Raw genomic sequence first — 112,014 nt, 5'->3', positions numbered from 1 at the left:
TGGGCGCGCAACTGGAACGGGGGGCGCCCGCATGAAGGCCACGATCGCCGTCGACGGTCCCGCCGCCGCGGGCAAGGGCACGCTGTCCAAGGCGCTGGCGCGCTATTTCGGCTTCGCGCATCTCGACACGGGGCTGCTCTACCGCGCCGTCGGTGCCGGGGTCCTCGCCGGCGGGGAGGCGCTCGACATCGCGCGCACCCTGGCGCCCGAGGCGTTGGAGAATCCCGACCTGCGCACCCAAGCCGTGGCGGAAGCCGCAAGCCAGGCCGCGGTCGATCCGGCCGTGCGCGAGGCGCTCGTGGCCTTCCAGCGCGGCTTTGCCCGGCGCGAGGGCGGGGCGGTGCTCGACGGGCGCGACATCGGGACGGTGATCTGCCCCGACGCCGAGGTGAAGCTCTTCGTGACCGCCAGCGCCGAGACGCGGGCCGAGCGGCGCTACCTCGAACTGGTCGCCGCAGGCCAGGCCGCCGACCGCGCCGCGATCCTCGACGAGGTGCGCGCCCGTGACGAACGCGATGCCTCCCGCGCGACGGCGCCGCTCAGGGCGGCCTCCGACGCGGTGACCATCGACACCTCCGACCTGACGGCGGAAGAGGCGCAGGCCCAGGCCATCGCCATCGTCACCCGCGCGCTGGCCTGACCCTTCACATCGCCGCACAGCACCCTGTGCACCTGCGCCGCTTTCGGCGACGCCCGCGGTGTCTATCTGGGACGCATCGCCGCGCCCTGTGGGCCGGCCTCTACGTTCAAGGATACCCCCATGCTGACCGACCTGCTCAACTGGCGTTACGCCACCAAGAAGATGGACGCCACGAAATCCGTGCCCGAGGACAAGGTCCAGCGGATCCTCGACGCGATCCACCTCGCGCCGACCTCCAGCGGTCTGCAGCCGTTCGAGGTGCTGGTCATCACCAACCCCGAGACGCGCGCCAAGCTGGCCGAGGCCGCTTTCGACCAGCAGCAACTGGTGGACGGCAGTCATCTTCTGGTCTTCGCCGCCTGGGATACTTACACCGACGACCGCATCGACCTCGTGCGAGACGAGACCGGGCAGGCGCGCGGCGGCGTCACCGACCAGCTGCGCGACTACTACCACAAGCTCAAGGGCATGTACGTGGGCCGCGAGGACGACGTGAACTTCCAGCACGCCGCCCGGCAGGTCTACATCGCGCTTGGCGTGGCGTTGGTCGCCGCGGCCGAGGAACAGGTCGACAGCACCCCGATGGAAGGTTTCGACCCCGACACCGTGGACGAGATCCTGGGCCTGCGCGACCGCGGTCTGCGCTCGGTCTGCCTGCTGCCCCTGGGGTACCGGGCCGCCGAAGGCGACTGGCTCAAGGATCAGGCCAAGGTGCGCCGCGACCGCGAACGCCTCTTCTCGCGCGTCGACTGATCCACTGGCGCGCCGCGCGGAACCCTGCCGCGCGACCGCCCTCGGGTCCGTCGGGGCTTGCGGCACGGCCGTCCGCAGGCTATGGAAACCGCGCTGAAGCATCGAGACAGGTGCGCGCGTGAGACTCGAGCAGGGTCGGTTTGGTGCCGACCCTGTTATTTCATGTTCGCCTCGGGAGTTTGGCCAAACCGCAATCCAAAGACCGGCGGAGACAACCGTTCGGCCCGCATAAAACGTCAGATTAGGAAAACAGCGCCACATGGCAAGCAACACAAGCATGGAAGAATTCGAAGCCCTGTTGAACGAGAGCTTCGAGATCGACACCCCCTCCGAGGGGTCGGTCGTCAAGGGCAAGGTCATCGCGATCGAGGCGGGCCAGGCCATCATCGACGTAGGCTACAAGATGGAAGGCCGCGTCGACGTCAAGGAATTTGCCGAGCCCGGCGAAGAGCCGACCCTCGCCGTGGGCGACGAGGTCGAAGTCTTCCTGCGCCAGGTCGAGAACGCCCGTGGCGAAGCCGTCATCAGCCGTGAAATGGCGCGCCGCGAGGAAGCCTGGGACCGCCTGGAAAAAGCCTACGCCGACGAAGAGCGTGTCGACGGTGCGATCTTCGGCCGCGTGAAGGGCGGCTTCACCGTGGATCTGGGCGGCGCCGTGGCGTTCCTGCCCGGCTCCCAGGTCGACGTGCGCCCCGTGCGCGACGCGGGCCCGCTGATGGGTCTCAAGCAGCCGTTCCAGATCCTCAAGATGGACCGCCGCCGGGGCAACATCGTCGTTTCCCGCCGTGCCATCCTCGAAGAATCCCGTGCCGAGCAGCGCGCCGAAGTCATCGGCAACCTGCACGAAGGCCAGGAAGTCGACGGCGTGGTCAAGAACATCACCGAATACGGGGCCTTCGTGGACCTCGGCGGTGTCGACGGCCTGCTGCACGTGACCGACATGGCGTGGCGCCGTGTGAACCACCCCTCCGAGATCCTCTCCATCGGCGAGACGATCAAGGTGCAGGTCATCAAGATCAACAAGGAAACCCACCGCATCAGCCTGGGCATGAAGCAGCTCCAGGACGATCCCTGGGATGCCGTCGAAGCCAAGTACACGCTCGATTCCGTGCACTCCGGCCGCGTGACCAACATCACCGACTACGGCGCCTTCGTGGAGCTGGAGCCGGGCGTCGAAGGTCTGGTCCACGTGTCCGAGATGTCCTGGACCAAGAAGAACGTGCACCCCGGCAAGATCGTCTCGACCTCCCAGGAAGTCGAAGTGATGGTGCTGGAAATCGACAGCGCCAAGCGCCGCGTGTCCCTGGGCCTCAAGCAGACCCAGCGCAACCCGTGGGAAGTCTTTGCCGAAACCCACCCCGAGGGGACCGAGGTCGAAGGCGAGGTCAAGAACATCACCGAGTTCGGTCTGTTCGTGGGCCTGCCCGGCGACATCGACGGCATGGTGCACCTCTCCGACCTGACCTGGGAAGGCCGTGGCGAGGACGTCATCGGCGATTTCCGCAAGGGCGACGTGGTCAAGGCCAAGGTCTCCGAGGTCGACGTCGAGAAGGAGCGCATCTCGCTCTCGATCAAGGCGATGGACGGCGATCCCTTCGCGGAAGCCATCGGCGGCGTGAAGCGCGGCTCGATCATCACCGTCGAGGTCACCAAGATCGAGGACGGCGGCATCGAGGTGGACTACGAGGGCATGAAATCCTTCATCCGTCGCTCCGACCTGTCCCGCGACCGTTCCGAGCAGCGCCCCGAGCGTTTCGGCGTGGGCGACAAGGTCGACGTGCGTGTGACCAACGTCGACTCCAAGACCCGCAAGCTGGGCCTGTCGATCAAGGCACGCGAGATCGCCGAAGAGAAAGAGGCCGTCGAACAGTTCGGCTCCTCCGATTCGGGTGCCTCGCTGGGCGACATCCTTGGCGCGGCTCTCAAGGGCGGCGACGAGTAAACGCCACCTTTGGCCGACCCGTGAACGAGGCCCCGCCGGAGAGATCCGGCGGGGCTTTCGCGTGCCCCGGGCGCTATCGTCTGGATTGTGTCGATTTCGCCGTATTTGCCACGAAGTTGTCCGAATTCGACTGATCTGATAGGCGGGATTTTTCGCACTATGCGCGAATATGGACGCTCCGCGGTTGTGAACGCTTTCGTGAACGGGCTAATCTGCGGGTGTTCGACCGCGCACCATAAGATTCACTGGAGCAGCACCTCGGAGGGTTGAGATGATTCGTTCGGAACTTGTGCAGAAGATCGCGGACGAGAATCCCCACCTCTACCAGCGTGACGTCGAGAAGATCGTCTCGACCATCTTCGACCAGATCACCGAGGCGCTCGTGCGCGGCGACCGTGTCGAGTTGCGCGGCTTCGGTGCCTTTTCGGTCAAGAAGCGCGACGGTCGCATCGGACGGAACCCCCGCACCGGCGAAGCGGTTGAAGTCGAAGAGAAACACGTGCCATTCTTCAAGACGGGCAAGCTGTTGCGCGACCGGCTGAACGGGGGCTGATCCCCGCTTCGGCGTCTGAATAGGGGATCGACCATGCATACTTTGAAATACGTCTTCTGGGCGATCGTGGCCTTCGTGCTGATCCTCGTGGGCCTGGCCAATCGCGACGCCACCACCTTGCAGGCGATGCCCGATCCTTTCGCCAACCTGCTCGGCATCTCCCCCAACGTGACGCTGCCGCTCTTCGTGGTGCTCTTCGTCTTCCTGGGCATCGGCCTGCTGATCGGACTGGTCTGGGAATGGCTCCGCGAATACCCCGAGCGGGTCGAGTCGCGCCGCCGCGAGAAGGAGCTGGAGCGGCTGCGTGACGAGCTTGCTCGGCTGCGCGCCACCTCCGGCGACCAGAAGACCGGCGACGACGTGATCGCGCTGCTCGACCAGCCACGCCGGGTCGGCTGAGGTGACCCGCATCAAGATCTGCGGACTGCGGTCCGCCCGGGACGTGGCCGCCGCGGTGGCCAGCGGCGCCGACGACATCGGGCTGGTCTTCTTCCCCAAGTCCCCGCGCCACCTGACCCTGGACGAGGCCGCCGAACTGGCGCTCGCCGTGCCGCTTGGGGTGCGCAAGGTCGGCCTCGTGGTCGACATGGAGGACGAGGCGCTCGACGAGCTCATCGCCCGGGTGCCCCTCGACATGCTGCAACTCCACGGCAAGGAAACGCCCGAGCGTGTGGCCGAAATTCGCGAGCGCACGGGCGTCGCGGTGATGAAGGCCATCGGCGTCTCCACGGCAGAGGACCTCGACGGGATCGACGCCTACGAGGCGGTCTGCGAACAGATCCTGATCGACGCCAAGGCGCCCAAGGGATCGGATCTGCCGGGCGGCAACGGCGAGACCTTCGACTGGACGATCCTGGAAGGTCGCGCCTTCAGCGTGCCATGGATGCTGGCTGGCGGCCTGCGCCCGTCTAACGTGGCCGATGCGATCGCCATCACCGGCGCGCCCATGGTCGATGTCTCCTCGGGCGTCGAGCGGCGGCCCGGCGACAAGGATCCCGACGCCATCGCGGATTTCTGTCAAGCGGTACGCGGCGCCTGATCTTGCCGCGCGGCCCGCGCCGCGTTACTGCTGATCCGTCACGAACGGGGGGTGCGCCATGCCGGACGATCTTTTCAACAGCTTCATGAACGGCCCCGATGAGAATGGCCGCTTCGGCGATTTCGGCGGGCGGTTCGTCTCGGAAACGCTGATGCCGCTGATCCTCGACCTCGAGGCGCAGTACGAGCATGCCAAGACCGACGACAGCTTCTGGGCCGAGATGCACGATCTGTGGACCCATTACGTCGGTCGGCCCAGCCCGCTTTACTTTGCCGAACGGCTTACCGACCATCTGGGCGGGGCCAAGATCTACCTCAAGCGCGACGAGCTCAATCACACCGGCGCGCACAAGATCAACAACGTGCTGGGCCAGATCATCCTGGCCCGCCGCATGGGCAAGACCCGCATCATCGCCGAAACCGGCGCGGGCCAGCACGGCGTGGCCACCGCTACCGTCTGTGCGAAGTTCGGCCTGAAGTGCGTCGTCTACATGGGCGCCCACGACGTCGAGCGTCAGGCGCCCAACGTCTTCCGCATGCGCCTTCTGGGGGCGGATGTCGTTCCCGTCACCTCCGGCCGGGGCACGCTGAAGGACGCGATGAACGACGCGCTGCGCGACTGGGTGACCAACGTGCGCGACACCTTCTACTGCATCGGCACCGTGGCAGGCCCGCATCCCTATCCGGCCATGGTCCGCGATTTCCAGGCCATCATCGGCAAGGAGACGCGCGAACAGATGCAGGCCGCAGAGGGGCGTCTGCCCGACACGCTGATCGCCGCGATCGGCGGCGGGTCCAACGCCATGGGGCTCTTCTACCCGTTCCTCGACGACAAGGAAGTCAACATCATCGGGGTGGAGGCCGGCGGCAAGGGCGTGTCGGAGAAGATGGAGCACTGCGCCTCGCTCACCGGCGGGCGTCCGGGCGTGCTGCATGGCAACCGGACCTACCTGCTGCAGGACGACGACGGGCAGATCCTGGAAGGTTTTTCGATCTCCGCCGGGCTCGACTACCCCGGCATCGGACCGGAGCACGCCTGGCTGCACGAGATCGGCCGCGCGCAATACGTGGCGATCACCGACGCCGAGGCGCTGGAGGCATTCCAGCTGTGCTGCGCCAAGGAAGGGATCATTCCCGCGCTGGAGCCGTCCCACGCGCTGGCCCACGTCATGAAGATCGCGCCGAAACTGCCCAAGGATCACCTGCTGGTGATGAACATGTGCGGACGCGGCGACAAGGACATCTTCACCGTGGCCCAGCACCTGGGCTTCGACATCGAGGCGGGCAAGTAAGCCCTCTGCCTCATCCCTCCGGGGGTGGTGGGGTGCGCCGCAGGTCCAGCACGTCGAAGACCGATTCCAGCGCGGGGTCCGGCATCAGGATGCGCGCGCGGTCCGGTCCGGTCTGCTCCACCACGCCGACCACGGGCCAGAGCGTGCCGTCGGTCTCGAACTCCATCGGCAGGTCGTCGTAGGCCACGGGCGCGCGATCGTCGACGTAGCCCGTTCCGAGCAGGACCATCCCCTCGGGCCGCAGGGTGATCCGGCCCGTCATGCGTTGCGACCCGGTCGTCTTTTCCAGCACGAAGCCATCCTCGTCGGCGGTGATCCGGCAGTCGAAGGGCGCATAGACCACCAGGGGGGAAATGCCGCCGAGGTTCAGCATCCGGCAAGACCAGTCGCCCGCCAGCGTGGTCTCGATCGGGGCCACGGGTGTGCCCGCCATGACCTCCTGCAGGTGATCGACGTCACCGCGAGAGCCGCCGGCCAGCGCCTGCAGGAACCCCGCGCCGGCGCTCGACGACAGCACCTGCAACCGCTCCGCATCCTCGGGCCGGATCAGCGTCTGCGCCTGCGCCGCTCCGGCCAGCAGGACCAGCGCCGCCGCGAAGGCCCGCCTCATTCCAGCGTTCCGTACTGGCGCAAGACCTCGACCGGCACGATGTCCGTGGCGCGCACGTGGGTGGCTTCCAGATCGACTTGCGGCGCACATCCTTCGTCGTGCGCCTGCAGGAACCGGCTGGCGCACAGGCACCACCGGTCCCCGGGCTTGAGACCGTCGAACCCGTACTCGGGGCGCGGCGTGGACAGATCGTTACCCACGTATTTCGAGAAGGCCAGGAACTCTGCCGTCAGTACCGCGCAGACGGTATGGCTGCCGCTGTCCTCGGCACAGGTGTCGCAGGCGCCGTTGCGAAAGAAGCCGGTCAGGGGCGCGGTGGAGCAGGGCTTCAGCGGCCCGCCCATGACGTTGAACGATGGGTCTTTTTCCATACCCTTCAGTTAGGGCGCGGGGCAGGCGCCGTCCAGTTTATCCATCGGCCGTGGAAATCGGCCCGCCCCAGCGCAATCGTCAGATCCCCGGGCCAGAGCCGCAGCGTCAGGGCGGCCCCGGGGCCGGTGTCGTCGGCTTCCATCCCGAACCAAGCCAGCGGCGCGTCCTTCGTCGCCGATGCCCCTGCGGCCTCGATCAGCGCGCGGCCCCGGTCCTGCAGGGGGCGCGGGAAGTACTGCCAGGCCACCGTGTGATAGATCAGGTGCATCTGCCCGGGCACATGGTCCAGCCGCGGGGCCAGCCAGTCGATGGCATCCGCCCGGTCTGGGGCCTGTCCCGCCACCGCGATGGCCGCGCGCGTGTTGGCCAGCCGCTCCGGCTGGTCCGGCCAGAGGTAGGCCTGCAGACGCAGCGCGTCGCCCGCGTCGTTGGGATCGAGCGGGCGCAGGTCGACGCCCCGCCTCGCGGCCACGATGGGCTGTGCCTCGGGCGGCAAGGCGCCCTCCCAGTCCGGGGTGAGCGTCAGGGCGGGCTCATCCGGCCCGCGCGCCCCACCCGGCAGCGCCAGCGCGTAGCGATCCCACATCAGGTTCAGCCCACCGCTGGCCCCCAGTTCCGAGGTCCGCAAGGGCAGGGGGGACCACGCCGCCAGCCAATGCGCCGCGGCGATGATCGCGGCGGAGCGCCGGACCTCGTTCGTCTGCGGCGGGCTGTCGAGGAAGGCGCAGATCCAGTCTTCCCGCGCCACGAGACGGTCGCAGACCGCCTCCCAAAGAAGCTTTTCCGCGCAGTCCCGCGGCGGATAGACCGCGCCCAGCACGCGATCCCCCTCCAGCCGCAGCGCATGCAAGGCACCCGCCAAGCGCAGCGGTACCGAATCGACCTGGGAGGAGATATCCCCCGGCCAGCCGAACACCCGGTCGCGCACCGCGCCCGCGGGCCAGTCGCGCGTGGCGAAGAGCGTGCAGAGCCGCGCCATGAAGGGCGATCCCAGGTCCGCGCAGGACCTCGCCTGGTCGGCGAAGGCCGCGCGCACCTTGTCGGGCGTCACTTGAAGCGGTCCATCAGCTTCTGCATGGGCGAGCGCGCGTCCTCCGGCTCGGGCGCGGGGGCCGCCGGTTTCGGCTTCGGCGCCGTGGTCGAGGACCGCGCCGGGGCCACCCGTTGCGCCACAGCGTTGAGGAACCGGTCGCCGTGGCCCGCCACCAGCTCCGCGATCCCGTCGGAAACCCCGCGCAGCACGTCGTCCAGCCAGTCCTGGTCGGCCTTGGCGAAGTCGTGCAGCACGTAACCCGCGACCCGGTCCTTGTGGCCGGGGTGGCCGATGCCCAGCCGCACCCGGTCGTAGTCCGCGCCGATATGCGCGTGGATCGACCGCAAGCCGTTGTGGCCCGCGTGCCCGCCGCCGGTCTTCAGCCGCACCTTGCCGGGGGCGAGGTCCAGCTCGTCGTGGAAGACCACCACCTCCGCGGGATCGAGCTTGTGGAAATCCACCGCGGCGCGCACCGCGCGGCCCGATTCGTTCATGAAGGTGCCGGGCTTGAGCAGGACCACCTTGTCGGGACCCAGCCGCCCCTCTGCGATCTCTCCCTGGAACTTCGCGCGCCACGGCCCGAAGCCGTGGTCGCCTGCGATCCGGTCGAGCGCCATGAACCCGATGTTGTGTCGATGGCCCGCGTATTGCGCGCCGGGATTGCCGAGGCCGGTGATCAGTTTCATGGACCCACGTTACCCGCAGCCCGCGCGATCGGAAAGGGCACCCGATGCAAAACGGGGCCCCGAAGGGCCCCGCTGCGTGTCGTCTTGGGATCGATCACTCGTCGGCTTCTTCGCCGTCGGGCGGGCCCATCTCGGTGGTCGGGACCTCGTCGGCGTCGACCTCGGCGCCCTCGTCCTCGTCGTCCGCCGTCAGTGCGCGCGGCGCCATGACGTTGGCGATGACGAAGTCACGGTCGTTGATGACCGGGGTGGCGCCCTCGGGCAGGGTGATGTCCGAGATGTGGATCGTGTCGCCGATCTCGGTGGCGGAGAGATCCACGGTCAGGTGGTCGGGAATGTCGCCCGCCAGCACGTCCATCTCGACCTCGTTGCGCACGACCGTCAGCGCACCGCCGGCACGCAGGCCGGGGCATTCCTCTTCACCGACGAACTCGACGGGGATGAAGATGTTGACGCGGGACGTCCGCTTGAGGCGCATCAGGTCGATATGCGTCGGCAGGTCCTTGACCACGTCGCGCTGGATGCCGCGGCAGATGACGCGCACATCGTCGTGGCCGTCGAGCTTGAGGTTGAACAGCGTCGACATGAAGCGGCCCTTGCGCAGGCGCGTCAGCAGCTTGTTGAAGTCGAGGTTGATCGCAACCGGGTCGGCGCCGCCGCCGTAGACGATTCCGGGAACTTTTCCGTCGCGTCGTGCCTGGCGGGCGGCCCCCTTGCCTGTCCCCGCGCGAGCCTCGGCAATCAGATCAGGGATCTTGTCAGCCATGTGGTCTCTCCAAATGAATAAGGGCGGCCGTCCTCCAAGGGTGCACGACCGCGGGTGAGCCGCCCCTATAGGGCGGATCGCGGGGCTTGGAAAGCGGGAAACGGGTTTGGGGGTTTCCCTCGCCCCGGGCCGAGGGCGCGGGGGTGAGTATGGGAGCCTCCGGCGGGAGTTTATCTTGCCAGATGAAGGGGGGCGGCGCGTCAGGGATCGGGGCGCAGCCAGAGGATCTGGTAGGGGGGCAGCACGATCTGCCCGTCGTGCAGCGCAAGCGGCCTGCCGCTGAGCAGGTCGATCATCGCACCCCCGTCGAGGCCAGCCGCCCGCGGGCCGAGCCATTGATCGTGCGCGGTGAAGTTCGCAAGACAGGTGATCTCGCAAGGCTCGCCCAGACGGCGGTAGACGAAGAGGCCGCCGTGCCCGGTCTCCAGCACCCGCGTCGGCACGTCGCCCGCGAACTGCGGCGTGGCCTTGCGCAGGCGGATGATCCGGTCGAGGTCGGCGCGGATGCGCGCGGGCGGGCCATCCGCCGTCGCGCGGTCCCAGTCCATCGCGGGCCGCTGCATCCAGCGCCCGTCGTCGACGTGCTCGGCCACGTTCGCGTAGCCGTAATCGTTCAGCATCCCGATCTCGTCGCCCATGTAGATCAGCGGGATCCCCCCGAAGGAGGCGATCAGCGCATGGCCCAGGCGGATGCGCGCGATGGCGGCCTCGACCTCGTCGGGGGTCAGCGCCGCCTCCAGCCCCGCGAGGCTGGCGAAGGTGCCGTTGGTGCGCCGGTCGCCGGTCTCCTCGTTGACCTGGAAATCGGCGCCCCGCGCGAAGCTGCCGGGGAAGCTGCCGTTGTAGAAGTCCGACAGGTAGTCGCGGTGCGGTGCGGCATCCACGCCCGGGACATGGGCCGTGTCCTCCGGGGTGATCGCCCAGCCGATGTCGTCGTGACAGCGGATGTAGGGGGCGAAGGCGGCGCGGCGGAAACTCTCGGGGAAATGGGTCTTCAGCACGTGGGTCATCAGCCGCGTGTCCTCGCTGGCGAGGCTGGACCAGAACTGCACCATCAGGTTGTTGTGGTAGGCCAGCTGGCTGACCCGCCCTTCGTGACGCCCGGTCCCGAGGTAGGGGACGAGGTCCTGCGGCCCCACGATCGCCTCGGCCTTGTGGATCACGGCGGGGGCGGCGACGCGGGTGGCCTGGGTGATCGCCTGCAGGATGTCGTGGACCTGCGGAAGGTTCTGGCAGGTGGTGCCCATCTGCTTGCCCATGAAGGCCACGGCGTCCAGCCGGAACCCTTCCACCCCCTTGTTCGCCAGGAACAGGATCGTGTCGAGCACGGCGAGGAAGACTTCCGGGTTTTCCCAGTTCAGGTCCCATTGATATTCGTTGAAGGTGGTCCAGACCCATTTGCCCAGGTCGTCGTAGTAGGTGAAGCTGCCCGGCGCCTGGTCGGGAAAGATCTCGACCAAGGTTTCCTCGAACTGCCGGGGCAGGGTGTCGTCGTCGAACATCCGGTAGAAGGCCTGGTAGAACGGATCGCCGGCCCGCGCCTTTCGCGCCCATTCATGTTCCTTGGCGGTGTGGTTCAGCACCATGTCGATCACCGGGCTGATCCCCGCGGCGCGCAGGGCGCCCGTGGCGCGCTCGAAGTCCGCCATGTCGCCCAGCCTTGGGTCGATCTCGCGGTAGTCCATCACCGCGTAGCCGCCGTCCGACGGGCCCGGGCGCGGCTTGAGGCAGGGCATCATGTGGGCATAGGTGATCCCCAGATCACTGAGGTAGGGGATACGGTCCGGCAGCCGCTTCAGATCACCCGCGAAGCGGTCGATGTAGAAGACGTAGGCCACCATGTCCTCCGACAGGAACCAGTCGGGGTCGACGTCGCGGGCCAGATCGAGCCTCGCCAGATCCGCGGGCCGGTCGCGCCAGTGCCGCGCCAGCAGGTCGCACAGGCGCGCCATGAGGTCCTCCGCCTGCGGGTAGAGGCGCCCCAGGGGCCCCACGAGGTCGCGGCGGCCCCGGTTCCAGCGCAGGTCGAAGAGATCGTCGTCGGAGAGGGTGGCGGGCATGGGGCTTCGCTTTCTGGCGGATGCTGCGGGTGGAGAATGCGGGCGCCTCCGGCGGGAGTATGTCGCAAAAAGCGAGGTGAGGCGTTACACCCAGTCCCCTTCGAAGTCCTTCGGGATCAGCAGGATATCGCGGTCGACGTCCTCGATGTCGCGCTTGCCGCAAAGCGCCATGGTCAGGTCCAGTTCGCGTTCGATGATCTGGAGCGCTCGGGTCACGCCCTCCTGGCCCATGGCGCCCAGCCCGTGGATATAGGCCCGGCCCAGCATGACGCCGCGCGCGCCCATGGCACGGGCCTTCAGTACGTCCTGGCCGGAGCGGATGCCGCCGTCCATCCAGACCTCCACCCGGTCGCCGACGGCGCGCAGCACCGAGGGCAGCATCCGGATCGACGACAGCGCCCCGTCAAGCTGCCGCCCACCGTGGTTGGAGACCACGATCGCGTCGCAGCCAAGGTCGGCGGCGCGCACCGCGTCCTCGGGGTCGAGGATGCCCTTGATGATCAGCTTGCCCTTCCACTTGTCCTTGAGCCGCGCGATCGTGTCCCAGTCGAGCTTGGGGTCGAACTGCTCGGCCGTCCAGGACGACAGGGACGAGATATCGCCCACCGACTTCGCGTGGCCCACGATATTGCCGAAACTGCGGCGCCGGGTCTGCAGCATCTCGAACCCCCAGCGCCATTTCGTGGCGAGGTCGAGCATCGTGGACGGCGTCAGCTTCGGCGGGGCCGAAAGCCCGTTCTTGAGGTCCTTGTGCCGCTGTCCCAGCAGTTGCAGATCGACCGTCAGCACCAGCGCCGAGACGCCCGCGTTCTTGGCCCGCGCGATGATGTCGTCGACGAACTCCTCGTCGCGCATCACGTAAAGCTGGAACCAGAACGGCGCATCCGTGGCGCGTGCCACGTCCTCGATCGAGCAGATCGACATGGTGGAAAGCGTGTAGGGCACGCCGTAGGCCTGTGCCGCGCGGGCGGCCTTGATCTCTCCATCCGCGGATTGCATGCCGGTCAGCCCCACCGGCGCCAGTGCGACCGGCATCGTTACGGGCTGCCCCGCCATGGTGGTCGAGATCCGCCGGTCCGACATGTCCACCGCGATCCGCTGGCGCAGGCGCAAAAGGTCGAAGTCGGAGGTGTTCTCGCGGAAGGTCTGTTCGGACCAGCTGCCGCTTTCGCAATAGTCGTAGAACATGCGCGGCACCCGCCGTTTGTGCAGCGCCTTGAGGTCGTCGATGGTGGTGATGACGGGCATTCAGATCTCCAGCCAGAGCGTGACGGGACCGTCGTTGGTCAGGCTTACCGCCATGTCCGCGCCGAAGCGACCGGTCTGCGTGGTGATGCCCAGGGCCTGGACTTCCGCGATGAAGGCCTCGTAGGCGGCGCGCCCGTCCTCGGGGGCGGCGGCGGCGGAAAAGCCCGGACGGTTGCCGCGGCTGGTGTCGCCCGCAAGCGTGAACTGGCTCACGATCAGGGCCGATCCGCCGGTGTCCAGGATCGACCGGTTCATCTTGCCGTCGTCGTCCTTGAAGACACGCAGCTTGGCGATCTTGGCGGCCATCTTCGCGGGGGCGTCGTCGCCGTCGCCCTGCATGGCGCAGATCAGGATCACCAGGCCCGGGCCGATCTGGCCCACCGCCTCTCCCTCGATCGAGACATTGGCGGTCGAGACCCGCTGTATCAGTGCACGCATCCTAAAGCTCCCGGTTCCAGGGTGGGTTGGCGCCCGCGCGGCTGACGGTGACCGCCGCGGCCCGGGTGCCCAGATCGGCCGCCGCGCGCAGGGCGGCGTCGTCGGCGCGCCCGATGCCCGCCTTCGACAAGAGCCCCGCCCGGTCGAGACCGGCGAGAAAGCCCGCGTTGAACGTATCGCCCGCGCCGACGGTGTCGACGACGGTGACGGGCTGCGCTGCCACGTCGAAACGGCCCCCTTCGGTGCAGACCGTGACGCCCTTTGCCCCGCGGGTCATCAGCACGACGCGCGTGCCGCCCTCCAGCAAGGCCGCGGGGTCGGTGTCGCCGGTCAGCCAGTCCAGATCCTCGTCCGAAATCTTCACCACGTCCGCGCAGGCCAGCATCGCATCGAGCCGCGCGCGGTAGGCGGCCTCGTCCTTGATGAAACCGGGGCGGATGTTGGGGTCGATCATCACCAGCCGGTCGCGCGCCGCGCGTTCCGCCAGCGCGCGGTAAGCGTCGCCGCAGGGCTCCACCACGAGGGAGATCCCGCCGAAGAACAACGCATCCGCGGTCACCTGCGGCAGGTCGGCCTCGGTCAGCATCCGGCCTGCGGTGTTCTCGTCGTAGAAGGCGTAGCGGGCCTGGCCGCCCGTCAGTTGCACGAAAGCCAGCGTCGTGGGCCGGTCGCTGACGTGACAGGGCGCAGCATCGACCTGCGAGGCCGCGAGCTCCGCCGTGAGCTGCTGGCCGAAGAGATCGGTCGAGAGACCCGAGAAGAACTGCACCCGCGCCCCCAGCCGTCCCAGCGCGATCGCCGTGTTGAAGACAGCCCCGCCCGCGTGAGGGGCGAAGGCAGCCTCGCCCGCCCGCGTCTCGCGCGGCAACATGTCGATCAGGGCTTCACCGCAACACAGGATCATGCGTCTTCCTCACTGGTTCATGGCGTAGAGGTAACCGACGCCGAGCGCCACAACCAGCCCAAGCAGCACCGCGAAGGCGATCTTCCAGGCCGAGTAGGGCCGCTCGCCCTGCACCCGCCCGGTCTGGCCGTTGACCGCGAAACGGAAACTCTTGCCGTTGTACTTGTAGGCCGCAAGCCAGACCGGCAGCAGGATGTGCTTGAAGGTGACGGCGGAATAGGCGGTCTCCACCCGGTCGATGCGCTGGGTGTCGCCGCCGATGTCGAACTTCACCGCCGTGACGATCATCGCCTCCATCCGCCGCTCCGCCGCGACACGCGCCTCGCCCAGGTCGATCTGGTAGCCCTCCGCCCGGAAGCCCGCCAGGTAATCCGGGCGGTAGGGCTCCAGCGCCGACAGGTCCCACGGCTCCAGCCCGTCCGAGAAGTCGCGCGGCAGAGAGGTCGAGCCCAGCGCAAGCACGTCGTCGAACCAGCGCTTCACGCGCCCCTGAGCCGGGGTCCAGCGGATGCGGCGTTCGCGCACCCGGCGCGGGCCGTCCTTTCCCTGCACGGTGCGGGTGACGTAGTAGTAGTCGCCGCGCTGGCCCGCGTAGCGGCTCGTGGTATTGGCGTCGAAGGTCCAGTAGGGAACGTAGATCCCGTCCATCCGCCGCCCGCGCCGGGCGTATTGCTTCAACCCGTTGGGTGCGAACCACAGGCTGCCCAGCCAGTCGGTCATCGCCACCCGCGCCCCGTCCTCCGACACGGAGAAGGGCAGCACCCCCTTGGGCTTGATATGCCGGTGCGTGCCGGTGTCGGTGACCACCGGGGTCGCGCAAAAGGGGCATTCGGCGGCGTGGGTGTCCGGCCCCAGTTCGACCTGCGCGCCGCAACTGGGGCAGCGGGTGACGCGGGTCTCCTCGATCTCCTCCTGCGGCAGGCGCGCGCGGATCGCCTGCTCGAAGTCCAGCTCCTCGATCACCGCGAAGGGATTGACGGGGGTGACCCGATCCTCCCGGTGGCCGCAATGGTGGCAGACCAGATCGCCGCTGCCGGGGTCGAACCGCATGTCCGACCCGCAGTTGGGGCAGGGGAAGCGATGCTCTGAAAACGGCGGGGCGGCGGCGGCGGTGGGCATGAAGGCTCCGGTCGGTTGGCGTGGCCGCACCATGCCACGATCCGCGCCGAGGGCCAGCCCCTAGAGGAACCGGTGCCAGCGTTTCGGCGTCATGATCCTGAGCGCGTTGTCGCGCAGGCGCAGGTGCCGCCAGACGTGAAACAGCGCGTGCGCCCCCGCGATCACGCCGAGCGCATAGTATTCGATCACGTGCAATCTGCCCACGATCTCGTTCGCGCGCGCAAGGTCGAGCGGCGGCGCGATCGGCAGGAATCCCCCCGCCTTCAGCAGCCGGTCGGATGTCAGGCCCAACAGGAACCCGCTTAGCGCGACAAGGAAAAGCCCCCAGATCAGAACCTTGTGCACCAACTGATGAAAGCGGCGTGCCAGGGGCGGCAGCTTCGGCCCCGGTCGCCCCGCAAGGCCGCGGCGCATGTAATCGGCATACCAGAACAGCACGAGGCTCACGAAGACCAGTGCCAGCATCGAATGCGCCCGGAAGGCCGCCGGTCCGAAGGGCAGCACCCGAGCGGGCGTCATCACCAGGAACCAGATGAACATCGGAATCATCGCGGCATGCAGCGTCTTCAGCCAGACCCGCCGCGCGGGCAACCGGTCATGAAGGCGCGCGCGCCAGCCACGCGAAGGATCGGGGGCGGTGGTCATGTCTCCAGCCACGCGATCCCCCGCGATCCGGTTTCAGCCCATCGGCGGCGGCGGGGGCGGCGAGACGGTGAAGAGTTGCGCCAGCTCCGTCTCCTCGGCGCGCATCCAGCCGTCCTGGCCTTGCGTCCAGACCAGGCTGTCGCGGTCAAGCCCCCCTTCGGTCACCATCCGCCCCAGCCGCGCCTTGCTGTAGGGTCCAGAGGTCTGGCCGTCCCTGGCGATATGCCAGACGTGCTCCACCGGGGGCGGCGGCGGAGGAGGAGGAGCGGCCGCCGCGGGGGCCGCCGTCGGTCGCGGCCCCCAGGGGCCCGACTGCATGGTCATGTTGCCCATCTGCATGCCAAGGCCCGCCCCCATGCCCATGCCCATCGCCTGTCCCGCGGCGGATCCGGGCTGGGCCATCGATTCGGCGGCCTTCCATTTCAGGTGTTCGTCCAGATCGCCCGCGATGCCCCGGCTGGTGCGCGCGTCCAGCGCCTTCTCGACCGCCGCGGGCAGGCTGATGTTCTCGATGTAGAGCTCTGGGATGCTCAACCCGTATTGCGCCACGGCCCCCTCGATCGCGTTGGCGACCAGCGCGCCCAGGTCCTTGGTGTTCGCCGCCATGTCGAGCGCCGGAATGCCAGAGGCCGCCAGCGCGCGGCTGACCTCCTGGACGATGATGTTGCGGATCTGGAAGGTCACCTCGTCGGAGGTGAAATCCCCGTCCGTCCCCACGATCTCGCGCAGGAAGAGCGCGGGGTCCGACACTTTGATCGTGTAGGTCCCGAAGGCGCGCAGCCGGATCGGCCCGAACTCGGGGTCGCGCAGCATGATCGGGTTCTTGGTGCCCCACTTGAGGTCGGTGAACCGCCGGGTCGCGACGAAATAGACCTCCGACTTGAAGGGCGAGCGAAAGCCGTGGTCCCAATGCTGCAGCGTGGTCATGATCGGCATGTTGTTGGTCTCGAGCATGTAGAGACCGGGCGTGAACACATCCGCCAGCTGCCCTTCGTGCACGAAGACCGCGGCCTGCCCCTCGCGGACCGTCAGCTTGGCGCCGTACTTGATCTCGTGGCCGTGACGCTCGAAGCGCCAGACCATCGTGTCGCGGCTGTCGTCGGTCCAGTGCAGCACGTCGATGAACTGGCCGGAGAGGAAATCGAAGATGGACATGGGATCGGACCTCGGGTTTCGCGCGCCGGGCCACGGCACGCCTGGATCGGGTTCGGGGCACGGGGCAGGCCCCTGGCGCTGGACCTGTCCGCCCCCGTCGCGGACCGATCCAACCCGATCCGCGCGCCAAGGTCCAGATGCCGCGTACCCGCCCGCGCCGACCGGCGCAGGGCCGCGCGGTCAGGCGACCCGCTCGGCCGCCTCCAACCGCCAGGCGGGCAGGCGGATCACGGCGGTGGTGCTGCCGGGGGCGGCCTGCACCTCGAACTCGCCGCCGTGCAACTCGACCAGCTTGCGCGTCAGCGGCAGACCCAGGCCCAGCCCGCCCCGCGTGTCACGATTTTCCAAGGCGCCGCCCAGCACGAAGGGCTCGTAAAGGCGCGTCAGCTCGATGTTCTCGTCGAGACTGCCGTCGTCCGTCACCGTGATCTCGAGGTTGCCTTGCGCGTCCAGTGCCGCGTCGATGACGATCTCGTCGCCGCCGTGGTTGATCGCGTTCAGCGCCAGCGCATTCAGCGCCGTGCGAAGCTGGTCGGGATCCGCGAGGATCTCGATCGGCGCCGCGCCGGGGTTCACGCTGGGCGATTTCAGCGTTCCGTCGGCCCCGGGCAGGGACAGGTCCGCGACATCGTCCAGAATCTCCTGCAGCGCGCAGGATCGCTCGTTCAGGCGCAACTCTCCGGTGGCGGCATCGCTGTAGTCGATGATGCTTTCCAGCAAGCCGCGCAGGTGGCGCGCCGACTTCAGCGCTGAATTGACCATCCGCGACCCGGAATCGTTGTCGTTGCTGACGCCGAGCAGGCCCAGGCTGCCCAGCAGAACGGTCATCGGGGTGCGCAACTCGTGACCGACCAGCGTGATGAAGGACGCCTTCGCCTCGCGATCGACGCACGGCACGGTCGCCTCGGGCGGCGTCGCCTCGAGTGCGGCCACCACCGCCTGGCCAAGGTCGGCCAGGATCGCCATCTCGGTCTCGCCCGGCGGGGCGTCGTGCGGTGCCAGATCGAGCGCACACAGGCTGCCGAACCGCTGTCCCGACGACAGGATCAACGGCACCCCGGCATAGAAGCGCACCTGCGGGCCGCCCTCGACGACCATCGGGTGGGTCTTGAAGCGCGGATCGGCGGACAGGTCCGTCACCACGAGGGGTTCCGCCGACATGATCGTATGGGCGCAGAAGCTGTTCTCGCGCGGCATCCGCCCCAGCTCGATCCCGACCACGGACTTGTACCACTGGCTGTCGTCTTCGAGGACGCTGACATGGGCGACGGGGCACCCCAGCAGCTTGCGCGCCGCCTCGCAGATGGCATCGAAGACGGCGTTGTTGGACTGGGTCAGGCCCGGCACCGAAAAGACGGAACGCAGGCGGGCCTCTTCGTTGAAGGGGACGGGGAAGGATCTCACGGACAACACTCTACACAATTGAACTTGCGCCAGGATATCCCGCTACGATCCTATTGGAGCGTGGCGAAAGGACGCAAGTTTGAGGGCGTTCCCTTGATCAATTGTGGCGGGACGTCAACTCGCGCCGCCGCCCATCAGCTCCGCCGCGATCTGCCGCGCGATGGGGCGCGCCTCCGCCGGACTCATGCCGGTGGTGAAGCGCGGATCGTAGAGCATCTTCAGAAGCATCTCGTCGTGGGTCGTGAGCAGTCCGAACTCCTCGTCGTCGTTGAAGATCGAGGGCCGCGCCTGCGGGCTGTCGTTGGCCAACCCCAGGCCCTGCGCCAGTTCCTCGTGCACGCAGGAGGTGCGCAACAGATCCGGATGCTCGGCGCGGATCACCGCCACGGCCTTGGCGTAGCTGCTCGACCCGTTCTCGGAGAAGGCGATCACGATGCACAACTGCTCGCGCGGCAGGTTCTGGATCGCGCGCAGGCTGCCCGGGCCGATCCCCGGCACGATCTGCCGCAGCCGGTCGCCGTAATCGGCCCGGTCGTCCTCGGACAGGAACAGCACGTGGAAATTCGGATCCTCGTCGGTCACGCGGATCGGATGCCCCGTCGCCCGCGCCAGTCGTCCCGCGTAGGAGGCGACCCCCGTCCGGTCCCGCGCGGCCTGGCCCGCCGGCACCGAGGGGCCGAATTCCACGCTCATCCGGATGGGCTGGTCCCAGCGTCGCAGCCGCGAGGGCGTGGCCTGCGCGCGCAGCCCGTCGCCGTCCGCGACATATTCGTCGTAGAGCGCCACCTGGATGAAGTTCGACGCCAGCATTGTGTCGGTATAGGGCGTATCCGGACCGCCCCCGTCGCCGCGCAACAGGCCCTGCGCCAGCAGATCGTTCTGCAACCGCGTGTAATAGGTCCTCAGCTGCGCGCTTTTCGCGCTCGGGGTGGGGGCCGCGGCGGGCGCGGGACGGGCCGCGGGCTGCGGCACCGCCCGCTCCACCGGGCGCGTGACCTCGGCAGGCGCGCTGTCGGGTGCGCGTTGCGTGCAGGCGCCCAGCGCCAGCAGTCCGACCAGAAGCGCCGTCGCGCGGATCATTCTCGTTACCTTCCCGCGGATCCCGCGACCGTGTCGCCCAGGCCCGTGGCCTTCGACCGCGCGACCGACAGCGTCGACTTCAGCTCGTTCTCCATGTTCTGCAGTTCCTTCTCCGCCTCCGCACGGCGGGCCTTGCCGTCATCGGCGATGGCCAGGCTTTCCTCGATGGTGGCGATCAGGTCGGCGTTGGCCGCCTTCACCGCCTCGATGTCGAAGACGCCGCGCTCCATCTCGGTGCGGATCTCGGCGTTCGCCGTGCGCAGGTTCTTGGCATTGGCGGTCAGCAGCTCGTTGGTCAGGTCGTTGGCCTCGCGCACGGCCGTCGCGGCCTCCGACGAGCGTTGGATCGTCACCGCCTGCGCCAGCTGCGTTTCCCACAAGGGCACGGTGTTCACGAGGGTCGAGTTGATCTTCGTGACCAGGCTCTTGTCGTTTTCCTGCACCAGCCGGATCGAGGGCAGGGACTGCATCGTCACCTGCCGCGTCAGCTTCAGATCATGCACCCGGCGTTCCAGGTCGTCCCGCGCGGCGCGCAGATCGCGCAACTCCTGCGCGGCCATCACGCCGTCCTGGTCGGGCGCGCCTTTCACGAGCGCCTCCTTGGCGGGGATCTCCTCGCCATCGATCCGCGCCAGCCGCGCCTCACCGGCGGCGATGTAGAGCCCCAGCTCGTCGTAGAAGGCGAGCGTCTTCTCGTAAAGCTGGTCGAGCTGCTCGATATCCTTCAGGAGCACCGTCTCGTGGCGCAGCAGATCGTCGGTCACCCGGTCGATCTGGCCCTGCACCTCCTCGAAGCGGGCGACGAACTTGGTCATCGGCGTGGCCCGGCCCAGCAGTTTCTCCCACCAGGACCGCTTGCGGCCCACGTCCAGCTCGCTGACCGAGAAACCGCGGATCGTGCTGACGATCTCGCGCAGCGAATCCCCCGCGGGGCCCACGTCCTTGTTGCGCACGCCCGTCAGCATCGACTGGCTGATCGCCTGCAACTCCGACTGCGCCGCCGACCCGAAGGACACGATGGAGCCGGTGTCGCCCAGGTCGATCTCCGCCATGCGGCTCTCGATCTCGCGCGACGTGGCCTCGTCGGCGCGCTCCAGCGTGACGACCTCCTGCGCGGGCTGGGCCAGCACGGCGGCTGCGATCTGTTCCACCTGCGCGGCCTGTGCGCTGGCCTCCTTGCGGATCGTGTCGGACATCGGTTGCTCCTATCTGTCGCGCGCCAATCGGTCGCGCAGCACTTTCATCTCTATATCCATCGCATTGCGGTCGTCGGCCAACAATTTCTGGGTCCGGTCCGCGAAATTCCGCTCCAGATCGTCGAGCAGTTCGACGTAGTCCGCCCGCGCTTCCGGCGCCGCGCGCCGCTCGGCGAGGTCGGCGTACTTGGCTGTCGCGTCCCGTGCGCCCATCAGGTAGACGCCCAGGAACTTGCGCGCGCCGGTCAGGTCGCGGGGGTCCTCCTGCACGGTGCGGATCATGCCGCGGGCCGTTGACTGGAACGCCGCCACCCGCGCGGTCAGGGCGCGGTCACGCAGCCGCCCGATCTCGGCGGCCATGTCCTCGAGGTAGGCCTCCGCATCGTCGACCACGCGCGCGACCCGGTCCTGCTGGAAACTGTCGACCCCCTCGATCCGCTTGTCGCGCAAGGGATCGATCCCGAAGGCCGCGATGTGCAGCCCCGCCGCCGCCACGCCGTAAAGGCCGGCCCCCAGCAGGCCCGCCACACCGGTGCTGGCGGCCAGCGCCGTGCCCAGCCCCGCGAGGGCCGCGGCCAGGATCTTGCGGGGCAGGGCCGGGCGACGCGCCACCTTGCGCGCGGCATAGGCGGCCTCCGCCCGCAGCCCGTCGCGCAGAAGCCAGGTGCCCAGCGTCCAGGTCGCGGCCCCCAGCAGCCCCGCCACCAGCACCACCGGCCCGCCGCCGAGCGAGGATAGCGCCAGAAGCACGGGGGGCACGAACATCAGGTTCGCCCGCGCGCCCACGGGATGCACCGCGGGCCCGATCCCGGCAGAGGCCACGGCCCCCGGACTGTGCGTTCCGCCGTACCTGCGGGCCATCAGGCCGCCCCCAGCCAGCCGGTCGCAAGCCCGGTCATCAACACGAAAAGCAGCACGAAGGCGATCAGGCGGAACGGTCGGGGCATGGAAGTCTCCGTCGAGGGCACGTTCGGTGCCGCGGCGCGCAGCGCGGCCATGACGCTGGCGAAGGCCAGCGCCACCCCGGCGATCAGGAAGAGGAACAGGACAAGGCGCAGCATGGCAGGGGTCCGGGTTGCGGGTTCACGCTCAACCTAAGGCGATCCCCCCCGCATTTCGAGGGGCCGCCCCGATTTACCGCCGGCGTTGCGGCTTGGGGGCGGGGCCCGCACCGGGCTTGCGCGGGCGGTTGACCGGGCGGCGCGCACGGGGGGCTTCCTCCTCCGCCGGCAGGCCAAGCTGGTCGCGCAGCACCTTGCGCTTGACTTCCTCCACGGCACCCTGGGCGAGGTTGCCCAGCTGGAACGGCCCGTAGCTCACCCGGATCAGCCGGTTCACCTGGGCGCCCACCGCCTCCATCGCGCGACGGATCTCGCGGTTCTTGCCTTCGCGGATGCTGATCGTAAGCCAGGCGTTGGCGCCTTGCTGCCGGTCGAAGGTCACCGTCATCGGCTGGTAGGTCACCCCCTCGACGGTGATCCCCGCGCGCAGCTCGTCGAGCTTCGCCTCGCTCACCGATCCCTTGATGCGCACGCGGTAGCGCCTCAGCCACCCGGTGGAGGGCAGTTCCAGCTTGCGCTTCACCCCGCCGTCGTTGGTCAGCAGTAAAAGCCCTTCGGAATTGATGTCGAGCCGCCCCACGCTCATCACCCGCGGCAGATCCCCGGGCAGGGCGTCGAAGACCGTGTCGCGGCCCTGGTCGTCGGCGGCGGAGGTCACGAGACCCGCGGGCTTGTGGTAGAGCCACAGCCGCGGCGGATCGGGCGGGCCGATGGGCTTGCCGTCCACCACGATGCGGTCGGTCTCCGCGACGTTGAGCGCGGGCGAGGTGATCGTCCTGCCGTTCACGCTCACGCGTCCGGCCTCGATCATCCGCTCCGCCTCGCGGCGGGAGGCCACGCCGGAACGCGACAGCACCTTGGCGATCCGGTCGCCTTTTGGGGTATCTTGGGTCATGTCCTGCCGATAGCCGCTTTCGCCGGGGCTTGCCAGCGCCGCGCGCTACGGCGATGACGGCTCATGCGCTTCAAGAGCCACATGGACCAGGCCCTGGACGAGGCCCGCGCCGCCGCCGCCCGCGGCGAGGTGCCCGTGGGCGCGGTGCTGATCGCCCCCGACGGCACCGCGTTTCGCGCGGGCAACCGCACGCGCGAGCTCAACGACCCCACCGCCCATGCCGAGATCCTGGCGATCCGCGCCGCCTGCGCGGCCCTGGGGCAGGAGCGTCTGACCGGCAGCGCGCTCTACGTCACGCTGGAGCCTTGCCCGATGTGCGCCGCCGCGATCTCGGTCGCCCGCGTGGCGCGGCTCTACTACGGTGCCGCCGATCCCAAGTCGGGCGGCGTGGCCCATGGCGCGCGGGTCTTCGACCACCCCCAATGCCACCACAGGCCGGAGGTCTACGACGGTCTTGCCGCCACCGAGGCCGAAGCCCTCCTCAGGCAGTTCTTCCTCGACAAGCGCGTCTAACCCACCGAAAAATATACGCTTTATAAACACCGCCGCACGCCGGTCGAACCATCTGACCCGGCAGGAAAATCCCCCCGCTTGCCAATTGGCAATCGCTCGGACCGGCGCGCGCGGCCCTCATCTCTGTTCCGAAAATATCCCGAAGAGCACGAGAGGCAGCGCCTCTCGTTCGCCGCGCATGCGGCGATCCCCCCTTGGATTTCCTACAGCGTCACCGCCTCCATCACCTGCGGCGTCACCACGTCGACCCCGGGCAATGCGGCGCGCATCTCGCCCGCGTCCTGCTCCAGCGCGTCGAAGGTGGCGTAGTGGCAGGGGATGACGGTCTCGAAGTCGAAGTACCGTTTCGCGGCGTAGGAGGCGCGGGCCATGTCCATGGTGAAATGCCCGCCCGCGCACAGGATGCCGATCTGGGGTTTGTGCAGGTCGCCCATCCACTCCATGTCGGCCATGATGTCGGTGTCGCCGCTGAAGTAGATCGTGCGGCCTTCGCCATGAATCATGAACCCGCTTTCGGTCCCGGCGTAGCGCGCCCCGTCCTCGGTCTTGTAGGAGGACGAATGCACGGCGTTCACCATGGTCGCCTTCACGCCGTTCAGATCCACCGTTCCGCCCTTGTTGAAGCCCACCGTCTCGACGCCCTCGGCCTCCAGCAGGTTGGCCAGTTCCATCACGGTGTAGATCGTGGCCCCGGTATCGCGTGCCACCGCCTGCACGTCGGCGGCGTGGTCGAAGTGGCCGTGGCTCAGCAGGATATGGGTGACGCCGTCCAGCACCTCGTCGCGCCGATCGTCCGGGAAGGTGGGATTGTCGGCAAGCCAGGGGTCGATCAGCAGCACCGCCTCCCCGATTTCGAGGCGGAACGAGGAATGGCCGAGCCAGATGATCTTCATGGGAAAACTCCTGTGATGCGTTGCCGCACAAACCGCCGGGGGCGCGCCCCGGTTCCCCGCGCTTGCAGCGCCCCGGGAGGCCGGGTAAACGCGGAACCGACGCCCGAGAGTGGCCCAAGACGAGGGAACCCCCATGTCCATCGACACCGAAACCGCCCGCCGCGTGGCCAAGCTTGCCCGCATCCGCGTCGAGGACGACGCGCTGCCCGGCCTGGCGCAGGAATTCAACGCGATCCTGGGCTTCATCGAGCAGCTCTCCGAGGTCGACGTCGACGGCATCGAGCCGATGACCTCCGTCACCCCGCAACGGCTCTTCCGGCGCGACGACCTCGTCACCGACGGGGACCAGCAGGACAAGGTGCTGGAGAATGCGCCCGACGCGCGCGAAGGCTTCTTTGCCGTCCCGAAGGTGGTGGAATGATCATGTCGGACCTGACCAAGCTTACCATCGCCGCCGCCCGTGACGCCCTGCGCCGCGGCGATGTCACCAGCGCAGAGCTGACGCAGTCTTGCCTTGCGGCCATCGACGGCGCCGATGCGCTGAACGCTTTCGTGCACAAGACGCCGGAGGTCGCGACGGCCCAGGCGGCTTCCGCCGACGACCGGATCAAGTCGGGCGAGGCCCCCGACCTGTGCGGCATCCCGCTGGGGATCAAGGATCTCTTCTGCACCAAGGGCGTGCCCTCCCAGGCGGCCAGCCGCATCCTCGACGGGTTCAAGCCGGAATACGAATCGACCGTCACCACCCAGCTCTTCGAGCAGGGCGCCGTGATGCTGGGCAAGCTGAACATGGACGAATTCGCCATGGGCTCCAGCAACGAAACCTCCGTCTACGGCGACGCCGTGAACCCCTGGCGCGACGGGCAGACGCAACTGACGCCGGGCGGCTCCTCGGGCGGCTCCGCGTCCGCCGTGGCAGCCGACCTGTGCCTCGGGGCCACGGGCACCGACACCGGCGGCTCGATCCGCCAGCCCGCCGCCTTCACCGGCATCACGGGCATCAAGCCGACCTACGGGCGCGTCAGCCGCTGGGGCATCGTGGCCTTCGCCTCCTCGCTCGACCAGGCGGGTCCCATGACCAAGGACGTCCGCGACAGCGCGATCCTGCTGCGCGCCATGGCGGGCTTCGACCCAAAGGACAGCACCTCCGCCGACATCCCGGTGCCTGATTTCGAGGCGGCCCTCACCGGCGACATCAAGGGCAAGGTTATCGGTATCCCGAAGGAATACCGCATGGACGGTATGCCTGCCGAGATTGAAAAACTGTGGTCCGACGGCACCGCGATGCTGCGCGACGCGGGCGCCGAGATCCGCGACATCTCCCTGCCGCATACCAAGTACGCGCTGCCCGCCTACTACGTGATTGCCCCCGCCGAGGCCTCGTCGAACCTCGCGCGCTACGACGGCGTCCGCTTCGGCCACCGCGCCAAGCTGGAACAGGGCGACGGCATCACCGAGATGTATGAGAAGACCCGCGCCGAAGGTTTCGGCGACGAGGTCAAGCGCCGCGTCATGGTCGGCACCTACGTGCTCTCGGCGGGCTTCTACGACGCCTATTACAACCGCGCCCGCCGCGTCCGCGCGCTCATCAAGCGCGACTTCGACCAGGTCTTCGCGGAGGGGGTCGACGCGATCCTGACACCCGCCACCCCCTCCTCGGCCTTTGGGCTGGGCACCATGGCAGAGGCCGACCCGATCAGCATGTACCTCAACGATGTTTTCACGGTGACGGTGAACCTCGCCGGGCTGCCGGGGATCTCGGTGCCCGCGGGGCTCGACGCCAAGGGTCTGCCGCTGGGCCTGCAGCTCATCGGTCGCCCGTGGGAGGAGGCCGATCTGCTGAATGTCGCCTACAGCCTCGAACGCGCCGCCGGTTTCGTCGCCAAGCCCGATCGCTGGTGGTAAGCACACGTTTCATGGAGGACCGCCCCGTGCTGACCCGATCCCTTGCCTGTCTCGCCGTCCTGGCCGCCGCCGCCTGCACCCCGCAGGTGCCCGACAGCGGCGCAACCTTACGCGAACAGCCCGCCCAGACGGGCCAGTTCGACATGGGCGCGCCCGCGCCGGTGCAACCCTTCGGCGGACCTTCCGCCGTCAGCAGTTCCGAGCTTGCGAGCGCCGGAATCGGGATGGGCCAGATCGGCACCGGCGCGCCGGTCCCCCCGGTCGCGACCGCGGCACCCGCGCCGGCGCCCACCGCCGCCAACCCGCTTGGCATCTCGGACGAGAACGACTTCAACGCCGTCTCGGCCCGCGAATCCATCGAATCGGATGCGCAACGCCGCAACCAACTGGCCGCCCAACGCCAGGAAGTCGCCCCCACCGCGATTCCCCAGCGTCCCGCCGACACCGGCCCCAATATCGTGCAATACGCGCTCACCGCGCCGAACCAGAAAGGGCAGGAGTGGTATTCCCGCTCGATCTTCGCGAGCGAGGCGCGGTTCCAGCGCAACTGCGCGCGATACGCCTCGCCCGACGCGGCGCAGCGCGACTTCCTCGCCAACGGCGGGCCGGACCGGAACTACGCGGGGCTCGACCCCGACGGGGACGGCTTCGCCTGCGGCTGGGATCCCGCGCCCTTCCGCCTCGCCGCCGGGGGCTGAGCGATCCGGTCGCCCAACAACGGCCCCCGCAGGGGCGGCGTGCGGCCTGACCTGATCGTCCTGCACTACACCGCCATGCGCGACTGTGACGCCGCCGCCCGGGTGCTCTGCGATCCAGCGCGCGAGGTGTCTGCCCATTACCTCGTGCGCGAGGATGGTGAGGCGATCGCGCTGGTCGATGAGGATCGGCGCGCCTGGCATGCCGGGGCAGGGCGCTGGGGGGGCGTCACGGACATCAACAGCCACTCCATCGGGATCGAGATCGCCAACCCCGGCGATTGCCCCTATCCCATGGCCCAGATGGACGCCACCTGCGCGCTGGTGGCGGACATCATGGGCCGCTGGGGCATTCCGCCCACGCGCGTCATCGGCCATTCCGACTGCGCGCCGGGTCGCAAGATCGACCCCGGCCCGCGCTTCGACTGGCGGCGGCTCGCACGCGAGGGGCTCTCGGTCTGGCCCGCGCCCGCCGCCCCCGGCGATCTGCAGACGGACCTGCGCGCCTTCGGCTACACGGCGGAGGTGGACGACGCCACGCGCCTTGCCGCCTTCCGCCTGCGCTTCCGCCCCCGCGTCGAAGGCCCCGCGGATGACGCCGACGCCGCCCTCGCCGCGGACCTCGCCGCGCGCTTTGCCGTTGACCGGGACGCGCCCGCGGGCTAGCCCGGCGCCGACACGGACGGCTGGATGATCGCGCCCTTCTTCGGAAGGTCGAGGAAAGTCCGGACTCCATCACAGGCACGGTGCCGGGTAACGCCCGGCGGGGGCAACCCCAGGGACAGCGCCACAGAGAACAGACCGCCGGGCAGCGCTCGGCAAGGGTGAAACGGTGGGGTAAGAGCCCACCGCGCGAGCGGTAACGCAAGCGGCACGGCAAGCCCCACCGGGAGCAATGCCAAATAGGGGCCCTGCGCCGGAGCGATCCGGCAGGGATGCCTTGACCCCAGGGGCCCGGGTTGGCAGCCAGAGGGTCGTCGGCAACGGCGGCTTGAGACGAATGATCATCCATCCGCGCATGTCGCGGGGGACAGAATCCGGCTTACAGGCCGTCCGTGTCATCGACGGGCCTTTTGCGGTTGACTTGACCCCGCGCCCGGGTAGAAGGCGAACTTCAAAGAGATACGGCGCGCGGCCCCTGTCCGCCGCAACCAGGAGAGAGACCATGGCGAAGCCAACCACGATCAAGATCCGCCTGAACTCGACCGCGGGCACCGGGCATTTCTACGTCACCAAGAAGAACGCCCGTACCATGACCGAAAAGATGGTCATCAAGAAATACGACCCCGTTGCGCGCAAGCACGTCGATTACAAGGAAGGCAAGATCAAGTAAGATCCTGCCCCGTCGGTCGATCCGATCCGAAGGCCCCGCATGACGCGGGGCCTTTCGCGTTTCCGCCCCTTGGATCTCCACCCGCCGCCCGCCGTCCCGCGCGGCGGCTGCCTCAACGGCCGATCCCGCCTCTCCTCAGGACGCGGTCGGGGCCCGCCGAAAAACCTGGCCCCCCTTCTCTGTTCCGGAAATATCCCCGCCGGAAGCATTGGCCCGCAGGGCCAACCCCCCGGCGTTCCATCTGCGCCTACCGCTTTCTTCCCAGGCGCGTGTTGTCCCTCTCTGTTCTGAAAATATCCCCGCCGGAGGCATCGGCCCGCAGGGCCGACCGTTTCCCGTGCCCTGCCAAGAAAAAGGCCGGCCCCGAGGGACCGGCCTTTGCCGTCATCCTGCCTGGGCGGCTTACTCGCGGTTGCCGAAGAGCTGCAGCAGGAACATGAACATGTTGATGAAGTCGAGGTAGAGGTTCAGCGCCCCCATGATCGCCGACTTCGCCAGCCATTCGCTGTCGCCGTGCTGGGCGTGGGCGATGTAGTCCGTCTTGATCTTCTGGGTGTCGTAGGCGGTCAGACCTGCGAAGATCAGCACGCCCAGGACCGAGATCGCCAGTTGCACGGTGCCGGAGCCCAGGAAGATGTTGACGATGCTCGCCACGATCAGGCCGACGACGCCCATGATCAGGAAGCTGCCCCAGCCCGAGATGTCCTTTTTCGTGGTATAGCCCCAGAGCGACAGGCTCGCGAAGGCGATCGCGGTGATGAAGAACACCTGGATGATCGACACGCCGGTGTAGACCGCGAAGATCCAGCTCAGCGACAGGCCCATCAGGGCGGCGAAGGCGTAGAAGAACGTCTGCGCGCCGGCGGCCGACAGCTTGTTGATCATCGCGCCGAAGGCGAAGACCATCGCAAGCGGGGCGAACATGATCACCCACTTCAGAGGGCTGGTCCACAGCGTGGCGCCGAACTCCGTCAGGTAGGTGTTCTGACCGATCTGGTACTGCGTCGGCGCATCCGACAGCGCAAGGCCAGAGATCGCCCATGCGGCTGCCGCGGTGATCAACATGCCCACGGACATTATGCCGTAGACCTTGTTCATGTGGGCGCGCAGGCCCTCGTCGATCATCGCCGTACGGCTCGTACCCGCGCGGGGGATCGTTTGGTATTGTGCCATCAAGACCTCCAGTAATGGATATGCATGGCGGATGATCCGCCTCCGCATCCAATATCGGGATCCGGCCCCCGCAATTCAAGTGGCAATGGGGTCTCAGCGGTCACGACGCCAATGCGCCGGGGCGGACCAGGCGGAGCGGTGTGCTTGCGCGTCCAGATCGGCCCGGGTCAGGCCGATATCCCGCAAGGTCTCGTCGCTCAGACGCGAGATGTCGCGGCGTTCGCGCCAGTTCGCATCCGCGGCAAGCAGTCGCGCCAGAAGCGACGGGCGGCGACGGATTCGGTGGGCGCGGTGAAGGGCGAGGATGGACATGGCATTCTCCTTTGCAATGGGTGGGGGTCGTTCGATCCCGTTGCTTGATATCTGGCGCAGCTTGGCGCATACCTCAAACGAATGATTTTGACGTGACACATCACGGGTGCTGATATGATCCGGAACCTCGATCTCACCGCCTTGCGGTCCTTCGTCACGGTCGCCGAGGCCGGCGGCGTGACCCGGGCGGCGGGGCTTTTGAACCTGACGCAATCGGCGGTCTCGATGCAGCTCAAGCGGCTGGAAGAGCAGTTGGGCCTGTCGCTGATGGACCGCAGCGGGCGCACCATCGGGCTCACCTCGGCGGGGGAGCAGCTTCTGGGCTATGGGCACAAGGTGCTGGGGCTCAACGACGAGATCTTCAGCCGGCTGACCGCGCAGGAATATTCCGGCACCCTGCGGCTGGGGCTGCCCTACGACATCGTCTATCCCTTCATGCCGCAGGTGCTGAAGGCGTTTTCCGCCGCGTTTCCGCGGATGCGGCTGCAGATGATCTCGGAGCCCACGGTGCGCCTGAAAGAGGCCTTCGCGCGCGGCGAGTGCGACCTGATCCTCACCACCGAAAGCGCCCCCGACGCGGGCGGCGAGGCGCTGGTGACGCTGCCGCTCGTCTGGGTCGGGGCCGTCGGTGGCACCGCCTGGCGGCAGCGGCCCCTGCCTTGGGCCTATTGCAAGAACTGCATCTTCCGCAGCGCCACGATCCGCGCGCTCGAGGAGGCCGGGATCCCCTGGGAGATGGCGGTGGATTCCGAGATGGACAGCACCGTGAACGCCGCCACCAGCGGCGATCTGGGCGTGCAGGCCATGTTGCGCACGGCGATCCCGCCACAGTGTGAGCAGATCGACCACGGCGGCGTGTTGCCGGACCTGCCGGACGTGAAGATCGTGCTTTACGCGCAAGGCGGGGATCGCTCCGACGCGATCGCGCGCCTGACCGAGATGCTGCGCGTGAGCTACGGCAAGCGCGAACCCGCTATGGCGTGATCACGACCTTGCCGGTCGCGCGCCGTTCGGCCAGCAGCGCCAGGCCTTCGTCCGCGCGGACCAAGGGCAGGGTGTGGCTGACGTGCGGCGAAAGACGGCCCTGCGCGTACCAGTCCATGAGCTCGGCCAGGCTGTCGGTCAGCACCTCGGGCGCGAACTTGAGGTAGCCCCCCCAGTAGAAGCCCAGCACGTCGATGTTCTTGACCAGCAGGACGTTGGCGGGCGGTTTCGGCACCGTCCCGCTGGCGAAGCCGATCACGACGATCCGCGCTTCGCGGTTGCAGGCCGACAGGGCCGCCGTGAAGGCATCGCCGCCGACCGGATCGTAGACCACGTCGACGCCGCCCAGCGCCTTCAGCCGCGCCTTCAGATCGCCCTCGGCACTGTCGATCAGGTCGTGCGCGCCGGCGGCCCGGGCGACCTCCAGCTTCTCGGCACCGCGGGCCACGGCGATCACGCGGGCGCCCAGGGCGGCGCCGATCTCTACCGCCGTGAGGCCCACGCCGCCGGAGGCGCCGAGCACCAGCAAGGTCTCGCCCGGCTGCAGGCGCGCGCGGCGGGTCAGCGCCAGGTGAGAGGTGCCGTAGGCCACCTGGAACCCCGCCGCCACGGTATCGGGCATCTCCTTCGGGACGGGGCGGCAGAGGGCCGCGGGAAAGACGCCCACCTGTGCCAGCCCCCCCTGTCCGCCGAAGACCGCCACCCGCGCACCGACGGGCGGGCTTTCGACGCCACAGCCCAGGGCCGTGACGGTGCCGCAAACCTCCATCCCGAGGGTGAAGGGCGGCGCGGGCGTGTCCTGGTAGGTGCCCTTGGCCATCAGCATGTCGGCAAAATTCAGCCCGCAGGCGTGGATCCGCAGGGCGACTTCGCCCGGTCCGGGGGTGGGGGCTTCGATGTCCTCAAGCGCGGGGGGGCTGTCGAAGGTCTCTAGTCGGAAGGCTTTCACGGGTGCGTCCTCGGGGATATATCGGTTCGACCGGGCGCGGGACCGGTCATGCCAAACGTATCTGCCTTATACCCGAACGGAGTAGAGGCATAACCTTTTAGATAACTTGTTCTGCTTTTTAGATATCGTAACATAGGTGAACGCAACGCCGGGTTGACGATCGCCCCGTGATGCTAGGTTCGATCTCGCCTTGCGCATGGCGTCGGGACTGATCCGCGGGTTCAAGGTTCGCGGTGGATCCCCCGATGGGCGGGCGAGGCATTCAAAAGGGTTGGAAGGTTCTGCAAGATGAAGCACGAAGTTGATGTCCATGTCGGAAAACGCATTCGCCACCGGCGCTGGATGCTTGGCATGACGCAACAGAACCTGGCCGAAGCGGTGGGCATCAAGTTCCAGCAGATCCAGAAGTACGAAACCGGCATGAACCGCGTCAGCGCCTCTCGCCTTTGGGACATCGCCGTGGCGATGAACGTCGAGGTCTCGTTCTTCTTCGAGGGGATCGAGGAGAGCCCGGACGCAACTCCGAAGGCCGGCGACTACCTGTCCGACCGCGAGGCGATGGAGCTTCTGCGCTCCTACTACGCGATCCCGGAGAACCAGCGCCGCCGGTTGTTCGACCTGGCCCGGGTGCTCAGCGAAGCGGCCTGAGCGCCGCGGGGCTTTGCACTGGCGAGCGGGGTGGCGTCCCGCTAGAAGGGGGCGGTGGATTGCACCGGGACCCCTGTCATGGATGACGCGCTGAAAGAGACATTGATCGCCACGGCGCACCGGGCGGCCGATGCGGCGCGGCCCCTGACGCTGGCGTCGTTCCGGCAGGCGGATCTTGCGACCGAGGACAAGGGGCAGGGCGCCTTCGACCCCGTCACGCAGGCCGACCGCGACGCGGAAACCGCGATCCGCGCGGTGCTGGCGACAGCCCGCCCCGACGACGCGATCCTGGGCGAGGAACTGGCGGATAGCGGCGGCAGCAGCGGTCTGATCTGGGTGATCGACCCCATCGACGGCACGCGCGGCTACATCAGCGGCACGCCGACCTGGGGGACGCTGATCTCCGTCGCGGAGGCGGAGGGTCCGATCTTCGGGCTGATCGACCAGCCTTACATCGGCGAGCGTTTCGCGGGCGGCTTCGGCATCGCCCGGCTCGACGGGCCGCATGGCGCGCGCGCGCTGCGCTGCCGCACGACGGCGACGCTGGCGGAGGCCACGATCCTCACGACCTTCCCGGAAGTGGGCACGTCGGTCGAAGGGGCGGCGTTCCACGCACTGGCGCAACGCTGCCGCCTGACCCGCTACGGGATGGATTGCTACAGCTATGCGCTTCTGGCGCTGGGACAGGTCGATCTGGTGGTGGAGGCGGGGCTGAACGCCTACGACATCCAGGCGCCGATCTGCGTGATCGAAGCGGCGGGCGGGATCGTCACCGACTGGCGCGGCGGTCCGGCGCACCAGGGCGGCCGGGTGCTGGCCGCGGCCAACGCGCAGATCCATGCCGCGGCGCTTGGCGTGTTGCGGGACTGCGCCGATGGCTGAACGGATCCTCAGGAACGCGGCGCATCTTCTGACCATGGACGACGCGGGCACCGAGGCGCGGGGCACGGACATTCGAATCGAGGATGGCGTCATCACCGAGATCGGGCCGGATCTTGCGGGGGAGGGCGAGAGCCTGGACGTCTCGGGCTGCGTGGTGACGCCGGGGCTGGTGAACACGCATCACCATCTTTACCAATCGCTGACCCGAGCGGTGCCGGGCGGGCAGGACGCGCTGCTCTTCGGGTGGCTGAAGACGCTATATCCCATATGGGCGCGCTTCGGCCCGGAGGAGATGTTCACCTCCACCCAGACCGGGCTGATCGAACTGGCGCTGTCGGGGTGCACGACGACCTCGGATCACCTCTACCTCTATCCCAACGGGGCGCGGCTCGACGACACGATCCATGCCGCCGCCGAGGTCGGCCTGCGCTTTCATCCCACCCGTGGCGCGATGAGCATCGGTGAAAGCGACGGCGGCCTGCCGCCCGATGCGCTGGTGGAGGCCGAGGCCGCGATCCTGGAGGATTGCATCCGCGTGATCGATGCCTTCCACGACCCCCGGGAGGGGTCGATGTGCCGGGTGGGCATCGCGCCCTGTTCGCCTTTCTCAGTCAGCACGGACCTGATGCGCAACGCGGCGTTGCTGGCGCGCGACAAGGGGGTCATGCTGCACACCCACCTGGCCGAGAACGACGAGGACGTGGCCTATTCGCTGGAAAGGTTCGGCTGCCGGCCCGGGCAATACGCGCAGGACCTGGGCTGGACCGGGGACGACGTCTGGCACGCCCATTGCGTGAAGCTCGACGGGGCGGAGATCGACCTCTTCGCCCGCAGCCGCACCGGGGTCGCGCATTGTCCCTGCTCGAACTGCCGGCTGGGATCGGGGATCGCGCCGGTGCGCGCGATGCTGGACGCCGGCGTGACGGTGGGGCTGGGGGTGGACGGATCGGCCAGCAACGACGCGGCCTCCCTCATCGGGGAGGCGCGGCAGGCGATGCTTCTGCAACGGGTGAGCCTCGGGGCCGATGCGATGAGCGCGCGGGCGGTGCTCAGGCTTGCGACCCGCGGCGGGGCGGAGGTGCTGAACCGGCCCGACATCGGCCAGATCGCGGTGGGCAAGCGGGCGGATATCGCGGTCTGGGATGTTTCCGGCATCGAAAGTGCCGGAAGCTGGGATCCCGCCGCCCTGGTGCTGGCGGGTCCGACGCGGGTGCGCGACCTGCTGGTCGAGGGGCGCCGCGTGGTGTCGGACGGACGGATGGTAACGGTCGATGCGGATGCCACAATTTCAACGCAGAACCGCCTTGCTAGGAAGCTTGCCTGACTGTTGATATGGCCGAAGATCAACTTGTTGGAGAGTAAAGATGAAGATTTTCGCCCTCGCCGCCGCCGTCGCGACCCTGGCCCTGACCGGGGCCTGTGTTCCGGTCCAACTCAACAACGCGGGCGGGATCGCCACGGGGCAGTCGCTGCCCGCCAAGGACCCCGCCTATCCAGCGTTCTACGAAGAGTTGAACGCCTTCCGCGCCCAGAACGGATCGCAGGCGATGGTGCCCAACGCGCAGCTCGAAGGGGTCGCCACGGCCTACGCCGGGCGGATTCGCGCCACGGGGGAATTGTCGCACCGGCTGGACGGGACGACGATCAGCAGCCGGGTCAACCGCGCCGGCATCTCGACCTGCACGGTGGGCGAGAACCTGGCCTACGGCTTCGCCGACGCGGCCACCGTGCTCGAGCAATGGAAAGGCTCTCCAAAACACCGGGCCAACCTGCTGTCGAACCGCTTCACCCATTACGGCCTGGGCCGGTCGCAGAACCACTGGGTGATGGTGCTGGCGCGTCCCTGCTGATCGGCGCGATGGGCGGTCCCGCCGACCGGCAGGGCCGGTCGCTTCGGCAGGATCGCGCGCGCCCAGGCGGGCAGGATCGCGGGCAAGGAGGCGTCCGCGGTGTCGCGCGGGGTGGCCGGGTGCGCGCTTACGCGCCGATCCGGCAGGTCCCCGCGACCCAGGTTGCCCGCACGGCGCGGTCGTCGCCCATCATGATGGTGGGAAAGAGCGCCTCCCAGATGTCCTCTGCCCGGGCGGCGCGCTGGGCGATGGCGGGGGTGGAGGCAAGGTCGAGCACCACCAGATCCGCCGCGGCCCCGGCCCCGAGGTGTCCGATCCGGCCGCCCCTGTGCAGCGCACGGGCCGAACCTTCGGTGGCGAGCCACATCAGTTGCGCGGGGTGCAGCGGCTGGCCGCGCAGCTGGCCGATCTCGTAGGCGGCGGCCATGGTGCGCAGCATCGAGAAGCTGGACCCGCCGCCGGTGTCCGTGGCCAGCCCGATGCCGAGGCCTGCGCGCGCGAGCCCCATGACATCCATCAGCCCCGATCCGATGAAGGCGTTGGAGGTCGGGCAATGCACCGCTGCCGCGCCGACCTCGCCCAGGCGGTCGATCTCGCGCGGTTCCAGGTGGATCGCGTGGCCGTAGAGCCCGCGGCGCCCCAGCAGGCCGTGCTGCTCGTACGTATCGAGGTAATCGCGAGCGTTCGGGTAGAGGTCGCGGACCCAGGCGACCTCGTCGGTCTGCTCGCTCAGGTGGGTCTGCATCAGGCAGTCGGGATGCTCCGACCAGAGCGCGCCCAGGGCCGAAAGCTGGTCGGGCGAGGAGGTGGGCGAGAAGCGCGGCGTGATGGCGTAGGTCGCGCGCCCGCGCCCGTGCCAGCGCGCGATCAGCGCCTTGCTGTCGTCGTAGGCCGATTGCGCGGTGTCGCGCAGATCGTCGGGCGCGTTGCGGTCCATGCAGGTCTTGCCGCCGACGACGGCCATGCCACGCGCCTCCGCCGCCTCGAACCAGGCGTCGACGGACCCGGGGTGGATCGTGCAGAAGCTGGTCTGCGTCGTGGTACCGTGGGCGAGGGCGAGGTCCAGCGTGCGGTTCGCGATCCGGGCCGCGTAGGCTGGGTCGGCGAATCTCGCCTCCTCGGGGAAGGTGTAGGTGTTGAGCCAGTCGATCAGCCGCTTGCCCCAGCTCGCGATCATCGCGGTCTGGGGATAGTGCATGTGCGCGTCGACGAAGCCCGGCCCGATGAGCGCGTCGCCGTAGTCGGTGACGGGGGCTTGCGGGTGGTCCGCGCGCAACCGCTCTGCCGGGCCCACCGCCGCGATCCGGTCGCCGTCGATCAGCACGGCGCCCGCGCTGTCGTGGCGCGCGCCCTCCGGGCCGTCCGGCAGGGTAATGGTGTCGAAGCCAAGGGTCTGGCCGAGAAGGAGGTGCTGTGTCATGCGCCGCACCCTAGGGGCTGATGCGGCGGTCCACAATTGCCCGAACGCGGTTGCCGCGGCGCGCGTGCAGGCTATTCTGCGGGCTGAACTGCAAGGGGGCCGCCATGACCGACGCACAGACCGACCCCGACCAGATCGAGGACACCGAGGACGAAGCCTTCGGCATCACCGAGCGGATCGTGAACGAGGTGCTGGAGGCGATCGAGGCGCGCGACACCGCCCGGATCGACGCGGTTCTGGATCCCCTGCACCCCGCCGACATCGCCCACCTGATCGAGGTCATCGACATTCGCCCGCGGGCGGAGCTGCTGACGCTCTGGCGCGGGGGCCTCGACGGGGAGGTTCTGTCGGAGCTCGACGAGAACCTGCGCGAGGAAGTCATCGCGGCGCTGAACCCGGCGGAACTGGCCGAGGCGATGGCCGACCTCGACAGCGACGACGTGGTGGACCTTGTCGAATACCTCGACGAGGACCAGCAGGCGGCGGTGCTGACGGCCCTGTCGCCCACCGACCGCGTGGTGGTGGAACAGTCGCTGTCCTACCCGGAGGAATCCGCCGGGCGTCACATGCAGGTGGAGCTGGTGCGCGCGCCCGAGCATTGGACCGTGGGCGACGCCATCGACTACCTGCGCTCGGACGTGACGCTGCCGGACCAGTTCTACCACATGATCCTGGTGGACCCGCGCCTTAAGGCCACGGGCTACGTCACGCTGGGCCGCATCCTGTCCCACCCGCGCGGCACGCGGCTGCTGGACCTGGTTGAGGACACCTTCCGCACGTTCCACGTCGAGCAGGACGTGGAAGAGGTCGCGCAGGCGATCAACCACTACCACATGATCACGGCCCCCGTGGTCGACGACAACGACCGGATCGTGGGCGTCATCACCATCGACGACGCGATCCGCTTCCTCGAGGAAGAGGCGGAGGAGGACCTTCTGCGCCTTGCCGGTGTGGGCGAGGGGAGCATCTCCGACCGGGTGCGCGACACCACCAAGCAGCGTGCGCCCTGGCTTGCGGTGAACCTCTTCACCGCGATCCTGGCCTCGCTGGTGATCTCGCTTTTCGAGGATACGCTCTCGGCGCTGGTGGCGCTGGCGGTCTTGATGCCCATCGTGGCCTCGATGGGGGGCAACGCGGGCACGCAAAGTCTCACCGTGGCGGTGCGCGCACTGGCGACGCGGGATTTGACGGGATCGAACGTCTGGCGGGTGATCCGGCGCGAGGTGCTGGTGGGACTCATCAACGGGCTTCTCTTCGCGGTGGTCATGGGGGTCGTGGGCCTGGTGTGGTTCGGCAGCCCGATGCTGGGGCTGGTGATCGCGGTGGCGATGGTCATCAACCTGGTGATCGCGGGGCTTGCGGGCACCGTGGTGCCGATCGTGCTGGACCGGCTCAATATCGACCCCGCGCTGGCCTCGGGCGCCTTCGTGACGACGGTGACGGATATCGTGGGTTTCTTCGCCTTCCTCGGTCTCGCAGCACTCTGGTTGCTGTGACGGACGGCCCGGTCCCCGACTTCAAGGCGCAGGCGCGCGCGGTGGCCTTCACCCGCCGCGCCGAGGCCCATGCGCATGCGCGCGCTGCTGCGGGCAAACTGTCGGAGGTGCTGGCAGGCCATCGCGGCGTGCCGCTGGCGGGCTACGCCGCGATGCGCACCGAGATCGACCCGCGCCCCGCGCTGGAGGAGGCCGCGGCCCATGGTCCCGTGGGCCTGCCGGTGATCGAAGCCCCGTCCAGCCCGTTGCGCTTCCGCCTCTGGACGCCGGAGAGCCGGATGGTCGAGGGCACCTTCGGCGCGCCGGTGCCGGAGGAGGGGGAATGGATGGTGCCGCAGATCCTGATCGTGCCGCTGGTGGCCTTCGACCGCGCGGGCGGGCGGCTGGGCTACGGCGGCGGCTTCTACGACCGCACGCTGGAGGCGCTGCGCGCCGCGGGGCCGGCCCTTGCCATCGGGTTCGCCTATGCCGCGCAGGAGGCGGGGGACCTGCCGCAGGAGGCGACCGATCAGCCGCTCGACATGATCGTGACGGAGGCGGAGGTCATCGTTCCGGGCTGATCCAGTGGCGGACTTCTGGGTGTCATCGGGGCATCATCGGGCGACCGGTCAGGCGCTGTCGAGGCGAGGAGGGCCGGAACGGGTGGCGCTCAGGCGTCGCTCCTCCGGCACCGCTTTCTCTGGCACCGAGGGCTAAGGCGCGATAAGGGCGGGGGCATGAAAATCCTCTTCCTGGGCGACGTCATGGGACGCGCCGGCCGCACCGCCATCACCGACCATCTGCCCCGGTTGCGCACCGAATGGCGGCTGGATTTCGTCGTCGTCAACGGCGAGAACGCCACCAACGGCGCGGGTCTTTCGCCCGATCACGCGAAACTCATACTGGAGGCTGGGGCCGACGCGGTCACGCTGGGCGATCACGCCTTCGACCAGCGCGACATGATGGCCTTCATCGAACGCGAGCCGCGGATCCTGCGGCCGCTGAACTTCTCGAAAAGCGCGCCGGGGGCGGGCGCGCGGGTCTATACCGACGGACGCGGGCGCAAGGTGCTGGTGGCGCAGGCGCTGGGCCAGGTCTTCATGAAGCGACCCTTCGACGATCCCTTCTCGGCGCTGGACGGGGTGCTCAAGCAATACCCGATGGGCGGGCAGGTGGCGGCCTCCCTCGTGGACATCCATTGCGAGGCGACGTCGGAGAAGATGGCGGTGGGGCATTACTGCGACGGGCGCGCGAGCGTGGTGGTGGGCACCCATACCCACGTGCCCACGGCGGACGCGATGATCCTGCCCGGCGGCACCGCCTACCAGTCGGACGCGGGCATGTGCGGTGACTACCAGTCGGTCATCGGGATGGAGAAGGACGAGCCGCTCAACCGCTTCATCACCGGCATGCCACGGGGCCGTTTCCAGCCCGCGGGCGGAGAGGCGACGCTGTCGGGGCTCTACGTCGAGACCGACGACCGCAGCGGCAAGGCGACCCGGATCGAGATGGTGCGCCAGGGCGGCAGGCTCTCCGCGGCGGGCCCTGCGTGAGCGAACGGGCGCGCCTGACCGGGTTCCTGGTTCTGCTGGGGCTGGGATGGGGGCTGACCACGCCGCTCAACAAGATCACCGTCTCGCTGGGCCGGGCCGAGATCGCGCTGGTCTTCTGGCAGATGCTGATCGGCGCGGTGCTGCTGGGGATCGTCCAACTGATGCGGCGCAGGCGGCTGCGGCTGACGCGGGCGACGCTGGGCGTCTGGGTCTTCATCGCGCTGATGGGGACGATTCTGCCGAACTCGGCCAGTTTCCGCGCCGCGGCGCAACTGCCCGCCGGGATCATGGCGATCGCGATCGCCAGCGTGCCGATGTTCGCCTTTCCGATGGCGCTGGCACTGGGCACGGACCGGTTCACCTGGCTGCGCGCCCTGGGGCTGGGGTTGGGGCTGACGGGCGTGGCGCTGATCGCGCTGCCGCAGTCCAGCCTGCCGGACCCCGCGATGGCGCCCTGGCTGCTCGTCGCGCTTGTCGCGCCGTTCTGCTACGCGATCGAGGGCAATGCCGTCGCGCGCTGGGGCACGGGGTCGCTCGACGCGGTGGACGTGCTCTTCGGCGCCTCGCTGCTGGGCGCGCTGGGGACGGGAACGCTGGCGGCGGCCACTGGGGCGATGTTCGTGCCGCGCCCGCCCTTCGTGCTGGCGGATGCCTCTTTGCTTGCGACTTCTGCCATCCACGCGGGCGTCTATTGCGGCTACGTCTGGCTGGTGGGCCGGGCGGGGGCGACCTTCGCGGGTCAGGTCGCCTACCTCGTGACCGGCTTCGGCGTGGCCTGGTCGATGATCCTGCTGGGAGAGCGCTATTCGCTCTGGGTCTGGACGGCGCTGGCGGCCATGCTCGCGGGGCTGTCGCTGGTCAAGCCGCGCGACCCCGATCCCCCTCCGAATCCCATTGCTCCGAACGCTGTGGCGCGTCATGATGGAGCGTCCTGACCGAGCGCTTCCATGTTCCTGACCGACTTCCTCGCCGACCACAAGGCGGCCTTCACCCTGGGTGTGCTGGGCCTGATGTTCATCATGTTCCTGCGGGAGACCTTCCCCACCGAGGTCGTGGCGCTGATCGGCGCAGGCATCCTGCTGGTCTCGGGCGTGCTGAGCTATGACGAGGCGGTGGCGGTCCTGTCGAACGCCGCGCCCTGGACCATCGCGATGATGTTCATCGTCATGGGGGCCCTGGTGCGCACAGGGGCGCTCAATTCGGTCAGCCAGGCCGCCGAACGCGCCGCCCGGCGCAACCCCCGGCAGGCCATGGGCGGCGCGATGGGGTTCGTCGTCTCGGCCTCTGCCTTCGTGAACAACACGCCGGTCGTGGTGGTGATGCTTCCGGTCTTCGTGCAGATGGCCCGCACGATGAAGGTCGCGGCCTCCAAGCTGCTGATTCCGCTGTCCTACGGGGCCATCGTCGGCGGCACGCTGACGCTGATCGGGACCTCGACCAACCTCGTCGTCGACGGGGTGGCGCGCCAGTCGGGGCTGGAACCCTTCGGCATCTTCGAGGTGACGCCTATCGGCCTGGTGATCCTCGTCTGGACGATGGGCTACCTGATCCTGTTCGGCAATCGCCTGCTGCCCGATCGCACCAGCATGGCGGCGATGCTGTCGGACCGGTCCAAGATGCGCTTTTTCACCGAAGCCGTGATCCCGCCCGAGAGCAACCTGATCGGGCGCGAGGTCATGGGCGTGCAGTTGTTCCAGCGCGAGGGCGTGCGCCTGATAGACGTGGTGCGCGGCGATGCCTCGCTGCGGCACGAGCTGGAGACGGTCGAACTGCAGGTCGGCGACCGCGTGGTGCTGCGCACGGCGATGACCGAACTGCTGTCGCTGCAGCAGAACAAGGAGTTGCGGCGCGTCGACCAGGTCTCTGCGGTGGAGACGACGACGGTGGAGGTGCTGATCTCTCCCGATTCGAAGATGGTGGGCCGCCAGTTGGGCGCGATGCGGCTGCGGCGGCGCTACGGGGTCTACACGCTGGCGATGCACCGGCGCGACAAGAACATCCGCGGGCTGCAGGACGTGATCGTGAAGGTGGGCGACACCCTGCTTCTGGAAGGCGCGCCAGAGGATATCCAGCGTCTCGCCGCCGACATGCGGCTGGCGGACGTCTCCAAGCCGACGGAGCGGGCCTATCGCCGCAGCCACGCCCCCATCGCCATCGCCACGATGGTGGGTATCGTGGCGCTGGCCGGCTTCGGCGTGGCGCCGATCCTGCTGTTGTCCTTCATCGGCGTGGTGATCGTGCTGGTGACCGGCTGCATCGACGCGGACGAGGCCTTCGCCAGCATCGACGGGCCGCTTCTGGCGCTGATTTTCGGGATGCTGGCGGTGGGGGCCGCGCTGGAAGCCTCGGGCGCCGTCGAGGCAATCGCCGCCGCCGTCGCACCCTCGTTGCAGACGCTGCCGCCTTACGTGGTCGTCTTCGCGGTCTATTTCCTGTCCATGGTCCTGACCGAGATGGTGTCCAACAACGCCGTGGCCGTGGTGCTGACCCCGGTGGCCATCGGGCTTGCGGGCGCGCTGGACGTGGACCCGCGACCCCTGGTGATCGCGGTTATGATGGCGGCCTCGGCCAGTTTCTCGACCCCGATCGGCTACCAGACCAACACGCTGGTCTACGGCCCCGGCGGGTACAAGTTCACCGACTTCCTGCGCGTCGGCCTGCCGCTGAACCTGAGCCTGGCCGTGATCTGTTCCATCGCGATCCCGATGATCTACCCGCTGGTGCCGTGATGCGACGCACGCCGCGCCTTGCAGGGCGGGGGCGGGCTGCGGTATAGGCGCGCGAACGACGTAAGTGAGGACCTCGCCATGGCCGGCCATTCCAAATGGGCAAACATCCAGCACCGCAAGGGGCGCCAGGACAAGCTCCGGGCGAAGCTCTTCTCGAAGCTGTCGAAGGAGATCACGGTGGCCGCCAAGATGGGCGACCCCGATCCCGACAAGAACCCGCGCCTGCGCCTTGCGGTGAAGGAGGCCAAGTCCTCCTCCGTCCCCAAGGACGTGATCGAGCGCGCGATCAACAAGGCCTCCGGCGGGGAAGGCGAGAACTACGACGAGATCCGCTACGAAGGCTACGGCCCCGGCGGCGTCGCCGTGATCGTCGAGGCGATGACCGACAACCGCAACCGCACCGCGTCCTCCGTCCGCTCGACCTTCACCAAGAGCGGCGGCAATCTGGGTGAGACGGGCAGCGTCGGCTACATGTTCGACCGCAAGGGCCAGATCATCTACCCGGCTTCCGTCGGTGACGAGGACACGGTGATGATGGCCGCCATCGAGGCCGGGGCCGAGGACGTCCAGTCCGACGAGGAGTCCCACGTGATCCTTTGCGAGGCGACGGCGCTGAACGACGTCTCCACCGCGCTGGAGGCCGAGCTGGGCGAATCCGAATCAACCAAGCTGGTCTGGCAGCCCAACATGCAGACCGAGCTGGACCTGGAGGGGCTGCAAAAGTTGATGCGCCTGGTGGAGACGCTGGAGGACGACGACGACGTGCAGAGCGTTACCACCAACGTCGAGGCCAGCGACGAAGTCATGGCCGCCTACGCGGAGAGCTGAGGGCTACCGGATCGAAGGTTGGAAAAGGGCTTCCCGGCGGAAGCCCTTTTTTCATGGGGCCGTGCGGGGGCCTGACCGCTGGATGACGTCAATGCAGCGAAGGTCGGCTTTGAGCCCTCACTACCAATCCGTCGTTGTGCAGCGAACGACCGCTCCCCCGGACAGCCAGAAACGTGCCCATCCACATAGGTTTTGCCGTGCCGTTATGTCTGGGCTAGCTTGCTGACTGAGCGGCAACGCGCGACGAGGAACAGAAACGGCTTCTATTGACGCATCGACTCAAGTTGATGGGGGGATCGAGGCTGGTCAAATGAGTTTAAGCTTTAACAGTTTTACGGATAGATAGCGATCGACTGAAGCTAACGGAGACATCTGATCGATGCCAGAAAAGAAATTCGAAGTAGGTCATTGCCCTAGTTGCGGTGCGGAGCGGGCGGATGTTGTTGCTGAACACAAAGAGGAATACCGCAGCCCCGACTTTGATGCTATGACATACTATCAGGTTCTAGAGTGTCGCGGGTGTGGTACGCACTATTTCAAATCCAATAGCTCGAATTCCGAGGACTTCCACTATTACTATGATGATGAGGTTGGCTCGGATGTGCGAGAGTATACAGAGACCATCAACTATTGGCCCCCGGCAGCAAAGCGTAAGCCGCCGGAGTGGACAGACGAAATCAAGTTCGAAGATCGAATTCTCGGCTCACTATTCGATGACGTTTATACAGCACTAAGCAACAATTTGGGAGTTTTGGCTGCTATTGGCATGCGGACGGTATTTGATCGTGCGTCTGAATTACTCAAAATTGACCCCGCCATGACTTTTCAGGACAAGCTAAGAGAGCTGAAAGCTGGTGATCACATAACTGAAAAGGAGAAGGTGGTTCTCGGTGCATTGATTGATGCCGGGAGCGCCGCAGCGCATCGAGGCTGGCAGCCGAAACCCAAGCAGTTGGATGCCATGATGACAATTCTCGAAGCCTTTCTGCATCGCGCCTTCTTGCTTGAGGATATTGGAGCCGAACTAGGCAAGGGTGTGCCTAAACGACAGCCTAAGGGTGAAAATAAGAAACCCACGTAGTGTTTACGTTAACTCAAGTGTTGGACGTTGGTGAAATTCGTCCTTGAAAGCTGCCCCCGCCCGGCAAGGCGATTAAGTCATCATCTCGGCGCAGCCGAGCGCGTTGATCAGACTTTCCATGAGACGGCGGACAAAATGGCGTTTCTGTCCACCGCTATGGAAGCCGGCATTCAACCAATGGCAGAAAAATCCGCAAAGCTGACGTTCCTCGTCTCGTGTTCGCCGCCTAGCTCTCGCCCCGCGACAGCCGGTCCAGCACCGAGGTGGGGGTGATCTGGCCGATTTGCTGGCCGTTCTCGGTGACCTTCAGGATCATGCCCGCTTTCAGGCGGTCGATGATGTCCTGCACCGGGGTTTCGGCCTCGACGGCGGTCAGGCCCGCGGTGCCGTCGGTCATCACGTCGCGGGCCGTCAGCACGCCCAGAGGGTTCATGTGGGCCACGAAGTCGGCGACGTAGTCGTTCTCGGGGTGGGTGAAGATCTCGCGCGGGGTGCCGGTCTGGACGATGCGGCCGCCCTCCATGATCGCGATGCGGTTGCCCAGCTTGAAGGCCTCGTCGAGGTCGTGGCTGACGAAGATGATCGTCTTGCCCCGCTCGGCCTGCAGGTCCAGCAGTTCGTCCTGCAGGCGCGCGCGGATCAGCGGATCGAGCGCGCTGAAGGGTTCGTCCATCAGCAGGATCGGCGCGTCGGTGGTGAAGGCGCGGGCCAGGCCCACGCGCTGCTGCATGCCGCCCGAGAGTTCGCCCACCAGCGCGTCGGCGCGATCGGCCAGGCCCACGAGCTCCAGCTCCCGATCCACGCGCGCGCGGCGCTTCGCCGCCGAAAGGCCGCCCAATTCCAGCCCCAACCCGACGTTGTCGCGCACGGTGCGCCAGGGCAGAAGGCCGAACTGCTGGAACACCATCGAGACGTCGCGCAGCCGCAATTGCCGCAGCGTGCGTCCACGGGCCTTGGTGACGTTGATCGGGCCGTCCTTGGTGTTCACCCGCACCTCGCCCCGGACCACCGGGTTCAGCCCGTTGACCGCACGCAGAAGCGTCGATTTGCCGGAGCCGGAGAGGCCCATGAGGACGAGGATCTCGCCGTCCTCGACGGAGAGGGTGCAGTCGTGGACCCCCAGCACCTGGTCGGTCGCGGCCTGCACCTGCGCCCGGGTCTGGCCCTGATCCATCAAGGGCAGGGCGCTTTCCGGCTTGTCCCCGAAGACGATGGAGACGCGGTCGAATTCCACGGCGCTCATCGTTTGGGCACCCGCAGCGTGCGGTCGAGCATGATCGCCACGATCACGATGATGAAGCCGCTCTCGAAGCCCAGCGCGGTATTGACGGTGTTGAGCGCGCGCACCACCGGCACGCCCAGCCCGTCGGCCCCCACGAGCCCCGCGATGACCACCATGGACAGCGACAGCATGATCGCCTGGTTGAGCCCCGCCATGATCTGCGGCGTGGCCGAGGGCAGCTCCACCTTCCACAGAAGCTGGCGTTTCGTCGCGCCGAAGGCCTGCGCCGCCTCGATCAGGGGGGTCGGGGTGGAGGAGATGCCGAGGTAGGTCAGCCGGATCGGTGCGGGCAGGACGAAGATCACCGTGGCGATCAGCCCCGGCACGATCCCGATTCCGAAAAGCACCACCGTGGGGATAAGGTAGACGAAGGTCGGCAGCGTCTGCATCAGGTCCAGCACCGGCACGATCAGCCGGTAGAACCCGGGGTTGTGCGCCCCCGCGATGCCCAGCGGCACACCGATCGCCATGCAGGCGGCACAGGCCATCAGGACCAGGGTGAGCGACTGGATCGTCTCCTCCCAGTAGCCCTGGTTGAGGATGAAGGCGAAGCCCGCCAGCACCAGCAGCGCGATCTGCCAGCGGCGCTGGATCGCGTAGGCCAGCGCTACGAACACCAGCACCACGACGATGGGCGGCGGCACCAGGACCATCTCGACCACCCAGTCCACGGTGTCGCGCAAGCCGTCGGCGAAGCTGTCGATCGCCGGGCCGATGGCCGATTGCAGCGTGTCGAAGGCGGTTCGGGACCAGGCGCCCACCGGGATCTTCTCGGCTGTCAGCCAGTCCAGTTGCAAGGGGTCCACGTCAGTCGTCCTTTCCTGCGGGCCGTTCGCCCGAATGCTGCATGAAGCGCAGCAGATAGCCGTCGGGGTCGGTCACGAGGAATTCCGACTGGCCTGTCTCGATCTCCTTTACCCGATACCAGCTTGTGGCCAGCGGGCGAAAGGGCACAACCCCCGCGCGTGTGACGCGGCCCAGAATCCGTTGCACGTCAGTGACTTCCATCTGGAAGTTGATCCCACGTCCCAGGGGCGGATCGAGCGGGCCGGTGGACCAGTGCCCGCCGGCCTGCTCCAGCATCACCTCGTTGCACTCCAGCCGCAGATAGGCGAACCCCGGCCGGTCGTAGCGCACCCGGAACCTCAGCGTGTCGCACCAGAAGGCAAGGCTGCGCTGCAGGTCGAGACAGGCCAATTCCGGCACCAGCCCGGCCCGGATCTCAAGCGTCGTGGCGGACTTGGGGCCGCCCGGATCGGACGACCCCGTCACCGCTCAGCTGTCCAGCGCGGCGCTGACGGCCTCGACCGCGTCACCGCCATCGACGGTCGTCACGCCGTCCAGCCAGGCCTGCCAGGTGTCGGGGTTGGCGCTCAGCCACTCCGTCGCCGCCCGCTCGGGGTCGGCATTGTCGTCGAGGATCGCGCCCATGATCTCGTTCTCCATCTCGAGGGTGAAGGCGAGGTTGTTCAAAAGCGCGCCGACGTTCTCGCATTCCGAGGCGAAGCCCGCGGTGGTGTTGGTATAGACCGTGGCCCCGCCGAGGTCCGGGCCGAACCAGTCGTCACCGCCTTCGAGGTAGCTCATGTCGAAGCGCGCGTTCATCGGGTGCGGCTCCCAGCCCAAAAAGACGATGGGATCGCCGGACCGGTCGGCGCGGTCGACCTGTGCGAGCATCCCCTGTTCGGAGGATTCGACGACCTCGAACCCTTCGAGGTCGAAGGCGTTGGCCTCGATCATGTCGAGGATCAGGCGGTTGCCGTCGTTGCCGGGCTCGATGCCGTAGATCTCGCCGTCCAGCGCGTCGCGGTTCGCGGCGATGTCGGCGAAGGTCGCGATGCCCAGATCGGCGGCGGCCTGGTTCACGGCGAGCGTGTACTTCGCGCCTTCGAGGTTGGCACGCACGGTCTCGACCGTGCCGTCCTCGCGGTAGGGGGCGATGTCGGCTTCCATGGTGGGCATCCAGTTGCCCAGGAAGACGTCGACGTCGCCTTCGGCCAGGCTGATGTAGGTGACCGGCACGCTCAGCAGCTTGGTGTCGGTCTCGTAGCCCAGCGCGTCCAGCACGACGGAGGTCGCAGCGGTGGTGGCGGTGATGTCGGTCCATCCGACGTCGGCGAAGGTGACTTCGTCGCAGTTCTGCTGCGCCAATGCGGGCGTGGCGGCGACGAGCGCCAGGATCGAGAGGGTGGATTTCATGGTCATGGAAGACTCCCTGAATTTTTTATTGATTGCCCGGTCAATAAAAACCGGGCAGGATGGCATGGACCTAACAGGAAACCCCGTGATGCCCAAGCTTGGGATGGAGCCTATACGCCGCGCCGCTCTGGTGAAAGCCACCATAGCCGAGGTGGGGGATGCGGGATCGCTCGACGTCGCGGTCTCGCGCATCGCCAAGCGGGCGGGGATGTCGTCGGGGCTTGCGCATCACTACTTCGGCGGCAAGGACGAGATCTTCGCCGCCGCCATGCGCCAGATCCTGACCGACTACCGGGCGGAGGTGACGACCGCGCTGCGCCGCACCCCCGACCGCGCCACCGCGGTGATCGAGGCGAGCTTCGCGCCGTCGTGTTTCGCGCCAGAGACGGTCGCCGCCTGGATGACCTTCTATGCGCAGGCGCACACCAGCCCGCCTGCGCTGCGGCTCTTGCGGATCTACCAGCGGCGATTGCGCAGCACGCTGACCCATGCCCTGCGCGGGCAGGTCGACGATCCGCGCGCGGCCGCCGAGACGCTCGCCGCGCTCATCGACGGTACCTACCTTGCCATGGCCTTCGGTCATGTCCCCGGGGGGACGGCGCGCGTTCTTTCGGTCCTTCACTCGCTCAGAGGCCAGTCATGACCCAGCCCGACATCCTCATCCTGATGGTCGACCAGCTCAACGGGACTCTGTTCCCCGACGGGCCGGTGGACTGGTTGCACGCGCCGAACCTCAAGAAGCTGGCCGCGCGTTCGACCCGGTTCGCCAACAGCTACACCGCCTCGCCGCTGTGTGCGCCCGCGCGCGCGTCCTTCATGACAGGCCAGTTGCCCAGCCTCACGCGGGTCTACGACAACGCGGCCGAGTTCTCCTCTGCCTTGCCGACCTACGCGCACCACCTGCGCCGCGCGGGCTACCAGACCGCACTTTCGGGCAAGATGCACTTCGTCGGCCCCGACCAGCTCCACGGGTTCGAGGAGCGGCTGACCACCGACATCTATCCCGCCGACTTCGGCTGGACGCCGGACTACCGCAAGCCCGGCGAGCGGATCGACTGGTGGTATCACAACATGGGGTCCGTGACGGGGGCCGGCACCGCCGAGATCACCAACCAGATGGAATACGACGACGAGGTCGCCTACCACGCGACGCGCAAGATCTACGACTACGCACGCAAACAGGACCCGCGGCCCTGGTGCCTGACGGTCAGCTTCACCCACCCGCACGATCCTTACGTCGCGCGCAAGAAGTACTGGGACCTCTACGAGGAGTGCGACCATCTTCTGCCGCAGGTCGGCCCGATCCCCTACGAGGATCAGGATCCCCACAGCCAGCGCATCCTCGATGCCAACGACCGCAGCAACTTCGACATCACCGAGGACCACATCCGCACCGCCCGCCGGGCCTATTTCGCCAATATCTCCTACCTCGACGACAAGATCGGCGCGATCCTGCAGACGCTGGAGGATACGAAGCAGGATCCCATCATCCTCTTCGTCTCGGATCACGGCGACATGCTGGGGGCCCGGGGGCTCTGGTTCAAGATGAGCTTCTACGACGGCTCGTCCCGCGTGCCGCTCATGGTGGCCGCGCCGCAGATGGAACCGGGCCTCGTGACCGAACCGGTGAGCACGATCGACGTCTGCCCGACGCTGTGCGACCTCGCCGGCGTCGACATGTCCGAGGTCGCGCCCTGGACCGAAGGCCACAGCCTCGTCCCGCAGGGGCAGGGGGTGACGCGGACCGATCCCGTAACGATGGAATACGCCGCCGAAGGGTCGATCACCCCGCTGGTGGGGCTGCGCACCGGCCGGTGGAAATACACCAACTGCCTCGCAGACCCCGAACAGCTCTTCGACCTCGAGGCCGATCCGCACGAACTGACCGACCTCGCGGCCGACCCGGCCCACGCCGACACCCTGGCCGACCTGCGGCAACAGGCCGCCGTCCGCTGGGACCTGGACCGCTTCGATGCCGACGTCCGCCACTCCCAGGCCAGCCGGTGGGTCGTCTATGAGGCCTTGCGCAACGGCGCCTACTATCCTTGGGACTACCAGCCACTCCAGCTCGCCTCGGAACGCTACATGCGCAACCACATGGACCTCAACGTCCTCGAAGAGGCGCAACGCGCGCCGAAGGACTGATCCGCTTCATCTGGCGGAATAAACTCCCGCCGGAGGCTCCCGCGCTCTCCACACGCACCGCCCATCCGATCACGACGCCCAACCCCTCGCTTTTTTCCCGAATACGCCCGCCGGAGGCTCCCACGATGGACACCCAACCCACCGCCAGCCATTTCATCGACGGCGCCTACGTCGAGGACACGACGGGCACGCCGATCCCCGTGATCTACGCCTATACCGGCGAGACCATTGCAACGGTCCATGCAGCGACACCCGGGATCGTGGAGAAGGCCATCGCCTCGGCCAAGGCGGCACAGGCGGAGTGGGCGGCCCTGTCCGGGACCGAGCGGGGCCGGATCCTGCGCCGCGCCGCCGACATCATGCGCACGCGCAATCACGATCTTTCCGTGCTCGAGACCTTTGATACCGGCAAACCCCTGTCGGAGACGATCGTGGCCGACGCGACCTCCGGTGCCGATGCGCTGGAATACTTCGGCGGTCTCGCGGCCACCCTGACGGGCGAGCATATCCAGCTGGGCGGCGGCGATTTCGTCTACGCACGACGCGAGGCGCTGGGCGTCTGCGTCGGCATAGGCGCCTGGAACTATCCCACCCAGATCGCCTGCTGGAAGGCCGCCCCGGCGCTCGCCTGCGGCAACACCATGGTCTTCAAGCCGTCCGAGACCACGCCGCTTTGCGCCTTGAAGGTGGCCGAGATCCTGATCGAGGCGGGCGCGCCGCCGGGGGTCTTCAACGTGGTGCAGGGCATGGGTGAGGTGGGCGCCGCGCTCACCACCGATCCGCGGGTCGCGAAGGTCTCGCTCACCGGGTCCGTGCCCACGGGCCAGAAGGTCTATGCCGCCGCCGCGGAAGGGTTGCGGCACGTGACGATGGAACTGGGTGGCAAGTCCCCGCAGGTGGTCTTCGAGGACGCCGATCTCGACGATGCCGTGGGCGGCGCGATTTTGGGGAATTTCTATTCGTCGGGGCAGGTCTGCTCGAACGGGACGCGCGTCTTCGTGCAGCGCGGCCTGGTGGATCGGTTCCTCGACCGGCTGACCGAGCGGTTGGGGAACGCCGTCATGGGCGATCCGATGGAGATGGAGACGACCTTCGGCCCCATGGTCAGCGCCCGCCAGCGCGAGATCGTCGAAGGCTTCATCGCCAAGGGGATCGAGGAAGGCGCGCGGCTGGTGCACGGCGGCACGCGGCCCGACCGCGACGGGTTCTTCCTGGACCCCACCGTCTTCGCCGACGTCACCGACGAGATGAGCATCGCGCGGGACGAAATCTTCGGCCCCGTCATGTCGGTCCTGACCTTCGACACCGAGGAGGAGGCGCTGCGCCGGGCCAACGACACGCCCTTCGGCCTCGCGGCGTCGGTCTTCACGAAAGACCTCGCGCGCGCGCACCGCATGGCCGCGGGCTTTCAGGCGGGAACCTGCTACATCAACACCCACAACCTCTCTCCTGTCGAGGCACCCTTCGGCGGCATGAAGATGTCCGGCGTGGGGCGAGAGAACTCGAAGGCCGCGATCGAGCACTACAGCCAGCTCAAGGGCGTCTACGTCGCCATGACCCCGGTGGAGGCGCCGTTCTGATGCAGGCCGACTACGTCATCGTCGGCGCGGGCAGCGCGGGCTGCGCCATGGCCTACCGCCTGTCGGAGGCGGGCAAGTCCGTCATCGTCATCGAGCACGGCGGGTCCGACGCGGGGCCGCTCATCCAGATGCCGGCGGCGCTGTCCTATCCGATGAACATGAAGGCCTACGACTGGGGCTATTCCACCCAGGCAGAGCCGCACCTGGGCGGACGGCGCCTGGCGACGCCGCGGGGCAAGGTGATCGGCGGGTCGTCGTCGATCAACGGCATGGTCTACGTGCGCGGCCACGCCCGCGACTTCGACCATTGGGAGGAAACCGGCGCGCGCGGCTGGGCCTATGCCGACGTGCTGCCCTACTACAAGCGGATGGAGCATTGGCATGCCGGGCTGCACGGCGGCGATCCCGAATGGCGCGGCACCGACGGACCGCTGCACGTCAGCCGCGGCCCGCGCCGCAACCCGCTCGTGCGCGCCTTCGTCGAGGCCGGACGCCAGGCGGGCTATCCCACCACCGACGACTACAATGGCGAACAGCAGGAAGGGTTCGGCCCCTTCGACGCGACGATCCACCTCGGGCGGCGCTGGTCGGCGGCCAACGCCTACCTGCGCCCCGCGCTGAAGCGGCCCGAGTGCACCCTGATCCGCGCCTTCGCCCGCCGCATCGTCATCGCGGAGGGGCGCGCCACCGGGGTCGAGGTCGACCGCAAGGGCGTGCGCGAGGTGATCCACGCCGGCAAGGAGGTCATCGTCGCGGCCTCCTCGATCAACTCGCCCAAGCTGCTGATGCTGTCCGGCATCGGACCGGCCGCCCATCTGGCCCAACACGGCATCGACGTGGTGGCGGACCGTGCCGGCGTGGGCCAGAACCTGCAGGACCACCTGGAGCTTTATATCCAGCAGGCCGCCACCCAGCCCGTGAGCCTCTTCACCTACTGGAAGCTCATGTGGAAGGCGATCATCGGCGCGCAATGGCTTTTCGGCAAGCGGGGCTTGGGCACCTCGAACCAGTTCGAAAGCGCGGCCTTCGTGCGCTCCGGGCCGGGGGTCGAGTATCCCGACATCCAGTTCCATTTCCTGCCGCTGGCGATTCGCTACGACGGCAAGGTGGCCGCCGAAGGCCACGGCTTCCAGGCGCATGTCGGCCCCATGCGCTCGCCCTCGCGCGGGGCCGTGACGCTGGCCAGCGCCGATCCGGCGGAGGCGCCGCATATCCTCTTCAACTATATGTCCCATCCGCAGGACTGGGAGGATTTCCGCACCTGTATTCGCCTCACGCGCGAGATCTTCGCGCAGGAGGCCTTCGCCCCGTTCCGCGGGCACGAGATTCAGCCCGGCGCGGCGGTCCAGTCTGACGACGAGCTGGATGCCTTCATCCGGGAGCACGCGGAAAGCGCCTATCATCCCTGCGGCACCTGCAAGATGGGGGCCGTGGACGATCCCATGGCCGTGGTAGACCCCGAATGCCGCGTGATCGGGGTCGAGGGGCTGCGGGTCGCCGACAGCTCGATCTTTCCGCGGATCACCAACGGCAACCTCAACGCGCCGTCCATCATGGTGGGGGAAAAGGCCTCGGATCATATCCTGGGCCGCGCCCCGCTCGCCCGCGCGAACGAGCAGCCCTGGATCCACCCTGCCTGGGCGACGAGCCAACGGTAGGGACCGAAGGCTTCCTCGCGGTGCGCCTGGCCGGGCCGCGGCGGCGTTCGCGCGGACGGCAGTGGCGAGGGACCTCGACCAAGCCGAGGCTGGCCGCGCTGTGCCGAGCTCAGGCGATGACCAGCCTGCGTTCCCGCCACATCACGAAGGCCACGGCGGCGATTGACCCCAGGCCGCTGGCGCACATCAGCGCCTGAAGCGAGATCGCGGTCTGCGCGCCCTCCAGGAGGACGCCCGCGAGCTGGCTGAGCGCCGCCCCGCCACCGATCATCAGCGCGCCGCCGAGACCGCTCGCGGTGCCCGCCAGGCGCGGTCGCACCGACAGAAGGCCCGCTGTGGCGTTGGGCATGGTCATCCCGTTGCCGAGCCCCAGAAAGGTGCAGAGCCCGAAGAAGACCAGCGGATCCTGCAGTCCCGCCAGCGCCAGCAGCAGCGACAGCCCCATCCCCGCGAAGGCCAGAATACAGCCCCACAGGATCATCGGGTTCAGTCCCACGCGTTCCGAAAAGCGGCCCGAAATCCCATTGCCCACCGCGTAGCCGATGGCGGGCGCGCCAAGGGCCAGCCCGCTCTGGAACGGGGTCAGGCCGAAGACGTAGTCGGCCACGTAGGAGGCCCCGCCGAGGAAGGCGAAGAACGACCCCGACGCGAAGGCCGCGCAGAGCGCGTAGCCCCAGAAGCGCGGGGCCGTCAGCAGGGCCGGATAGTTCGCCACCTGTGCCTTGAACGAGGTGCCGCCGCCGCGCACGGTCTCTCCCTGGTCGGCCCAGCAGAGCGTCAGCACCAGCCCGCCCGCCGCCATCAGGAACAGGAAGGAGGATCGCCAGCCGAAGAGCTCGTCCAGCGTGCCGCCGATGGTGGGGCCGATCATCGGGATGAGCGCCATGCCCATGGTGACGTAGCCGATCATCGAGGCCGACCGCTCCGGCGGGAAGAGGTCGCGGACGATGGCGCGGCTGAGCACGATCCCGGTGGCGACGGCGGCCTGCAGGATGCGGAAGGCCAGGAAGACCGTGACGTTGGTGGCCAGATAGCAGCCCAGCGTGGCCACCATGAAGACCGAAAGCGCCCCCATCACCACCTTGCGGCGGCCGTAGCGGTCCGACAGCGGTCCCACGACCACCTGCAGCAGCGCCGTGGCCGCGAGGTAGCCCGAGATGGCGAATTGCACCGTCGCGTAGTCGGTGCCGAAATCCTCGGCCATGCGGGTGAGGGAGGGCAGGAAGATCGACATGTTCAACGCCGACACGCCGGCCAGCAGCGTCAGGGTCACGATATGCGGGGGCGTGCTGCGGTCGCCGAACCGCGCCTTGGGAAAGTCTGACATGGCGCGCAGGCTATGCCCCTGCGCGGGGAAGTCCAGCGCCCATCGCGGGCAAACCAAAATGTCGGAACGCTGGGGCAGGGGGACGGAAAATTGCGCAGGCGGTCTTTCGCTTGAATTTCCGCATGACTAAGGTGCGACAACCGACCCTCGATCTTCGGGTCCGCGCGAGGAGGCATGATGAAAGACCATATCGAAGCGCTCGAGGCCCGCCGTGCCGAGGCCCGGCTGGGCGGGGGGCAGGCGCGGATCGACGCGCAGCACGCCAAGGGCAAGCTGACCGCGCGCGAACGGATCGAACTGCTGCTGGACGACGGCTCGTTCGAGGAGTTCGACGCCTTCGTCACCCATCGCGCGGTCGATTTCGGGATGCAGGACAACCAGCCGCTGGGCGATGGCGTCGTCACCGGCTGGGGAACGATCAACGGGCGGATGGTCTACGTCTTCAGCCAGGATTTCACCGTCTTCGGCGGGTCGCTGTCGGAAACCCACGCCCAGAAGATCTGCAAGATCATGGACATGGCGATCCAGAACGGCGCGCCGGTGATCGGGATCAACGATTCGGGCGGCGCGCGCATCCAGGAGGGCGTGGCGAGCCTCGCGGGCTATGCGGAAGTCTTCCAGCGCAATGTCCTGGCCAGCGGCGTGGTCCCGCAGATCAGCCTGATCATGGGACCCTGCGCGGGCGGGGCGGTCTATTCGCCCGCCATGACGGACTTCATCTTCATGGTGCGCGACACCTCCTACATGTTCGTGACCGGCCCCGACGTGGTCAAGACCGTCACCAACGAGGTCGTCACCGCCGAGGAACTGGGGGGGGCCTCCACCCACACCAAGAAATCCGGCGTCGCCGATGCCGCCTTCGACAACGATGTCGAGGCCATCGCCGAATGCCGCCGCCTCTTCGATTTCCTGCCGCTGAACAACCGTCAGAAGGCGCCCACGCGACCATTCTTCGACGACGTGGCCCGGATCGAGGACAGCCTCGACACGCTGATCCCGGCCAGTGCCAACGCCCCCTACGACATGAAGGAGCTGATCCTGAAGGTCGCGGACGAGGGCGACTTCTACGAGATACAAAAGGACTACGCGGGCAATATCCTGACCGGTTTCATCCGGCTCGAAGGGCAGACCATCGGCGTCGTGGCGAACCAGCCGATGGTGCTGGCGGGGGTGCTGGACATCGACTCCAGCCGCAAGGCCGCGCGCTTCGTGCGGTTCTGCGACGCCTTCGAGATCCCGATCCTGACCCTCGTCGACGTCCCCGGCTTCCTGCCCGGAACGGCCCAGGAATACGGCGGCGTCATCAAGCACGGGGCGAAACTCTTGTTCGCCTACGGTGAGGCGACGGTGCCCAAGGTCACGGTCATCACCCGCAAGGCCTACGGCGGGGCCTACGACGTGATGGCCTCCAAGCACCTACGGGGTGACTTCAACTACGCCTGGCCCACGGCAGAGATTGCCGTCATGGGCGCCAAGGGGGCCACCGAGATCATCCACCGCGGCAAATCCGCGGAGGAGATCGCGACGCTCGCCGGCGCCTACGAGGAGCGCTTCGCCAATCCCTTCGTCGCCGCCTCCAAGGGGTTCGTGGACGAGGTCATCATGCCGCGTGCGACCCGGCGGCGGGTGTGCCGGGCCTTCGCCTCGCTGCGGGGCAAGCAGCTGACCAACCCGTGGAAGAAGCATGACAACATCCCGCTCTGACGCAGCGCCTCGGGCAATCGGGGCAGGGGGGCCAGCCCCCCGTCCGCTGGTGGCGGACTCCCCCCGGAGTTTACCTGGCCAGATGAACGGGGGAACCGCGCTCGCGGATGCGTCGTTGCGCCCGAAAGGAGAGTGCGATGACCAAGGATCACGGACCCAGCATCAAGGACGACGAAGCCTTCGAGGCCTTGCGCGACGAGGGCATGTCGAAGGAGAAGGCGGCGCGAATTTCGAACGCGCAGGCCAACGAGGACATGGACCCCTCGACCAAGGGCGGCAAGGCCCCGCCCTACGAGGAGTGGACGAAGGACGACCTTTACGCGCGCGCGCAGGAAATCGGGATCGAGGGGCGCTCGGGCATGGACAAGGACGCGCTCATCGAGGCCTTGCGCTCGCACTGACGGCGGCCCTTTGGGCCTCTCCGGTGGCGGCGCAGGAGTTGCAGCCGATCTCGGTGCCCTCGGGGCTGGAGATCGCGCTTGCGGACGTGATGCTGGAGGAGGAGGCGGGGATCGCGCGGTTCCGGTTCGTCTCTCCCGCCCTGTCTGGCGAGGACGGGCTGACCTTCGCGGAGGTGGCGGACGATCTGATGTGGCTTTGCCAGGGGCTGGTGCGACCGGCGCTGGAGCAGCAGGCGTGGACCAGCGCGCAGGTGGTCCTGTCGGTCTCGGACCAGCCGACGGAGTTCGGGATCTACGATCCGAACGTCGTGCAGTATTTCCAGCCCTTCCGCCTAGACGGCGACGAGTGCCGCTGGGAGGATCTTTGATGGAGAAGCACCGCGGGTTCCCCGGACGCCTGCCGGGGACGGACTACCAGTTCGTGATCCGGCGCGCTCACAAGGACGGGGCCACGCCCTTGCGCGCGCGCGAACGCTTCGCCGACCGCAGGCCCCCCGACCGGCGCGCCGACGAGGGGTTCCTGCAGGCGCTGTGGGATCATTTCGGGCCGGAGCCCTTCGTGCGCGGCAACCTGGACGCGGGGCGGTTGAGCTGGCTGTTCGGGCGCGAGGTCGTGGCGGCCGAGGACCCCTTCGATCCCGAAAGCTACGACGCGCTCTTGCGCATCGACGAGGCGCGCGCGCGCGTGAGTTTCCCGGATGTCTTCGCATGACCACACGCAAGGCCGCAGATATTCGGAACAAATCGGCGGGTTCGCGCCTTTGCTTGTCAATCGGGCTTGAGTTCGCCCGGCTGGCGAGCAAGTTTGCGCGCATCTGGAACGTAACGAAAGGCACAGTACAATGTTCAAGACCACATCCGCACTGGCCCTCATCGCCGTCCTCGGCGTTGCTGGCTGCGACAACATCGACACCGACGGCGAGCGTGCGCTCGTCGGCGCCGGCATCGGCGCGGCAGGTTCCGCCGCTCTGGGCGGCGACGATCGCGACACCGCGACCGCGGCACTCGGCGGCGCCGTTGCCGGCGCGCTGGCCGACGACGTGGGTCTCGCCCGCCGCAGCCGCTAAGCGGATTGCCTCCCTTCGGGGGCATTCACACCATTGGAACCGTCGCCGGGGCAACCGCCCTGGCGGCGGTTTCGCGTTTTAGGGGACCCGCCTGATGTTCAAGAAAATCCTGATCGCCAACCGCGGCGAGATCGCCTGCCGGGTCATCAAGACCGCGCGGCGCATGGGGATCGCCACTGTTGCCGTCTACTCGGACGCGGATGCAGGCGCGCTGCATGTCAAGATGGCCGACGAGGCGGTCCATATCGGCCCGAGCCCGGCCAACCAGTCCTACATCGTGATCGACAAGATCATGGAGGCCGTCCGCCAGACCGGGGCCGAGGCGGTCCACCCGGGCTACGGTTTCCTGTCGGAGAACCCGAAGTTCGCCGAGGCGCTGAAGGCCGAGGGGGTCGCCTTCATCGGTCCGCCCGTGGGGGCGATCGAGGCGATGGGCGACAAGATCACCTCCAAGAAGCTGGCGGGAGAGGCGGGGGTCAGCACGGTGCCCGGGCACATGGGCCTGATCGCGGATGCCGAGGAGGCGGTGAAGATCAGCCGCGAGATCGGCTACCCGGTGATGATCAAGGCGAGCGCCGGCGGCGGCGGCAAGGGGATGCGGATCGCCTGGGACGACGACGGGGCACGCGAGGGCTTCCAGTCGTCCAAGAACGAGGCCGCGAACAGCTTCGGCGACGATCGCATCTTCATCGAGAAATTCGTCACCCAGCCGCGTCATATCGAGATCCAGGTCCTCGCCGACGGCCACGGCAACGCGGTCTACCTGCACGAGCGCGAATGTTCGATCCAGCGCCGCAACCAGAAGGTCATCGAGGAGGCGCCGAGCCCGTTCCTGGACGAAGAGACCCGCGCCGCGATGGGGGCGCAGGCCGTGGCGCTGGCGAAGGCGGTCGATTACACCAGCGCGGGCACGGTGGAGTTCATCGTCGACGGCGACCGCAACTTCTATTTCCTGGAGATGAACACCCGCCTGCAGGTCGAACACCCGGTGACGGAGCTGATCACCGGCATCGACCTGGTCGAACAGATGATCCGGGTAGCCGCGGGCGAGAAGCTGGGCTTCGCGCAGTCCGGCCTGACCATCGACGGCTGGGCCATCGAAAGCCGCCTCTATGCCGAGGATCCCTATCGCAACTTCCTGCCCTCCATCGGGCGGCTGACCCGCTACCGCCCCCCGCAGGAGGTGGCCGAGGCCGAGCGCGCCGTGCGCAACGACACCGGCGTCTTCGACGGGGGCGAGATCAGCATGTTCTACGACCCGATGATCGCGAAGCTCTGCACCTGGGCGCCCACGCGCGCGGCCGCGATCGAGGAGATGCGGTTGGCCCTCGACCGGTTCGAGATCGAGGGGATCGGTCATAACCTGCCGTTCCTCTCGGCGGTGATGGATCATCCGAAGTTCGTCGCGGGCGAGATGACCACCGCCTTCATCGAGGAGGAGTTCCCCGAGGGCTTCGACGGCGTGGCACTGGGCGGGGAGACCTTGCGTCGCATCGCGGCGGCGCTCGCGGCGATGCACCGGATATCGGAGATCCGGCGCACGCGGATCACGGGGCGGATGGACAATCACGAACGCACCGTGGGCACGGACTGGAACGTGGCGCTGCAGGACGTGGAGTTCGACGCCAGGATCGAGGCCGACCGGGGCGGGGCGAGCGTCACCCTCGACGGTCGCACCTATCGGGTGGAAAGCGATTGGACCCCCGGGCAGCCCCTCGCGGTGCTCAAGGTCGACGGCAGCCCGCTGGTGTTGAAGGTGGCGAAGATCTCGGGCGGATTCCGGGTGCGCCACCGCGGCGCCGACCTGCGAGCCCACGTGCGCACCCCGCGGCAGGCCGAGCTGGCCCGGCTGATGCCGCAGAAGGAAGCTGCGGATACCTCCAGGCTGCTGCTTTGCCCGATGCCCGGCCTGATCGTGAGCGTCGAGGTCTCCGAAGGGGAGGAGGTGCAGGAAGGCCAGCCGCTCTGCACCGTCGAGGCCATGAAGATGGAAAACATCCTGCGCGCGACCCGCAAGGGCGTGGTCACCAAGATCAACGCCAGTGCGGGTGACAGCCTGGCGGTCGACGACGTCATCATGGAGTTCGAGTGACCCGCTTCGGATCCCTGCTGCTGATCTGGTTCGCGGCCTGCGTCATCGCGGTCATCGCGGGCCTGGGCCTTCTGAGCGTGATGGTCCCCGGGGACGACGTGTCCTGGGCCACGCGCCTGCCGCGCCGCGCGATCACCGTGCCGATGATCTGCGTGATCGTCTTCTGGGGGGTGGTGCGCGCCTCGGGGGTGCATTTGTCGCCCGTGCCGACCTTCACCTTCGGCGGGTTGGCGGTCTACCTCGCGCTTTTCGTGATCGGCCGAATCCTGGTCAGCGTTCCCATCAGCCCCGTGCTGGTGCTGGGCCTGGTGCTGGCGATCCTGATGGCGCTGGCGTGGATCGCCGTGCGCAGCGCCGCGCGCCGGATGCCCCGCACGCCCGACGCGTGATCCGCGGCCCCCTAGTCGCCGGTCGCACCGCGACGTTCCGCGATCTCGCGCTGGCGCATGGGCATCTTGTCGATGGAACGCGACAGCTCGCGCACGTCGTAGGGCCGCGGCTTGCGCAGCTTCACCTGGTCGTCCTTGCCGATCAGCGTCATCATGAAGCCGCGCGGGCGCAACCGGGTGCGCAGCGGGGAAGGGTCCTGCGGCGCCGTGTCGAAGATCACCACCACGTCACGCATTGCGAGTTCGTCCGAGCGTTCGGCCAGAAGCTCCATCTGCGAGGCGAAGGCGGGATCGTTGGGGGAATCGGCGAAGACCACGACGGACCGGGCGATCCAGACGAAGTCGTCCAGCGCGACCGTGGCCGCGTCGATCGGCGTCTCCGGGCTTTCGAGCCAGGCGGTGACGGCTTCGGGTGTCTCGTCCTGCGCCGCGAGCGCGGTGGTGGAGAGTGCAAGAGCCAACGTCGCGGCGATCAATCGTGTCATGTCCATGGGTTTGATATAGGCGTGCGGGGCGCGTTTGCGAAGATGGCTCACGTCTTCGTCGGCGCAGCATTGTTTCGCGAATGCACGCGCTTGCGTCACAATGATAGCGATCCCCTTTTGACCTTTGCGCGGCGGCGCGGCATGAAGGGGCAAGCGAGGGAGAGGGCATCATGAGCGACAAGACCGACTGGAAGAAGACCGCGCAGGCGGAATTGCGCGGACGTTCTCTCGACGATCTGACCTGGTCCACGCTGGAAGGCATCGACGTCCAGCCGCTCTACACCGCCGAGGACGTGGAGGGTCTTCCGCACATGGGCGGGCTGCCGGGATCGGCGCCCTACACCCGCGGCGTCAAGGCCACGATGTACGCGGGTCGCCCCTGGACGATCCGGCAATACGCAGGCTTCTCGACGGCGGAGGAATCGAACGCCTTCTACCGCCGCGCGCTGGATGGCGGGCAACAGGGCGTCTCGGTCGCCTTCGACCTGGCCACCCACCGCGGCTACGACAGCGATCATCCCCGGGTGGAGGGCGACGTCGGCAAGGCCGGGGTCGCGATCGATTCGGTCGAGGACATGAAGATCCTCTTCGACGGCATCCCGCTCGATCAGGTGTCCGTCTCGATGACCATGAACGGTGCGGTGATCCCGATCCTGGCGTCCTTCATCGTCGCGGGCGAAGAGCAGGGCCACGACCGCAAGCTGCTGTCGGGCACGATCCAGAACGATATCCTCAAGGAGTTCATGGTCCGCAACACCTACGTCTATCCGCCCGAACCTTCGATGCGGATCATCTCGGACATCATCGAATACACCTCCGATCAGATGCCGAAGTTCAACTCCATCTCGATCTCCGGCTACCACATGCAGGAAGCCGGTGCGAACCTCGTGCAAGAGCTCGCCTACACCCTCGCCGACGGCCGCGAATACGTCCGCGCCGCGATTGCCGCCGGTATGGACGTGGATCGCTTTGCCGGAAGGCTCAGTTTCTTCTTCGCCATCGGCATGAACTTCTTCATGGAGGTCGCCAAGCTGCGCGCCGCCCGCCTTCTGTGGCACCGTGTGATGGAGGAATTCGAGCCGAAGAATCCCAAATCGTCGATGCTGCGCACCCACTGCCAGACCTCCGGCGTCAGCTTGGCCGAACAGGACCCCTACAACAACGTCGTGCGCACGGCGTACGAGGCGATGTCCGCCGTCCTCGGCGGCACCCAGTCGCTGCACACCAACGCGCTGGACGAGGCCATCGCCTTGCCCTCCGACTTCGCCGCCCGCATCGCGCGCAACACCCAGCTGATCCTGCAAGAGGAAACCGGTGTGACCAACGTCGTCGACCCGCTGGCGGGCAGCTACTACGTCGAAAAACTGACCCACGACCTGGCAGAGGCCGCCTGGTCCCTCATGGAGGAGGTCGAGGAGATGGGCGGCATGACCAAGGCCGTGGCCTCGGGCATGCCCAAGCTCAGGATCGAGGAGACCGCGGCCCAGCGGCAGGCCAACATCGACCGCGGGACGGAAGTCATCGTCGGGGTCAACAAGTACCGCAAGGACAAGGAAGACCCGATCGACATCCGCGACATCGACAACGCGGGCGTACGCGACAGCCAGATCGCGCGGCTGGAGCGGATCAGGGCCTCCCGTGACCAGGCCGCCTGCGATGCGGCCCTGGCGGAGCTCACGCGGCGGGCGAAAGAGGGCGGCAACCTGCTCGACGCCGCCGTCGAGGCCGCCCGCGCCCGGGCCACCGTGGGCGAGATCTCGGGCGCGATGGAAGAGGTTTTCGGCCGCCACCGGGCAGAGGTGAAGACCCTCGCCGGGGTCTACGGCGCCGCCTACGAAGGTGACGAAGGCTTCGCCGCGATCCAGGCCGACATCGAGGATTTCGCAGAGGAGGAAGGCCGCCGCCCCCGCATGCTGGTCGTCAAGATGGGCCAGGACGGCCACGACCGCGGCGCCAAGGTCATCGCCACCGCCTTCGCCGACATCGGCTTCGACGTGGACGTGGGCCCGCTTTTTCAGACGCCGGAAGAGGCCGCACAGGACGCCGTCGACAACGATGTCCACGTGATCGGCATCAGCAGCCAGGCGGCGGGGCACAAGACGCTGGCGCCCAAGCTTGTGCAGGCGCTGAAGGCGCAAGGCGCAGACGACATCCTCGTGGTCTGCGGCGGCGTGATCCCGCAACAGGACTACGACTTCCTCACCCAGTCGGGCGTCAAGGCGATCTTCGGCCCCGGCACCAACATCCCCGACGCCGCGCGTAACATCCTGAGCCTGATCCGCGACGCAAGACCCTGACCCCCGGGCCGCGCCGCCGCCTTTTCATCTGGCCAGATAAACTCCCGCCGGAGGCATCGACCCGCAGGGTCGACCCCCGCGACCGAAACGCGCTGAAACCGAGCCCTCGCCGGGAACCACGGCTCAGACTGCGGCAGTGACACGTGCCCGAGCGCGCCACGGTTGCCGAGGATCGCCCGCGCCCGCCGACTCCGAGGCCCAGACGCCGCGGTATAAAATGCCCGGAAATCCGCCGATGCGCGGGTCCGTTCGTCCTTATCCTCCGCCACCGAATCCTCTAGGTTGCGCCCATGTCGATCTGGACCCGCATCGCCGACGCCATCGCAGCCCTCCGCGCCGGAGAGCCGCTGTCGGCCGTCTTCGATTACCTGCGCACGCCGCCCGACCGGTCGGTGGCCTTCACCATCGCGGTGATCGCGCTGGGGGCCAAGATGGCCAAGGCCGACGGTCAGGTCACCCGCAACGAGGTCGCGGCCTTCCGGCAGGTCTTTCACATTCCCCCCGACCAGGAATCCCAGGCCGCGCGGCTCTTCAACCTCGCGCGGACCGATATCGCCGGGTTCGAGGCCTATGCCGCCAAGATCGCGGCGATGTTCAACCGCGATCCCGGCACGCTCTGCGACCTGATGGAGGGGCTCTTCCACATCGCCGTGGCCGACGGCACCTATCACGCGGCGGAGGATGCCTTCCTCGCGCGCGTGGCCGAGATCTTCGGTTTCGACGAACGCCGCTTCGCACGGATCCGGGCGCAGTTCGTCCCCGACACCGACCGCGACCCCTACGACGTGCTGGGCGTGGCCGAGGATGCGCCGCTGGACGAAATCCGCAAGTCCTGGCGCGACCAGGTGCGCGAGACGCACCCCGACCGGATGATCGCCCGCGGCGTGCCCGAAGAGGCGGTGCGCCTGGCCGAAAAGCGCCTGGTGGCGATCAACCGCGCCTGGGAGCAGATCGCCGCCGCGCGCGCCTGATTGCAAATCCTCGCGGGCGGCCTATCTGAAGGCGCATGAAACAGATCGTCCTCGCCGCCAGCCTTGCCCTCGCCGCCGTTCCTGCCACCGCGCAGGAAGAGGAACGGGGCCGTGACCTGATGGAAGAGGGGGCCAAGCTGCTGCTGCGCGGGCTTTTGAACGAAGCCTCTCCCGCGATCCGCGAATTGCAGGACCTCGCACAGGACGTGGGCCCCGCCATGCGGATGCTGCGCGAAGAGATGGGTCCCGCGCTGGCGGAGATCATGGCCAACATCGACGACATCGGCAATTACCTGCCGCCGGAGATTCTGCCCAACGGCGACATCGTCATCCGCCGTGCGCCGACCGCGCCGCCTTATGCGCCGCCCGTGGAAGACGACGTCGAGCTCTGAGGTTTGAACTTCACGCTGACGCTGGCGTCCATCGCCTGCGCCAGCGCGTTCAACCGCGCCTCGGCCACCTCGCCGAAGAGCGGGCGGGCATCCTCGTCCAGCGTCAGTTTCAGCTCCTTGTTCTTCGGGCTCCAGGTGAAACTGCCCGGCTGACGATCGCCGTCTAGCCAGAGCATCGCACCGAACCGCATCGCCCGGCCCAGGATGTCGGCCTCGCGCATCTGGGCCGCGTCCAGAAGCTCGAAAAGCGGCGCGAAACGTCCGTCAGGCGTCTTGCCCGAGTAGCGTTTCATCAGCGCCAGCCCCAGCAGAACCCGTTCGTAATGTTTCAATCCGCCCAGGTTGGCGCGGGTGGCGTTGTCGAAGGTGATCTCCGCCCGGTAGTCGGGATGCGCGCGCCAGCTTACGTCATGCAGCAGGCAGGCAGCCTTGATGATCCGAAGCCGCTGCCAGTTCGCCCGGGGAAAGAGCGGTTTGACGAAATCATAGAGCAGTCGTCCGAAGCCGGGGAGGCGGGCGTCCTTGGCCTCGGCGAAGCGGCAGGCCTCGATCAGCGGGTCGCGCTCGCGCAGCTCGCGCGGCATCTGCTCGTAGAGCATCCCCTCGCGGATCCCGTAGGCGGAAACGGCCACGTCCTTGGGTTTGAAGACGCGGATCAGTTCTTTCAGTACGGGCACGGCATAGGGTACCAGCGACATGCGGCTGTCCGAGATCGAGCACCGGCCCCGCAGCTCGGTCAGGTCCGAATCGGCGATGTAGTCCGCCGTCTGGCCGATCCGTCGCGCGGTCATGCGGTATTCGTGCAGCACCGTCAGCGGGTAGCCGCGGCGTTCCATGTCGACCCGCGCGATGGCCCGCCAGCTTCCGCCGACCAGGAAAAGGCGCATGCCCGTGGGATTGCCCATCTGGTCGTGAAGCCGCGCGACTGTCTCCTTCACGTGGGCCTTCAGGCCCTTCTTCCCGCCCTTGATCTCCTTGAGCTTGAGCGGACCCAAGGCCGAGGTCACGCGGCGGCCCACGCGTCCTTCGGCCAGGTCCGCCAGTTCCATCGACGATCCGCCGATGTCGCAGACCAGACCGTAGCTGCCGGGCCAGCCCAGCAGGACCCCCTGGGCCGAAAGACGGGCTTCTTCCTCGCCGTCGATGACCCAAAGCTTGATGCCGGTCTCGCGCTCGATCTCGGCCCGGAAGTCGGGCCCGTCCTCGGCCTCGCGCACCGCCGCGGTGGCGACGGCGGTGAGCGGGCCGCAGCCCATGCCCTGCGCCAGGGCCGCGAAGCGGCGGATCGCGTTCACCGCACGGGCGCGTCCTTGCGGGTTCAGGCGTCCCGTCTCGGACAGGCCGGCGCCCAGCGCGCACATGACCTTCTCGTTGTAGAAGTAGGCGGGCGACCGGGCCGCGCCGTCGAAGACGACCAGCCGGACCGAGTTCGACCCCACGTCCAGGACGCCCACGCGCTTGAGATCCTGCATCGCCGCGTCGTCGAAGAGCGGCCGGCCGAAGGGCCCCCAGTCGATGGTGCTGTCGGTATCGGTCATGGGTGGTCTCCTGGCAGGGGGCGCGACACGGGCGGCGCGGGTCTGTTCGCGGATCAACGCGGGCTGGCCTGTGCGTCTTCGTCGGTATGGGTGAGTTGCGGCACGTCGGAGGCCCCCGCGGTCCCGCGCCCGGAGAGCGAGGGGTTTTCCATGAAGAAGCGGTGGCAGGAGAAGGCGAACTCGCCTTCCGGCACCTCGGCACGCAGGAAGGTCCCGTCGGGCTGCATCACCCAGCTTTGCGCCACGTCCGCAAGGTTCGCGGCCATGATCTGGCTGACGATCTGCGCCTTGACGGTGTTGTTTGTGATCTCGACCAGCGTCTCGACCCGGCGGTTGAGGTTGCGGCCCATCCAGTCCGCGGAGCTGATGTAGACCCGTGCCTTCTTGTTGGGCAGCGCCTGGCCGCCGCCGAAACAGACGACGCGGGAATGTTCCAGGAACCGTCCGACGATGGATTTCACACGGATATTCTCGGACAGGCCGGTGACGCCGGGGCGCAATCCGCAGATGCCGCGGACCACCAGCTCGATCCGCACGCCCGCCTGACTGGCGGCGTAGAGCGCGTCGATCACGTCCGTCTCGATCAGGCTGTTCATCTTGGCCCAGATGGTGGCGGGCTTGCCCGCGCGGGCGAACTCGGCTTCTTCCGCGATCCGGTCCAGCAGGGTCGATTTCAGCGTCATCGGCGCGATGGAAAGATTCTCCAGCGCCTCGGGTTGGGCGTAGCCCGAGAGGTAATTGAAGACCTTGGTCGTGTCGCGGCCCAGACGCGCGTCGCAGGTGAAGAACGACAGGTCGGTGTAGATCCGTGCCGTGATCGGATGGTAGTTGCCGGTGCCGAAGTGCGAGTAGGTCACCAGCTTGTCGCCCTCGCGCCGCACGATCGAGGTGATCTTGGCGTGGGTCTTGAGGTTGAGGAACCCGTAGACCACATGCGCGCCCGCCCGTTCCAGACGCCGGGACTGACGGATGTTGGCGGCCTCGTCGAAACGGGCCTTCAGCTCGACCAAGGCGGTCACGGATTTGCCGTCCTCGGCGGCCTCGCACAGCGCCTCGACGATGGGCGAGCGCTTGGAGGTGCGGTAGAGCGTCTGCTTGATCGCCACCACGTCGGGGTCCCGCGCGGCCTGTACCAGCAGGCGGATCACCATGTCGAAGGTCTCGTAGGGATGGTGCAGCAGCATGTCCTTCTGGCGGATCGCCGCGAACATGTCGCCGTCGTGGTCCTGCACCCGTTCGGGCACGCGCGGGGTGTAGGGCGTCCACAGAAGATCGGGCCGGTCGTCCAGCACCAGCTCCTTGAGGTCGGCGATGCCGATGAGGCCCGTCACGTCCACGACCTCTGCGTCGGTCACGGGCAGCGCCTGCATGATGAGGCGGCGCAGCCCCTCGGGCGCGTTGTCCGAGATCTTGAGCTGCACCACTTCGCCCCGGCGGCGGCGCTTCAGCGCGGTCTCGAACTCGCGCACCAGGTCTTCGGCCTCTTCTTCCAGTTCGAGGTCGCTGTCGCGCAGGATCTTGAAGGCGCAGTGCCCCTTGATCTTGTAGCCGGGATAGAGCCGCCCGACGAATTGGAGCAGCAGCTCCTCGAGCGGGATGAAGCGCAACGTGTCACCCGGCAGGCGCACGAAGCGGATGATCTGGGCGGGCACCGGCAGCAGCGCCTGCAGCGCGCGCTTGTCGTTCGCGCGCTCCAGTTGCAAGGCCAGGGCAAACCCTTCGTTGGGCAGGAAGGGAAAGGGGTGCGCGGGGTCGATCGCCAGCGGAGAGAGGACCGGGAAGACCTGGTCGAGGAAGAAGTCCTCGAGGTAGGCGTGGTCGGCCTCCGTCAGCTCGTCGCGGGTCAGCAGGTCGATCCCGGCGGCACTCATCAGCTCCGTAAGCTGGCCGAGCACGTCCTGCTGGCGGGTCATCAGCTCGCGTGCGCTCTGGTCGATCAGGCGCAGCTGTTCGGCCGGCGGAAGCCCGTCGATGCCCGGGGCGGTGTTGCCCGCCTGGGCCAGCTCTCGCAGCCCCGCGACGCGGACGGTGTAGAACTCGTCGAGGTTGGTGGCCGAGATCGACAGGAACCGCAGCCGCTCCAGCAGGGGCACGCGCGGATTCTCGGCCTCTTCGAGGACCCGCATGTTGAAGCCGATCCAGGACAGCTCGCGGTTCACGTAGCGGCCGGGTCCGGCAAGGTCGCCGTCGAGCGGCTGCGGTTCGGGCGGATCGCTTTGCAGGAAATCGGCCCTGGTGACGACGGCCTTGTGGGGGTGGGCCGTGATCTTGGCGTTATCGGTCATCGAAGGAATCCTCTTGCAGGATGTCGGCGGCCATGCGGAGGCTGACGGATTTTCCGGTGAGCAGGGCGCGGCGGTCCAGTGCCTCGACGATTCCTTGCGCGGCGCTGTAGGACCGGTCGATCCGCGTGGCCAGGTAGCGGGGCAGGGCGGCCGGCGGCCGGACCTGGCGGTCGGCGAAGAGCTTCATCAACACCGCTTCCAGCAGCGCATCGTCGGGCGGGGCGATCTGCACCGGCACCGTGGCCTGCATCCGGCTGGCGAGGTCGGGCAGCCGCATGCCCCAAGTGACCGGGCGCGTCCGGGCCGTCATGAGCAAGGGCAGGCCCAGGGCGATCATGTGGTTGTGCAGATGAAAGAGCGGCTCTTCCTGGGCGGGGGTCATGCGGTCCACGTCCTCGACCACGAGCGCCGTTTCCGATGGCCGAGCGCCTAATCCGGACAGCCCCACGATCGGCGCGCGGCGGGCGCCCGCGAAGACCCGGGCGAGGTGGCTCTTGCCAGACCCCTCGGGCCCGGTCAGCAGCAGCTTGCCCTGCGGCCAGCGCGCGGGATCGCCGACCATGCGGAACGCCGCCTGGTTGGCTTCCGAGACGAAGAAGTCCGACGCCTCGAGCGACACCCCCACCGGCCAGTCGAATGTCAGCTGCCGGGCCACGGGATCACCTCTCCCCGGTGCCGAGGTAGAGGGCGCTGTGGCGGTACTGGTCCACCCCGAAGCGGGTCAGCACACCGATCACGGCCGCCACGGGAACCGCCACCAGCAGCCCCACGAAGCCGAAGAGCGATCCGAAGACCGACAGCGCGAACAACAGCCAGACCGGGTGCAGGCCGACCGAGGAGCCGACGAGTTTCGGCGTCAGGATGTTGCCTTCCACGAACTGCCCCGACTGGAAGATCGCGTAGACCGCGAGGATCCACCACCATTCGCCCCAGAACTGGAAAAGCGCCAGGCCCATCGCCAAGCCACCGCCCACCACCGCCCCGACGTAGGGAATGAAGGTCAAGGCGCCTGCGATGGCCCCCACCACCAGACCGAAGTTCAGCCCGACCCCCGCCAGGGCCACCGCGTAATAGGCCCCCAGGATCAGGCAGACGAGGCCCTGGCCGCGGATGAAGCTGGCCAGCGTGGTGTCGATCTCGGATGCGAGCCTGCGGATGGTGCCCACGTGCTCGCGCGGCAAGAGCTCGTCGATGCGCGCCACCATCCGGTCCCAGTCGATCAGCAGATAGATCGCGACCACCGGCACCACGACCAGAAGCACCACCACGTTCACCAGCCCCATGGCCGAGGACAGCACCGTTTCCATCAACTGGCCGCCGCGGGACTGGATCATCTCCCCGATGTTGTCGAGTTGCGTGCGCACGGTGCTGCCTTCGACCAGCAGGTCGGGAAAGCGCGCGGCCAGCGCGTCGCGCAGGTTGTCCAGCAAATCCGGCGCCACCTGGATCAGCTCGGTGGTCTGGCGGATCAGCGTCGGGATGACCAGCAGCACCGCCAGCACGAAGAGCATCACCGCCACGACGGAGATCACCGCGACGGAGAGCACCCGGCTCAGCCCGAGCCGTTGCAGCCGGTCGGCCACGGGATCGAGGATATAGGCGATCGCGCCGCCCAGCAGGAAGGGCATGATGACGTTGCCCAAGGCGTAGAGCAAAAGCAGGAACACCGCGATCGCGATCCCCCAGGAAATCGCCTGTTGCCGATGTGTCAGGGCCATCGCGCGGGGTTCCTTCTTGCCACGCCCTCTAAATGGACGACCCCGCACCGTGGCGCAAGCGACAAGGGCCCGGCGAAAGGGCAAATGCTCCGGGGGGCCGGGCCGCGCGCTGGGTCTTGCCGCCCCGCGGTGTGCCCCCTACACATTGCCCCCAGCCGACACCCCAGGAGTCCCGCCCATGCGCATGTCCCGCTACTTCTTGCCCGTCCTCAAGGACACGCCGCGCGAGGCGCAGATCGTCAGCCACCGGCTGATGCTGCAGGCGGGCCTTATCAAGCAGGCGAGCGCCGGGATCTATTCCTGGCTGCCCATGGGCCTGAAGGTGCTGCAACGCATCCAGCAGATCGTGCACGAGGAACAGGCCCGCGCCGGTCACCTCGCCATGCTGATGCCCACCATGCAATCGGCCGACCTGTGGCGCGAAAGCGGCCGCTACGACGCCTACGGCGACGAGATGCTGCGCGTGACCGATCGCGGCGGGCGCGACATGCTCTTCACGCCCACGGCCGAGGAATTGGTCACCGACATCTTCCGCGCCCACGTGACCAGCTACAAGGACCTGCCGCTGACGCTCTACCAGATCCAGTGGAAGTTCCGCGACGAGGTCCGCCCCCGCTTCGGCGTCATGCGCGGGCGCGAGTTCCTGATGAAGGACGGCTACAACTTCGACTTGACGAAAGAGGACGCGTTGCACGCCTACAACCGCCACCTCGTGACCTACCTGCGCACTTACGAGCGCATGGGCCTCCAGGCGATCCCGATGCGCGCCGATTCGGGGCCCATCGGCGGCGACGACACCCACGAATTCCTCGTCCTCGCCGAGACGGGCGAATCGGAAGTCTTCTACGACAGCGAGATCACCGATCTGACCTTCGGAGACCGCGAGATCGACTTCGACGACCGCGCCGCCTGCCAGGCGGTGATGGACGAGTTCACCTCGCGCTACGCCCGCACCGACGAAACCCACGACGAGGCCCTGTTCAACGAGGTCCCCGAAGAGCGCCGCCGCACCGCACGCGGTATCGAAGTGGGCCAGATCTTCTACTTCGGGACGAAGTATTCGGACGCGATGGGCGCTACCGTCCAGACGAAGGACGGCGGCTCGGTCCCCGTGCACATGGGCTCCCACGGGATCGGCGTTTCCCGCCTGCTGGGTGCCATCATCGAAGCCAGCCACGACGACAAGGGCATCATCTGGCCCGAGGGCGTCACCCCGTTCCACGTGGGTATCCTGAACATGCGCGCGGGCGACGAGGCCTGCGACGCGGCCTGCGAGGACCTTTACGCCCGGCTGCGCGCGCGGGGTCTCGACCCGCTTTACGACGACCGGGACGAACGCGCGGGTGCCAAGTTCGGCACGATGGACCTGATCGGCCTGCCGTGGCGCATCACGGTGGGCCCGCGGGGTCTGAAGAACGGCGTTGTGGAACTTACGTCGCGCCGCACCGGCGAAAGCGAGGAAATCACCCCCGACGAGGCGATCTCGCGCATCGCCGCGATCTACGAGACCGTCTGACCCCCCCTTCGTGCCGCATCGGCCACGATCCGGCGCGGGGCCTTATACCCGTGTCGCGTCTCGCGGCTGACAGCAAGCCCATCATGCGCTAGACTGCTCCTCAAAAGATGAGGCAGCAGATGACAAAGATGCGAAAGGCCCGCCCGTGATCGCGCGCGCTTTGACCCTTGCTTTCATGCTGGGTGGAGCGGCGTTTTGCTCGCAATATCCCGCCTTCACGCAGCAGTACCTGCAACGCCTGGGTGGCCAGGTCGACGCGTTGAGCGCCGTTGTCGCCGATTTCGAGAGCTCGGCCATGCGCGCGGGGCTTACGCGGAGCCAGGCGCTGGAGCAGATGACCGGCACGCCTTTCCTGGACAACCGCCAGGCCGACATGCGCGCCACCTTCCGGCGCCACGCGGTGCTGTCGGACAACCTGGCCCATCTGCGCGCGGCGAGCCCCGTGGCGCGCATCATGATGGTGCAACGCGTCAGCGATCCCGCGACGCTGGCGGGGACCTGGGCCGATTTCGAACCGGCGATGCCGCTTTCGTTCGCCGGGATGGCCTCGGCCGCGCTCGGGGCGGTCTTGGGATGGTTGCTGGCAGCCCTCGGCCGGGGGGCGCTGGGCGGCCTCTGGTCCCGGCCCAAGGGGCGCCCGGTCGAACGTCGCCGCAAGACGGCACCTTCTGCGGCCCGGTCGGAGCCGGTCCTGGCCGGCGGACGCAGGCCTGCGGTGTCACCCCGGCTTGCCGGCGTGCGCCGGGACCGGTGACGCGCCTGGCCGTCGAACCGGGCAACGGCCCGATCAGCGGTCCCGGCGGCCTTGTCGGAACGTCGGTGGGGCGAAGGTCCGGTCATCGTATCGCCTGGATCTGCCGGTGGATCTGCCCGGCGCCCTAGCCGGGCGGACCAGTCGCTACTTCGCGGCTTCGACCCGCAGGCGCGCGAGGTTGCTGTCGCGGTCCTCGACCCCGAGCATGGGGGCGGTCATCCGCATCAGGCTGTTTTCCTCGTCGTCGCGGTGGCCGTCGGCCAGCACGATCTGCCACATCGATTCGATCACGGCGAGGCGATCCTCGTAGGCCACGGCGTCCTTGATCGCGCGGGTGAAGCGCACGGTGTCGGGGGCCTCGGCCTCCAGCTGCTCGCAATCGGCGCGCAGGGCGCTGGCATCGGGCAGCCCGTAGCGGCGCATCAGGATCGCCTCGATCCGGTCGCGTTCCACCTGGGAATAATCGCCGTCGGCGCGGGCGAGGCGCACCAGCAACGCGCCCAAAGCCAGGCGGGCGTCGGTATCGGGGGCCGGAGCGGGGTCCGAGGCGGTGAGGCGGGCAAGAAGATCAGCAAACATGGCGTTGATATAGCCCGCCCGGGCCCCGCCGGAAAGTCACGGTTGCGCGCACAGGGTGGCGAAGCGGTCCGACAGCCAGTTGGCCTGGTCTTCGAAGCCGTAGGGCGGGTTCACCACGAAGAGGCCCGATCCCGTCATCCCGTGGCCGGGCCGCGCGGGCGGGAAAGCGACGGTGTGGCTGACGGCGTCGGGGAACCGGCGGTGCAGGGCGCGCAGCATCGGGCGGTGCGGCGCCTCCGCCAGGATCGGATACCACAGGGCGAGCACGCCCACGGGCCACTTGCGGTGCAGCTTGACCAGGAACTCCGGCACGGTCTCGTAGTCGGACTTCACCTCCCACGAGGGGTCGCACAGCAGCAGGCCGCGGCGCGGATCGGGCGGGCAGCGTGACAAGGCGGCCGCGATCCCGTCGGTCTGGGCGACGGTGACGCTTGGGAGCGCCGCGCGCAGGGCCTCGGCTTCCGCGGGGTGCAGTTCGGCCAGGGTGATAGTGTCCTCGAACCGCAGGGTCTGCTGCGCGATCAGCGGGCTGCCGGGATAGGCCTGGGCGCCATGCGCCTCTCGGGTCGCCGCCAGAGCGCGTGCGTAAGCGTGGTCCGTGTCGAACCAGTCGCGCGCGAGGGTGATGCCGCGGTCCGCCTCGCCGGTTTTGCGCGCCTCGGGCCCCGCCAGGTCGTAGAGCGCGCGTCCGGCGTGCGTCTCGATGTAGGAAAGCGGCTTGGGCTTGCGCGTCATGTAGTCCAGCATCCACGCGAGCAGCGCGTGCTTGTGGACATCGGCCATGTTTCCGGCGTGGTAGCCGTGCTGGTAGCTGAGCATGCGCCCGGGTACTGCGGGGGGATCGCGCTTGCAAGGGCAAGGGCGGGTGCTAGGATACGGGGCAACTCCATCCCACATGCGAAAGCCCCCTCCCATGTCCATCCTGACCCGCTCCCTCACCGCAGCCGCGCTGGCGGTCCTCGCCGGAGCCGCACAGGCCCAGAACACCGTCGTCGTGGGCCTCGGCCCGCAAAGCGCGCCGGCCTACTTCGGCAGCGACGAAAGCGAAACCGGCGTGACCGGCAGCTTCGAGGTGCAGGAGCTGAACTTCGGACCGCTCCGCACCGGGGGCAGCGTCGGCGGCACGCCCGTGGGCTTCGGCTTCGGCGGGTCGCTGCGCTACATCGCGGAGCGCAATTCGTCGGATTACGCGGAACTGGCGGGGCTCGATGACATCGACGCCACGCTGGAACTGGGCGGCAAGATCAGCTACGCGCTGCCGTCGGCCGAGGTCTTCGCCGCGGTGCGCTACGGCGTGGTGGGCCACGAGGCGCTGGTGGCGGAACTGGGCGGCGACGTGATCGCGCGGCCGACCGACCAGATCACCCTGCGGGTCGGACCGCGCCTGTTCTTCGGCAGCGACGACTATGCCGACCAGTATTTCGGCATAAGCGCCTCGGAAGCCGCGGCCAACCGCGCGGCGGGCGGCACGCTGGTGGCCTACGACCCGGACGGGGGGCTTCTGTCGCGCGGGATCGAGGCCTCCGCCGCCTATGCCTTCAACGACGACTGGGGCGTGAAGGGGACCGTCATGGTCGAGGAATACGTGAACGACGCGGGCGACAGCCCGATCGTGCAGCAAGGCGACGACATCGGCACCACCCTGAGCCTGGTGGTGACGCGGCGTTTCAGCTTCTGACCGTCGCGGGGGCGCTGCCGGCCCTGACGGGCCGCGGCGCCCCGCCCGCCTATCCAGGACCGCTCCTGCGCAAAGGCGCGGTCTTGCAAAACTTTTCCTCCCCCCGGGCTAGAAGACGGCCGCGGCACCCCCATTTGCCCACGGGGCAGGCGGTCTGCACGTTGGGAGTTGGAATTGGATTACATCTACGTCGTGGCCGGACTGATCGGCCTGTTCCTGGGGGGTGAGGCCCTGGTGCGCGGCAGCGTCGGGATTGCCCGGCGCATGGCGATCTCGCCCTTGCTGATCGGCCTGACCGTCGTCGGCTTCGGCACCTCGACACCGGAGCTTCTGGTGTCGGTGCAGGCGGCGCTGAACGGGGTGCCGGACATCGCGCTGGGCAACGTGGTGGGATCGAACATCGCCAACATCCTGCTGATCGCCGGCGTGACCAGCCTCGTCTGGCCGATCGTGGTGTCCGGCGCGACCTTGCGGCGCGACACCGGCGTCATGGTGCTGGCAGCACTGGTGATGGTGCCGATCTTCCTGACCGGAGAGGTCGGGCGGATCGCGGGGGCGCTTCTCGTGCTGGCGCTGGCGGGTTACCTCGCCTGGGCCTACCTGCGCCCCGGCGCCGCGGTGGAGGCGGAGGAGCCGACCTCCGCGCCGGCCTCCGTCCCGCTGTCCGCCGCCTGGCTCGTCGGCGGTCTTGTCGTGCTGATCTTCGGCGCGCGCTTCCTGGTGACCGGATCGGTCAACATCGCGCGGGATTTCGGCGTGTCGGAGGCCTTCATCGGGCTGACCATCGTCGCGGTGGGCACATCGTTGCCGGAGCTTGCGACCTCCGTCATCGCCGCGTTCCGGCGCCAGTCCGAGATCGCCATCGGCAACATCGTGGGATCCAACATCTTCAACCTGCTGGGGATCCTGGGCGCGACCGCGCTGATCCGGCCGATCCCGGTGTCGGACCGCTTCGTCAGTTTCGATCTGCCGGTGCTGATCGCGGCATCGCTGGGCCTGACCGCCCTGCTGCTGACCCGCCCGGTGATCGGACGCGCCACCGGCGTGCTGCTGCTGGTGATCTACGCGGGCTACGTCTGGATGGCGCGCTGAGGCGCGATAGCCAACCCCGCAGCCCGAAAGGCCGCGGAGCTTGGCCGAGCCTCAGACCAGTCGCGAGTTGTCGACGGCGGCGCGGACGAAGTCCTTGAAGAGCGGGTGCGGGGCGAAGGGCTTGGACTTCAGCTCGGGGTGGAACTGGACGCCGATGAACCAGGGGTGATCGGCCCATTCGACGATCTCGGGCAGCTTGCCGTCGGGGGACATGCCCGAGAAGCTCAGGCCGTGTTCTTCGAGCTGGGCGCGGTACTTGGTGTCGACTTCGTAGCGGTGGCGGTGGCGTTCCTCGATCGCGGTCGTGCCATAGACCTTTGCCACGCGGCTGCCGTCCTCGAGGTTGGCGTCATAGGCTCCCAGGCGCATGGTGCCGCCCTTGTCGTCGTCGGCGCGGCGGGCCACGGTGTGGTTGCCCTGCACCCATTCCTTGAGGTGATAGACCACCGGTTCGAACCGACGCACGCCCGCCTCGTGATCGAATTCCTCCGATCCGGCGGCCTCGATCCCGGCGACGTTGCGGGCGGCCTCGATCACCGCCATCTGCATGCCGAGGCAGATCCCGAGGTAGGGCACGCCCTTCTCGCGGGCGAACTGGGCGGCCTTGATCTTGCCTTCCGTCCCGCGCTCTCCGAAGCCGCCGGGGACGAGGATGGCATTGAAGCGTTCGAGGTGCGGGGCGGCATCCTCGCGGTCGAAGAGTTCGGCGTCGACCCATTCGACGCGGACCTTCACGCGGTTGGCCATGCCGCCGTGGGTCAGCGCCTCCTTGATGGACTTGTAGGCGTCTTCGAGCTGGACGTACTTGCCGACGATGGCGACGGTGACCTCGCCTTCGGGGTTGTGGATGCGGTCCTGCACATCGTGCCAGACGTCGAGGTTCGGCTTGGGCGCGGGGGCAATCCCGAAAGCGTCCAGCACCGCCTGGTCCAAGCCCTGTTCGTGGTAGGCCAAGGGTGCTTCGTAGATCGATCCCAGGTCGTAGGCGGCGACGACGGCCTCCTTGCGGACGTTGCAGAACAGGCCGATCTTGGCGCGCTCCTTGTCGGGGATCGGATGTTCCGAACGGCAGACGAGGATGTCGGGCGCAATGCCGATGGATTGCAATTCCTTGACCGAGTGCTGCGTGGGCTTGGTCTTCAGCTCGCCGGAGGCGGCGAGGTAGGGCAGCAGCGTGAGGTGCATGAAGATGCACTGGTCGCGCGACTTGTCGTGGGAAAATTGGCGGATCGCCTCGAAGAAGGGCAGGCCCTCGATGTCGCCGACGGTGCCGCCGATCTCGCAGAGCATGAAATCCACCTCGTCCTCGCCGATCTTGAGGAACTCCTTGATCTCGTCGGTGACGTGGGGAACGACCTGGATCGTCTTGCCCAGGTAGTCGCCGCGACGCTCCTTTTCCAACACGGTGGAATAGACCCGACCGGAGGAGACCGAATCGCTGTTGCGGGCCGCGACCCCGGTGAAGCGTTCGTAGTGGCCCAGGTCGAGGTCGGTTTCCGCGCCGTCGTCGGTGACGAAGACCTCGCCATGCTCGAAGGGGGACATCGTACCGGGGTCGACGTTCAGATAGGGATCGAGCTTGCGCAGCCGGACCGTGTAGCCGCGGGCCTGCAGCAAGGCGCCCAGCGCGGCAGAAGCGAGGCCCTTGCCCAGTGAGGACACGACGCCGCCGGTGATGAAGATGTAACGTGCCAAGTGGGCCCCCGTGAGATCTGATGTCGGCGCCTGGGACGCCCTGCCACGGGGTTAAAGGATAGCCGATTCTGGGCCTCTCCTGCAACCCGCGGCGCAAGATGATGGTGACGGGCACGCGTGCCCGCCAAGATGCTGTGATTATGAGGTCAGTCGGCCGCGGGGGCCGGGATCGCGTCGTCCGCTGGAGCGGCTTCGGCAGGTGCGGGCTCCGCAGGGGCGGGCTCCGTCGCCGGTGCGGGATCGCTGATCGGTGCTGCGTCTTCCGCCGGTGCCGCGTCATCCTGCGGAACGAGCGTGTCGGTCCCCGAAGGCACCAGCGCGTCGTCGCCCAGGCTCGGCGGCAGCAGGTCGCCGCCAAGGCCCGGCGTTTCGGTCTGCTGGGCCGGCGCGTCCCGCAGGCGGTCGACCACCGACTGACCCGCCGCGTTGTTCGCCGCGATGATGGTCAGCGCGATCGAGGTCGCGATGAAGGCCAGCGCCAACGCCCATGTCACCTTGCCCATCGCCGTGGGGGCGGGGCGCGATCCGGTGCCGCCCCCACCGCCGCCGCCGATGCCGAGGCCGCCGCCTTCGGAGCGTTGCAAAAGCACCGTGCCGATCAGCGTGAGCGCCAGGATCAGGTGGATGACGAGGACGACGTTTTCCATGTGGGGCGGGGTCCGGCTTTGAATTGGATCGTGGCTGTCTAAGCGCATGAGGCGCGCCTCGCAACCCTGAAAGCCGGGGGCGATTTGCGGGTTTCGGAGCGCGGCCCGGACGGCTATAGCGGGGGCCGGATTGCAACGAAGGCGGACCTGATGGCGAACGTGGTGGTGGTCGGTGCCCAGTGGGGCGACGAGGGCAAGGGCAAGATCGTCGATTGGCTGAGCGAACGCGCCGACGTGATCGCGCGGTTCCAGGGCGGTCACAACGCGGGCCACACGCTGGTCATCGACAAGGAAGTCTACAAGCTGCACGCGCTGCCCTCGGGCGTGGTGCGCGGCGGCAAGCTCAGCGTCATCGGCAACGGCGTCGTGCTGGACCCATGGCACTTGCTGAAGGAGATCGAGGGCCTGCGCGCCCAGGGGGTCGAGATCACGCCCCAGACGCTGATGATCGCCGAGAACACGCCGCTCATCCTGCCGTTCCACGGAGAGCTGGACCGCGCGCGCGAAAGCCAGAACTCGGTGGCCAAGATCGGCACCACGGGGCGGGGCATCGGCCCGGCCTACGAGGACAAGGTCGGGCGCCGGGTGATCCGGGTCGCGGATCTGGCCGATGCCGCCACGCTGGAGCTGCGGGTCGACCGCGCGCTGGTGCACCACGATGCGCTGCGGCGGGGTCTGGGCCTTGACCCGATCGACCGCGACGCGCTGCTGGCGCAACTGCGCGAGGTGGCGGGCGGCATCCTGGAATACGCCGCTCCGGTCTGGAAGGTGCTGGCAGAGAAGAAGAAGCAGGGCAAGCGCATCCTCTTCGAAGGGGCGCAGGGTGCGCTACTGGACATCGACTTCGGGACCTATCCCTATGTCACCTCGTCCAACGTGATCGCGGGGCAGGCGGCCACGGGCACCGGCATGGGCCCGGGGGCCATCGACTTCGTCCTGGGCATCGTGAAGGCCTATACAACTCGCGTGGGCGAGGGACCCTTCCCGACGGAGCTTCTGGACGAGGACGGCCAGCGGTTGGGCGAGCGCGGCCACGAGTTCGGCACCACCACGGGCCGCAAGCGGCGCTGCGGCTGGTTCGACGCGGCACTCGTGCGCCAGACCTGCGCGACCTCGGGCGTGTCGGGGATCTCGCTGACGAAGCTCGACGTTCTGGACGGGTTCGAGACGCTGAAGATCTGCGTGGGCTACGACCTCGACGGCAAACGGATGGACTATCTGCCCACCGCCGCCGACCAGCAGGCCCGCTGCACGCCGATCTACGAGGAAATGCCCGGCTGGTCGGAATCGACCGAAGGTGCGCGGTCCTGGAACGATCTGCCCGCTCAGGCAGTGAAATACGTCCGCCGCATCGAGGAACTGATCGATTGTCCCGTGGCGCTGGTCTCGACCTCGCCGGAGCGCGAGGACACGATCCTCGTCACCGATCCCTTCGCTTCGCGATGAACGACTGGTTCGCCTCTCTCAGCTACAAGACCCGCAAGCGGATCGCCTTGCTGATCCTGGTGCTGGGCTTGCCGGCATACATCGTGGTGGCGGTGACGATCGTCTCGACCCTGGATCGCCCGTCGATCCTGCTGGAACTGGCGATCTACGTGGGCCTGGGCATCCTCTGGGCGTTTCCGTTCCGCGCGATCTTTCGCGGGATCGGCCAGCCGCCTCCGGAGGAATAGGCGCGAAGGTTTTCTGCGACCTGGTGCGCGGGCACGCCCATCACGAAAAAAAAGGCGATGCGGGTGCATCGCCTTTTCAGCTTTTCCATCCCGGTCCCGTTTCAGGCGCGGGCGGCCTGGTTCTCGGGGCGGAAGCGGGTCCGCTCGGATATCTGGAACCGTCCGTTGCCGCCCTTCTCGATCCGGCCCTGGCGCAGGAGCGTCCCGAAAGAGCGCAACCCGTCCTCGCGGGTAAAGGGATCGCGGGCCGTCGTCTCGACCATCTTCATGATCTGCGGGCGGGAGAAATCCTCGGCCCCTTCCACGGTCGCGGTATAGGCGGCGGCGGCTTCCAGCAGGTCCTGAAGCGACGTCGCCCCCACCGAGGCTGCGTAATCCGCGAAGCTGCTGGCCGCGGGCGCGGGCGCCGGGCGTGGCTTGGCCACGCGCCGCGGCTGGACGTTGCCCGCGGCCGCCGGTGCCACGTCGTCGACCCGCTGGCTGGCCACGAGCTTGAGCGGTGCCGGCCGCTCGCGCGGTCCGGCGGACGTCAGCGCGGGCCTGCGCGGGCGCACCACCTGGGCCAGGTCGTCGCGGAAGGCACCTTCCTCGTCCTCGGCGGAGGTGGCCTTTTCGCCCATCCGCCGTGCGGCTTCGGTCGCGGCGACGGCGGCCTTCAGGTGCGCGATGGCACTGCGCCGCCGAGAGGATTCGGGGCTGGCGAGCTCCTCGTCGGCCTTGGCGGAAAGCCGCGACATCTCGTCCTCGGAGGCGGAGGGCAGGCTGGTGCGCGGCGCGGCGCGGCCATCCTGCGGGGAAGAATCGGACGCGATGGGGTCCTGATCCTGCGCTGGCGAGGAGCTTTCTTCCCCGGTGGTCCGAGCCATGTCGTTTTCGTCCGCGTCTTCGCCCGTGGCTTCGTCGGACAGGTCGGCCTGCAGGGCGGGATCTTCCGACCCCGTTTCCGCCTCAGATATCGGCGCATCAGTCGTCCAAATCTCCTCCGCAGGGCCTTCCAGATCGTCGAGTGCCGCCGGGGAGAGGCTCTGCTCCGGGCTCAACCGCAACTCGTTCATGGCGTCTTCTTCGGCTTGCGCCAAGGCCTTCTGAAGTTCGTCCTCGTCTTCGGGCGACAGGCTGCTGGGCGTCTCGGCGGGACGCTCCGGTTCGTCTTCTGCGACCGCGACTGCGTCTTCTTCCGGCGACGTCACGGGCGCATCGGATGCCTCCGCCCGCTTGGAGATCGCGTCGCCTGCGGGCTGTGTCACGGGCGCGGGTGTCTCGGCGGGTGTGTCCGGTTCTGCGGGGGTGTCGATGGCCGTCTTTCGCGTGTCCTCACCAACCTCGGCGGAGGTGTCGTCCGCCTCCTCCTCGGCCATGAGAGCGGCGAGACGATCGCGCGCCGCGGACACGCGGGAGGTGTCGCCTGCGGCGTCGGAGGCGGGGGCCCGCCGCGACACCCGCAGGATGCGCGGGCGGCGGGGCATGCCTTGGGCGTCCTCGGGGGCCGCGTCGTTCCGCGCCGCCTCGTCGGACGGGGCGGAAGGCATCGCAACCTTTTCCTCTTCGGGCGCCGGCGCGTCGGGGACTGCCAGACCCGCACGTTCGAGGTTGCGCAGAACCGCCTGGATCCGGTCGTCGGTGTCGTCGACTTCCTCGGTTTCGGTCTCGGTCTCGGCCTCGGGCCGGGCGGTCACATAGGTTTCCTCCGACCGCGCGACGTCTTCCGCCGGTTCGGAGGTAAGTTCCGGCGTTTCGGCCTCGAACGGGTCGGGCTGCTCGGGCGCTTCGGCTTCGGGCCGGTCCGCGTCGCGGAACGCTGCGGCTTCGCCGTCCTCGTCGGTCGAGCGTTCCGGCGCGGCGGCGTCGAGCGCGGGGTCTTCGGTTGCGGGGTCTGCGACGGGCGGTTCCGCAGCGGTGGGGTCTTGAAGGCGATCGGCCTCGGTCAGCGCGATCTCGCGGATCTGACCCGTCTCGGCTTCGAGCGAAGTCGACGTGTGTTTCTCGGGATGCGTGGTTTCGTCGCCGTCCTCGTCGGACAGGGCACCGTCCGGCGCGGCCATATCGTCCTGCGCCGCGTATTGGCCCTCGGCTTCCTCCGCATGGGGGTCGGACGGGATGGCCGGGGCGGCATCGGGCGCGACTTGCGTGATCGGCGCGGGGTGCCGATCCTCGTTCGTCTCCGCGTCGGACGGGTGCGGCGCGTCGCTGGTGCGGATGAGACCATCGTCGGGCTCGGCTTCGGGGGCCGCGGCGGGGCGGGCGACATCGGTGTCGCTTTCGGCAAGGGGCGGGAAGGACGCGTCCTCCTCTTCGTCCTCGACGGCGGCGGGAGAGGGCGCGGTGCCGACGACCGAGCGGATCCGTGCGAGCTTGTCGGCGACGGAATTCGGCGCGGGCTCGGGCCGGTTCGACGCCGGGGCCGCGGGGGCGGGCGTCACCTCGGCTTGGTGGGCGTCCGGGGCCGGTGCGGGCGGGGTGGCAGCGGCGTCGGGCGTGCGGGCGGTCTCCTGCGCCGGTGCCGGTGCTGGTGCCGGAACGGCGGCCGGTGCCTGAGGCGCGGTCGCAGGGCTAGCCGCCTCCGCCCGGGGTGCCGTGGCGGGTGGGGTCGGAGGCGCCTGTGCGGCGTCGGAAGCCCGCAGGACGATACCGGTTTCCGAGGACCGGGCCTCCACCCGGCGCGAGATCTCGCGTTCTGCGATGCGGGCCAGCATCTCGGCGTCGGGGGTGGGCGGTTCCGCGCCGAAGTAGCGGTCGCCCGCGGCGAGGTCGCGGAAGTATTCGGCAATCGCCTTCATCGTGGCAAAGGAATCGTCGAACCCTTCGAGCGTGCACGAGAAGGTGCCGTAGGAGACGGTAAGGATCTTGCTCGACTCAACCATGCTGTCTTTCGCCTTCTGTCAAAACCAATAGGCTTCGTTTACCGTGAATTGGTTCGCAAAGCGGCGCGGGCCAGCGGTCGGGGCCGGTTGTTTTCGCGGCGAAATCGGGGAATGTCGGTAGAGATGGGACAATCACGGACGGCGGGTTCGATTGTTGACGTAACATGCGCGGTGACCCTCGTGGGCGGGGGCAAGCTTGGACCGGACGAGGTTAACACGTGTCTGGCACGTGCGCCAACGTTGGTGGCCGCCGACGGCGGGGCGGACGTGGCCCTGCGCGCGGGACTTGTACCCGTGGCGGTGATCGGCGACCTCGACAGCCTGTCGCAGGCCGCGCGGTCGGCCTTCGCGGACCGGCTGCACGCGGTCGAGGCACAGGACACCACGGATTTCGAGAAATGCCTTCAACGGGTGAAGGCACCCCTTGTCCTGGCGGCGGGCTTTCTCGGCGGGCGTCTGGATCACACGCTTTCGACCCTGTCGGTGCTGGCGCGTCTGCGCGCGCATCACGTGGTGCTGGTGGGCGAGGATCAGGTCGTCGTGCTGGCGCGCCGTGGCCGCTCGCGGATCGTGGCGACGCCGGGGCGGCGCGTGGCGCTTCTGCCGTTGGGGGAGGCGGTGGTCAGCTCCGACGGACTCGTTTGGGACATGGACGCGATGGCGCTGGCGGCGGACGGACAGGTCAGCAGTTCGAATGGCGCGCGGTCGGACCTTGTAACGCTGGACGTGCAGGGCCCCGTGCTGATCACGCTGGAGCCCGCGGACCTGGATTTCGCGACAGATTACGCTCTCGGACGATGACGTAAAGGCCTGCGGCCACGGTGATGCAGATGCCCGCCGCCGCAAGCCCGTTGGGCAGGTCGCGGAACATCAGCCAGCCGATGGCCGTGCCGAAGGGGATTTCGAGGTATTGCATGGGCGCCAGCGTGCTGGCGGGCGCGAAAGCGAGGCTCCAGGTCATCGCGAGATGCGCCAGCGTGCCGACGAGGCCCATGGCGATCAGCAGCAGGAGCGTGCCGGCCTCGGGCCAGGTCTGCTGCGGGGCGAAGACCAGCACGGCAAGGCCAGTCAGGATGGTGGCCTGCAGACCGCTCACGGCTTGCAGGCGCACCGGATCGATGCGCGGCAACAGCCGCCGGGTGACCAGCATGAAAAGCGCGAAGGTCACCGCGACGCCCAAGGGAAGAAGCGCGGGCAGGCCCACGTTGGCGAAGTTGGGCTGGATCACCAGAAGCGTGCCCGCGAACCCCACGGCGCAGGCGATCAGGCGCTGGGGGCCCACGACCTCGCCCATGAAGAACCAGCCCAGCAACAGCAGAAGGAACGGCATCACGAAGGCGATCGCCAGCGCGTCCGCCAGCGGCAGGTAACGCAGGCCCGCGAACATCATCGTCATCCCGGTGATGTGCAGCACCGTCCGCCCCCAGATCAGGCGGCGGGTGCCGGGCGAGGCCAGGAGCGATTGCTTGCGCCGTGCGACCCACGGAGCCAGAATCGCTGTCTGGACGGCGAACCGCGAGAAGACGAGCGTCGCCAGCAGCACGTGCGGGCCCAGAAGCTTGGCCATGCCGTCGCCCAGCGGGGCCAGCACGCAAAAGCCGAGCATGAAGAGGATGCCGGTAAAGGGCCGGTCGGCGGATGCCGGTGATGCGGGGGCGGTGCTCATGACGTCAGTCTGGCACGCCCCGCGCCGCGCGTCACCCGCGGGATGGGCGGATGGCCGCGTCCTCGACCCGGATGCGGTGATAGAGCATCGCGGCGTTCAGGACGGTCCAGACCAGGGCGACCCAGGTCAGGCCCAGGACCATGGGGGCCACGATGATCTCTGCCACGACGAGGGTGTAGTTGGGGTGCGGGATGTAGCGGAACGGACCGGTGGCCACCAGGGGTGTATCGGTGACGATGATCCGGGTGGTCCAGCGGCGGCCCAACGTGGCGAGGATCCAGACGCGCAGCACCTGCAGGATCACGTAGGCGGCAAGCCAGCCGTAGCGCAAGGGCTCATCCCAGCCGAAGATCACCAGCGCCACGACCCAGCTTGCGTGCAGGGCGACCATGACGGGGTAGTGCCCCGCGCCCACCTCCCGCGCGCCTTCGGCCATCAGGCGGGCGGTGTTGCGGTGGGCGATCACCAGCTCCGACAGGCGCTGGAGGATCAGGAAGGCGAGGAAGAGGATCGCGCCGGTCATGCGGTGACGGTGATCGGCATGAGCGAGGCGGTGAAGCCCGGTCCCAACGCGCACAGCGCCAACTGCCCGGTCTGTCCCGCGCGCAGCACCCGCTGCAGCACGAAGAGGGCGGTCGGCGCACTCATGTTGCCGTAGTCGCGCAAGGTGGCCCGCTCGGCGTCGAGCGTTCCGGGGGCGAGGTCCATGGTCGCCTCGATCGCCTCGACGACCTTGGTGCCGCCAGGGTGGCAGACCAGGCGGTCGAGGTCGGCGGGCGCAAGCCCCGCCTCGGCCAGCATCGCGGTGACGGCGAGGCGGAATTCGTCCTGCACGAAACCGGGGATCGAGCGGTCGAAGATCACGCCCAGGCCTTCGTCGTCCACGTCCCAGCCCATGATCGGCAGGGTATCGGGGAAGAGGTGTTCGTGCCCGTCGTGCAGGGTGACGGTCGGACCGTCGCCCGTGGCGGGACCGAGGAGCGCGGCCGCGGCGCCGTCGCCGAAAAGGACGGTCGCGATGACATCTGCCTTCTGCAGACGGTCCGAGCGAAAGGCGAGCGAGCAGGTCTCCACCGCGACCATCAGGACGAGGCTGCCGGGATCGGCGGCGGCGAGGCGGCGCGCGATCGACAGGCCCGTGACGCCGCCCGCACAGCCCAACCCGAAGACGGGCACCCGGCGCACATCCGGGCGAAAGCACATCTCGCGCGCGGCCTGTGCTTCGAAGGTCGGGGTGGCGATCCCGGTGGAAGAGACGGTGACGATCGTGTCCACATCGGCCGGGTCCAGTCTCGCGTCGGCCAAGGCGGCGCTCGCGGCCTTCAAGAAAAGATCCTTGCCGGCCTGCATGTACATCGCGTTGCGGTCGGCCCAGCCGTGGGGCGCGTCGAACCAGTCCAGCGAGCAGACGGAATAACGGCGGTCGACGCCCGCGTTTTCGAAGGCCGGGACGAGTTTGTCGAAGAAGGGATACTTCGGCGCCAGAAGCGCCCGCGCCCGGTCGAGGACCTGCGCTTGCGACATCACGTGCGGCGGCAACGCCGTGCCGATCCCGCGCAGCGTGACGGTGCGGGCGGCGGCCTCGGCAGAGGGGTCGAGCACGTGTTGAAGCATTGAAACCTCGCTAACTGACATAGAAACGCACCTCCGCGGAAAATGGCGCAAGGGCAGGCATGATTTTTTCGTGATGACGGCGGTGCAATGGCCGCGGGGCTGCCCTATAAAGCGCGCGACGCTTACAGGAGTTCCGCCATGCCCGCCGATCTGTCCCCCATCGACAAGGCCAAGTTCGTGGCCGCCAGACGCGCCTGCGACTACGTCGAGGACGGCATGAAGCTGGGGCTGGGCACCGGGTCCACCGCCGCCTGGCTCGTGCGGTGCCTAGGAGAACGGGTGGCCGAGGGGTTGCGCATCACCGGCGTGCCCACCAGCACCCGGACCGCCGAACTGGCGCGTGAGGCGGGGATCCGGGTCACCTCGCTCGACGAGGCGCGCTGGCTCGACCTGACCATCGACGGGGCGGACGAATACGACGGCGCGTTGAACCTCATCAAGGGCGGCGGCGGCGCGCTCTTGCAGGAGAAGATCGTGGCGACCGCATCGGACCGGATGGTGGTGATCGCCGACGGATCGAAGAAGGTCGACACGTTGGGGGCCTTCCCGCTTCCGGTGGAGGTGATCCCCTTCGGCTGGCAGACGTCCAAGGTGCTGCTCGAAGAGGCGCTGGAGGGCCTCGACGTGATGGGCACCGACAGCAGCCTGCGCATGAACGGCGAGACGCCCTTCGTGACCGATGAGGGCAACTTCATCCTCGATCTGCACCTCAACCGGATCGGCAACGCGCGGCAACTGGCGCTGGTCCTCAACCAGATTCCCGGCGTGGTCGAGAACGGGCTCTTCATCGACATCTGCGACGTGGTGATCACCGGCTACGGCGACGGGCGGGTCGAGGTGCACGACATCAACGAAGGCCGCACCGACGAGGTGAAATACGACCTGACCGAGGAGACCAACATCTTCTCGGATCGCGATTGAGGCGCAGTGACCGGGATCCTTGACCGGGCGGCAGGGTCTGCTGCCGCCCGGTGTGGCCTACGGGCGGGTCGGTGTCAGCCGCCGGTCGCCTCGAAGACCTGGCCGGTCGAGTAGCTGGCTTCCGCACTGGCCGCGAGCACGTAGAGCGGGGCGATTTCCACCGGCTGGCCGGGACGGCCCATGACCGTGTCGGCGCCGAATTCGGGAAGCGCCTCGGTCGGCTGGCCGCCGACCACCTGCAGCGGGGTCCAGAACGGACCGGGCGCCACCGCGTTGACCCGGATACCGCGCGGTCCCAACTGCTTGGCCAGCGCCTGGGCGTAGATCACGTTCGCCGCCTTGGTCTGGGAATAGTCGAAAAGGTTCTTCGGCGGATCCTGCGCCACGACCGAGGCGGTGATGACGATGGAGCTGCCCGCCTCCATGTGCTGGAGCGCGGCCTTCGTGATCCAGAAGGGGGCGTAGATGTTCGTCTTCATGGTGGTGTCGAAGTTTTCGTCCGAGATATCCTCGATCGACTCGGCGGATTGCTGGAAGCCTGCGTTGTTCACGAGGATGTCCAGGCCACCCAGACCCTCCACGGCCTGCGTCACGAGCTCGCGGCAGAAGGCGGGGTCGGTGATGTCGCCGGGGATCGCGATGGCGGTGCGCCCGGCCTCCTCGATCAGGGCGATGACGTCCTGCGCGTCCTGTTCCTCTGCGGGAAGGTAATTGATCGCCACGTCCGCGCCCTCGCGGGCGTAGGCAATCGCGGCGGCGCGGCCCACGCCGCTGTCGCCCCCGGTGATCAGGGCCCGACGTCCGCCAAGCCGTCCCGATCCGACGTAGCTGTCCTCGCCGTGGTCGGGGACGGGGTCCATCTGGCTGGCCAGGCCCGGCCACTCCTGCTGCTGTTCGGGGAAGGGCGGTTGCGGGTACGCCGTCTGGGGATCGCGCATTTCCGTCAGCGGGCTTGCGGCCGCTTCACCTTGCGCGGTCTGCGCCTGCGCCGCCCCGGCAAATCCGGTCGCGGCCGCGCCGCCGGCCACGGTGCCGAAAAAGAGGCGCCGCTTCGGATCGACGGGGTGGTCGTCGTTCATGTCGTGGGAGTTGTCGTCGGTCATCTCGTGGCCTCGCCTGTCTGGGGTTTGATGTGCCTTGCGGTTCGCCTTTCTACGCGAGGGCGCGGCCGTCGGTTCCCGCGGGGATTGTCCGTTGGTCCATCGAGCCCGGTGGAAAGCGGGCGGAAGGCCACCATTGGTGAGCCCCATGCGCTGTCGGGCGACCGATGACCTTTTCGTGACCTTCGCCGGGCAGCCGGTGCATCCGGCGGGCGTCGGCGGGTCAAGTCGACCGGGCGCTGACGTCAGTCCCTTGCCGTGATGCGACGAAGCCAGTGCCCATCTCCATCACGCGGCACAGGTTTGGACGGCGAGGGGGCTCTGCCCCCGCCCCTGCGGGGCTCCCCCGGAGTTTATCCGGCCAGATGAACAGGGGATCGGGCCTTCGGCGGGCCGATCCGGTCACGGGAAGGCACCGGCGGCGTTGTGCCGGGCGGGGGTTGCCCATAGGGTGCGCGCGACTGCGGGACTGAAGGAACGACGCGATGGCCGAGTATGACTATGATCTCTTCGTGATCGGCGGTGGTTCGGGCGGCGTGCGCGCCGCGCGGATGGCCGCCCAGACCGGGGCGCGCGTGGCGCTGGCCGAGGAATCCCGGCTGGGCGGGACCTGCGTCATCCGCGGCTGCGTGCCCAAGAAGCTGATGGTCTTCGCAAGCCAGGGGGCGGCGCAGATCTCGGATGCGCAGGCCTTCGGCTGGGAGGCGCGCGCCGGAGACTTCGACTGGGCCCGCTTCCACCCCCGGTTGCGCGAGGAGCTCGACCGGCTCGAAGGGGTCTACCGCAAGCTGCTCGACGGATCGGAGGTGGAGATCTTCGACAGCCGGGCCGTGATCGCGGATCCCCATACCGTCCGGCTGGACGACGATGGTACGGTGAGCGCCAAGCATATCCTGGTCGCGGTGGGCGGCTACCCGGTGCGCCCCGAGATCGAGAACGCCGATCTGGGCCTGGTCAGCGACGACATGTTCCTGCTGGAAGAGCTGCCCAAGTCCCTGCTGATCGTGGGCGGCGGCTACATCGCCTGCGAATTCGCCTGTATCATGCGAAACCTCGGGGTCGAGGTCACGATCTATGCGCGCGGGGCGCAGATCCTGAAGGGATTCGACGACGAGGCGCGGGGTCTTCTGTCGGAAGCGATGAAGCAATGCGGCATCGACGTGCATACCGGCACCACGCTGACCGAGATGTGCCGCGCCGAGGACGCGCCCAGCGGGCCGCGGCCCACGGGCTCGGACGCGACCATGGGTGCGCCCGCGGGCGATGACGAAGCCGCCGCGACGGACGCGCCCGGGCCCGATCCCAAGGCCACGGGGCCGATCTGGACCCAAGCCAGCAACGGGGTGGAGAAGGTGTTCGACCACGTGCTCTTCGCGACCGGACGCCGCGCCTCGACCGACGGGATGGGCCTCGAGGAGGCGGGCGTCACGCTCCAGCGGAACGGCTCCATCGTGGTGGACGCGTACAGCCAGACCAACGTGCCCTCGATCTACGCCATCGGCGACGTGACCGACCGGGTGCCGCTGACCCCGGTGGCGATCCGCGAAGGCATGGCCTTCGTCGACACGGTCTTCAAGGGCGAGCCCACGCCGGTCGATCACGCGCTGATCCCCTCGGCCGTGTTCACCCAGCCCGAGCTTGGCACCGTGGGGATGACCGAGGACGAGGCGGCGGAGCAGGGGCCGATCGAGGTCTACGCCACGAGCTTCCGGCCGATGAACAAGGCCTTCATCGACAGCCACAGCCGCGTGCTGATGAAACTCGTCGTCTGCGCCGAAACGCGCCGCGTGCTGGGTTGTCACATCGTCGCACCGGACGCGGGGGAGTTGATCCAGATGATCGGCGTCGCCATCAAGATGGGGGCGACGAAAGAGGATTTCGATCGCACCTGCGCCGTGCATCCCACCATCTCGGAAGAGATGATGACGATGCGCGCGCCGGCCCGCACGACTTGATTAACGGGTGGGCTTTCCCCACCTGTAGACGGACGGCCCGGGGACGGGCGCAACATGAAGGACGACCAGCTACATGGCAGGCAATGGCGGAGGCCCCTGGGGGGGTGGCGGTGGGAACGACGGCAATCGCGGATCGAACGGCGGGACACCTCCGCCGCGTCCGCCGCGCAGGCCGGGTGACAAGCCGCAGATCCCCGAGATCGACGATCTGGTCAACAAGGGGCGCGAGCAGTTGCGCGTCCTGATGGGCGGCAAGACCGGCGGCGGCAACGGGGCCGGTGGCGGTGGCGGCGAAGGCCCCAAGGTCACCCGCGGCATGATCGGCCTCGGCGTCCTGGCGGCCGTGGTCCTGTGGAGCATGGCGTCCTTCTATACCGTCCGGCCGGAAGAGCAGGCGGTCGAGCTTTTCCTGGGCGATTACAAGTCGACCGAAGGTCCCGGCCTGAACTTCGCGCCCTGGCCCGTGGTCACGCGCGAGATCCTGCAGGTCACCTCCGAGCGCAGTGTCGACATCGGCACCAGCCAGTCGGGCATGGACGCGGGCCTGATGCTGACGGGCGACGAGAACATCGTCGACATCGACTTCCAGGTCGTCTGGAACATCTCTGACCCGCAACGCTACCTGTTCAATCTCGCCGATCCGCCGCAAACCATCGAGGCGGTCTCCGAATCGGTCATGCGCGAGATCATCGCGCAAAGCCAGTTGGCGCCGATCCTCAACCGCGACCGCGGCGCCATCGCCGACCGGCTGCGCAGCGAGATCCAGAGCACGCTGGACAGCTACAATTCGGGCGTGAACATCATCCGCGTGAACTTCGACAAGGCCGACCCGCCGGAACCCGTGATCGCATCGTTCCGCCAGGTGCAGGACGCCGAACAGGAGCGGGATCGCCTGACGAACGTGGCCGATGCCTACGCCAACCGCGTCGTGGCCGAGGCCCGCGGTGAAGCCGCCCAGACCCTCGAGGAAGCGGAAGGCTACCGCGCACGGGTCGTCAACGAAGCCGCCGGTGAGGCCTCGCGCTTCTCGGCCGTGCTGAACGAATACGCCCAAGCGCCGGAGGTCACGCGCAAGCGGATCTATCTGGAAACGATGGAGAACGTGCTGGGCGGGCTCGACGTGATCCTGCTGGATGAAACCAGCGGGGCCGGCGGTGGTAGCGGGGTCGTGCCCTACCTGCCGCTCAACGAGTTGAACCGCAACAACGGGCGCAATGTCGCGGCCAACACCGACGGAGGATCGAACTGATGCGGAAATCCCTGCTTCTGCTGCCGGCCCTGCTGATCGTCGTGCTTCTGGCGCTCGGCTCGGTCTTCATCGTGGACGAGCGCGAGAAGGCGCTGGTCCTGCAATTCGGCCAGATCGTGAAGGTGAAGGAAGATCCCGGCCTCGGGTTCAAGGTGCCCTTCATCCAGGAGGTCGTGAATTACGACGACCGTATCCTGAGCCGCGATCTCGATCCGCTGGAAGTCACGCCCTCCGACGACCGGCGTCTGGTGGTCGACGCCTTCGCGCGCTACCGCATCGCGGATGTCGAACGGTTCCGCCAGGCCGTGGGTGCCGGCGGGCTGGAGGTCGCCTCGCGCCGTCTAGACGGCATCCTGCGCGACACGACGCGGAACGTGCTGGGTACGGTGTCTTCCAACGACATCCTCTCGACCGACCGGGCGGCGCTGATGCAGCGGATCCGCAACAACGCCATCGCCGAAGGTCTGGGGCTGGGGCTGGAAGTCATCGACGTGCGCCTCAAGCGGACGGACCTTCCCCCGGCGAACCTCAACGCGACCTACGAGCGGATGAAGGCGGAGCGGGAACGCGAAGCCGCCGACGAGATCGCGCGCGGCAACGAGGCGGCCCAGCGGGTGCGCGCCCAGGCGGATCGCACCGTGGTGGAGCTGACCTCTGACGCCAACCGCCAGGCCGAGATCACCCGAGGCGAGGCCGATGCCGAGCGCAACGCGATCTTCGCCGAAGCCTTCGGCGCGGACCCCGAGTTCTTCGAGTTCTACCGCTCGATGACCGCCTACGAGCGGTTCGCCCGGCAGGGCCGGTCCTCGATGGTGCTGAACCCGAACTCCGAGTTCTTCAACTACCTGCAATCGGACCAAGGGCGCGCGGCGGACGAGGCCGCAGCAGCAGCGCCGACAGCCCCCGCCACCCCCGCGGCGACCGGGGCGGGGACGGGTGAGGCCACGGAAGGTGCGGATGACGCGGGCGACACCGGGGCCGATGCCGCTCCCGCGACGGAGGACGAAACCGCCGAGGCCGACGACGCCGCGACGGCCCAGCCCGCGGCGGAGGAGGCCAACGCGGAGGAGGATGTCTTCGTCATTCCGGCCGATTCGGACGCCTCCACCGGGGGCTGATCGCGGCGCAATCGAACGCTACTAAGGGCCGGTCCTGCGACCGGCCCTTTTTCGTTCACCTGTCACAGAGCCGTGTTGCCGGGCGCGGTCCATTGCACAGCGCGCGCGGCGGGCTATGGTTCGACCAAACACCCGTTGGAGGATATCGCATGGCACAGGCACTCGCAGAACGGCGCACAGGATCCAGCCGACCCACCCTTTGGGGCGGCACTGCCCTGGCGATGGTTCTGATCGTCGCGCAGGCGCTTCCGCTGCCCGCCCAGACCGCGACCGAGGAAGGCGCCTTGCCCGATGCGCAGGCCAACGCCGAGGCGGAAGCCGCACAGCTTACCCCGCCGGGGATGGAACGGCCCGTGACCTTCGCCGAGCTGGCCGAGCAGGTCAGCCCCTCGGTGGTGAACATCACGACCTCGACCAGCATCAGCCGACCCTCCGCCCCGCGTGGGCTGGTGCCGGAAGGCTCCCCGTTCGAGGATTTCTTCAACGACCTCGAAGAGGGCCCCGGTCGCCCGCGCCAGTCCAGCGCGCTGGGCTCGGGCTTCGTGATCAGCAACGACGGCTACATCGTCACCAACAACCACGTGATCGAATCCGCCGACGAGATCGAGATCGAGTTCTTCCCCGGCGATAACCAGCCCGCCGAGATGCTGCCCGCCGAGGTCATAGGCACCGATCCCAACACCGACATCGCGGTGCTGAAGGTCGACTACGGCACGCCGCTGCCCTACGTGGCCTTCGGTGACAGCGACGGGATGGGCGCCCGCGTGGGCGACTGGGTCATGGCGATGGGCAACCCCCTGGGGCAGGGGTTCTCTGTCAGCGCGGGCATCGTGTCGGCGCGCAATCGGTCGCTGCAGGGGACCTACGACGATTACATCCAGACGGACGCCGCGATCAACCGCGGCAACTCGGGCGGGCCGCTCTTCAACATGGCCGGTGAAGTGATCGGCGTGAACACCGCGATCCTGTCCCCCAACGGCGGCAGCATCGGCATCGGGTTCGCGATGTCCGCGGCGGTGGTGACGGACGTGGTCGATCAGCTCATCGAGTTCGGCGAAACCCGCCGGGGCTGGCTGGGCGTGCGTATCCAGGACGTGACGCCCGACATGGTGGGCGCCATCGACGGGCTGGACAGCCCGCAGGGTGCGCTGATCACCGACGTGCCGCCCGGACCCGCCGAGGAGGCGGGCCTGCAATCGGGTGACATCATCCTCAGCTTCGACGGGACCGAGGTGCCGGACACGCGCGAACTGGTGCGGCTTGTCGGCAACTCCCCGGTCGGGGCCGAGATCGCGATGGAGGTGCTGCGCAACGGCGACACGATCGACACGACCGTGACGCTCGGCCGGCGCGAGACCGACGAGGCGACCTCCTTCCCCGACACCGTCGAACCTTCGGAAAGCGAACCCTCCGAGATCCTGGGTCTGTCGGTGGAGCCGGTGGCGGACGGGCTGGTCGAGGAATACGATCTGGAGGTCGACAGCGGCCTGGTGATCGTGTCGATTGACGAGGGCTCGGTCGCCGGTGGCAAGGGACTGCAGGTCGGTGACGTGATCGTCGAGGCGGGGCAGGCCAGCATCGCCACGGTCGACGACATGACCGCAGCGGTCGACGAGGCGCGCGATGCGGGGCGGACCTCGATCCTGCTGCTCGTACGGCGCGGCAGCGATCCGCGTTTCGTCGCTCTGACGCTGGACGACTAGGCCCAGAGGGCTGGCGGCCCCGGGTCAGGCCCGGGGCCGAAGGCCAGATCAGGGACCGGTCTGACCGGCGACGGAGGCTTCCGCGAAGGTGGCCATGTCCGAAAGGCACGCCACCGCGGCGCGCAGGACCGGGATCGCTACCGCCGCACCGGAGCCTTCTCCCAGCCGCAGTCTGAGGTCCAGGATCGGGCGCTTGTCGAGCGCCGCGAGCAGCCGGGCGTGCGCTCCTTCGGACGACAGGTGGCCCGCCACGGTGTGATCGAGCGCCCCGGGCACCGCGTGCGCCAGCGGGGCGGCTGCGGCGGTGCAGATGAAACCGTCGAGGATCACGGGAATACGGTCGACCCGCGCCCGCGCGATGGCGCCCGCCATGGCCGCAATCTCCCGCCCGCCCAGGCAGCGCAGGACGTGCAGCGGATCCGACAGGGCCTCGGCGTTCCGCGCGAGCCCGGCGTCCACCGCGGCGGCCTTGCGCGAAAGGCCCGCGTCGTCCACCCCCGTCCCGCGTCCTGCCCAATCGCTGCCGGTGCCCCCCGCGAGTGCTGCGCAGATCGCGGCGGCGGCGGTGGTGTTGCCGATCCCCATTTCGCCGACCACCAGAAGGTCGGCATCCTCGGCCACGGCCTCCCAGCCGGTGGCGAGGGCGGCCACGACCTCCGCCTCGGTCATCGCGGGGCCTTGGGTGAAGTCCTGCGTGGGCGTGTCGAGGTCCAGCGGCACCACGTCGAGCCGCGCTCCCGCGGCCTTGGCCAACTGGTTGATGGCGGCCCCGCCGCTTTCGAAATTGCCCACCATCTGTGCGGTCACTTCCGCCGGGAAGAGCGACACGCCCTGCGCGCAGACGCCGTGGTTGCCGGCGAAGACGATGATCTGCGGTGCCGCGATCCGGGGCCGCGCCGCGCCTTGCCAGCCTGCGACCCAAAGCGCCAGTTCCTCGAGCCGGCCCAGCGCGCCGGGTGGCTTGGTCAATTGTCCGTTGCGTTCGGCGGCCTGCGCGCGGGCCTCCGCGTCGGGCGCCGGAGCGCCGGCCAGCAGGCTGCGGAACGTGTCGAGCGTATCGAAAGGGGCGGCCATGGTCTTGTCCTCGTTGCATTGCGGGCGTGCGAACTGTCTAACCATGGGGGAAGGGAAGGGAAGGTGGACAACGACATGGCGATCTTCGATGACGACACGCGGCCCGACTGGACCGACCTGCCCGCGGCGGTGGGCTTCCTCACGCGTCTGCCGGTGCCGGTGGACGGCGACCGCGCGACGTCCCGCGGCGCGGCGGGGGCCTGGGCCTGGCCGCTGGCGGGCGCGCTGGTCGGGGCGCTCGGGGCAGCGGCAGCGGCGCTGATGCTATGGCTGGGATGTCCGGTCGGCGTGGCGGCGCTGGTGCTCGTGGCGACGCAGATCGCCGTGACCGGGGCGCTGCACGAAGACGGGCTTGCCGACAGCCTGGACGGGTTGTGGGGCGGTCACGACACAGCGCGCCGGTTGGAGATCATGTCCGACAGCCGGATCGGCGCCTACGGGGTGATCGGCCTGGTGCTGAGCCTGCTGCTGCGCTGGCAGATTTGGGTGCTGTTGATCGGCACAGGCACGCTCTGGCCCGCCGCGATCGCGGTCGGGGCGATCAGCCGCGCGCCGATGACCGTGGTAATGGCGGGTCTGCGGAACGCCAAGCGCGGCGGAGTAAGCCATCACGTCGGCCGCCCCAAGGGTCCGACCGCGGCGCTGGCCTGCGCCGTGGCGGCCATCGTGGCGCTGCTGCTGGGGTGGGCCGCGCCGGTCGCCGCGGCGATGGTGGTCGCCGTGACCTTCGTCTGGGCCCGGATCGCGCAGGCCCGCATCGGCGGACAGACCGGCGATATCCTCGGCGCCACCCAGCAATGGGCCGAGATCACGGTCCTTCTTGTGCTGTCGGCGCGGGTCTGAGGCAAGCGGAAGGCACAAGGCCGCCGTTGGAGAACGGCCGGTCCGGTGCTGCGCGGCCTGCAGAAGGATCACGCGCGCGCGGCGGCAGGTTTGGCCGGAGACCCGTCCGGCCCCCGGCCGAGTACCGCTTCAGATCTGCTTTTCGGGCATCTGCACCCGCAGCCCGTCCAGCGCATCCGACACCTTCAATTGGCAGGTCAGGCGCGAGCGGGCGGGATCGGGCTCGTAGGCGAAGTCGAGCATGTCCTCTTCCATGGCGTCCTTGGCAGGCAGTTTCTCGACCCAGTCCTCGGCCACGTAGACATGACAGGTCGAGCAGGCGCAGGCCCCGCCGCAATCGGCCTCGATGCCCGGGATGCCGTTGTCGCGCGCGCCTTCCATGACGGTCATGCCGTTGGCGACTTCGACGACGTGCTCTTTACCGCCGTGTTCGACGTAGGTGATCTTTGCCATGAACGGGTCCTCCGGGCTGTGTAGGCGCAGTTTTGCGGACACTAGGACAGGTGGTCACTTTGGGCCAGCGTGAAAAGACGCTTAACGCATTCATGATCAGCCGCTATGTCGATGGGATGACCCGATCTTCCCTGTCCATCGCCCTTTTGGCGGTTTGTGCCGCCTGCGCCGCCCCGCCGCCAGCGGAGGCGCCGGTGCCGATGGTCGTCTTCGGGGCGCAGATCGAGGTGGACGCCACGGGCACCTGCTACGCCCGGGCCGATGCCCCCCGGCGGGTCGACGTGGTCGACACCTTCGAGGAGGTGCGTCCCGCCCGCCGTGATGCCGAAGGCCGGGTGATCGAACCCGCGGTCGTGCGCAAGATCAGCACGCCCCGGGAAGTGGTCACCGGCGAAGGCACCCGGTTCGAGGCGGTCTGCCCACCGGTCCTGACGGAAGACTACGTGGCGAGCCTTCAGCGCGCGCTTCTGGTGCGGCGTGCCTACGCCGGGCCGATCACGGGCGACTACGACGGACCGACACAGGACGCCGTGCGTCTGGCGCAGCGGACGCAGGGGATCGACAGCGCGATCCTGTCGGTGGCCACGGCCCGAAGCCTCGGGCTTACGGCGGTGCCCCTGGAATAGTCAGATCCCGCGCAAGGGCCGGAAGGAACCGGTCCTGCGCCGTGCGCTCTACTGCGTGCCGCTTGAGGTATCGCCGGGGCGGCGCGGGGCGAGGCGCGCGTCGTCACCTTCGTGGTCGCGATTCTGCACCCGGGCGGCCAGCGCGGTTTCGAGGTCAGAGTTCAGCTTGCGCGACCGGGCGACGTAATCCTCGTTCTCGGAAATAGAGATGTCGGGTTTCCAGACCTCGGCCAGTTCGCGCACCATCGCGCGGTCGGAATGGTAGAACATCGTCTCCGCCTCGGCCGCCTCGAAGGGAGAGAGGCCGAGGTTCTCCAAAGCGTAGCGGCCCGCGCGCAGGGAGCTGTCGAACATCTCGCGCACGATGTCGTCGGCCCCGGCGGCGTAAAGCTCGTAGCTGTGCACCCGGTCGTAGGCCCGGGCGACGATGTGGATGTCGGGCCGGACCTTGCGCACGTAGGCCGTCAACTGGCAGGCCAGGGCCCGGTCGTCGAGGCAGACCATCATGACCCGCGCCTCGTCGATGCCGGCGGCGGCCAGCAGGTCCGGTCGGGTCGGGTCGCCGAAGAAGCCACGGTAGCCGAACTTGCGCATGGTCTGCACGGCAGCCAGGTCGTTGTCGATCACGACGGTCGAGAAGCCCGCTGACTGGATCAGTCGGTTGGCCATCTGACCGAAGCGCCCGATGCCCGCGATGATGACGGTGCCGGTCTCGTCGACCTCGTCGTCCTCGACCGCGTGCTCCTCGTCCATGCGGTGGGTCATGTAATGATAGGCGATGAACAAGAGCGGCGTGACCAGCATCGACAGCGCGGTGACGAGCAGGAGAAGCTCCGACAACGGCTGGGTCAGCACGCCCTGGCTGCGCGAGAACGAGATCAGCACGAAGCCGAATTCCCCCGCTTGCGCCAGTCCCAGCGTGAAGAGCCAGCGATCCTTGCCGTTCATACGGAACAGCAGCGACAGTGCATAGAGCACGGCGCCCTTGATGAGGATGACCCCCAGAACGTAGGCCGCGACCGTCCCCGGCTGGGCCGCGAGCAGGGTGAAATTGATGCCCGCGCCCACGGTGATGAAGAACAGGCCCAGCAGCAGGCCCTTGAACGGCTCGAGGTCCGATTCCAGCTCGTGCCGGAACTCCGAGTTGGCCAGCACGACGCCAGCGAGGAACGTGCCGAGCGCGGGCGACAGGCCCACGGTTTCCATCAGCACGGCGATGGCCACGACCATCAAGAGTGCGAGGGCGGTGTACATCTCGCGCAGGCGGGCCTGGTGGATGTAGCGGAATACGGGGCGGGTCAGGTAGATGCCGGTCAGGATGACCGCGGCGACGGCGCCGATGGTGACGAGCGTGACGCCCCAGCCGGGCAAGCCCTCGACAAGGCTCAGTCCGTGATCGGCGCCGTGGGCCTCTTCGGTGGCCGCGCGTTGGACGGAGCCGTCGGGTGCCAGCGCCACGCGCGTCGCGGGCGAGGCGAGCAGCGGCAGGATCGCCAGCATCGGAATTACGGCGATGTCCTGCGTCAGCAGCACCGAGAAGATCGAGCGGCCGCCGCCCGTCTGCATCAACCCTTTCTCGGAGAGGGTCTGCAGCACGATGGCGGTGGAGGACAGCGCGAAGATCAACCCGATGGCGAACCCCGTGACCACGTCGTAGCCAAGCGCGATACCCGCCCCGGCGATCAGAAGGGTGGTCACCACGATCTGCAGGCCGCCAAGCCCGATCAGCCTGTCGCGCATGTCCCAAAGCGCGCGGGGTTCCAGTTCCAGCCCGATGAGGAATAGCATCATCACCACGCCGAATTCGGCGAAATGCTGAATGTCCTGCGCCTCGGCCCCGACGAGCCCGGTCAGGGGGCCGATGACGATCCCCGCGGCGAGGTAGCCCAGGACCGAGCCCAGCCCGAGGCGCGCGGCAAAGGGGACCGCGATGACGGCCGCACTCAGGTAGATCGTGGCTTGCAGCAGAAAGCTATCCATGCCCCCGTCCTACAGGCTGGCGGGCGCGAGGCAATGCGGCAATGCAGGCGATGCGACAGATTTTCGGGCCCGCGGGGCGGTCCACTCAACCGGTGGGCAATTGCAGCGCATAGGTGCGCCCGCCTTTCACGAAATTCAGCGCGGAATCGCCGATGGCGGTGACGCGGCCACCGTCGAGGGAGGAGCCGATCTCGACCTTCACGTAGCGCCCGTTGCCCAGACGCACAAGTGCGCGGCGGGCGTTGGGACGGCCGAAGACGCCGACGAGGTTGATGCGGCGCAGGTTGATCACGTCGTCCTGCGTCGCGGCGCGGGCGACCGTGGCCGTGGGCCGGCCGACGGGGGCGGCGGTGGCCGGCGCGGCGACCTGCGGCTGGGTGGCGGGGCGCTGGACGACCGCATCCGCCTGCCGCTGGGTGGTCGCGGTTTGCGCCCGGGCGACTGTCTGCGCGAAATTGCCGGGACGTGCGCCGGGGCGCCGGGTCACGCCGACGGCGCGGGCCGTGCGGTTCGAAAACGACGATGGCGCCGCTGCCGCCGCGAGGGCGGCGGTGATCGCGTTGATATCCGCAGGTGCGGGGGCCGCGACCTCCTCCGCGACTTCCTCGGCGATATCGTCCGCCACCGCATCTACCTCGGCCTCCGGGGCAAGGTCACTCGGACGGCTCGGCGGGCGCGAGGACGCAAGCCAAGCGGGCGCGGGCTGGATCGTCACCGTGGGCGACAGGCTGGAGAATCCCACCGGACGCAAGGACGGCCGCAGGTCGGGGGCGCCTTGCGTCACGACGACCGCGGGAGTGTCCTGCGGCGCTGCGACCGCTGCATCCTCGGGGCGAAGCGGTGGTCGGCGATCCGGCGCGCCTTGGGTGACGACGACGACGGGGGTGGTGTTGACGGGGGTGGTGATCTCGACCGGGTCGACCGCGTCTGCAGCCTGGGAAGCGGGATCTTGCGCAGGCGCCAGGCCGTCGGGTCGCAGGGTCGGACGCTGGTCCGGCGCGCCTTCGGTGACGACGACGGGGGCGGTGTTGTCCGTCGCCTCCGGCGTGTCGATTTCGACGGTTTCGGTGCGGATCTCGAGCGCGGGATCGGCTTCCACTTCGGCCTCGGGCGCGGCCTGTGACGGGAGGCCCTGCGTCGGCGTGTCGATCCGGACGGTCGCGGTTTGGACGCCCTCGGCAACCTCTGCGCCGGTCGGAGCGGTGGTCGCTGAATCGGGCGTGTCGATCCGGACCGGGTCGGCGGCTGCGGCTTGCGGTGCCAGCCTTTCGGGCCGGACGCGTGGCTGGACCGGGGGCGGGCCCGCGATCAGGCGCACCCCTTCGGGCAGATCGGGATCGGCCGTCTGCGGCGTGACGGCGGTGATGGGCACAGGTTCCGGCGTTCCCGGGCGGGGCGCCGGGCGCAGGTCCGGGGCACCGGCAAATAGCAGCGCACCACCCGGCGTGACAACCCCCTCCGGCGTTGCGAGGATCCGACCGCGCAGATCGCGCGCGAACTGGATCCCGGCGGCGGGGGGATTGGGCTGGGCGCTCAGCGCGGCATCCGGCGCGTCGGTGCTTGCGTGGGGGGCCTCGGGCCGCGCCACGGTGGGCACGTCGGTCAGCGCGGTGGCCTCAGGCCGGGGCGCTTCCGTCGTTTGCGGGCGCGGCACCACGGCGATCCGGGGCGCGCGCTGGTAGACGCCGGTCGCGGCGTAGATGCGGTCCGCTTCCGCCGGGGTCAGCACGCCGCTGCTCGGGGCGCGGACCACGGGCAGGGGCGGCGCTTCCGCCGCGGGCGCCTCGGATTCGAGAGCGGAAGGGGCGGAGGATGCGACGGGCTCTTCGGGCACCAGCGCGGGGGCCACGGCGGAGGGCGCCTCTGCCGGGGCGGAGGCTGTGACGGTGGTGTCCGGATCGGTCGATGCGTCGTCTCCAACCGGCGCTGTCGCGACGTCCTCCGGTGCTTCGTTCGGTGTGTCGACCGGTGCGGCGGCGACTTCGACGTCTTCGTCGTCGGTGCCGAAGAACCAGGAGATCCCTTCGTCCGGCAAGGTGGAGGCCCAGAAGCCGACCAGCAACAACACGACCAGCAGCGCCCCGGTCAGGATGAGACCCATGAAGCGCGGGGTGCGGCCACGGGCGCGGGGGGCATCATCCGGCAGGCCGACCGGGGCTGCGTCGCGGGCGCGCGACTTGAGGTAGCTCACCTCTTCGGACGGTGAGGGGTCGAGCGCCTGATCGGCGGCGACGCCGGGTGCGAGGGCTGCCGTGCCGGGTGCCCGGACCGCGGCCCCGAGCGCTGCGCGGCGTGCGGGATCGTGCGGCATCTCCGCCCGCAGGGCGGGGCCGCTCGCGGCCTTGCCCTTGCCCATGGGGGGCGGTTCCTTGCGGTGCGTGAAGAGCGGCTCCTGCGGCGCGCCGCCGACGGGGGTGGAGCGCGTGGCGGACCCGGCGGGCTTCGGACCGGCGGGCATCGCGGGGGCGGCCTCCGGCGCGGCAGGGCGGCCCTTCACGGTATGCGGGTCGGCGGGCGCTTGCGGCGACTCATCCGCCTGCGTGGTCACGGATTTCCAGGTGCCGCCGATCGGCGTATCCGTCGCGTCAGCTGCGTCAGTTGCGTCGGCCGCATCCGGCAGGCCGAGGCCGTCGCGCGGCGCCGTCGGGGGTGTCTCGACCGGGTCCGCAGCGGCAGCGGTCGTGGCCGCGGCTGCCGCGCCGGGCATGGCGCCGGCTGCCAATGGACCCGCCTCTCGGCCTTCGGCGCGCGGCGTGAAGAGGGGGGCCGATTTGCCGCCGGTATCGCCCGGCTCGGGGAGCGGCGGTTCGACCTCTGCAGTCGTGGCAACCCGCTTATCGACGTCTGCATCGGTTGCCGTCGCCTCGACGACGGGCCCGTCCGCTTGGGCCGGAGACTCTTCGGAGGAAGCGGCGACGGGTTCGGGCTCGATCGGGTCAGGGTCCGCAGGCGCTTCGCCGGGTTTGGTCGATACGCCGTGCTCTCCGGACGACGACGCACCCAATTTCGCGACCCCGGTGGCCAATGGCGGCACGGTCTCGCGCGTGACCGAGACGGCGGGATCGACGGGGCCGAAGAAGATCTCCTGCCCGCCGTCTTGCGGTTCGGCCACGTAGCAGACGGGCCGGAACCCGTTGTCTTCCGCGAAGGTGCGCGCCTCTTCCAGCGTTTCGCGCGCGCAGGCGGCGATATGGGTGCGCCCGTCCGCATGGATGTAGTCGATGGCCAGGTCGTCCAGCGCGTAGGGCGTGGTGCCGTCGAGGGCGGCCTCCACCTGGGCACGATCGGCCTTGGGGGCGTCGATGGTGTCGAAGCGGATCTGGTCGCCGGGGATCACCAGGCGGCAGTCGAGCGTGTCGCGGCCCAGCTTGCGCGCATCCTCGCGCAGGTCGGCGAGCGCCGTGCGCAGGTCGGGCGCGTCAAGCGGGACATTGCCCACAAGATCCCAACCATCTGGTGCACGGTGCAGCAGGCGAATACCGTCAGAGGCGAATGAAAGCGCGAAGAAAGGCGTCATGTCATGGTCCTACCAGCCAAGCCCGCAATCGAGAACGGCAAATCCCGTTCGCGGCGAACCTATAGCAGAAACTCGCCGGGTCCAAGGTGGCGCACCGGCGCGCTGGCGGCCGTCCTTTGCACCCTGGCCGGTGCGGCGGCGGCGCAGGAAGGCGGCCTGACGGTGACGGGTCACGGCGAGGTGATGGCCGTGCCGGACATGGCGCGGATCTCCCTTGGCGTCACGCAGGAGGCGGAAACGGCGCAGGCGGCGATGACCGCCATGTCCGCGGACATGCGCGACGTGATGGCCGCGATCGCGGAAGCGGGTCTCGAGGACCGCGACATCCAGACTGGGTCGCTGCGGCTGGATCTGGTGCAGCAGTATGACCGCGAGACGGGCGAATCGACGATCACCGGCTACCGCGCATCCACGGACGTGGACCTGCGTGTGCGCGTGCTCGACGATCTCGGCCCCGTGCTCGACGCGGTCGTGGGCGAGGGGGCGACGCAGATCTCTGGCCTGGTGTTCGACGTGGCGGACCGCTCCGGGCTGCTGGACGAGGCACGCCGGTCGGCCGTCGCGGATGCCCGTGCCAAGGCGGAGCTTTATGCAGATGCGGCGGGCGTGACGCTGGGGTCGATCAGCGAAATGCGCGAGACGGAGACCGTGGAGCCGCCGCGACCGATGATGCGCATGGCGATGGACCAGGAAGGTGCGGGCCCGCCCATCGCGGCGGGGGAGCTTGCGATCAACGCCGACGTCACGGTGACCTGGGACCTGGGCGCGTAAGCGCGCGGGGCCCTGTGTTGTCTGCCGATCGGTCGGCAGCACAGGGCCTGTCCCGTAGGTGATGCGGGGCCGGACCGAACCCGGCCCCGCGGCACTCAGGCGGTGGCCTTGGCCAGCGCCTGGTCGAGATCGGCAATCAGGTCGCGGGCATCCTCGATGCCGATGCTGACGCGGACGATCTCGGGCGCGGCGCCGGCGGCGCGCTGCTGGTTTTCCTGCAACTGCCGGTGCGTCGTGCTGGCCGGATGGATGATCAGGCTGCGCGTATCGCCAAGGTTGGCGACGTGGCTGAAGATCTCGAGGCTGTCGATCAGCTTGACGCAGGCCTCGTAGCCGCCCTTGACCGCGAAGGTGAATAGCCCGCCCGCGCCCTTTGGGCAGATCGTCTTGCTGCGCTCGTAGTAGGGCGAGGAGTCCAGCCCCGCGTAGGTGACGTAGTCGACGCGGTCGTCATCCTCGAGCCACTTGGCAATCGTTTTCGCGTTCTGCACGTGGCGGTCCATGCGCAGGGACAGCGTCTCGATCCCCATCAACGTGTAATGCGCGGCCTGCGGGTTCAGCGTCATGCCCAGATCGCGCAGACCGATGGCGATGCCGTGGAAGGTGAAGGCCAGCGGGCCGAAGGTCTCGGCGAACTTCAAGCCGTGGTAGGCGGGCTCGGGTTCTGACAGCGAGGGGAACTTGCCGGACGCGGCCCAATCGAAGCGCCCCGAATCCACCACGCAGCCCCCCGTGACCGTGCCGTTGCCGGTCAGGTACTTGGTGGTCGAATGCACGACCAGCGTCGCCCCATGCTCGATCGGGCGGCAGAGGTAGGGGGTGGCGGTGGTGTTGTCGATGATCAGCGGGATGCCCGCGGCGTCGGCGATATCGGCCACCGCGCGCACGTCCATGATGTAGCCGCCGGGGTTGGCGATCGCCTCTCCGAAGATCGCTTGGGTGTCGTCGTCGATGGCGTCCCGCACGGCATCGAGATCGTCGAAATCGACGAAGGTCGCGGACCAGCCGAAGCGCTTGATGGTCTGGGTGAACTGCGTGACCGTGCCGCCGTAAAGCCGGGTGGAGGCCACGATGTTCTTGCCCGGTGCCATCAGCGGAAACAGCGCCATCAGCTGCGCCGCGTGGCCGGAGGCGCAGCAGACCCCGCCCGCGCCGCCTTCGAGCGTGGCGATGCGTTCCTGCAACGCCGCGACCGTGGGGTTGGTCAGCCGCGAGTAGATGAAGCCCACTTCCTGCAGATTGAAGAGTGCGGCGGCATGGTCGGCGTCGCGAAAGACATAGGCCGTGGTCTGGTAGATCGGCACCTGCCGCGCGCCGGTGGCGGGATCGGGGCGGGCGCCCGCGTGGATCTGCAGCGTGTCAAAGCCGTAGCCGGGGCCGTCGGGATCGGTGGACATGGGGTTACCTCCAGTTGCGTCGCGCCGACCCTAGCGGGCGGGTTGGGGTCGGGCAATCTCGGGTTCCGGACCGCTCAGTGGGTTTGCCGTTCGAGGCCTGCATGGGTATAGGCGCCCGGCTTGCCTTCATCGTTCAGTGGAATGACACTGAAGGAGCCGTCGGTTTCCAGGATCACGGCGCCGGTGTTCTCGAGCGCGTTGGCCGCGGACTGGCGAATGACGGTCAGCAGCTCGTCCTCGGTGACCCGCTCGCGGCGGCGCGCGCCGTGACAGATCTTTCCGTCGCGCACCAGAAGCGTGGCGTCGGATCGGACGAGGTCGGCTACGAAGCCGGACCGGACGGAACTCCAGGCCACGATCCATTGCAGACCGATGAGGGTCGCCAGCGCCAGCAGCCCTTCGGCCAGGGCCACGCTTTCCGACAGAAGGATCGTCGCCAGGGTCGAGCCGAGTGCGACCGTCACCACCAGATCGAAGGCGTTGAGCTTGGCCAGCGTCCGCTTGCCCGACAGGCGCAACATCAGCAAGAGCGCCGGATAGGCCAGAAGCGCCACGATCAGGGTGCGGGCCAGCCCCGACCAGTTCTGGAACAGCATCTCTGACAGCATTGCGGTCTCTCCTGGTGCGTTGACCAACGGGGCGGCCTGCGACATGTTCCGATCCGCGCCGTCTTGCGGCGTGTCTAAGGAGCCCATCGATGCCGCATCCCTTCCACCTTGCCTACCACGTCACCGACCTCGACGAGGCCCGCGCGTTCTACGGCGGTACCCTGGGCGCGGCCGAGGGCCGCTCGACCGAGACCTGGGTCGATTTCGACTTCTACGGCCACCAGTTGAGCCTGCACCTGGGCCAGCCCTTCGCCACGACGAATACCGGCAAGGTGGGCGATCACATGGTGCCGATGCCGCATCTGGGCATCGTGCTGCCCTTGAGCGACTGGCGCGCGCTGGCGGATCGGTTGCGGGACGCGGGAACCGACTTCGTGCTGGAGCCCTCGGTCCGGTTCGAAGGTGAGCCGGGCGAGCAATGGACGATGTTCTTCCGTGACCCTTCCGGCAACCCGATCGAGATCAAGGGCTACGCCGACAGCGCGGGGCTTTTCGCGACCTGACGGTCCGGCCGCTCAGCGCAGCCAGAGGTTCTTCGACTTGATCCGGTTGCGGATCTGCTGCTCCTTGCGGGGCAGGTCGTCCCGGTCGAACAGATCGCGGACCTTGTGGCCGCGGGCCTGGTAGATCATCCGCTTGAAGGGGTCGTATTTCTTCAGGTGCTTCTTGATCCTGTTGGGCGCGGCGACGGCTTCCAGCGTCCGGACCACCCGGTCGCTTTCACGGGCATAAAGCAGCGGCAGAACCCGCCAGTGGCAGGTGATATCCCCGTCGAGGCCGTCCAGCTCAGGCCCCGGACGCCCGCCGCCAAGGCTGTGGATCACCAGCGGCAGCGCCACCTGGTCGAGCCAGGGGTCGAGCGGCTGTATCGCGAGTTCCTCGGGCGGGTCGTCACGGATGCTCTGCGCCATGCTCAGGAACCGTTGTCCAAAGACGCCCGGGTCCGCGCCGAAGAACCAGCCCGCGTTGAAATAGAGATACCGCGCCCAGTATTCGTCCGGCTGGCTCAGGTCGATGCTGCTGTCGAAGTCCAGCCCGAACCGGTCGTAGAGCGATTTCCAGATTGCCGTATAGCCCGGCCAATAGACCTCTTCCACCGGCCAGGTCCCTTCCCGCCGCATCGAGGCGGAGGGGCGGTCGAAGTCGAAGGGCAGGTCGCTGAGCGGCCCCATGACCAGCGTGTCGGTATCGAGAAACAGGAACGGCTCCCCCGGCGGCAGGGCGGCCAGCCCCTCGATCTTGTTGCCGTAAGGGTAGTCCGCGCCGAAGACGCGCGAATCGAAGGGCGTCACTTCGGCGCCCAGTTCGGTCAGTGCCTCGGCGATCTCGGGGTCGATGCGCGGATCCTCGGGCCAGAGCGGACCGGGCTGCGGCTCCGCCACGATCAGGCGGCCGGTGAAACCGGGATCGTTCTCGCGCAACGAGGCGGCGAGCAGCAGCGCCTCGTACTGAAGGCGGCCTTTCTGGCCGACGATCATGATGTTGAACGATGCGGGGCCGGGCATGGCGGTCCCTCCTGGACGGTCCGGGGTGGTCCCTTCGGATGTGCCGCCTTTCGCGGCCCAGGTCCAGACGTATCGCAGAGCCCGCTGCCAGACAGGACGCGACCCCGTCCGGGACGTCGCGATGCACACGCGTCGCTGACGCCAGCATGCGGCCAGAGCATAGCGAACATTGAGCTTTGGGGGGGGTGTCACCCGTGGCAGCCCGTAGGGCTAGGGGATGCGTGTCCCAGATTGTCTCGCACAATCCGTTGTGATATCACGGCGATTTGGCACCAAATGTGGGCGGCTTTACGGTGTTGAGAAAACTTAGTCAGTGCCAAAAGGTGGAAAGAAGGGTGGACCGATCGCGATGGGAAAGCTGACGCATAAAGGCGCCCAGGCGATCAACAAGCCGGGCATGCACGGCGACGGTGACGGCCTGTGGTTGAAGGTTTCGCCGGCCGGGGGCCGATCGTGGGTCTTGCGGATCGCAGTTTTTGGCAAGCGCCGCGAGTACGGCCTCGGCTCGACCAAATGGGTCTCGCTCGCCGATGCACGAGAAACCGCACGTGAGATGCGGAAGGTCGCCCGCCAAGGTGGGAACCCGGAGACCGTTCGCGCTCGTCAGACCTTGAGCTTTCGGGACGCTGCCCAGCGCGTCCATTCCGCCCAGCTTCCAACCTGGAAGAATCAGAAGCACGGGGAACTCTGGTAGCGCTCGATGGAACTACATGTTCTACCTCTGATCGGGGATCGCGCGATTGAAACGATCGGTCCTGCTGAGGTCCTCGAGGTGCTGGCCCCCATCTGGAACGAGAAGCACGACACCGCACGCAGGATAAAGCAGCGGATCTCGGGGGTCTTCGATTGGGCGAAAACCGCGGGGCACTACGGGGCCGAGAACCCGGTGAACGGTATCGCCCGCGCTTTGCCTAAGGTGAGCAGGCAGGCCGAGCATATGGCGGCTCTGCCATGGCAAGAGCTGCCCGAGCTCATCGTGCAGCTCGCAGGGATCGAGGGTAGCACCGCGCGCCTGGTGGAGTGGGTGATCTACACGGCCGCCAGATCCGGCGAAGCACGCGCTGCGGTCTGGTCCGAGATCGACGGCGATGTCTGGATCGTGCCCGGCGAAAGGATGAAGCGCGGCCGGGAGCACCGAGTGCCGCTCTGCCATGCGGCGCTGGGCGTCTTGGACCAAGTGCATGAGCTGAACCCGAAACTGATCTTCCCGTCGCGCCATCGGAGGTCGGGGGTTCCCCATGACCAGCCCCTATCGGTGAACGCAGGACCGGCGTTGCTCAAGCGCATGGGATTTAGCCACATCACGTTGCACGGCTTTCGCAGTACGTTCCGCGACTGGTGTTCGGAAAGCGCGCGCGCTGATCGAGAGGTGGCCGAGGCCGCCTTGTCCCATGCAACCGGAAGTGCAGTAGAAAGGGCCTACAGCAGGTCGGACCTCTTCGAGCGGCGAATTTCCCTGATGGACGCTTGGGGCCGCTTCTGCACGGGCGCCCGGGGCGATGTGGTGGAGTTGACCAGGAACGCCTAGCGCGCGGCGGGTCCTTCCAGCGGGAGAATGGTCTATGGGTCTCCCACGTCGCAGAAAGTCATGTGTGCAAGGGCGCTCAGGCAGTTTTCTTCATCATGTCTTGATCGCGCTGGGCCGGTTATCCGAATTCGACGAACGCAACGTAGCGGTCGCGGGTCAAGATCGGGAGCAGTTCGTCCACCGACATGCCGATAGATAAGCCAGCAATGTCCGCAGGCACCGCGACAACATGTAGACCAGGCACCTCCGCGGCGCCCTTGATTCTGGCCGCGCCCCAGCGCTTTTCGGGAAACGCTGCCTGGCATATCTGCTTCGCTTGGGTTCGCCGATTCCTTGAAAGCTGGGCGGCATCGATCGGCCAGAACTGGTCCAAGATCAACAGTCCCGCTGGGTACGAGAACAGTAGGAACCGAAGGCCCTCGCTGCCGTTCATTCAGTGGTCGAACGCTTTCGCAGGCGTACCCCCACGCCCCCGCCGTTCTCTTCGATGAACTCGGCGCCTGCTTCTTGCAACGCCAATCGGATTGCTCTGATCGTTCGCTCCGAGGGGTTACCAGACGCCAGCTCGAATCCCGCAATCGTTCGTTTGGAGATCCCGGATGCTTTGACAAGGTCATCCTGCGACAGTCCAAGCATTGCACGTGCTCCACGGCACTGTTCCGGCGTCATAGATAGTCCTTGCACTTTTGATGTAATCCACGCTACGAGTGTGGTATGCACTTTTAATGTAGCCTGAAAATGGAGATCAGGACAATGGCACTTGAACGCTTTGGAGCGATCACTCCCCCTTTCCCTCGTGAAACTCTTGCTGAGCTGCATGACGGCATATCGCTTGCTCTCGACGCGCTGGGCGGCTCGGCTGTCCGCCGGCGGGACATTGAAGAGGCTCGGTCTCACCTGCGGTTCTCAATGCGCAAAGCTGATCGCCTGGCATCTTCGGGCGGTGAGGCGGGGAATGTCTGAGAAGTACTGGTTCTCGAGCGCGACGATCTCCCACCTGACCTTCAAAGACATCTGCCTGTTTCATCGAGGCCTGACGGCTCTGGCGAATGCTGTTCCAAGTGGCGCCGCAGGCGAGATCGCGATCTCATTGCTTCACGAGCTCGCGGCGGGAGCGCGGACACGCAAAGCCAGCAGCTTCGAAGAGATGCTGTGGAAGATCCTGTGCGTCGAAGACCCCGACGATGGTGAGGAAACGCGAGCCATGATCGCCGAGATCGGGCTTTTGCTGGGTGTCGAGCTGGAAAGCTGGCCGGCTTTTCCCAGCGCGGTGCGGCCGGGGAAACCGCCAGAGGAACAATAGGGAATCAGCAGGCAGCATAGGGACATGGATCAAAACGGAGGTTCCACATGTCTGCCCCACCACCCCAGCTGCACCGTGACGGCCGACCCGACCGGTTGCTTCGCGACAGTGAAGCGATCGCTATGCTGAATATTGGTCGATCAACGTTCCATCGAATGCATGCTGCGGGAGAAATACCCCGTGCCATCAAAGTCGGTGGTTGCACACGCTGGTGGCAGTCGGAAATTGAGGCCCACCTTATCGCGCTTTCGGAGTCTCGCGACCTGACCTACGTCTGAACGCGAAACGCCCCAGCTTCGGCAAGCTGAGGCGTTTTTAGCCAAACCATTCCCGTATCGAAACAGTAGAGATTCCTATGCGATCTACTCAATATTGCCAAGCCCGAACGGGTTGGCAATTCAATGTTCGTGAGAATAAATGGCCTGTCTTATGAGCCTTTCTGTCGTGAACGTTGTATATTCGCGCATAATCGGATCGCCTGCCCGAAAGTCAGTTCTTCTGTATTTGGCAGATCGCGCAAGCGAGGACGGTACTGGGGTTTGGTGTTCCAAGAACACCGTCGCCGAGGCCACCGAACTTGGGCGGTCTACCGTCATTAAGATTTGCGGAGACTTCGTCAGGGAAGGCATTCTGCTCGTCGTTGGCAAAAGAAAATGCGCTAGCGGTGCAACGACAGTCTACAACATCAATCTATCCTCGGTATCCGCGTTTCCTCTCGTGTCCGCAGAGCGCGAGGGGTCCCGCTGCGGGACCCCAAGCCGTCCCGGAGCGGGACCCAAACCACCCTTTAACCATCCATGAACAAGGTGGTGGTGGAGCATGCGCACGCGAGCCTGAAATCTCGACCTTTCGCGAACTGCTTATCGCCGCCTGCGGAGGTGACCCTGTGTCTGGTCTTATGGGGCCAACCGGTCAGCGTCTCGGAACGCCCACGCAAATGGTCGAGGTCAGTCGCTGGCTAACGGACCTCGGCCTAACCGAGCTCCAGATCCTCGATCAGGTGGCCGACACGATGGCCCGCAAGCGCGATGGCCCGCCCGGTAGTCTCGCGTTCTTTCGCAAGCCAATGGAGCGCCTAGCCGGTGCCCTCGCTGCGGAACCCCTGAAGCCCACCCCCCTCAAAGCAATCCCCGGAGGCCGACATGAACGAACTCGCCAAGGCGCCGACGCCCTCGAACAGCTCGCGGATCGTATTGAATCCGGCGAAGTCCGACTCGAATTCACTGATCACCTCCCTCCGTTCGCCCGAAGGTGACGAGTTGAATGCGGTGGATGCGCTGATCGTTCGTCGCGCCAGCACCGCGATCAACCTGGGGTTCGTCCCGGACTGGACACCGCGGGAGCGCGCCGATGTCGTCGCGGAATACGTCAAGGCCCTGCGCCGGTTCCCGGAATGGGTCGTCAACACGGCCTTCGACTACGCGGCTCGCACCATGGCACGCCGGGCCACCCCCGGCGAACTGGTGACGATCGCCACGCAGGCCCGCCGCCCGATCACGGACGAGCTCGACCGCCGGCGCCGGGCTGAGGACGACGAGCGCATCGCGCGCCAGTCGCTCGAAGCCGCCAAGCCCTCGAAGAAAGCCGCGGCGGAAATCTTGGAGCGCGCCGGGTTCACGCCCAACCGATTTGCTGCGGTCGGCCGACGCCGCATGGCTACCACCATTGAAGACCTGGCCGCAGACAGCGACCCGGCTAGACGCCCCGCGCACTGGAGCGAGGGACTGTCGGCGGATGACCCGCGCATGGTTGACCTTCGCAGAGCGCGCGAAGGCAATGCGCTGGTGCAAACGGCGCGGGCGGAGAGGGAAGGCGGGTGACCCACACCATTCGCCCGATTCAGCAGACCGTCGGAGCACCCAGCGAGATCCGCGTGAGCGACCTCACGGTCTCAGCCGCTGCTGCGTCCTTGCACGGCGGCGGCAGGTCTCAATGCTTATCGCGGTGCGCCGCGCCCACCACCGCGGGCCCACCGCGGGCCCACCGCGCCTGATAGGACAGATGGTCTCGTTCCTCGACCCGATGGGGCCGCTCTCACGGCATGCGCGGCGAGAATTTCCTCCCGCTTGCTGCGCATGTCACTTTTCACGGGTCCTTCCCCGGGGGGGATCGCATGCGGGTGTTCGATGTCGCAAAATCACACTTTTGAGTGCGGAAAAAAACGCGTTTCGTTTCGTTTTGCAGACCATGCGCCGGCTGGCGGGGCAGGCCGCTTCAAGTGCTGAAACCCCTTTCGTGGTTGAGCTTCAGTGCGAACAACGAGAGACCACCAAACTTACGAGAGCGGCTCCCAACGCCCGAGAAACCGAAATGGCCGAGCAGCATCGTGCGGTTAAAAAGGCATCCGCCGAAGTTGGCTAATAGATAGGTGTGAGGTGCCAGCAGAAGCGAGCCGGCTTTGATTTCACGACGGCACAGATTAGCGACGCTTTCGCGGTAGTGGATCGGCAGGGATTCCCATGTGACGCTCCATTGCTGATCGACACCTAAATCGTCATGCATAGGCAGAGCTGCCCGACACACGTGGGCACGGAAACCCATCAGGGCTTTTCAAGACAGATGACACTCGCTTTGAGTGGGCTGACGCTTGCTACGACGAAGGCTGGGATAGCAAAGGCGCGAAGCGCGGAGACATCAACTATCGCAGCGCTTCGCGCCTTTGCGTTGAGCGCGCTTCGCCGGCCTTTGGGACCCTGCGAAAGTACCAGGTTTCAAACACCCCAGAAATTTGATCGTCAGCAAAATTCTGATAGGATTGCCTCGGGTATTAGGTCTCAGGAGGGTAAGCTAGTGCGGAAGCCGACACAATCTGATGACCAATGACCTGCCACGGGATTTTTCCTCCACCGTCGATTAGAGTCCGGCCCAACCTGAGGACGGACAATGAAGCGAACGAGATTCACGGACGATCAGATCATCGGCATCCTGGCCGAGCATGAGGCCGG

General features: G+C 67.9%; 113 protein-coding genes and 1 other RNA gene (1 of these 114 only partly in view). 62 read left to right on the top strand and 52 right to left on the bottom strand.

The features are described 5' to 3' along the window. From aroA to trpB, 8 genes are all read left to right on the top strand, one after another. Positions 1 to 35, top strand: partial view of a 3-phosphoshikimate 1-carboxyvinyltransferase gene (aroA, locus tag EU805_RS11900; RefSeq protein ID WP_129764201.1) — the 3' portion only. The gene continues 1,315 nt to the left of window position 1, outside the view; the window shows 35 of its 1,350 coding nt (coding positions 1,316-1,350); its start codon lies beyond the left edge, outside the window; it ends in the stop codon at positions 33 to 35. Next, a complete protein-coding gene (locus EU805_RS11895; protein WP_129764200.1) occupies positions 32 to 640 on the top strand; it encodes a d(CMP) kinase in 609 nt (202 codons plus the stop codon). Before aroA ends, EU805_RS11895 begins: the two co-directional genes overlap by 4 nt. A 120-nt stretch (positions 641 to 760) precedes the next feature. After that, positions 761 to 1,393 (top strand): nitroreductase family protein, encoded by a 633-nt coding sequence (locus EU805_RS11890; RefSeq protein WP_129764199.1) that lies wholly within the window; start codon positions 761 to 763, stop codon positions 1,391 to 1,393. A gap of 259 nt (positions 1,394 to 1,652) precedes the next feature. Continuing rightward, the gene (rpsA, locus tag EU805_RS11885) at positions 1,653 to 3,335 is read left to right on the top strand and encodes a 30S ribosomal protein S1 (protein ID WP_129764198.1); all 1,683 of its coding nucleotides are present in this window, start codon (positions 1,653 to 1,655) and stop codon (positions 3,333 to 3,335) included. Between the two features lie 271 nt (positions 3,336 to 3,606). Beyond that, positions 3,607 to 3,888 carry an integration host factor subunit beta gene (ihfB, locus tag EU805_RS11880; protein WP_129764197.1) on the top strand — a complete coding sequence of 94 codons (282 nt, stop codon included), beginning with the start codon at positions 3,607 to 3,609 and terminating at the stop codon, positions 3,886 to 3,888. Between the two features lie 33 nt (positions 3,889 to 3,921). Then, positions 3,922 to 4,287 carry a LapA family protein gene (locus EU805_RS11875; RefSeq protein ID WP_129764196.1) on the top strand — a complete coding sequence of 122 codons (366 nt, stop codon included), beginning with the start codon at positions 3,922 to 3,924 and terminating at the stop codon, positions 4,285 to 4,287. Position 4,288: 1 nt separating this feature from the next. Then, positions 4,289 to 4,927, top strand: a complete 639-nt coding sequence (locus EU805_RS11870; RefSeq protein WP_129764195.1) for a phosphoribosylanthranilate isomerase — start codon at positions 4,289 to 4,291, stop codon at positions 4,925 to 4,927. Between the two features lie 58 nt (positions 4,928 to 4,985). After that, entirely contained in the window at positions 4,986 to 6,218 is a 1,233-nt protein-coding gene (trpB, locus tag EU805_RS11865; RefSeq protein ID WP_129764194.1) for a tryptophan synthase subunit beta, read from the top strand. A gap of 10 nt (positions 6,219 to 6,228) precedes the next feature. Here the strand turns inward: trpB and EU805_RS11860 are convergent, their stop codons facing one another. From EU805_RS11860 to EU805_RS11775, 18 genes are all read right to left on the bottom strand, one after another. Further along, positions 6,229 to 6,828 (bottom strand): DUF4893 domain-containing protein, encoded by a 600-nt coding sequence (locus EU805_RS11860; RefSeq protein ID WP_165351939.1) that lies wholly within the window; start codon positions 6,826 to 6,828, stop codon positions 6,229 to 6,231. Then, positions 6,825 to 7,199 (bottom strand): DUF2237 family protein, encoded by a 375-nt coding sequence (locus EU805_RS11855; RefSeq protein WP_129764192.1) that lies wholly within the window; start codon positions 7,197 to 7,199, stop codon positions 6,825 to 6,827. Before EU805_RS11855 ends, EU805_RS11860 begins: the two co-directional genes overlap by 4 nt. Before the next feature lie 5 nt (positions 7,200 to 7,204). After that, entirely contained in the window at positions 7,205 to 8,251 is a 1,047-nt protein-coding gene (locus EU805_RS11850; protein ID WP_129764191.1) for a DUF2332 domain-containing protein, read from the bottom strand. After that, positions 8,248 to 8,919, bottom strand: coding sequence for an aminoacyl-tRNA hydrolase (gene pth, locus EU805_RS11845; RefSeq protein ID WP_129764190.1), 672 nt, complete (start codon positions 8,917 to 8,919; stop codon positions 8,248 to 8,250). The genes EU805_RS11850 and pth overlap by 4 nt, the downstream gene beginning before the upstream one ends. Before the next feature lie 94 nt (positions 8,920 to 9,013). Beyond that, on the bottom strand, positions 9,014 to 9,685 hold the full coding sequence (locus EU805_RS11840) for a 50S ribosomal protein L25/general stress protein Ctc (RefSeq protein ID WP_129764189.1): 672 nt from the start codon (positions 9,683 to 9,685) through the stop codon (positions 9,014 to 9,016). A gap of 200 nt (positions 9,686 to 9,885) precedes the next feature. After that, positions 9,886 to 11,745, bottom strand: a complete 1,860-nt coding sequence (locus EU805_RS11835; protein WP_129764188.1) for an amylosucrase — start codon at positions 11,743 to 11,745, stop codon at positions 9,886 to 9,888. Positions 11,746 to 11,829: 84 nt separating this feature from the next. Next, a complete protein-coding gene (locus EU805_RS11830; RefSeq protein WP_129764187.1) occupies positions 11,830 to 12,993 on the bottom strand; it encodes an alpha-hydroxy acid oxidase in 1,164 nt (387 codons plus the stop codon). Then, positions 12,994 to 13,431, bottom strand: coding sequence for a D-aminoacyl-tRNA deacylase (gene dtd, locus EU805_RS11825; protein ID WP_129764186.1), 438 nt, complete (start codon positions 13,429 to 13,431; stop codon positions 12,994 to 12,996). A 1-nt stretch (position 13,432) separates the two neighbouring features. Then, positions 13,433 to 14,335, bottom strand: coding sequence for a carbohydrate kinase (locus EU805_RS11820; protein WP_129764185.1), 903 nt, complete (start codon positions 14,333 to 14,335; stop codon positions 13,433 to 13,435). A gap of 9 nt (positions 14,336 to 14,344) precedes the next feature. Beyond that, positions 14,345 to 15,454, bottom strand: coding sequence for a primosomal protein N' (replication factor Y) - superfamily II helicase (locus tag EU805_RS11815; protein ID WP_129764184.1), 1,110 nt, complete (start codon positions 15,452 to 15,454; stop codon positions 14,345 to 14,347). Between the two features lie 60 nt (positions 15,455 to 15,514). Continuing rightward, the gene (locus EU805_RS11810) at positions 15,515 to 16,099 is read right to left on the bottom strand and encodes a cytochrome b/b6 domain-containing protein (protein WP_129764183.1); all 585 of its coding nucleotides are present in this window, start codon (positions 16,097 to 16,099) and stop codon (positions 15,515 to 15,517) included. A gap of 33 nt (positions 16,100 to 16,132) precedes the next feature. After that, positions 16,133 to 17,254 (bottom strand): SPFH domain-containing protein, encoded by a 1,122-nt coding sequence (locus EU805_RS11805; RefSeq protein WP_129764182.1) that lies wholly within the window; start codon positions 17,252 to 17,254, stop codon positions 16,133 to 16,135. Positions 17,255 to 17,434: 180 nt separating this feature from the next. Beyond that, entirely contained in the window at positions 17,435 to 18,658 is a 1,224-nt protein-coding gene (locus EU805_RS11800; protein WP_129764181.1) for a GAF domain-containing sensor histidine kinase, read from the bottom strand. A gap of 114 nt (positions 18,659 to 18,772) precedes the next feature. Beyond that, positions 18,773 to 19,738, bottom strand: a complete 966-nt coding sequence (locus tag EU805_RS11795; RefSeq protein ID WP_129764180.1) for a DUF2927 domain-containing protein — start codon at positions 19,736 to 19,738, stop codon at positions 18,773 to 18,775. Positions 19,739 to 19,743: 5 nt separating this feature from the next. Next, positions 19,744 to 20,934, bottom strand: coding sequence for a toxic anion resistance protein (locus EU805_RS11790; protein ID WP_129764179.1), 1,191 nt, complete (start codon positions 20,932 to 20,934; stop codon positions 19,744 to 19,746). Positions 20,935 to 20,943: 9 nt separating this feature from the next. After that, the gene (locus EU805_RS11785) at positions 20,944 to 21,795 is read right to left on the bottom strand and encodes a 5-bromo-4-chloroindolyl phosphate hydrolysis family protein (protein WP_129764178.1); all 852 of its coding nucleotides are present in this window, start codon (positions 21,793 to 21,795) and stop codon (positions 20,944 to 20,946) included. Then, complete coding sequence (locus tag EU805_RS11780) at positions 21,795 to 21,995, bottom strand: hypothetical protein (RefSeq protein WP_129764177.1); 201 nt, start codon at positions 21,993 to 21,995, stop codon at positions 21,795 to 21,797. Before EU805_RS11780 ends, EU805_RS11785 begins: the two co-directional genes overlap by 1 nt. A gap of 73 nt (positions 21,996 to 22,068) precedes the next feature. Next, positions 22,069 to 22,890 carry a pseudouridine synthase gene (locus EU805_RS11775; protein WP_129764176.1) on the bottom strand — a complete coding sequence of 274 codons (822 nt, stop codon included), beginning with the start codon at positions 22,888 to 22,890 and terminating at the stop codon, positions 22,069 to 22,071. A gap of 63 nt (positions 22,891 to 22,953) precedes the next feature. Between EU805_RS11775 and EU805_RS11770 the strand changes: the two genes are divergently transcribed. Beyond that, complete coding sequence (locus EU805_RS11770) at positions 22,954 to 23,403, top strand: nucleoside deaminase (RefSeq protein WP_129764175.1); 450 nt, start codon at positions 22,954 to 22,956, stop codon at positions 23,401 to 23,403. A gap of 203 nt (positions 23,404 to 23,606) precedes the next feature. Here the strand turns inward: EU805_RS11770 and EU805_RS11765 are convergent, their stop codons facing one another. Further along, positions 23,607 to 24,296: a metal-dependent hydrolase gene (locus EU805_RS11765; RefSeq protein WP_129764174.1), complete on the bottom strand. Its 690-nt coding sequence runs from the start codon at positions 24,294 to 24,296 to the stop codon at positions 23,607 to 23,609. Between the two features lie 133 nt (positions 24,297 to 24,429). Here EU805_RS11765 and gatC point away from each other — a divergent pair, with 133 nt between their 5' ends. The 6 genes from gatC to rpmG all read left to right on the top strand — a co-directional run bounded on the left by gatC (position 24,430) and on the right by rpmG (position 28,229). Continuing rightward, positions 24,430 to 24,717 (top strand): Asp-tRNA(Asn)/Glu-tRNA(Gln) amidotransferase subunit GatC, encoded by a 288-nt coding sequence (gene gatC / locus EU805_RS11760; RefSeq protein WP_129764173.1) that lies wholly within the window; start codon positions 24,430 to 24,432, stop codon positions 24,715 to 24,717. 2 nt (positions 24,718 to 24,719) lie between these two features. After that, positions 24,720 to 26,201, top strand: a complete 1,482-nt coding sequence (gene gatA / locus EU805_RS11755; protein ID WP_129764349.1) for an Asp-tRNA(Asn)/Glu-tRNA(Gln) amidotransferase subunit GatA — start codon at positions 24,720 to 24,722, stop codon at positions 26,199 to 26,201. Positions 26,202 to 26,227: 26 nt separating this feature from the next. Beyond that, complete coding sequence (locus EU805_RS11750; RefSeq protein WP_242494135.1) at positions 26,228 to 26,899, top strand: hypothetical protein; 672 nt, start codon at positions 26,228 to 26,230, stop codon at positions 26,897 to 26,899. 39 nt (positions 26,900 to 26,938) lie between these two features. Next, positions 26,939 to 27,562 carry an N-acetylmuramoyl-L-alanine amidase gene (locus tag EU805_RS11745; protein WP_370318203.1) on the top strand — a complete coding sequence of 208 codons (624 nt, stop codon included), beginning with the start codon at positions 26,939 to 26,941 and terminating at the stop codon, positions 27,560 to 27,562. Positions 27,563 to 27,574: 12 nt separating this feature from the next. Further along, positions 27,575 to 27,957: RNase P RNA component class A (gene rnpB, locus EU805_RS11740), an RNA gene on the top strand. A gap of 104 nt (positions 27,958 to 28,061) precedes the next feature. Next, complete coding sequence (rpmG, locus tag EU805_RS11735) at positions 28,062 to 28,229, top strand: 50S ribosomal protein L33 (RefSeq protein WP_045995705.1); 168 nt, start codon at positions 28,062 to 28,064, stop codon at positions 28,227 to 28,229. Between the two features lie 402 nt (positions 28,230 to 28,631). Here rpmG and EU805_RS11730 read toward each other — a convergent pair whose 3' ends face one another. Both EU805_RS11730 and EU805_RS17955 read right to left on the bottom strand, forming a co-directional pair. Further along, entirely contained in the window at positions 28,632 to 29,402 is a 771-nt protein-coding gene (locus tag EU805_RS11730) for a Bax inhibitor-1/YccA family protein (protein WP_129764171.1), read from the bottom strand. Between the two features lie 93 nt (positions 29,403 to 29,495). Then, entirely contained in the window at positions 29,496 to 29,612 is a 117-nt protein-coding gene (locus EU805_RS17955) for a DUF1127 domain-containing protein (protein WP_370318205.1), read from the bottom strand. A 216-nt stretch (positions 29,613 to 29,828) separates the two neighbouring features. Between EU805_RS17955 and EU805_RS11720 the strand changes: the two genes are divergently transcribed. After that, complete coding sequence (locus EU805_RS11720; RefSeq protein ID WP_129764169.1) at positions 29,829 to 30,698, top strand: LysR family transcriptional regulator; 870 nt, start codon at positions 29,829 to 29,831, stop codon at positions 30,696 to 30,698. On the opposite strand, the gene EU805_RS11715 is transcribed toward EU805_RS11720, so the two are convergent. Then, a complete protein-coding gene (locus tag EU805_RS11715) occupies positions 30,688 to 31,647 on the bottom strand; it encodes an NADPH:quinone oxidoreductase family protein (RefSeq protein WP_129764168.1) in 960 nt (319 codons plus the stop codon). The genes EU805_RS11720 and EU805_RS11715 overlap by 11 nt on opposite strands. Before the next feature lie 288 nt (positions 31,648 to 31,935). On the opposite strand from EU805_RS11715, the gene EU805_RS11710 reads away from it, so the two are divergent. From EU805_RS11710 to EU805_RS11695, 4 genes are all read left to right on the top strand, one after another. Further along, positions 31,936 to 32,295, top strand: a complete 360-nt coding sequence (locus EU805_RS11710) for a helix-turn-helix domain-containing protein (RefSeq protein WP_129764167.1) — start codon at positions 31,936 to 31,938, stop codon at positions 32,293 to 32,295. Positions 32,296 to 32,373: 78 nt separating this feature from the next. Continuing rightward, positions 32,374 to 33,177, top strand: a complete 804-nt coding sequence (locus EU805_RS11705; protein ID WP_129764166.1) for an inositol monophosphatase family protein — start codon at positions 32,374 to 32,376, stop codon at positions 33,175 to 33,177. Continuing rightward, positions 33,170 to 34,501 (top strand): 8-oxoguanine deaminase, encoded by a 1,332-nt coding sequence (locus tag EU805_RS11700; protein WP_129764165.1) that lies wholly within the window; start codon positions 33,170 to 33,172, stop codon positions 34,499 to 34,501. The genes EU805_RS11705 and EU805_RS11700 overlap by 8 nt, the downstream gene beginning before the upstream one ends. 40 nt (positions 34,502 to 34,541) lie before the next feature. Beyond that, complete coding sequence (locus EU805_RS11695; protein ID WP_129764164.1) at positions 34,542 to 35,027, top strand: CAP domain-containing protein; 486 nt, start codon at positions 34,542 to 34,544, stop codon at positions 35,025 to 35,027. A 127-nt stretch (positions 35,028 to 35,154) separates the two neighbouring features. On the opposite strand, the gene guaD is transcribed toward EU805_RS11695, so the two are convergent. Beyond that, positions 35,155 to 36,447: a guanine deaminase gene (gene guaD / locus EU805_RS11690; RefSeq protein WP_129764163.1), complete on the bottom strand. Its 1,293-nt coding sequence runs from the start codon at positions 36,445 to 36,447 to the stop codon at positions 35,155 to 35,157. Positions 36,448 to 36,551: 104 nt separating this feature from the next. On the opposite strand from guaD, the gene mgtE reads away from it, so the two are divergent. The 7 genes from mgtE (at position 36,552) to EU805_RS11655 (ending at position 44,113) form a co-directional block, all read left to right on the top strand. Next, the gene (gene mgtE, locus EU805_RS11685; RefSeq protein WP_129764162.1) at positions 36,552 to 37,943 is read left to right on the top strand and encodes a magnesium transporter; all 1,392 of its coding nucleotides are present in this window, start codon (positions 36,552 to 36,554) and stop codon (positions 37,941 to 37,943) included. Further along, complete coding sequence (locus tag EU805_RS11680) at positions 37,940 to 38,503, top strand: 5-formyltetrahydrofolate cyclo-ligase (protein ID WP_129764161.1); 564 nt, start codon at positions 37,940 to 37,942, stop codon at positions 38,501 to 38,503. Before mgtE ends, EU805_RS11680 begins: the two co-directional genes overlap by 4 nt. 156 nt (positions 38,504 to 38,659) lie before the next feature. Further along, on the top strand, positions 38,660 to 39,475 hold the full coding sequence (locus tag EU805_RS11675; RefSeq protein WP_129764160.1) for a TIGR00282 family metallophosphoesterase: 816 nt from the start codon (positions 38,660 to 38,662) through the stop codon (positions 39,473 to 39,475). Then, complete coding sequence (locus EU805_RS11670; protein WP_129764159.1) at positions 39,472 to 40,410, top strand: DMT family transporter; 939 nt, start codon at positions 39,472 to 39,474, stop codon at positions 40,408 to 40,410. The genes EU805_RS11675 and EU805_RS11670 overlap by 4 nt, the downstream gene beginning before the upstream one ends. Positions 40,411 to 40,422: 12 nt before the next feature. After that, the gene (locus EU805_RS11665; protein ID WP_129764158.1) at positions 40,423 to 42,204 is read left to right on the top strand and encodes an SLC13 family permease; all 1,782 of its coding nucleotides are present in this window, start codon (positions 40,423 to 40,425) and stop codon (positions 42,202 to 42,204) included. Between the two features lie 78 nt (positions 42,205 to 42,282). Then, positions 42,283 to 43,032, top strand: coding sequence for a YebC/PmpR family DNA-binding transcriptional regulator (locus EU805_RS11660; RefSeq protein WP_129764157.1), 750 nt, complete (start codon positions 42,283 to 42,285; stop codon positions 43,030 to 43,032). A 379-nt stretch (positions 43,033 to 43,411) separates the two neighbouring features. Beyond that, positions 43,412 to 44,113: a DUF4145 domain-containing protein gene (locus tag EU805_RS11655; protein ID WP_129764156.1), complete on the top strand. Its 702-nt coding sequence runs from the start codon at positions 43,412 to 43,414 to the stop codon at positions 44,111 to 44,113. Between the two features lie 226 nt (positions 44,114 to 44,339). Here the strand turns inward: EU805_RS11655 and choV are convergent, their stop codons facing one another. The 4 genes from choV to choX are packed head-to-tail and all read right to left on the bottom strand — an operon-like array spanning position 44,340 to position 47,600. After that, entirely contained in the window at positions 44,340 to 45,356 is a 1,017-nt protein-coding gene (gene choV, locus EU805_RS11650) for a choline ABC transporter ATP-binding protein (protein WP_129764155.1), read from the bottom strand. Further along, the gene (gene choW / locus EU805_RS11645; protein WP_370318202.1) at positions 45,353 to 46,201 is read right to left on the bottom strand and encodes a choline ABC transporter permease subunit; all 849 of its coding nucleotides are present in this window, start codon (positions 46,199 to 46,201) and stop codon (positions 45,353 to 45,355) included. The genes choV and choW overlap by 4 nt, the downstream gene beginning before the upstream one ends. Position 46,202: 1 nt before the next feature. Continuing rightward, positions 46,203 to 46,667 carry a VOC family protein gene (locus EU805_RS11640; RefSeq protein WP_242494134.1) on the bottom strand — a complete coding sequence of 155 codons (465 nt, stop codon included), beginning with the start codon at positions 46,665 to 46,667 and terminating at the stop codon, positions 46,203 to 46,205. Between the two features lie 3 nt (positions 46,668 to 46,670). Then, positions 46,671 to 47,600 (bottom strand): choline ABC transporter substrate-binding protein, encoded by a 930-nt coding sequence (gene choX / locus EU805_RS11635; RefSeq protein WP_129764154.1) that lies wholly within the window; start codon positions 47,598 to 47,600, stop codon positions 46,671 to 46,673. An 82-nt stretch (positions 47,601 to 47,682) separates the two neighbouring features. Between choX and betI the strand changes: the two genes are divergently transcribed. The 4 genes from betI (at position 47,683) to betA (ending at position 52,977) form a co-directional block, all read left to right on the top strand. Then, positions 47,683 to 48,237 carry a transcriptional regulator BetI gene (gene betI / locus EU805_RS11630; protein WP_129764153.1) on the top strand — a complete coding sequence of 185 codons (555 nt, stop codon included), beginning with the start codon at positions 47,683 to 47,685 and terminating at the stop codon, positions 48,235 to 48,237. Further along, a complete protein-coding gene (gene betC / locus EU805_RS11625) occupies positions 48,234 to 49,739 on the top strand; it encodes a choline-sulfatase (RefSeq protein WP_129764152.1) in 1,506 nt (501 codons plus the stop codon). The genes betI and betC overlap by 4 nt, the downstream gene beginning before the upstream one ends. A gap of 125 nt (positions 49,740 to 49,864) precedes the next feature. Further along, positions 49,865 to 51,319, top strand: a complete 1,455-nt coding sequence (betB, locus tag EU805_RS11620) for a betaine-aldehyde dehydrogenase (RefSeq protein ID WP_129764151.1) — start codon at positions 49,865 to 49,867, stop codon at positions 51,317 to 51,319. After that, the gene (gene betA / locus EU805_RS11615) at positions 51,319 to 52,977 is read left to right on the top strand and encodes a choline dehydrogenase (protein ID WP_129764150.1); all 1,659 of its coding nucleotides are present in this window, start codon (positions 51,319 to 51,321) and stop codon (positions 52,975 to 52,977) included. Before betB ends, betA begins: the two co-directional genes overlap by 1 nt. A 109-nt stretch (positions 52,978 to 53,086) precedes the next feature. Here betA and EU805_RS11610 read toward each other — a convergent pair whose 3' ends face one another. Then, positions 53,087 to 54,304, bottom strand: coding sequence for a multidrug effflux MFS transporter (locus tag EU805_RS11610; RefSeq protein ID WP_129764149.1), 1,218 nt, complete (start codon positions 54,302 to 54,304; stop codon positions 53,087 to 53,089). Between the two features lie 177 nt (positions 54,305 to 54,481). Between EU805_RS11610 and EU805_RS11605 the strand changes: the two genes are divergently transcribed. From EU805_RS11605 to EU805_RS11575, 7 genes are all read left to right on the top strand, one after another. Then, a complete protein-coding gene (locus tag EU805_RS11605) occupies positions 54,482 to 56,008 on the top strand; it encodes an acyl-CoA carboxylase subunit beta (RefSeq protein WP_129764148.1) in 1,527 nt (508 codons plus the stop codon). Between the two features lie 137 nt (positions 56,009 to 56,145). Further along, positions 56,146 to 56,409 carry a Rho termination factor gene (locus EU805_RS11600; RefSeq protein WP_129764147.1) on the top strand — a complete coding sequence of 88 codons (264 nt, stop codon included), beginning with the start codon at positions 56,146 to 56,148 and terminating at the stop codon, positions 56,407 to 56,409. Between the two features lie 23 nt (positions 56,410 to 56,432). Beyond that, positions 56,433 to 56,777, top strand: a complete 345-nt coding sequence (locus EU805_RS11595) for a DUF6497 family protein (RefSeq protein ID WP_129764146.1) — start codon at positions 56,433 to 56,435, stop codon at positions 56,775 to 56,777. Beyond that, the gene (locus tag EU805_RS11590) at positions 56,777 to 57,121 is read left to right on the top strand and encodes a hypothetical protein (protein ID WP_129764145.1); all 345 of its coding nucleotides are present in this window, start codon (positions 56,777 to 56,779) and stop codon (positions 57,119 to 57,121) included. The genes EU805_RS11595 and EU805_RS11590 overlap by 1 nt, the downstream gene beginning before the upstream one ends. 130 nt (positions 57,122 to 57,251) lie before the next feature. Beyond that, the gene (locus tag EU805_RS11585) at positions 57,252 to 57,476 is read left to right on the top strand and encodes a hypothetical protein (RefSeq protein WP_129764144.1); all 225 of its coding nucleotides are present in this window, start codon (positions 57,252 to 57,254) and stop codon (positions 57,474 to 57,476) included. A gap of 94 nt (positions 57,477 to 57,570) precedes the next feature. Then, the gene (locus EU805_RS11580; RefSeq protein WP_129764143.1) at positions 57,571 to 59,568 is read left to right on the top strand and encodes an acetyl/propionyl/methylcrotonyl-CoA carboxylase subunit alpha; all 1,998 of its coding nucleotides are present in this window, start codon (positions 57,571 to 57,573) and stop codon (positions 59,566 to 59,568) included. Beyond that, entirely contained in the window at positions 59,565 to 59,957 is a 393-nt protein-coding gene (locus EU805_RS11575; RefSeq protein WP_129764142.1) for a hypothetical protein, read from the top strand. Before EU805_RS11580 ends, EU805_RS11575 begins: the two co-directional genes overlap by 4 nt. Before the next feature lie 11 nt (positions 59,958 to 59,968). On the opposite strand, the gene EU805_RS11570 is transcribed toward EU805_RS11575, so the two are convergent. Continuing rightward, entirely contained in the window at positions 59,969 to 60,493 is a 525-nt protein-coding gene (locus tag EU805_RS11570; protein WP_242494133.1) for a DUF4174 domain-containing protein, read from the bottom strand. A 119-nt stretch (positions 60,494 to 60,612) separates the two neighbouring features. Between EU805_RS11570 and scpA the strand changes: the two genes are divergently transcribed. The 3 genes from scpA to EU805_RS11555 all read left to right on the top strand — a co-directional run bounded on the left by scpA (position 60,613) and on the right by EU805_RS11555 (position 64,102). Next, complete coding sequence (scpA, locus tag EU805_RS11565) at positions 60,613 to 62,739, top strand: methylmalonyl-CoA mutase (RefSeq protein ID WP_207208104.1); 2,127 nt, start codon at positions 60,613 to 60,615, stop codon at positions 62,737 to 62,739. A 290-nt stretch (positions 62,740 to 63,029) separates the two neighbouring features. Continuing rightward, positions 63,030 to 63,710, top strand: coding sequence for a molecular chaperone DjiA (locus tag EU805_RS11560; RefSeq protein ID WP_129764140.1), 681 nt, complete (start codon positions 63,030 to 63,032; stop codon positions 63,708 to 63,710). A 35-nt stretch (positions 63,711 to 63,745) separates the two neighbouring features. Further along, positions 63,746 to 64,102 (top strand): hypothetical protein, encoded by a 357-nt coding sequence (locus EU805_RS11555; protein ID WP_129764139.1) that lies wholly within the window; start codon positions 63,746 to 63,748, stop codon positions 64,100 to 64,102. Here the strand turns inward: EU805_RS11555 and EU805_RS11550 are convergent. Genes EU805_RS11550 through EU805_RS11535 form a run of 4 tightly spaced genes read right to left on the bottom strand, consistent with a single transcriptional unit; the run spans position 64,066 to position 69,643 of the window. Next, positions 64,066 to 65,640 carry a Ppx/GppA family phosphatase gene (locus EU805_RS11550; protein ID WP_129764138.1) on the bottom strand — a complete coding sequence of 525 codons (1,575 nt, stop codon included), beginning with the start codon at positions 65,638 to 65,640 and terminating at the stop codon, positions 64,066 to 64,068. The two genes, EU805_RS11555 and EU805_RS11550, sit on opposite strands and share 37 nt — an antisense overlap. A gap of 53 nt (positions 65,641 to 65,693) precedes the next feature. Beyond that, positions 65,694 to 67,925, bottom strand: a complete 2,232-nt coding sequence (locus EU805_RS11545) for an RNA degradosome polyphosphate kinase (protein ID WP_129764137.1) — start codon at positions 67,923 to 67,925, stop codon at positions 65,694 to 65,696. Then, complete coding sequence (locus EU805_RS11540) at positions 67,915 to 68,580, bottom strand: DnaA/Hda family protein (protein WP_129764136.1); 666 nt, start codon at positions 68,578 to 68,580, stop codon at positions 67,915 to 67,917. The genes EU805_RS11545 and EU805_RS11540 overlap by 11 nt, the downstream gene beginning before the upstream one ends. 4 nt (positions 68,581 to 68,584) lie before the next feature. Then, complete coding sequence (locus EU805_RS11535; RefSeq protein ID WP_129764135.1) at positions 68,585 to 69,643, bottom strand: AI-2E family transporter; 1,059 nt, start codon at positions 69,641 to 69,643, stop codon at positions 68,585 to 68,587. 178 nt (positions 69,644 to 69,821) lie between these two features. On the opposite strand from EU805_RS11535, the gene proS reads away from it, so the two are divergent. Both proS and EU805_RS11525 read left to right on the top strand, forming a co-directional pair. Then, a complete protein-coding gene (gene proS / locus EU805_RS11530; RefSeq protein WP_129764134.1) occupies positions 69,822 to 71,159 on the top strand; it encodes a proline--tRNA ligase in 1,338 nt (445 codons plus the stop codon). Positions 71,160 to 71,304: 145 nt separating this feature from the next. Then, the gene (locus EU805_RS11525; RefSeq protein ID WP_129764133.1) at positions 71,305 to 71,913 is read left to right on the top strand and encodes a DUF2937 family protein; all 609 of its coding nucleotides are present in this window, start codon (positions 71,305 to 71,307) and stop codon (positions 71,911 to 71,913) included. Positions 71,914 to 72,057: 144 nt separating this feature from the next. Here the strand turns inward: EU805_RS11525 and EU805_RS11520 are convergent, their stop codons facing one another. Continuing rightward, positions 72,058 to 72,492: a TerB family tellurite resistance protein gene (locus tag EU805_RS11520; RefSeq protein WP_129764132.1), complete on the bottom strand. Its 435-nt coding sequence runs from the start codon at positions 72,490 to 72,492 to the stop codon at positions 72,058 to 72,060. Between the two features lie 36 nt (positions 72,493 to 72,528). Further along, positions 72,529 to 73,311: a 23S rRNA (adenine(2030)-N(6))-methyltransferase RlmJ gene (rlmJ, locus tag EU805_RS11515; RefSeq protein WP_129764131.1), complete on the bottom strand. Its 783-nt coding sequence runs from the start codon at positions 73,309 to 73,311 to the stop codon at positions 72,529 to 72,531. Between the two features lie 94 nt (positions 73,312 to 73,405). Between rlmJ and EU805_RS11510 the strand changes: the two genes are divergently transcribed. Together EU805_RS11510 and EU805_RS11505 are read left to right on the top strand one after the other, a co-directional pair. Next, a complete protein-coding gene (locus tag EU805_RS11510) occupies positions 73,406 to 74,170 on the top strand; it encodes a MipA/OmpV family protein (RefSeq protein WP_165351938.1) in 765 nt (254 codons plus the stop codon). A 174-nt stretch (positions 74,171 to 74,344) separates the two neighbouring features. After that, entirely contained in the window at positions 74,345 to 75,262 is a 918-nt protein-coding gene (locus EU805_RS11505) for a calcium/sodium antiporter (protein WP_129764129.1), read from the top strand. 51 nt (positions 75,263 to 75,313) lie between these two features. Here EU805_RS11505 and EU805_RS11500 read toward each other — a convergent pair whose 3' ends face one another. After that, entirely contained in the window at positions 75,314 to 76,957 is a 1,644-nt protein-coding gene (locus EU805_RS11500; RefSeq protein ID WP_129764128.1) for a CTP synthase, read from the bottom strand. A 146-nt stretch (positions 76,958 to 77,103) separates the two neighbouring features. Continuing rightward, complete coding sequence (secG, locus tag EU805_RS11495; protein WP_129764127.1) at positions 77,104 to 77,604, bottom strand: preprotein translocase subunit SecG; 501 nt, start codon at positions 77,602 to 77,604, stop codon at positions 77,104 to 77,106. A gap of 150 nt (positions 77,605 to 77,754) precedes the next feature. Between secG and EU805_RS11490 the strand changes: the two genes are divergently transcribed. Both EU805_RS11490 and EU805_RS11485 read left to right on the top strand, forming a co-directional pair. Next, positions 77,755 to 79,050: an adenylosuccinate synthase gene (locus tag EU805_RS11490; RefSeq protein WP_129764126.1), complete on the top strand. Its 1,296-nt coding sequence runs from the start codon at positions 77,755 to 77,757 to the stop codon at positions 79,048 to 79,050. After that, positions 79,047 to 79,277 (top strand): DUF2842 domain-containing protein, encoded by a 231-nt coding sequence (locus EU805_RS11485; protein WP_129764125.1) that lies wholly within the window; start codon positions 79,047 to 79,049, stop codon positions 79,275 to 79,277. The genes EU805_RS11490 and EU805_RS11485 overlap by 4 nt, the downstream gene beginning before the upstream one ends. Positions 79,278 to 79,378: 101 nt before the next feature. On the opposite strand, the gene EU805_RS11480 is transcribed toward EU805_RS11485, so the two are convergent. Further along, positions 79,379 to 82,138, bottom strand: a complete 2,760-nt coding sequence (locus tag EU805_RS11480; protein WP_129764124.1) for a hypothetical protein — start codon at positions 82,136 to 82,138, stop codon at positions 79,379 to 79,381. 171 nt (positions 82,139 to 82,309) lie between these two features. Here EU805_RS11480 and EU805_RS11475 point away from each other — a divergent pair, with 171 nt between their 5' ends. Next, positions 82,310 to 82,939: a thiamine diphosphokinase gene (locus EU805_RS11475; RefSeq protein WP_165351937.1), complete on the top strand. Its 630-nt coding sequence runs from the start codon at positions 82,310 to 82,312 to the stop codon at positions 82,937 to 82,939. Here EU805_RS11475 and EU805_RS11470 read toward each other — a convergent pair. Genes EU805_RS11470 through EU805_RS11460 form a run of 3 tightly spaced genes read right to left on the bottom strand, consistent with a single transcriptional unit; the run spans position 82,884 to position 85,418 of the window. After that, positions 82,884 to 83,804 (bottom strand): DMT family transporter, encoded by a 921-nt coding sequence (locus tag EU805_RS11470; protein ID WP_242494132.1) that lies wholly within the window; start codon positions 83,802 to 83,804, stop codon positions 82,884 to 82,886. The two genes, EU805_RS11475 and EU805_RS11470, sit on opposite strands and share 56 nt — an antisense overlap. 31 nt (positions 83,805 to 83,835) lie before the next feature. Then, a complete protein-coding gene (locus tag EU805_RS11465) occupies positions 83,836 to 84,327 on the bottom strand; it encodes an isoprenylcysteine carboxyl methyltransferase family protein (RefSeq protein ID WP_129764122.1) in 492 nt (163 codons plus the stop codon). Then, the gene (locus EU805_RS11460) at positions 84,324 to 85,418 is read right to left on the bottom strand and encodes a type III polyketide synthase (RefSeq protein ID WP_129764121.1); all 1,095 of its coding nucleotides are present in this window, start codon (positions 85,416 to 85,418) and stop codon (positions 84,324 to 84,326) included. The genes EU805_RS11465 and EU805_RS11460 overlap by 4 nt, the downstream gene beginning before the upstream one ends. Before the next feature lie 138 nt (positions 85,419 to 85,556). Between EU805_RS11460 and rpiA the strand changes: the two genes are divergently transcribed. Then, on the top strand, positions 85,557 to 86,339 hold the full coding sequence (rpiA, locus tag EU805_RS11455; protein WP_129764120.1) for a ribose-5-phosphate isomerase RpiA: 783 nt from the start codon (positions 85,557 to 85,559) through the stop codon (positions 86,337 to 86,339). Between the two features lie 74 nt (positions 86,340 to 86,413). On the opposite strand, the gene EU805_RS11450 is transcribed toward rpiA, so the two are convergent. Beyond that, positions 86,414 to 87,277, bottom strand: a complete 864-nt coding sequence (locus tag EU805_RS11450) for an SDR family oxidoreductase (RefSeq protein WP_305000492.1) — start codon at positions 87,275 to 87,277, stop codon at positions 86,414 to 86,416. 647 nt (positions 87,278 to 87,924) lie between these two features. Here EU805_RS11450 and EU805_RS11445 point away from each other — a divergent pair. The 4 genes from EU805_RS11445 to EU805_RS11430 all read left to right on the top strand — a co-directional run bounded on the left by EU805_RS11445 (position 87,925) and on the right by EU805_RS11430 (position 93,464). Further along, on the top strand, positions 87,925 to 89,394 hold the full coding sequence (locus EU805_RS11445) for an FAD-dependent oxidoreductase (protein WP_129764119.1): 1,470 nt from the start codon (positions 87,925 to 87,927) through the stop codon (positions 89,392 to 89,394). 73 nt (positions 89,395 to 89,467) lie between these two features. Beyond that, positions 89,468 to 90,643, top strand: a complete 1,176-nt coding sequence (gene hflK, locus EU805_RS11440) for an FtsH protease activity modulator HflK (protein ID WP_129764118.1) — start codon at positions 89,468 to 89,470, stop codon at positions 90,641 to 90,643. After that, positions 90,643 to 91,761, top strand: a complete 1,119-nt coding sequence (gene hflC, locus EU805_RS11435) for a protease modulator HflC (RefSeq protein ID WP_129764117.1) — start codon at positions 90,643 to 90,645, stop codon at positions 91,759 to 91,761. Before hflK ends, hflC begins: the two co-directional genes overlap by 1 nt. A gap of 149 nt (positions 91,762 to 91,910) precedes the next feature. After that, positions 91,911 to 93,464, top strand: coding sequence for a Do family serine endopeptidase (locus tag EU805_RS11430; protein ID WP_370318201.1), 1,554 nt, complete (start codon positions 91,911 to 91,913; stop codon positions 93,462 to 93,464). 48 nt (positions 93,465 to 93,512) lie between these two features. On the opposite strand, the gene cobT is transcribed toward EU805_RS11430, so the two are convergent. Next, positions 93,513 to 94,538 (bottom strand): nicotinate-nucleotide--dimethylbenzimidazole phosphoribosyltransferase, encoded by a 1,026-nt coding sequence (cobT, locus tag EU805_RS11425; RefSeq protein ID WP_129764116.1) that lies wholly within the window; start codon positions 94,536 to 94,538, stop codon positions 93,513 to 93,515. A 63-nt stretch (positions 94,539 to 94,601) separates the two neighbouring features. Here cobT and cobS point away from each other — a divergent pair, with 63 nt between their 5' ends. After that, complete coding sequence (gene cobS, locus EU805_RS11420; RefSeq protein ID WP_370318200.1) at positions 94,602 to 95,381, top strand: adenosylcobinamide-GDP ribazoletransferase; 780 nt, start codon at positions 94,602 to 94,604, stop codon at positions 95,379 to 95,381. A gap of 129 nt (positions 95,382 to 95,510) precedes the next feature. Here cobS and EU805_RS11415 read toward each other — a convergent pair whose 3' ends face one another. After that, positions 95,511 to 95,834: a 2Fe-2S iron-sulfur cluster-binding protein gene (locus tag EU805_RS11415; protein ID WP_129764115.1), complete on the bottom strand. Its 324-nt coding sequence runs from the start codon at positions 95,832 to 95,834 to the stop codon at positions 95,511 to 95,513. 92 nt (positions 95,835 to 95,926) lie between these two features. On the opposite strand from EU805_RS11415, the gene EU805_RS11410 reads away from it, so the two are divergent. Further along, positions 95,927 to 96,460: a peptidoglycan-binding protein gene (locus EU805_RS11410; protein ID WP_129764114.1), complete on the top strand. Its 534-nt coding sequence runs from the start codon at positions 95,927 to 95,929 to the stop codon at positions 96,458 to 96,460. A gap of 48 nt (positions 96,461 to 96,508) precedes the next feature. Here the strand turns inward: EU805_RS11410 and EU805_RS11405 are convergent, their stop codons facing one another. Both EU805_RS11405 and EU805_RS11400 read right to left on the bottom strand, forming a co-directional pair. Further along, entirely contained in the window at positions 96,509 to 98,440 is a 1,932-nt protein-coding gene (locus tag EU805_RS11405) for a cation:proton antiporter (protein ID WP_129764113.1), read from the bottom strand. A gap of 85 nt (positions 98,441 to 98,525) precedes the next feature. Then, a complete protein-coding gene (locus EU805_RS11400) occupies positions 98,526 to 101,957 on the bottom strand; it encodes a hypothetical protein (RefSeq protein WP_129764112.1) in 3,432 nt (1,143 codons plus the stop codon). Positions 101,958 to 101,960: 3 nt separating this feature from the next. Between EU805_RS11400 and EU805_RS11395 the strand changes: the two genes are divergently transcribed. Next, the gene (locus EU805_RS11395; RefSeq protein WP_129764111.1) at positions 101,961 to 102,728 is read left to right on the top strand and encodes an SIMPL domain-containing protein; all 768 of its coding nucleotides are present in this window, start codon (positions 101,961 to 101,963) and stop codon (positions 102,726 to 102,728) included. Between the two features lie 95 nt (positions 102,729 to 102,823). On the opposite strand, the gene EU805_RS11390 is transcribed toward EU805_RS11395, so the two are convergent. After that, positions 102,824 to 104,125, bottom strand: coding sequence for an O-acetylhomoserine aminocarboxypropyltransferase/cysteine synthase family protein (locus EU805_RS11390; RefSeq protein ID WP_129764110.1), 1,302 nt, complete (start codon positions 104,123 to 104,125; stop codon positions 102,824 to 102,826). A gap of 74 nt (positions 104,126 to 104,199) precedes the next feature. Beyond that, positions 104,200 to 104,778: a DUF421 domain-containing protein gene (locus tag EU805_RS11385; RefSeq protein WP_370318199.1), complete on the bottom strand. Its 579-nt coding sequence runs from the start codon at positions 104,776 to 104,778 to the stop codon at positions 104,200 to 104,202. Between the two features lie 44 nt (positions 104,779 to 104,822). On the opposite strand from EU805_RS11385, the gene EU805_RS11380 reads away from it, so the two are divergent. Next, complete coding sequence (locus EU805_RS11380) at positions 104,823 to 105,236, top strand: VOC family protein (RefSeq protein ID WP_129764109.1); 414 nt, start codon at positions 104,823 to 104,825, stop codon at positions 105,234 to 105,236. A gap of 12 nt (positions 105,237 to 105,248) precedes the next feature. Here EU805_RS11380 and EU805_RS11375 read toward each other — a convergent pair whose 3' ends face one another. Further along, on the bottom strand, positions 105,249 to 106,238 hold the full coding sequence (locus tag EU805_RS11375) for a hypothetical protein (RefSeq protein WP_129764108.1): 990 nt from the start codon (positions 106,236 to 106,238) through the stop codon (positions 105,249 to 105,251). Positions 106,239 to 106,587: 349 nt separating this feature from the next. Here EU805_RS11375 and EU805_RS11370 point away from each other — a divergent pair, with 349 nt between their 5' ends. Next, positions 106,588 to 106,932 carry an Arm DNA-binding domain-containing protein gene (locus tag EU805_RS11370; RefSeq protein WP_129764107.1) on the top strand — a complete coding sequence of 115 codons (345 nt, stop codon included), beginning with the start codon at positions 106,588 to 106,590 and terminating at the stop codon, positions 106,930 to 106,932. A 6-nt stretch (positions 106,933 to 106,938) separates the two neighbouring features. After that, positions 106,939 to 107,766, top strand: coding sequence for a site-specific integrase (locus EU805_RS11365; RefSeq protein ID WP_129764106.1), 828 nt, complete (start codon positions 106,939 to 106,941; stop codon positions 107,764 to 107,766). A gap of 118 nt (positions 107,767 to 107,884) precedes the next feature. Here the strand turns inward: EU805_RS11365 and EU805_RS11360 are convergent, their stop codons facing one another. Beyond that, entirely contained in the window at positions 107,885 to 108,139 is a 255-nt protein-coding gene (locus EU805_RS11360; RefSeq protein WP_129764105.1) for a hypothetical protein, read from the bottom strand. A 56-nt stretch (positions 108,140 to 108,195) separates the two neighbouring features. Then, positions 108,196 to 108,402, bottom strand: coding sequence for a helix-turn-helix domain-containing protein (locus tag EU805_RS11355; protein WP_242494148.1), 207 nt, complete (start codon positions 108,400 to 108,402; stop codon positions 108,196 to 108,198). Between the two features lie 319 nt (positions 108,403 to 108,721). On the opposite strand from EU805_RS11355, the gene EU805_RS11350 reads away from it, so the two are divergent. The 3 genes from EU805_RS11350 to EU805_RS11340 all read left to right on the top strand — a co-directional run bounded on the left by EU805_RS11350 (position 108,722) and on the right by EU805_RS11340 (position 110,889). Then, positions 108,722 to 109,069, top strand: coding sequence for a hypothetical protein (locus tag EU805_RS11350; protein WP_129764103.1), 348 nt, complete (start codon positions 108,722 to 108,724; stop codon positions 109,067 to 109,069). Between the two features lie 47 nt (positions 109,070 to 109,116). After that, a complete protein-coding gene (locus EU805_RS17950; protein ID WP_129764102.1) occupies positions 109,117 to 109,347 on the top strand; it encodes an AlpA family transcriptional regulator in 231 nt (76 codons plus the stop codon). Between the two features lie 864 nt (positions 109,348 to 110,211). Further along, positions 110,212 to 110,889 (top strand): hypothetical protein, encoded by a 678-nt coding sequence (locus EU805_RS11340; protein WP_129764101.1) that lies wholly within the window; start codon positions 110,212 to 110,214, stop codon positions 110,887 to 110,889. Between the two features lie 394 nt (positions 110,890 to 111,283). On the opposite strand, the gene EU805_RS11335 is transcribed toward EU805_RS11340, so the two are convergent. After that, a complete protein-coding gene (locus EU805_RS11335) occupies positions 111,284 to 111,571 on the bottom strand; it encodes a hypothetical protein (RefSeq protein ID WP_165351936.1) in 288 nt (95 codons plus the stop codon). Positions 111,572 to 112,014: the final 443 nt, after the last annotated feature.

The organism is Salipiger sp. IMCC34102, assembly GCF_004145405.1.
Lineage (GTDB): Bacteria > Pseudomonadota > Alphaproteobacteria > Rhodobacterales > Rhodobacteraceae > Loktanella.
The sequence above is the reverse complement of the archived record's forward strand: the minus strand, read 5'-3'. Positions and strand labels throughout refer to the sequence as shown.

Coding starts and splice junctions, on each gene's coding strand:
- EU805_RS11895 (WP_129764200.1), top strand. CDS start 32: ATGAAGGCCACGATCGCCGTCGACGGTCCCGCCGCCGCGGGCAAGGGC.
- EU805_RS11890 (WP_129764199.1), top strand. CDS start 761: ATGCTGACCGACCTGCTCAACTGGCGTTACGCCACCAAGAAGATGGAC.
- rpsA (WP_129764198.1), top strand. CDS start 1,653: ATGGCAAGCAACACAAGCATGGAAGAATTCGAAGCCCTGTTGAACGAG.
- ihfB (WP_129764197.1), top strand. CDS start 3,607: ATGATTCGTTCGGAACTTGTGCAGAAGATCGCGGACGAGAATCCCCAC.
- EU805_RS11875 (WP_129764196.1), top strand. CDS start 3,922: ATGCATACTTTGAAATACGTCTTCTGGGCGATCGTGGCCTTCGTGCTG.
- trpB (WP_129764194.1), top strand. CDS start 4,986: ATGCCGGACGATCTTTTCAACAGCTTCATGAACGGCCCCGATGAGAAT.
- EU805_RS11860 (WP_165351939.1), bottom strand. CDS start 6,828: ATGAGGCGGGCCTTCGCGGCGGCGCTGGTCCTGCTGGCCGGAGCGGCG.
- EU805_RS11855 (WP_129764192.1), bottom strand. CDS start 7,199: ATGGAAAAAGACCCATCGTTCAACGTCATGGGCGGGCCGCTGAAGCCC.
- pth (WP_129764190.1), bottom strand. CDS start 8,919: ATGAAACTGATCACCGGCCTCGGCAATCCCGGCGCGCAATACGCGGGC.
- EU805_RS11840 (WP_129764189.1), bottom strand. CDS start 9,685: ATGGCTGACAAGATCCCTGATCTGATTGCCGAGGCTCGCGCGGGGACA.
- EU805_RS11835 (WP_129764188.1), bottom strand. CDS start 11,745: ATGCCCGCCACCCTCTCCGACGACGATCTCTTCGACCTGCGCTGGAAC.
- EU805_RS11830 (WP_129764187.1), bottom strand. CDS start 12,993: ATGCCCGTCATCACCACCATCGACGACCTCAAGGCGCTGCACAAACGG.
- dtd (WP_129764186.1), bottom strand. CDS start 13,431: ATGCGTGCACTGATACAGCGGGTCTCGACCGCCAATGTCTCGATCGAG.
- EU805_RS11820 (WP_129764185.1), bottom strand. CDS start 14,335: ATGATCCTGTGTTGCGGTGAAGCCCTGATCGACATGTTGCCGCGCGAG.
- EU805_RS11815 (WP_129764184.1), bottom strand. CDS start 15,454: ATGCCCACCGCCGCCGCCGCCCCGCCGTTTTCAGAGCATCGCTTCCCC.
- EU805_RS11810 (WP_129764183.1), bottom strand. CDS start 16,099: ATGACCACCGCCCCCGATCCTTCGCGTGGCTGGCGCGCGCGCCTTCAT.
- EU805_RS11805 (WP_129764182.1), bottom strand. CDS start 17,254: ATGTCCATCTTCGATTTCCTCTCCGGCCAGTTCATCGACGTGCTGCAC.
- EU805_RS11795 (WP_129764180.1), bottom strand. CDS start 19,738: ATGATCCGCGCGACGGCGCTTCTGGTCGGACTGCTGGCGCTGGGCGCC.
- EU805_RS11790 (WP_129764179.1), bottom strand. CDS start 20,934: ATGTCCGACACGATCCGCAAGGAGGCCAGCGCACAGGCCGCGCAGGTG.
- EU805_RS11785 (WP_129764178.1), bottom strand. CDS start 21,795: ATGGCCCGCAGGTACGGCGGAACGCACAGTCCGGGGGCCGTGGCCTCT.
- EU805_RS11780 (WP_129764177.1), bottom strand. CDS start 21,995: ATGCTGCGCCTTGTCCTGTTCCTCTTCCTGATCGCCGGGGTGGCGCTG.
- EU805_RS11775 (WP_129764176.1), bottom strand. CDS start 22,890: ATGACCCAAGATACCCCAAAAGGCGACCGGATCGCCAAGGTGCTGTCG.
- EU805_RS11770 (WP_129764175.1), top strand. CDS start 22,954: ATGCGCTTCAAGAGCCACATGGACCAGGCCCTGGACGAGGCCCGCGCC.
- EU805_RS11765 (WP_129764174.1), bottom strand. CDS start 24,296: ATGAAGATCATCTGGCTCGGCCATTCCTCGTTCCGCCTCGAAATCGGG.
- gatC (WP_129764173.1), top strand. CDS start 24,430: ATGTCCATCGACACCGAAACCGCCCGCCGCGTGGCCAAGCTTGCCCGC.
- gatA (WP_129764349.1), top strand. CDS start 24,720: ATGTCGGACCTGACCAAGCTTACCATCGCCGCCGCCCGTGACGCCCTG.
- rpmG (WP_045995705.1), top strand. CDS start 28,062: ATGGCGAAGCCAACCACGATCAAGATCCGCCTGAACTCGACCGCGGGC.
- EU805_RS11730 (WP_129764171.1), bottom strand. CDS start 29,402: ATGGCACAATACCAAACGATCCCCCGCGCGGGTACGAGCCGTACGGCG.
- EU805_RS11720 (WP_129764169.1), top strand. CDS start 29,829: ATGATCCGGAACCTCGATCTCACCGCCTTGCGGTCCTTCGTCACGGTC.
- EU805_RS11710 (WP_129764167.1), top strand. CDS start 31,936: ATGAAGCACGAAGTTGATGTCCATGTCGGAAAACGCATTCGCCACCGG.
- EU805_RS11705 (WP_129764166.1), top strand. CDS start 32,374: ATGGATGACGCGCTGAAAGAGACATTGATCGCCACGGCGCACCGGGCG.
- EU805_RS11700 (WP_129764165.1), top strand. CDS start 33,170: ATGGCTGAACGGATCCTCAGGAACGCGGCGCATCTTCTGACCATGGAC.
- EU805_RS11695 (WP_129764164.1), top strand. CDS start 34,542: ATGAAGATTTTCGCCCTCGCCGCCGCCGTCGCGACCCTGGCCCTGACC.
- guaD (WP_129764163.1), bottom strand. CDS start 36,447: ATGACACAGCACCTCCTTCTCGGCCAGACCCTTGGCTTCGACACCATT.
- mgtE (WP_129764162.1), top strand. CDS start 36,552: ATGACCGACGCACAGACCGACCCCGACCAGATCGAGGACACCGAGGAC.
- EU805_RS11675 (WP_129764160.1), top strand. CDS start 38,660: ATGAAAATCCTCTTCCTGGGCGACGTCATGGGACGCGCCGGCCGCACC.
- EU805_RS11665 (WP_129764158.1), top strand. CDS start 40,423: ATGTTCCTGACCGACTTCCTCGCCGACCACAAGGCGGCCTTCACCCTG.
- EU805_RS11660 (WP_129764157.1), top strand. CDS start 42,283: ATGGCCGGCCATTCCAAATGGGCAAACATCCAGCACCGCAAGGGGCGC.
- EU805_RS11655 (WP_129764156.1), top strand. CDS start 43,412: ATGCCAGAAAAGAAATTCGAAGTAGGTCATTGCCCTAGTTGCGGTGCG.
- choV (WP_129764155.1), bottom strand. CDS start 45,356: ATGAGCGCCGTGGAATTCGACCGCGTCTCCATCGTCTTCGGGGACAAG.
- choX (WP_129764154.1), bottom strand. CDS start 47,600: ATGACCATGAAATCCACCCTCTCGATCCTGGCGCTCGTCGCCGCCACG.
- betI (WP_129764153.1), top strand. CDS start 47,683: ATGCCCAAGCTTGGGATGGAGCCTATACGCCGCGCCGCTCTGGTGAAA.
- betC (WP_129764152.1), top strand. CDS start 48,234: ATGACCCAGCCCGACATCCTCATCCTGATGGTCGACCAGCTCAACGGG.
- betB (WP_129764151.1), top strand. CDS start 49,865: ATGGACACCCAACCCACCGCCAGCCATTTCATCGACGGCGCCTACGTC.
- betA (WP_129764150.1), top strand. CDS start 51,319: ATGCAGGCCGACTACGTCATCGTCGGCGCGGGCAGCGCGGGCTGCGCC.
- EU805_RS11610 (WP_129764149.1), bottom strand. CDS start 54,304: ATGTCAGACTTTCCCAAGGCGCGGTTCGGCGACCGCAGCACGCCCCCG.
- EU805_RS11605 (WP_129764148.1), top strand. CDS start 54,482: ATGAAAGACCATATCGAAGCGCTCGAGGCCCGCCGTGCCGAGGCCCGG.
- EU805_RS11600 (WP_129764147.1), top strand. CDS start 56,146: ATGACCAAGGATCACGGACCCAGCATCAAGGACGACGAAGCCTTCGAG.
- EU805_RS11590 (WP_129764145.1), top strand. CDS start 56,777: ATGGAGAAGCACCGCGGGTTCCCCGGACGCCTGCCGGGGACGGACTAC.
- EU805_RS11585 (WP_129764144.1), top strand. CDS start 57,252: ATGTTCAAGACCACATCCGCACTGGCCCTCATCGCCGTCCTCGGCGTT.
- EU805_RS11580 (WP_129764143.1), top strand. CDS start 57,571: ATGTTCAAGAAAATCCTGATCGCCAACCGCGGCGAGATCGCCTGCCGG.
- scpA (WP_207208104.1), top strand. CDS start 60,613: ATGAGCGACAAGACCGACTGGAAGAAGACCGCGCAGGCGGAATTGCGC.
- EU805_RS11560 (WP_129764140.1), top strand. CDS start 63,030: ATGTCGATCTGGACCCGCATCGCCGACGCCATCGCAGCCCTCCGCGCC.
- EU805_RS11555 (WP_129764139.1), top strand. CDS start 63,746: ATGAAACAGATCGTCCTCGCCGCCAGCCTTGCCCTCGCCGCCGTTCCT.
- EU805_RS11550 (WP_129764138.1), bottom strand. CDS start 65,640: ATGACCGATACCGACAGCACCATCGACTGGGGGCCCTTCGGCCGGCCG.
- EU805_RS11545 (WP_129764137.1), bottom strand. CDS start 67,925: ATGACCGATAACGCCAAGATCACGGCCCACCCCCACAAGGCCGTCGTC.
- EU805_RS11535 (WP_129764135.1), bottom strand. CDS start 69,643: ATGGCCCTGACACATCGGCAACAGGCGATTTCCTGGGGGATCGCGATC.
- proS (WP_129764134.1), top strand. CDS start 69,822: ATGCGCATGTCCCGCTACTTCTTGCCCGTCCTCAAGGACACGCCGCGC.
- EU805_RS11520 (WP_129764132.1), bottom strand. CDS start 72,492: ATGTTTGCTGATCTTCTTGCCCGCCTCACCGCCTCGGACCCCGCTCCG.
- rlmJ (WP_129764131.1), bottom strand. CDS start 73,311: ATGCTCAGCTACCAGCACGGCTACCACGCCGGAAACATGGCCGATGTC.
- EU805_RS11510 (WP_165351938.1), top strand. CDS start 73,406: ATGTCCATCCTGACCCGCTCCCTCACCGCAGCCGCGCTGGCGGTCCTC.
- secG (WP_129764127.1), bottom strand. CDS start 77,604: ATGGAAAACGTCGTCCTCGTCATCCACCTGATCCTGGCGCTCACGCTG.
- EU805_RS11490 (WP_129764126.1), top strand. CDS start 77,755: ATGGCGAACGTGGTGGTGGTCGGTGCCCAGTGGGGCGACGAGGGCAAG.
- EU805_RS11485 (WP_129764125.1), top strand. CDS start 79,047: ATGAACGACTGGTTCGCCTCTCTCAGCTACAAGACCCGCAAGCGGATC.
- EU805_RS11480 (WP_129764124.1), bottom strand. CDS start 82,138: ATGGTTGAGTCGAGCAAGATCCTTACCGTCTCCTACGGCACCTTCTCG.
- EU805_RS11470 (WP_242494132.1), bottom strand. CDS start 83,804: ATGAGCACCGCCCCCGCATCACCGGCATCCGCCGACCGGCCCTTTACC.
- EU805_RS11465 (WP_129764122.1), bottom strand. CDS start 84,327: ATGACCGGCGCGATCCTCTTCCTCGCCTTCCTGATCCTCCAGCGCCTG.
- EU805_RS11460 (WP_129764121.1), bottom strand. CDS start 85,418: ATGCTTCAACACGTGCTCGACCCCTCTGCCGAGGCCGCCGCCCGCACC.
- rpiA (WP_129764120.1), top strand. CDS start 85,557: ATGCCCGCCGATCTGTCCCCCATCGACAAGGCCAAGTTCGTGGCCGCC.
- EU805_RS11450 (WP_305000492.1), bottom strand. CDS start 87,277: ATGCGCGATCCCCAGACGGCGTACCCGCAACCGCCCTTCCCCGAACAG.
- EU805_RS11445 (WP_129764119.1), top strand. CDS start 87,925: ATGGCCGAGTATGACTATGATCTCTTCGTGATCGGCGGTGGTTCGGGC.
- hflK (WP_129764118.1), top strand. CDS start 89,468: ATGGCAGGCAATGGCGGAGGCCCCTGGGGGGGTGGCGGTGGGAACGAC.
- hflC (WP_129764117.1), top strand. CDS start 90,643: ATGCGGAAATCCCTGCTTCTGCTGCCGGCCCTGCTGATCGTCGTGCTT.
- EU805_RS11430 (WP_370318201.1), top strand. CDS start 91,911: ATGGCACAGGCACTCGCAGAACGGCGCACAGGATCCAGCCGACCCACC.
- cobT (WP_129764116.1), bottom strand. CDS start 94,538: ATGGCCGCCCCTTTCGATACGCTCGACACGTTCCGCAGCCTGCTGGCC.
- EU805_RS11415 (WP_129764115.1), bottom strand. CDS start 95,834: ATGGCAAAGATCACCTACGTCGAACACGGCGGTAAAGAGCACGTCGTC.
- EU805_RS11410 (WP_129764114.1), top strand. CDS start 95,927: ATGATCAGCCGCTATGTCGATGGGATGACCCGATCTTCCCTGTCCATC.
- EU805_RS11405 (WP_129764113.1), bottom strand. CDS start 98,440: ATGGATAGCTTTCTGCTGCAAGCCACGATCTACCTGAGTGCGGCCGTC.
- EU805_RS11400 (WP_129764112.1), bottom strand. CDS start 101,957: ATGACGCCTTTCTTCGCGCTTTCATTCGCCTCTGACGGTATTCGCCTG.
- EU805_RS11395 (WP_129764111.1), top strand. CDS start 101,961: ATGGTCCTACCAGCCAAGCCCGCAATCGAGAACGGCAAATCCCGTTCG.
- EU805_RS11390 (WP_129764110.1), bottom strand. CDS start 104,125: ATGTCCACCGATCCCGACGGCCCCGGCTACGGCTTTGACACGCTGCAG.
- EU805_RS11385 (WP_370318199.1), bottom strand. CDS start 104,778: ATGTCGCAGGCCGCCCCGTTGGTCAACGCACCAGGAGAGACCGCAATG.
- EU805_RS11380 (WP_129764109.1), top strand. CDS start 104,823: ATGCCGCATCCCTTCCACCTTGCCTACCACGTCACCGACCTCGACGAG.
- EU805_RS11375 (WP_129764108.1), bottom strand. CDS start 106,238: ATGCCCGGCCCCGCATCGTTCAACATCATGATCGTCGGCCAGAAAGGC.
- EU805_RS11370 (WP_129764107.1), top strand. CDS start 106,588: ATGGGAAAGCTGACGCATAAAGGCGCCCAGGCGATCAACAAGCCGGGC.
- EU805_RS11365 (WP_129764106.1), top strand. CDS start 106,939: ATGGAACTACATGTTCTACCTCTGATCGGGGATCGCGCGATTGAAACG.
- EU805_RS11355 (WP_242494148.1), bottom strand. CDS start 108,402: ATGCTTGGACTGTCGCAGGATGACCTTGTCAAAGCATCCGGGATCTCC.
- EU805_RS11350 (WP_129764103.1), top strand. CDS start 108,722: ATGTCTGAGAAGTACTGGTTCTCGAGCGCGACGATCTCCCACCTGACC.
- EU805_RS17950 (WP_129764102.1), top strand. CDS start 109,117: ATGTCTGCCCCACCACCCCAGCTGCACCGTGACGGCCGACCCGACCGG.
- EU805_RS11340 (WP_129764101.1), top strand. CDS start 110,212: ATGAACGAACTCGCCAAGGCGCCGACGCCCTCGAACAGCTCGCGGATC.
- EU805_RS11335 (WP_165351936.1), bottom strand. CDS start 111,571: ATGCATGACGATTTAGGTGTCGATCAGCAATGGAGCGTCACATGGGAA.